The following is a 115,343-nucleotide window of genomic DNA, read 5'->3' on the forward strand; positions in this document are numbered from 1 at the left end:
GCGGCGGACCCGTCATGGACGATGCCGAACTTGATCGGTATGGACCTGCAGGGTGCACAAGACGCGATTCAGTCTCTGACGCGAGGGCAGGTGTGGCTGAGCACGTCGACCGATCTCACCGGCCAGGGACGGGCACAGATCAGTGACCGCAACTGGCAGGTCTGTAGTTCGACTCCGCCGCCCGGTATGAGCTTCACGACCACCACCGAGATCGACTTCGGCGTGGTCCGGATCGACACCGAGGAGTGCCCGTAGATCGCACGGATGGTCGGAGCCGGATGCGATCATCTGATTGTGGACGGCTTCGACATCATCGGCGATGTTCACGGGTGTGCCGATCAACTCGAGAGCCTGCTGGCCAAGCTCGGGTATCGGTTGGTAGCCGGTGTGTATGCCCATCCGGCCCGCCAGGCGGTATTCGTCGGCTACCTGATCGACCGTGGCCCGCAGCAACTGCGCGTGCTTCGCATCGTCAAATCCATGGTGGACAGCGGAACTGCGCAGATCGTCATGGGCAACCACGAGTTCAACGCGATCTGTTTCGCTCTGCCGGATCCGCGGGCAGACGGCGAGCACCTGCGCCCGCACAACGACAAGAACCGTCGGCAGCATCAGGCGTTTCTCGCTCAGGTGACCGGCGACGAGCGGGCTCGCTATCTCGAGTGGTTCACATGCCTACCGTTGTGGTTAGACCTTGGCGGTATCCGTGTCGTCCATGCCTGCTGGCATGAACCTTCGATGAAAGTCGTTGAGCAGGAGTTTGGTTCGAGCCGCTTCGGTTCCGAAGATCAATTCGTGATCGCGTCGACCAAGGGTGAGCCGCTTTACGAGGCGGTCGAGGTTCTGTTGAAGGGGCCGGAGATAAGTTTGGTCCAGCATGCTCAACCGCCCTATGTCGACAAAGACGGCCATCAACGGGATAGTGCCCGGCTCCGGTGGTGGAACGATCGCGCCGTAACCTTGCGCGATCTCGCCGAGATCGGGTCCAATTTTCAGGGCCTCGACGGCCGGCCGTATCCATCCTTGCCGGAGATCGAGGTACCCGCCGACGAGCGGTCCTACGTCTACACCGGCGACACTCCTGTGTTCTATGGGCATTACTGGCGGCAGGGCCCACCGAAGCTTGGCATCGACTGGACCGCCCGCACGGCGTGTGTCGACTTCAGTGCGGTGAAGGGCGGGTCGCTCATGGCATATCGATGGTCGGGTGAACCCCAACTGCGGGCGGAGCACTATCTGTTTGCGTGATCGCATCGCGACGGCGGGGCACCGTATGGCTCCGCGTCACCGGCGCGCAACGTGTGGCGCAGACACTTCGCCGTGTCGCTGTCTCGTCGCACCGTACTCAGGGGCGCGGTGGCATTGGCGGCGCTGCCCCTCGCAGGCTTCACCGCCGATCGTCGGCTCCGTTCCAGAGACCCCTTCACGCTCGGTGTCGCCTCAGGTGAGCCGAGTTCCGATGGCGTGGTGATCTGGACGCGGCTGGCTCCCGACCCCCTTGCCGATGACGGGCTCGGCGGTATGCCGGCACGGGCCGTTGACGTGGAATGGGAGGTGGCTGCCGACGAGCGGTTCACCCACATCGCGCAACGCGGAATAGCGACAGCTGCACCGGAATACGCGCACAGCGTGCACGTTGAGCTGGCCGGCTTACGCCCCGGCCGTGACTATTTCTACCGATTTCGCACGGCCGGGCACCTGTCACCGGCCGGGCGTACCCACACTGCACCCGAGCCCGGATCGCTTGCGCCGCTGAGCCTGTGTGTTGCTTCCTGCTCGAACTACGAGCAGGGCTGGTTCACGGCTTATCGCAGGCTTGTCGAGGAACATCCCGATCTCGTTGTCCACCTTGGCGATTACCAGTACGAGTATGCCGCCCGCGATGGCGGTGTGCGGCGCCACGTCGGGCCCGAGACCATGACGCTCGCGAACTACCGCCAGCGTCATGCGCAGTACAAGACCGATTCGGATCTGCAGGCTGCGCACGCGTCGGCGCCATGGCTCGTGGTGTTCGACGACCACGAGCTGGCCGACAACTGGGCCGGCGACGTGCCCGCCAAACCGCAGGCCGGGTTCCTGGGCCGCCGAGCCGCGGCGCTGCGGGCGTACTACGAGAACATGCCGCTGCGCCGGTCGTCGTTGCCGCACGGTGCCGACATGCAGCTCTACCGGCGCGTGCACTGGGGCGCGCTCGCGACGTTCCACATGCTCGACACCCGTCAATACCGCACCGATCAGGCGTGTGGTGACAGGATCTCTGACTGTTCAACTGGTCTGGATTCGGCTCGGTCTCTCACCGGTGATGCGCAGGAACGCTGGCTGCTCAACGGTTTTCGGCAATCCCGGCCACGCTGGGACGTGCTTGGGCAACAGGTCTTCTTCTCACAGGTGGATCTGACGCCAGGCCCCGGTCGTGGCGTCAACCCCGATGCCTGGGACGGCTATGCGGCCAACCGCGACCGCATCGTCGCGGGGCTCATCGACTCACCCGTGCGCAACGCCGTCGTCCTCACCGGCGACATCCATTCTCACTGGGCCGCCGAGGTGCGGGACCGGTCCGGGTCGACGGTCGCGACCGAGCTCGTCACCACCTCGATCAGCTCCGGCGGCGATGGGTCAGCCGATACGCGCGCCGCGGTCCGTGCGGAGAATCCGCACATCCGGTACTTCGCCGACCGGCGCGGCTACATCCGTGTGCGCATTTCCGCCGACGAACTGCGTGCGGATTTTCGGGAGCTGCCGTACGTGACGCGGACCTGCGCCGCCGTGCGCACGGGGGCGTCGTTCGTGGTTCCCGACCGGGAGCGCGCATTGCACGCGATGTGACGCGTCTCGGGGTCATACTGCCTGTGTGGCTGTCCGCAGATCTTTAGCCCGTGCGGTGGTCGCGGTTGCCTGCACCGTGATGTTGGTGATCGCGTGCGGCAACGACGTCGAGTCGCGCGGTGAACCTGCTGGCGGACTAGCCGAGATCGCGACGAATCTTGATGTGCCGTGGGGTATCGCGTTTCTGCCCGATGGCAGTGCGTTGATCGCTGAGCGGGATAGTGCCGCGATCAAGCATCTGACGGCTGGTGTGGTTCGCGACGTTGGCTCCGTCGCCGGTGTGGCGGCGCGTGGCGAGGGAGGTCTGCTCGGGCTCGCGACCGCGGGTTCGACTGTCTACGCCTATTTGACGACCGGTGAGGACAACCGGGTGGTGCAGATGCGCTTCGACGATGGGACGTTGAGTGCTCAATCGCCGATTCTCACCGGCATTCCCGCGGGTTCCCGCCACGACGGCGGACGAATCGCGTTCGGCCCGGACGGCAAGCTGTATGTCGCGACGGGCGAAGTTGGCGATCCACAGCTCGCCCAAGATCGAGCATCGTTGGGCGGCAAGATACTTCGCATCAATCCCGATGGCTCGGTACCGTCGGACAATCCGGACCCGGCGTCACCGGTGTGGTCATACGGCCATCGCAACATCCAAGGGTTGGCATGGGACTCCGCCGGCCGACTGTGGGCCACGGAGTACGGCGCGAATCGGGTCGATGAGCTCAACTTGATCCAGTCGGGTGCCAACTACGGCTGGCCGATGGCCGAAGGGCGCGCCGGCACTGAGGGTTTGGAGGACCCGGTGATCGAGTGGGGCACCGATGAGGCGTCGCCCTCCGGTTTGGCCTACTTCGGTGGCTCACTGTGGGTCGCGGCGCTGCGAGGCGAGCGACTGTTTCAGATTCCCGTCGCCGGTGACGGTTCACTCGGTGCCCCGGTTCCGTTGTTCGTTGGCCGGTATGGGCGGCTCCGCACGGTCGTTCCGGCGCCGGATGGCACGCTGTGGTTCTCGACGAGCAATCGGGATGGCCGGGGGAGTGCGCGTGCGGGTGATGATCGGATTTTGCAGTTTCGGCCGTGAGCGCGTTGGTCTATCGCGCCATCGAGAGTGCGCGCGCTTTCTCCAAGAACTCGCGTTCGTCTGGTGTAGCCGCGGACAAGGGACGATTGATGCGATCCAGAATGACCGCTGACGGCGCGAGCACCGACTCCAGCATTGCGCGTCCGACTCGGTGAGTACTGCGGAAGTTCTCTTCAAACATCTTCTTGACCAACGCCTCGAAGATGTCGGGATCTATGTAGTAATAATCCGAAGCCATCGAACTCAGGCCGGTAGGAAGACCGAGGTGTTCTCCGATTTGAGTGATGAACCGGACGTACAAGTCACCCACACGTAAGGCGGGACTCCAGACGGTGTCGTCACCGACGTCGAAAATGAAACTCACGCTCACCATCGCTGCGAAGTGTTTCTGGGGTCAATGTAGTCAACTCTCACCACTTCTGCTTCTGAATTCCAGCATGCAACACCAGCACGTATCGCCCGTATGTCGTCGTCTACGTAGTCAGGAGGTGGGGACCCCTCGAGATGAGCGATCCTTAAGGTATAAAACACTGCTCGACGGGCCGTGAACGACAATGAAGCGCTCGGCGAGGCTGTCAGTTCAAGAGAAAGACCCGACTCCGTATTCTTGGGGATCGCGCCGATAACCGTCCATGCTGTACTCTCGCCGTGGCGTTCAACCTGCCTCCAGGAATACTGACTCACGTTTGAGGCCACTAGGAGTGCGGTGCTAGTGACCCCAATTATCTCCGCGAGGCGCATTTCGAAGATTATGCCCAAAGTCGACCTGATTCCGTCATATCGGACTTCGAGGATTTGCGCCTCGAGCAGGCTATCCTCCTCGGTAAATGGGTTCACCAACGAGGCATTGTGGGCTCTCATTTGGCCTGTATCGGTGAAGAATAGTTCTTCTAAAGTCGCCATAATCTCAATTCTCGCTTGAAGGTTTATGCCAGCAGGCGTCTTTAACGGCAGGCCACGCCAAGATGCCATGCTGCAGGCCGTCGAGACCATGGCCGCGGCGGATACGCGTGTCGACGAGGTGAGGCTGGTGACCTTTGGCCAGGCGTTGCATGACGGGGAGTGCGCTCAGATCGCTACTTTGGCCGTGACACCCGATTGTTGCGCCGGGATCGCTGCTCGGCTGAAGACATTGACGTCTAATGTGCGACAGCGCTGTCCGTTGGGCGGGTCAGCTTAACGATCTATCGGCCAGGCCAAAAGATAGGCTCCGACAGCATTGTCGATCGCCATGCCGCGCTCATTTGGTATGTGACCGGGTCCGAAGTTTTCGCTCAACGCTGCTGAGAGTGCGTCGATAACCGCGTCGCTCTGTTCGTTGGTGGGCCGCTCGGCCGCCTGAAGTGAATGCAATAGCGTCGGATTCCGTTGCGCCAGTTCTTCTTCAATAACGGCACGCGCTTCATCTGAGATCGCGTCGAGAATATTACTCACGGAGTTCTCCATCCGCCGCGGCTGGTTGCCCATGCCGTCACCACTTGTCCGTCTTTGTTTAAGACCACTATTGCGTCCTCGCCTACGTAGCGGTATGTACCACCGTAGTTGTCAGGGGTGAATCTGGGAGGTTGGGTGGGTTTGTCGACTGCGCTCTGTAACGCTTCGTCGCTTACGCCATGTCCGTCTCGAGTCATTACTTGCTGGGCGCCGTGCTCTGTCATGCCAGAGATACTTTGTGGTGCTGGGAAAGGTGCTTCGTCGCTGGTCGTAGCCAGTGGCGGCTCGATCGGTTGATCATGATCCGTCCCGTCTGGTGTGGTTGCGGGAGTGTCGTCTGCGCCGGTGGTCGGCGGCGTCGGCTGTTCAGGTGAGTCGCTGGGCAAGGGTTGTTCGCGGCCGACGGGTGCGGGCGTTGGATTTTCGACTGGCGCTGGTGTGGGGCGATCAACTGGCGGAGGATGGCTGGCGAGGTTGGCTGCGGCGTCATCGGCGCGGGCTTCGGCCGCGACAAGTGCCTTGGGGATGACGTTGTCACCGGTGAGGGCTGCCGCGCCTTCAAACGCCTCGCGTCCGAGAAGGGTCTTTAAACCATGCATTCCGGCCTGTCCGAGTCCCTTGGCCGCTAACGCGGCTTCCGGCGCGCCGACCGCGGTGGTGACCGCGTTGAACAGGAGCTCGTCGTCGGGTGTGACTTTGCCTGGATCAGGCGTGTTGGTACTGACGAGCGTGCCACCTTTGAAGGTGTAGCTGGTTCCTTTGGCTTGATCGAAAAACTCGCCGGTTCCGTTCCTGAGTTGTCCATACACCTGATAGGGGACGCCATCGTGGGTGGTGTTGATCAGGAAATGGCCGTCCGGGGATACGGTGATCGACTTCGGATCGATCTGCGAATAGTCCGGGATGTTGCCGAGATCGTTGAGCGCGGCGGCTAGCTCACCTTTGAGCCTGCGGGCGGTGTTGTTTGCGGTGTCGAACTCCGACGTCCCCGGGGTGTTCATGGACATGGTCTTCAGGGCATCGTCTAGTTGTTTCTGTATCCCTTGAATTTTGGCCATCTGATCAACAACCGCCTGGTCAGTGGCGCGTTGCAGCTCAGAAAGGATTGCAGCGGGGCCGCCCGTGGCGCCTTGCTCGGCAGGTGTTTCGGGCTCCCCGCCGGCCGCCGCGTTCAACACGCGTGCCAGGTTTTCGTCGGCTTCTTGAGCGGCGGCCAGCAACGCCACGATGCGGTCTTCCAGATCGCGCATCTTGTCGGCTAGCTTCTTAACGTCGTCTTCTTCCCAGTCGGTGGTATCCGGTGGGGTGATCGTGTTGGTCTCTAAGTTGATCGACACCGCCGGGTCGGCGGCGGCGTCTTCGAGGATGCTTTTCTGCTGATTCTTTACAGCGCGGACGTCCCCGGCAGACTTCTTGGCCGCCATTGCAGCCAAGACATCGTTTTGAGCCGAGGAGTCGTGCTCAACGGCCGATTTCTCCAAGGCTTCTTTGGCGGCCTCGCCGGCTTCGCCATCCCAGTCCGCGATCGCGTGCGCCCCGCGCAGCTCGCCGGCCGCCGTTCCACTGTGTCGAGCGCGTTCGACAAGCGCTTCACTGACTTCGTCGATCTGGCCGGGATCCCAATGATCCACATCGGCCATCGACAGGCTCATGGCGCCTACAGCCCCATCGCGGCGGCCTTCGCCTCGACGTCGGCGGCCTCGCTTTCGTCGGTGCTTGTGTAGTTAGCTGCCGCGGTTCGGTAATCCGCAGCATGCCTGATCATCTCGGTGTAGCGGGCTGAGGATTGTTCCTGCCATTTCGCGGTCGCGCCGGCCAGCGCCGCGGCGCTGCTGCCCACCCAGCCCGCTTGGGCCGCGGCGATGCGGTCATGAACTGCAGCATGTGCCGCTCGCAATCCATCAGCAGCCGTATCGATCCGACCGGCCGCCGTCGACACCGCGACCGCATCAACCTGTAACTCGTTCGCCATCAAGAGACCCCCGTCTAGCGCACCCGACATTTGCTAGTTTGCTGACAAATTTATCAGTCCCAGATGGCGCCTCGACGCACGAATTCAGCTCATGGCCTTGGCATGGGTGGACGGCAGCGTGGTCACTCGACAACGTGGCAGCGCACCCATGCGTTTGATCGATGAGTCGCGTTTGCTGGGCCCCTCCGCTCGGCACAGTCATGTTGGCTGTGCGGGGGATTGACCACGCCAGGCTCAGGACCGACACGACGTGCTGTCGACTGTCGGTGCCACGCGTTAACCTCCCCGAGTGGACGCAGGACTGTACGAATCGCTGCTGACTGAACGGCTCAACGGTGAGTTGCTGTGTCGACCTGACCTGCTCCCTGAGATCGCTGCCGTCGACGACGCCGAGCAGGCGTTGACTCTTGCGCGGCACCTCACGCCGCTCATCGAGCGCCGGCTGCGTGCGGCCGGCAACGCCGGGGCGCGGGCACAGTTGCTTCGCAACATACTCGAGGTGCTCGGCGACCCGGAGGCGGTCACCGAGTCGTTGCACCAGGACGGCTCGGGCAATATCAGTCGACTCGAAGCTGTCATGCCTAAAACCCTTGGCGCACCGCAACTCCCACGTCCGGTCACACCGCTGTCCGACGCCGCTTTGTTGACCAATGCGCGCAAGGAGCCGACGCTCGCCGCGGAATTGCGGGCCGAACTCGGCAGCGCCGACCACGTCGATCTATTGTGCGCGTTCGTTAAATGGCAGGGACTGCGGCTGTTGGAGCGCGAGCTAACCGAGTTGCGCGAACGCGGGGTGCCGCTGCGCGTCATCACCACGACCTACTTGGGCGCGACTGATGCGCGTGCACTGGATGCGCTGGTCAACGAATTCGGCGCCGAGGTGCGCGTCAACTACGAGACTGATCGCACCCGGTTACACGCCAAAGCTTGGCTGCTCCGTCGTAACACGGGCTTTCATACCGCTTATGTCGGTTCGTCCAACTTGTCACACGCAGCGCTCGTTGACGGCCTGGAATGGAACGTGCGGCTGTCAGCTGTCTCGACTCCGCATCTGTTGGAGAAGTTCCGCGCCACTTTTGATTCCTACTGGGAGAACCGCGAATTCGAACGTTACCGGCCCCTCGAGGACGGCGACAAGTTGCGAGGCGCGTTGGAGGTCGCGTCTGGTAAGAAGCAACGTGACCCGTTGGCAATCACGCTATCCGGGTTGGAGGTGACAGCTAAGCCGTATCAAGCCGAGCTGCTCGAGCAACTCGATGCCGAACGTGTCCTACATGACCGCCACCGCAATCTTATTGTCGCCGCCACCGGCACCGGCAAGACCGTGATCGCCGCCCTGGACTACCGACGGCTGGTTCGTGAAGTGCATGGCCGCGACCTGACGCTGTTGTTCGTAGCGCATCGCAAAGAGATCCTTCAACAGGCACGTCGGATGTATCAGGAGGTGCTCACTGACCCGTTGTTTGGGGAGATACTCGTGGATGGCGATCAGCCGACGCGGTGGCGCCACGTGTTCGCCAGTATCCAATCCCTCACTGTCGAACGGCTTTCCACAATCGAGCCGGATCGGTTCGACATCGTGGTGATAGACGAGTTTCACCATGCGCAGGCGGCGTCCTACCGTCGGCTGCTTGACCACATCGCGCCGATGGAGCTGCTCGGGCTGACGGCTACCCCGGAGCGCGGCGACGGCATCGATGTGCGGTCGTTCTTCGATGGACGGGTGGCTGCGGAGCTTCGGCTGTGGGATGCGCTCGAGCAGAACCTGCTGTGCCCGTTTCACTACTTCGGCATCCATGACGGCACGGACCTAGAGACGCTGCAGTGGAAACGCGGCGGATACGACTTGACCGAGCTGAGCGCGGTGTACACCGGAAACGATGCGCGCACACGTATCGTGCTCGACCAATTGCGGGACAAGGTCGCTGATCTCGGCGAGATGCGGGCGCTGGGGTTCTGTGTAAGTGTCGATCACGCCCGCTACATGACCGAACAGTTCGTTGCCGCAGGCATTCCCGCGCGAGCCATCGTAGGCATCGACGATTCCGCGGAGCGGCGCTCAGCCTTGGCCGCGTTGCGTAATCGGGACATCAACGTGCTATTCACGGTTGACCTGTTCAATGAGGGCCTCGACATCCCGCTGGTCGACACCGTGCTATTTCTCCGCCCGACCGAAAGCGCGACGGTATTCCTGCAACAGCTCGGACGCGGGTTGCGGCTCGCGCCTGGCAAGACTGTGTTGACGGCACTGGACTTTGTTGGTCATCAACGTCGCGAGTTCCGGTTCGACCAACGCTTCCGAGCGCTCACTGGGCTGGGACGCAAGCAACTGGAAAAGCAAGTGAAGGAAGGATTTCCTTTCCTGCCGTCGGGTAGCCAGATCGTGCTGGACTCGGTGGCGCGGGAACTCGTGCTCGAGAACGTGCGCCAGCAGGTGTCGCCGAAGAAAGCCGCGTTGGTATCGGAGATACGGGCGCATCCCGACGACCGGCTGGCCTCCTATCTGGAGGAATCAGGACGCGGGCTCGAAGACATCCTTCGCACGGATCGGTCATGGACAACTCTGTGCCGGGATGCCGGAAAGCTGGGGGAGCAGCGCGGGCCGCGTGAGACCGAGCTGGTCAAGCGGGTGAAGGCATTGGCCCATGTCGACGACCGGCGGCGCTGGGAGGCCTACCGCGCGCTCTTGCAGCATCAAGGTGCCGAGAGCGGTGTTGTCGGGGAGCGGCTGAGGGCCATGCTGTTCTACTCGCTGTTCCCCAATGGCAGTGGATTCAGCAGTCTCACAGAGGGGCTCAGTGCGCTTCATGGTGAAGCAGTGGCTGAGGAGATGCGCCAGGTGATCGACATCGCTTTCGATGGTGCCCACCGCAGCACGCATGAACTGTCGAACATGGGTGCCGACTTCGTCGACGTGCCGCTGGCCTTACACGCCAGCTACTCACGGGAGGAGATCCTCGCTGCACTCGGCTGGGTGTCCGATAAGCGGACGCCGGCCACCATGCGCGAGGGCGTGGCATGGTGCCCGGCCGTCAACGCTGACGCTTTCCTTATCACGCTGAAGAAGTCCGACACTGACTACTCGCCAACGACGATGTACCGCGACTTCGCGCTTAGTCCGGAACTGTTCCACTGGGAGTCACAGTCGACGACGTCTTCGGCGTCACCAACCGGCCAGCGCTACATCCACCACCGCGAGCGTGGATCCCACATCCTGCTATTCGTGCGGGAGACCAAGACCAACGCGCTCGGCGCCGCGCCATACATCTTCCTCGGGCCGGCCGATTACGTGTCGCATGACGGCGACCGGCCGATGGCGATCACGTGGCGGTTGCGTCAGGCGATGCCGACGGAGGTGTATCTGGGGGCGCGGGCTGCGGTGGCATGATGACTGTGGGTCGATTCACCTGACACTTTCCGAGCGGGTCCCGATCCGGGTCTGAACGCGTTCAGCCGGTGCACGGCGTTGTTGTCGGTGGGCGTGTGTATACGTGACGCAGGGGCATTTCCGGGCTGCTTACGGTCGAAGGGGCAGGATGGCCAAGGTATCTGCGAAGCGTGTGCAGGAGCGCAACGCTGTCAAATGAAGGCGCTGTACGCGAAGTAACTTTAGGTCGCCCCATGGGTTTCGACATACAGCGCATAGAGCGAATGGGACGCCGCCATGTACAGCCGGTTGTTCTCCGGCCCGCCGAAGGTGAGGTTGGCGCACCGTTCGGGCAGGCGGATGAATCCGATCGCCTTGCCTTGTGGGTTGAACACCTTCACGCCGTCGAGATCATCGGGCTTGCCGCGGAGTTGGTAGACCTGACGGCCGCCGACGTCGGTCGGCTGTTCCTGGAGCGCACCGTTGCTACCCCAGCCGCACCAGAGATTGCCGTCGCGGTCGACGGTGAAACCGTCGAGCGCGCCCTGGTCGGCGGCGTCGATCAGCTTGGTCTTGTTGGAGACGGCGCCGTCGTTGGCGACGTCGTAGCTCCACAGGCTGCGGTTCGGGGTGGCCTTCCATTCGACGACGTAGAGCTTCTTCTCGTCGGGGGAGAAGGCTAGGCCGTTCGGATTGACCAGGTCGGTGATGACTGCCGTGATCTGCTTGTCCGGGGTGACGCGGTAGACGTTGGTGGTGGGTTGATCGGGCTCGGCGCGGCTGCCTTCCCATTCGCCATTGATCCCGAACAGCGGATCGGTGAACCAGATGGTGTCATCGGACTTCACGACGATGTCGTTGGGTGCGTTGAGGCGCTTGCCCTCGAAACTGTCGGCCAGCACCGTGATCTCGCCGTCCTTCTCAGTGCGGGTGACACGGCGCGTGGCCGAGTGCTCACAGGTGACGAGCCGGCCCTGGCGGTCCCGCGCATTGCCGTTGGCGTAGTTGGCGGGGCTGCGGAACACCGAGAGGGTGCCGTCGTTTTCGTCGAACTTCATGATCCGGTTGTTCGGAATGTCGCTGCAGAGAAGGTATCCGCCGTCGGGGAAGTAGGCCGGGCCCTCGGCCCAACGCATACCGGTGCCGACCTGCTCGAGTGTGCTCGAATAGATCCGGTACTTCGCGAAGCTCGGATCGAGGATCTCGACGGCCGGGTCGGGATAGCGCAGGTTCGGTCGGAACGAGGACGGCTCGGGCGGCGATGCGGGCAGCTGCGGCAACGACTGTGGTGGGGACGATTCCGAGCACGCGCTCGTGGCCATGGCGGCGGCCACGGTAGCTGCCGCGCCCAGGAGCAGGTTGCGCCGTGTGGTGTACATCGAATCTCTTTCAGTAGGGCCAGTATTGGCTCCGACCTGATTGTTAGCGTGAAATTACGCGCGATTCGGAGGGCGGTCTAATCCCTTTCCGGCATCGATCGATACCGCTGCGACATTGATCCGCGGGGCGAGTCAGCCGACATGTCACTGCCCCTGAGTAGCGTCCGCGTTATGAGTGACAAACGACGCGCGCGCCGGGCCAAACAGGACCGCCGAGATGCGCGGCGCGCGAAGAAGCGCAACCTGGAAAACCGTGCCGAACCGACGCTCACGGACATCGTGCGCCGCGCCATGGCGCGTGGGCATCCTGCTTATCTGCTGGACTTGGCCAGCAGGGCGATCCACGCGGCGCAGTGGGATACGAGCCGGCTGGACAACATCCTGACCAACTTGATCGGCATGCGGAACCGGGAGACGACGGCGTTGCTGGCCGTAGTTGCCGAACTTCTCGTCGACGAACCAGCGGCACAGCTCCGGTGCCGACAGGAGCTCGCGGAACGCAACGAGCATCTGCCGCGATGGATCAGTGCCCTACCGCGGGTCGAGGCGTACCGGGCCGTGCGCCGAACCCATGTGCTCGGCGATGCCGACGAACTCGTCATCGGTGCGCGCCTCGACGGTCACCATGAGTTGACGGTAGCGGTTGAGATCGACCACAACATGTTGTCGGGAATTGTCGATGGCGGCGTGGTGCCGGATCCGATCGACGAGGCACTCGCGCGGGTGGCCGAATCCAGCACCGATACCGATGTTGTCGAGATGAGCCTGGCTGACGCGCGAGCGTGGATCGAAAATGCGTTCATCAAGCCAACATTCATGCCGACGGCCGACAACTGGCCGCTGTACCGGCCACTGGTGCAGTGGTTGGTGCAGCGACTGCCTGAAGGTGGTACGCACCGGTCACGGGCGGTGGACTGGAAGGCGGCCGAGGAGCTGTGCGACGCGTTCTTCGCGACCGATGCCGCGGCGCCGTTCACCGACCACAGCCATCGGGACTTGCTGCTAGAACTCCTCGATGATGATCGGGATCCGTCTCGGTGGAGTGCGGCGCGTGTGGAAGGAGCGATCGGCGGCACGCAGTACTTCGACGACTGGATTCCGTTGGAGGTAGCGCTGGACGCCCCCGACTTGTTGCGCGCGTTCATCCCATTCGCTCACGCGCAGAGTGGGATTCGAGACGAGTTGACGTCGCAGACCGTCGCCGTGCTCGACGAGCTCAGGTCGAGTTACAAGCGCGAGATGCTGAGCCAGGCGGAATACTTGGGCCTCGACGACGCGGTGTAACGAACGCTGTGTGCGGACAATGCATCCCGCGTAGCGCCGGGCCTTCTTGTCCTTTAGACGGATAGCGTTACTGCTGATCGGTTCCGGCCCATTCGCCGCGCGTGTGTTCGAGATGTGCCCGCGCAAGCCGGTCCACCGCGGAGGCGTCACCCGCGTCGATCGCGGCGAGCAGCTGACGGTGCTCGGCCGCCGACGCACCGAGCTTGTCTTGCCGCGCCAGCGCTTTCAGTCCGTAGAGGCGGGTTTGGTCCCGCAGATTCGCCACGATGGACACCAGTCGCGCGTTGCCGAGCAAGCCCAGGAGTTCTAGGTGGAACGCCCGATCGGCTTCCAGAAACCGGATGACGTCACGGTCCGCCGCGGCCTGCTCGATGTCCTGGGCCAGCAACTCGAATCGTTCCCGCTCGCCTGCGATTCCGCGTTCAGCCAGCTGAACCATGGCCGGCACCTCAAGCAGCAGCCGCAGCTGGTAGATCTCATCGAGATCGGCATCAGACAGCGGCACCACCCGGAAACCCCGGTTGGGCACCGCCTCCATCAATCCCTCGTGCACGAGCGTGAGCATCGCCTCGCGCACCGGGCTGTTGGAGACGCCGAGCCGCTCGGCCAGGGCGGCCGCGGAATAGATGTCGCCTGGCTTGATCTCGCCGGAGACCAGCGCCTGACGTAGCACGTCGAGCGCTTGCTCGCGCAGGCTTACTCGACGCAGAGCCGTGCTCAATAGACCCCTCCGATCGCTGCCCGCTTGACAGGGTATCGCCAAGGCACAACTATAGCCGGTTATCGGTAATCGATTACCGGCCACTGAGGAGAGGGATGCCGATTCGCCACGGATACTGCACGCTGTGCCGTTCGCGGTGCGGTGCGCTCTACACCGTGGAAGGCGATCGGCTCCTTTCTGTCGCGCCTGATCCGGACCATCCGACCGGTGCCGCGTTGTGCCCGAAAGGCCGGGCCGCCCCGGAGATTGTGCACAGCCCACGCCGGCTCACTCGGCCGCTGCGTCGTACCAAACCGAAGACCGCCGACGACCCCGGCTGGGTCGAGATCGGGTGGGACGAGGCGCTGACCGAGATTGCCGCCCGGTTCGACGAGATTCGCCGAGAGAGCGGACCGGAGGCCGTCGCGTTTTCGGTGACCTCGCCCAGCGGTACCCCGATCTCCGACGGGATCGATTGGGTGGAGCGGTTCATCCGGCTCTTCGGGAGCCCGAACATCGCGTACGCCACCGAAATCTGCAACTGGCACAAGGATCACGCGCACGCCTTCACGTTCGGCCGCGGCATTCCCTCCGCCGACTACGCCAACACCGACCTGGCTGTGCTCTGGGGGCACAACCCGGCCCGGGTCTGGTTGGCCCAGTCCACCGCGATCGCCACGGCCCGGGCGCGCGGGGCGAGGGTGGCGGTGGTCGACCCGCGCTCGGCCGGCAGTGGTGCGCAGGCCGACCTGTGGGTACGTGTGCGGCCCGGCTCCGACGGGGCGCTGGCCCTCGGCGTGGCCAACCGGCTCATCGAAGCCGGCCGGTTCGACGAGGAGTTCGTCCGACGCTGGAGCAACGGCCCGTTGTTGGTGCGCGACGACACCGGCCGGTTCCTGCGGGGTGACGATCTGGTGGCCGACGGGCTTTCGCCGGAGTCGTACCTCGGGTTCGACGGCCGGCAGGTGATGCCCTACGACACCCGCTATCCGGCACCGGACGGATTGGCGTTGGACGGCACAGTCGTCGTGCCCACCCGGGACGGAGATGTGCGTTGCACCACGGCGTTTCAGCGCTACCGGCAGCTCTGCGCCGAGTGGCCGCTGGAGCGGGTCGCGGCGGTCACGTGGGCGCCGGAGGCAGACATCGCCGCCCTGGCCGACGCGATCGCCGACGCGCAGCGGGTGGCCTATCACAGCTGGTCCGGCGTAGGCCAGCACACCAACGCGACGCAGACCGAACGGGCCATCGCCTGCCTGTACGCGCTCACCGGATCCTTCGACAACCCGGGCGGCAACGTGATTCACCCCGCGCTGCCCGTCAACGCGATCACCGGTTTCGACCAGCTCGGGGCGCAGCGGGCCAAGGCGCTCGGTATCGACGAACGTCCCCTCGGTCCTCCGTCGCAGGGCTGGGTGATGGCCCACGACCTGTACACCGCGATCCTCGACGAAAAACCCTATCCGGTACGTGCGTTGATGGGATTTGGTTCGAACCTGCTTGTCTCCCAGTCCGATCCGATCCGCGGCCGGGAGGCGCTGCAGCGCCTGGACTTCCACGTCCATGCCAACCTGTTCATGAACCCGACCGCCGAGCTGGCCGACATTGTGCTGCCGGTGAACAGCCCGTGGGAACGCGAAGCGCTCAAGACCGGCTTCGAGATCAGCCACGAGGCGCAGGAGCGGATTCAGTTGCGCGGCCGGATGGTGCCGCCGGTGGGGGAGAGCCGGTCGGACACCGAGATTGTCTTCGCGTTGGCGACGCGGCTCGGGCTGGGCGAGGAATTCTTCGGCGGTGACGTCGGGGCGGGATGGCAATACGTGCTCGACCCGCTCGGTATCACCGTGGCCGAACTGCGGGAGCACCCGGAGGGCATGCGGATACCGTTGCCCCGACGCTACCGCAAGTACGCCGACCGGCTTCCGGATGGCAGCGTGCGGGGCTTCGCCACCGAAACCCGCAGGGCGGAACTATATTCCGAACGCTTGGCGTGTCACGGCTACGACCCGTTGCCCGGGTACGTCGAACCGGCGGACTCCCCGGTCGGCGACGGTGCCGATCCGCGGTATCCCCTGGTGCTCACTTCGACCAAGTCCAGCCGTTTCTGCCATACGCAGCACCGTGGCCTCGCGTCGCTGCGTGCCCGCGCGGCCGAACCCAGCGTGTACCTCAGCCCCGAACTGGCCACCCAACGCGGGATCGCGGGAGGGGACTGGGTGGAGCTGGAAACCCGCCACGGCCGGATCAGGCTGCGCGCCGACCTCGACCCCGCGCTGCACGACAGGGTGGTGGTCGCCGAATACGGTTGGTGGGAGGCCGCTCCCGACGTCGGCCTGCCTGGATATGACCCGTTCACCGCCACCGGCAGCAACTTCAACCTGCTGGTCTCCGCCGATGACGCCGACCCGGTCAGCGGCTCGGTGCCGCACCGCTCGCTGGTCTGCGACATCCGCAAGGTGGCCGATGCCCGCCCGTGCTGGCCGGGCGGGCGGCCGTTCACAGTGACCAGCGTGGAGACCGAGGCGACCGACTCCGTCTCTATCCACCTGCAGCCATCGCACGGCGCCGCCCCGCCGGATTTCCGCCCCGGCCAACACGTCACACTGCACCTCGACGGCATGCCCGACGGCACCGCGAACCGGTCTTACTCGTTGTCGGGCCCGGCCATTCAGACCGACCGGCGCGGCTACCGGATCACGGTGAAGCGCGGGGACGGACCGGTGTCCGACCACCTGACCCGCGCGCTCCGCCCCGGGGACACGGTGCGGCTGACCGCCCCCGCCGGTCGGTTCGCTTTGCCCACCGAACCGGACCTGCCGGTGGTGCTGATCGCCGGCGGTATCGGCATCACGCCGTTCATGAGTTACCTGGAGACCATGGCCGCACGTCATGCCCGCGACCGGATCTCGCTGTACTACGTCAGCCGCGACGGCGCCCACCATGTGTTCAAACAGCGGCTGGCCGAGCTGGTGACGGAGCTGCCCGGGCTCCAGATGCACACCTACTACAGCCGGCCACAGTCAAGCGATCGGCTGGGTCTGGACTACGACGTCGCAGGCCGGATCACCGCCGACGACGTCGCCGCCACGCTGCTCGCCGACCGGGCCCGCTTTTACCTGTGCGGACCGGACGAGATGATCCGGCAGCTGCGCGCCGGGTTGGTCAGCCGTGGGGTTCCCGGATTCGACATTTTCGAGGAGCGGTTCAGCTCGCCCGTGCCGACATGGACACCCCCGCCCGACGCCGCCCACGCGGTGCGGTTCCTCCGCAGTGGCCGTGACGTGACATGGACCCCGACCGACGGGAGTCTGCTCTCCCTTGCCGAGTCACACGGCGTCGCAATTGGCAGCGGATGCCGCACCGGTCAATGCGAAAGTTGCGAAGTATCAGTGCTTTCCGGCGCGGTCCGTTACCTGGTTCCCGAAGCCGACCCCGCCGACGATAGCCGCTGCCTGACGTGTCAGGCGGTGCCCATCTCCGACCTTGCCATCGACGCCTGAAATCCTGGAGCAGACAACGTGCGGATGATCCCTGCGGCGGAGATCGCCGAACGCTTGCCCTTCGATCGTCTGATACCCGCGCTGCGCTCGGCGTTCGTGACTGGCGCCGAGGTGCCGACCCGTCACCACCACGACATCGGTACTGCCGGAACCCTTCTGCTGATGCCGTGTTGGGTCGACGGCGGTTTCCTCGGCGTGAAAGTCGCCGGCGTCTTCCCCGGAAATCGTGACCACGGCCAGCCGTCGCTGCACTCGACCTACCTGCTCTGCGATGCGAGCACCGGCGAGCAGTTGGCAGTTCTCGACGGTGCCGAGCTGACCCGTCGGCGCACCATCGCCACCGCCGCACTGGCCGCGGACTACCTGGCCCGGCCCGATGCGCACACCCTGCTCGTCGTCGGTAGCGGAGCGGTGGCGTCGCTGGCCGCGCACGCCTACTCCGCGATCCGTCCTTTGAAAGACGTGCTGGTCTGGAACATCCGCCCTGCCGGTGCCGAAACGTTGGCAGCGACGCTTCGTGGCGAGGGGTTCGACGCGCGGGTGGCGACGGATCTGGGGACCGCAGCCGCTGAGGCAGACATCATCAGCTGCGCGACACTGGCCACGGCGCCGCTGTTGCGGGGGGCGTGGCTGCGCCCCGGTGTCCATGTGGACCTCATCGGCAGCTTTCGTCCTGACATGCGCGAGGCCGACGACGAGTTGATCCGTACCGGAAGCCTTTTCATCGACACACCCGACGCAATCGAGGAATCGGGCGACTTGACGCAGCCGTTGCATGACGGCGCCCTGAGTTCCGACGACGTCCGCGCCACCCTGACCGAGCTGTGTCGCGGGCAGCACGCCGGCCGACGCGATGCCGCGGAGATCACCCTGTTCAAGTCGGTCGGCACCGCGCTGACCGATCTGGCGGCCGCCACCGTCGTCTATGGATCCGTCACCGGTACATCGAGAGGGTAAAACCATGTCGCAGGCAACGCAGCAACGGGAGACGTTCCTCCAGCGCATCGCCGGTGGGTTGAGCAGATGGAGCTTGCGGTGGGTCCCCGACGCGTGGGTGGTCGTGGTGCTGCTGACGTTCGTCGTGTTCCTCCTGGCGTTCTTCCTGGGCCCGGGCGAGCTCGGTCTGGGCAAGGCCGGAGACCTGATCGCCGGGTGGGGTGACGGGTTCTGGGAGCTGCTCGAGTTCGGCATGCAGATGGCCATGATCATGCTCACCGGATTTGTGGTGGCCACCTCACCGCCGTTCCGGCGCGTGTTGACCTGGGTGGCCGACCGGCCGAAAGGACCTAAGAGCGCAGTTGCGGTGATGGCCGCGACCAGCATGATCCTGGTGCTGGTCAACTGGGGACTCGGCTTGATCGGGTCGGCAGTGTTGGTGCGCTACATGGCAGCTCGTCAACCAAAGGTCGACTACCGACTTCTCGTGGCGGCCGCCTATCTCGGAATGGCCGGCACCTGGCACGCCGGACTGTCGGCGTCCGCACCACTGCTCGTCGCCACCCCCGGAAACTTCGCCGAGGAATTTTACGGCCGCCTGATCCCCGTCAGTGAGACGATCTTCTCGCCGTTCAATGTGGTTCTGACGCTTGTGGTTATCGTGCTGTGGGTCGTCATGACGCCAATGCTGCACCCGCGGGAAGATCAGACCGTGCCCCCGCCCGCGGGTATCGCCGAGGCCGACGACGTGGACGAGGAGAGCGTTCGTGCCGAGGGCCCCGGCGCGGCGACCGCTCCGGCCCGCCTCACCCCGGCCATGCGCATCGAGAACTCGCACTGGGTGAACATGGTGATCGGTGGCGTCGGGCTGATCTACCTGGCGATCTATTTCACCGGACTGGAGGGAGGCATCCTCTCCGGCATCACCCTCAACACCGTCAACTTCATCTTCCTGTTCATCGGCATCCTCCTGCACGGCACGCCCGCATCCTTGCTCAAGCAGGCCGAGCGCGGTGGGGCCTTCGCCTGGGGGATCATCATCCAGTTCCCCTTCTACGCCGGGATTCTGGGCATCATCACGGCCACCGGATTCAGCGAACGCATCGCCGGCTGGTTCACGGCCATCGCCAACGAGCACACCTTCCCGGTAATGACCTACTGGTACTCCGGTCTGGTCAACCTCTTCGTGCCGTCCGGCGGATCCAAGTTCGCGATCGAAGCGCCCTACATCGCCGAGGCGGCGCAGAATCTGGGCGTCTCACCGGAATTGACCGTGATCGCCTACGCCTGGGGTGATATGGCCACCGACGCGATCCAACCCTTCTGGGCCCTGCCGCTTCTCGCGATCGCTCGCCTCGGATTCCGCGACGTCATGGGATTTCTGCTCACACTGTTCATCGCCTATGCCGTGGTCGTCTCGGGCGCTTTCCTCGTCGCACCGTTCTTCTTCTGACGGATGCTGCCAGTCTCACTGAGTCCGGCCCACCGATCGGGCACCATGGCGATATGCCGCTCTCTGAAACGACACTGCTCCAGGCAGCCGGCGATCTGATCTTCGCCCGAGGCGAAGACTACGTCCGTTATGTGCGAGGGCTCCGTATCACCGACCTCAAGGCGTACGCCTCGGTTCAGGCCAGGCGGGTCTACACCGTGGAGCTCGACTGGTCAGGTCCGCTGCCCGATGGCGTCTGTACTTGTCCGCACAATGCCGAGGGCAATTTCTGCAAGCACCTGGTGGCGACCGGGCTCGCCGCGATTGACACGGGACGGGTCGCCGTCGACGACACACCCAGTAATGGAGATACGGAGTTGGAAGCCGCTGTCGAGGCGATGGGTGTCGACGAACTGCGTGACCTGGTCCTGGCGTTGGCCCAGCGCGACGACCGCGTCCGCCGCATGCTGGAGATTCGCGCCGCGACTACGTCGGGCGATATCGAGCAGGCCCAGGCTGAGTTCGAAAACTATGTGCGAGACATGCTGTCCTTCCGCGGGTATATCGACTATCGACGGTCTTTTGAGGTCGCGGAAGTGGCCAGTGAGATGCTCGACGAACTCGAGATCCACGTGAACAGTGGCGCCGCTGAAGTCGTGCGGCCGGCACTGTTGAGTGCAGTCACCCGGCTGCGCAAAATCATTGAACACGTCGACGACTCTTCGGGCTCAATCGCCGATCAATGCCAGCGGGCTGCCGACCTCTACGCCCTCGCCTGCCGGCTCGGTGAACCCGACCGCGTCAAACTCGCCAAGTGGCTGGTCAAATTCCGCGCTGACTCCCCGGGTTGGCCGCACGTGGTCCTGGCAGACTTTGTCGACGCGTTCGACGAGCAGGCACTCGCGACATACCGCCGCGCGGTGGTCGCTCTGGATCGAAAGCTGAAGGACAGCAAGGAGTTAGATCGGTTCGAGATCAATGCCATGCTGCTGGAACTCGCCGATCACGACGGCGACCTCGACCGCGCCATCACCCTGCTGAGTCAGCGGGAACACCCTCAGTACGGGGCGATCATCGACCGCTTACGCGCCGCGGGACGCAACGAGGAAGCCGTGATGTGGATTGATCGTGCGGTCGCCGACGGACGAATCAGCAGCTACGGAGGCGGCAACGAATTTTGGCTGAACCCCGACGACGTCGCCCGGACGTATCTGGAACTCGGCCGCATCGACGATGCCGTGGGCGTCCTGCGGGCGGACTTCATCCGACAGCCGTCGGTCGAGAACTACCGAGTTCTCGTCGATTTCGCGGCCGGCATCGACCGCGTCGACACCGAACGCAATTGGGCCTTGGAGCATGCCCGGCAATTGGCAACCGACCGCTTCGCCGCCGGCGCGGTCCTCGTTCAACTTTTGCTGAGCGAAAATGACGTGGATGGTGCTTGGCAGGCCGCCGACCGTTACGGCCCAGGCCCGGCGTGGCGCGAACTGGCCGACCGCGGTGCCGAAGCTCGGCCCGTCGCTGCCGCAGACCTGTACCGGCCGCAGCTCGAGAAAGATTTGCAGTATCCCAACTCCGCGCTGTACCCAGATATCGCCGAGACACTGGCGACGATGAAAGAACACTATGAGAAAGGTGGTTGCAGCGCGGATTTCGCGTCGTACATCGCGCAGATCCGCCACAACTACCGGAGGCGACCGGCGTTGATGAAAGCCCTTGACGCGAAAGGCCTGTGAACGGCGCAGCGGTTTGTCACTGCCCCGTGAGTAACGTCCGCGACATGAGTAACAAACGACACGCGGGAGGGCTCACTCCTTCACCACTTCGCGCGCGGAAATGGTCCGAGCACGCGTGTACAGCCACAGGAGGACCGCCGCGAAGCCCGCGATGCCGATGACTTCGGCGAGCGTGCCGTCGTTGCCGGTGAAGATCGCGAATGGTTCGTCGCTTCCCGTGCCGGCGACGAACCCGGCGAAGATGACGCCATAGAGGCTCTCGCCGACGATCATGCCGGTGGCGAGCAGGACGCCGAGGCGTTTCTTGCGTTCCACATTGCCGCCGGTGCGGTCGGCCCAGCGGTTGTAGAAGTAGCCGAGCAGTGAGCCGAGCGGGATGATCAACGTCAGGCTCATCGGCAGGTACATGCCCATGCCGACGGCCAGCGGCGGCAGGGCGAATCGTGTTGTCCGGGTGAGAATTTCGTCGGCGATGACGATCGCAACGCCGATCGCAGCGCCAAGCCCGATCAGCGACCAGTTCAACGACCCGCCGAACACGCCTTTGGCCAGCGAGGAGATCAGGGCAGCCTGGGGTGCGGCCAGCGCGTTGTCGGTGGCACCCGGCGCACCGAGGAACCCGAACGCGCGTTGCATCAGGTCGAGGACCGGCGGGATGATCGCCGAGCCGAACAACACGCCGATCACCAACGCCACCTGCTGTTTCCACGGAGTCGCGCCGACCAACTGGCCGGTCTTGAGGTCCTGCAGGTTGTCATTGGAAATGGTGGCCACCCCGAACGTGACGGCTGCGACGAACAACGTGAAGGCGACGAGCGCGGTCGACTGGCCGTCGTCGGTCTGACCGAAGACCACCTTGATAACCAGCGCGGCGATGAGCACCGTCAGGATGCCCACACCGGAGATGGGGCTGTTCGACGAGCCGATCAGGCCCGCCATGTAACCGCAGACCGCGGCGATCACCAGGCCGATGACGAAGATGAACACCAGGCTCGCCACGATGATCGCGGCCGCGCTGCCCTGCAACGCGGTGCCGCGGCTGAAGTCCCACAGCAGCACGGCGATCGGGATCAGCATCACCACCACGGTCGCGATGACGATGGGGAAGGGGATGTCGCGTTGGGTGATGTCGACCAATTGGCCCTGCCGCCGGTCGCGCGCGGACGCGAGTGCTTCGGTGATGCCTTTGACGATCGGGCGCAGGATCTTCAGCAGCGTCCACACCGCGCCCACCGCGATCGCCCCGGCCCCGATGAAACGGACCTCGCTGGCGAAGACGCTGTCGATCACGTCGGCGATGGGTTCACCGGATCCGAACGCGCCGATCGTGCGGATCGGCAGCATCACCCCGAACGAGATAACCAACCCGACGAGCATCGCGATGCCGACCGTCATCCCGACCAGATGCCCCACCCCGATCAACGCCAACGACAGGCTGGCACCGAACATCGAACCGCCGGATCCGACGCGGAAGTAGGCCGCCACATAGTTGGCGAGCACCTTGAGGTTGGCCACCAGCCCGAACGCGGCCGACACCAACGCACCGAACGCGATCACCCGGATACCGACGCGGTTTTCGGCGGCGCCGCCGCTGCTGTCACCGACCTTGAGCACCTCGGCGGCTGCCACCCCTTCGGGATACGGCAGGTCCGAGCCCGTCACCAGGGCGCGGCGCAGCGGGATGGAGTACATCACGCCGAGAATGCCGCCGACGGCGCACACCGCCACCGTGATCCAGTACGGAAATCCCGTCCACCAGCCGATCATGATGAGCCCGGGCAGCACGAAGATGATCGCCGAGAGCGTGCCCGCCGCCGAGGCGACGGTCTGCACGATGTTGTTCTCCACGATCGAGTGGTTGGCGAAGTTTCGCAGGATCGCCATCGAGATCACCGCTGCCGGGATGGCGGTCGCAAACGTCAGGCCCACCTTGAGGCCGAGGTAGACGTTGGCGGCGGTGAACACGAGCGTGATCACCCCGCCGAGCAGGATTCCGCGGACGGTCAGTTCGCGCAGCGTCGGTGTGGTGCGGTTTGTGACGGCCAACTCGGCATCCTCTCGGTTCCGTGTGCGATCGGGAGCGCCAGGTTTGCCTGCCCCCGCAACCTCTCAGCTAACGGTAGGCGCCGAACTGCGGTGTGTCGGTGTAATCGATTCACAGACACGCGGACATAGTGGATATGCGGTTTTGCAGGCGGCATCATCTGTTGTTGGCGACGGAGGCGGAGGTCGATGCCCTTTTTTCATGCGCAAGTCATGCGTGAGTTTCTGTGGGGCGACGATGTCCTATTGCTGGCGATGGATACTGCCGGTGCGGCAGTCGTCGGTGCCGCGTTGACTGAAGCGACCGCGCGTGGTTCATCGCACGTCGAAAACGACGGGGTCACACACCTATTCGAACTACAGCGAGAAGGCGTCGATATTGCGATCAGCGACGACCGCGTGATGTGGCGAGTCGACCGTGCCGCAGCAGTCGAGATCGCCGAGAGACTTGCTGTATTCGGTGACGACGCCGAGTCCGGCCACCACTATGTGGATATTCGCAGTCCCGCAGCTACCCTCGTGCTCTCCTGCGGTGAGTACTCACCTCAGTTCTTCGAACGGTTCGGCTAACCGTTTCGCGACGGCGCCATAGCGTTCGAAGCGGTCACGGTCGCTGAGAGCGTTGTAAAGGACGATGCGCGTCGCGATTCCGCCGTACTTCTCGATGAGTGCGTCGGCCAAGTTTTCCCACGTGGACTCGACGGCGAACGCCGCGATGTGCTCATCGGTGATTTGCGCGGCCATGCCTTTGAAGTCGCCGGCCTTCTGCTTCTCGCGGATCCGCGCGGTGGTTCCCTCGAAACCGGCCTCGTCCCAGATGAACGCGTAGTTCGGAGTGCTGCCGTAGAAACTCATGCTGGCTCGCACGAGTTCGCGTTCGTTGTGACGCTCCTCGTCGGTGTCGCCGACGATCGTCATGACCGGCACGATCACCGCGATGTCGGACGGTGTTCGACCCGACTTCGACGCTCCGGCAGCAATATTCGGCAGGACATGGCGCTTGATATAGCCGGACTCGCCGAGTGGGTGGACGTGTACGCCGTCGGCGACTTCACCTGCCATCCGCAGCATCCACGGATTCACCGCGGCGACATCGACTTTCGGATCGGGCGCGTCGATCGGTCCGGGACTCCACTGCGGGGTGATGAAGTCGAGGTCGTAGAACTCGCCATGGTGGTCGAGGGTGCCGGTCCGAAACGCGGCGAAGCACGCCTGCACCGCGAGCACATAATCACGCAACCGCGGGCCCGGATGTTCGAAGTCCACACCGTAGCGCCGGACGACATGAGTGCGTACCTGCGTGCCAAGGCCCAGCCGAAAACTCCCGCCGGCCGCCTCCTGGAGCTCCCACGCCGTGGCCGCGGTGACGAACGGGCTGCGTGGAAACGCCACCGCCACGCCGGTCGAGAGTTCAAGACCGGGTGCGGCTTGCGACGCCAGCGCGGCGTTGAGATAGGCGGTACGTCCGGTCTCGGTGAACAGCAGACCCGAAAAACCCGCGTCTTGTGTCCGTCGGGCGAGGTCACCGATCTTGTTCAACGGCTGCGGAGTCGTCATCGCGTCGACGTACACGGTGGGAACGGTACGCCCGGTGAGTGCCTGATCGCAGGCACTTTGTCGCCCTGGCTCAGTAGGGTCCCTAGTACTGAAGAGCGAGGTACCTTGGCAGCTGACTCGGTAGTCCAGGAGCTGATCAATCAGCTTTCTGATCGCGCGAATGCAGTAGCGCCCGAGCACTTCCCGGTGAACCGCGATCAAGCGGAGCGCCCGGGAATGTACGTGTGGTGGGGCGATGCTGAAGCGTGCGCCGTCCTCGGTGCCGAGATGGGTCTGGCGCTCGGGCCGCTGCTTTACGTCGGCCAAGCCGGGGCGACCAAGTGGCCGTCGGGAAGACGGTCGAACGCCACGCTGGCCCGCAGGATCGTCCGACAGCACATCCGCGGCAATGCCCGCTCGTCGACGTTTCGACGGACCATCTCCGCACTGTTGCTCGATCGACTGTCGCTGATTGTGGCCGCCGGTGGCAGGTTGGATCGTCCTAGCAACGCGCGCGTGTCCGCGTGGATCGCCGAACATCTGACCGTCGGCATCGCGCCGTTCGACGATCGGGACTCGCTCGGCCGCATCGAACGGCTGGTGCTCGACGAGATCGACCCGCCGCTGAACCTCGGTCAGTGCGTGCCGTCCGAGGCGCGGTCCAGACTCACACAGGTTCGCTCCCGTTTGCGGCATTAGTGCGATATCGCATGTGATATCGCACTTCGAAACCGTATGGCCGAAGCTCCCGCGTTACTGATGTGACGAATGGGGCCCATTGGTTCACCACCGACCTGTTTCCGAGAATTCACCCGCAGACCCCCAACCCGTCACCTGCCCACGCAAAGCTCAGCCGACGCATCGGCACAACTGAAGAGGGTGACGAATGAGGAAGGACGCGGCTCGCGCTGCAGCGCTCAGCACGGCAGTGGCGCTGATCTTGGCGGGATGCTCCACCGAGGACCAGAAGGCTGACGAGACGAAGCCGGACACCCCGAAGGCGACGTCGCCGATCGACTGGAACCTCCCAGACGCGGACCGCTACCACCGCACCGCGACCTACCCGGTATACCTCAACAAGCCCGCCGAAGACCCGGTCGACAAAGAAACCGTCGCCGAGATCTCGACCGTCACCCCCGACGGCAACACGGTCATCTACACCGACGCCGCCGCCAAGCGCATCGGCTTCGTCGACATCAAGGACCCCGCCAAACCCATTGGTCAGGGAACACTTTCACTCGAAGAACTCGGCCACAAAGACGACCAGCCCACCTCGGTGGCGGCGGTCGGGGAGTTCGTCCTGGTCGTCGTCGACACCACCGGCGGTGACTTCGCGAACCCCAAGGGCCGCGTCGACATCGTCCGGATCGCCGACCGCACCCGCGTGCACAGCATCGATCTCGGCGGGCAGCCCGACTCGATCGCCATCAGCCCCGACGGCTCGTTCGCCGCGATCGCCATGGAGAACCAGCGCAACGAGGAGTTCACCCCGCCCGGCAAGGAGGAAGGCGACCTTCCGCAGCCGCCAACGGGATTCGTGCAACTGATCGATCTCAAGGGTGCGCCGAACACCTGGAAGCCCCGCAAGGTCGACTTTGATGTCGAAGCGGCGCGGCAAGCCGGCCTGGACACGCCCGAAGATCTCGAACCCGAATACGTCAGCATCAACTCCCGCGGCCAGGTCGCGGTGACTCTGCAGGAGAACAACGGCTTCGCGATCATCGACGGTCGCACCGGTCAGGTGCAGAAAATCTTCAGCGCTGGAAGCGAATCCGTCGAAGGAATCGACACCAAAGAGGACGGCAACCTCGACCAGAGTGGTTCGATCTCCGACACGCCGCGCGAGCCCGACGCCATCGGCTGGATCGGCGACGATCACGTCGCGACCGCCAACGAAGGCGACTGGAAGGGCGGCACCCGGGGCTGGACGATATTTGACGCCAACAGTGGTGAGCCCGTCTGGGATGCCGGCAACTCCTTCGAGCAACTCGCGGTGCGCACGGGGCTGCATATTGAGGGCCGCGCCGAAGCCAAGGGTCCGGAACCGGAAGGCTTGGCCATCACTGAGCTCGGCGGCAAGCCGACGGCCCTGATCGCTTCGGAGCGAAGCAATTTCGTCGCCGTCTATGACGTCAGCGACCCGAAGAATCCGGTGTTCCGGCAGATCCTGCCGACGACGCCGGGCCCGGAGGGCGTCCTGCCGATCCCGTCGCGCAACCTGCTGGCGATCTCATCGGAGGCCGACGACGCCGAGGCGCGGGTGCGGGCCTCGGTCAACGTCTACGGGTACGGCGAGCAGTTCGCCGCCGACGGCAAGCCGGCATTCCCGTCCATCGTCTCCGGCGATGTCGACGGTAAGCCCATCGGCTGGGGTGCGCTCGGCGCGCTCTCGGCCGATCCGGAGAACGAAAACCGGCTCTACACCGCGACCGACATCGCCTATGGCCCGGCTCGCATTCTCGGCATCGACGTCTCGCAGAAGCCTGCGCTGATCGACACCGAGTTGGCGATCACCGAGGACGGCAAGCCCGTCACGCTCGACACCGAAGGCGTGTCCGCACGCCCCGACGGCGGATTTGTGTTGGCTGTGGAGGGCGAGGAAGGCCCGGGCAACCAGTTGGTCTACGTCGCCGCCGACGGCAAGATCGAGAAGCGGGTGCCGCTGCCGCAGGACATCGCGGCGGGGCTCGGCGGGCAGGGCCTGGAAGGCGTTGCGGTCGACGGTGATTCGGTGTGGGTCGCGGTGCAGCGTGAAACCAAGACCGACCCGAAGGGCGTGGCGCGGATCGGCCGTTACACCCCGGACGGGGACAAGTGGGAGTGGTTCGGCTACCCGCTCGACGAGACGAAGGCCGAGGGCGACTGGATCGGGTTGTCCGAGATCGCCGTTCACGACGGTCAGCTGCTGGTGCTCGAGCGCGACAAGCTCAACGGTCCCGACGCCCGCGTGAAGGCCATCTATCGCGTCGCCATCCCGGAGGGCGTGGGCTTGACCTCAGCCGGCCAGGCTCCGCAGGTTCTGCAGAAGACGTTGGCCCGCAACCTGTTGCCCGATCTGCAGGCGCCCAACGGCTTCGTGCAGGAGAAGGTCGAAGGGTTCGCGATCGCCGGGAATCAGAACCTGTACGTGGTCACCGACAACGACGGACTCGACGACGCCAACGGCGAGACGCAGTTCCTCGACCTCGGCCCGGCCGCGGAGGCGCTAAAGGGGTAGAACGGGCGTCGGGTAAACGGGGCTGGAGCTGCTCACCGCCGACTTGTCAGTCTCTGGGGACATACTGCCCAGAAAACCGTCAAAAAATTTGACGGCGCGACAAAGAGGACCCGATGGGGACAGAGAAAGCACCGTGGTGGGCCACCGATCCCGAGCTGCAGGGGTTCCTGCGTCAGTCGTACGAGGAATTCGAGCGCGAAGTTGCCTCCCGTGAACCCGTGCCGACGGACCTCGGGCCATATCCCGTGATCGCAGATCTGCTGAGTGGGGCAAGCTTGCGCGAACTTGCCCATGCGCGAGACGATCTCGAACGAGCCCAAGAGCGTTACGACAGCGCCGTACTCGCCGGCCGAAAGGCCGGGCTCTCATGGCGCGAGATCGGCGAGATTTTAGGTGTGTCAAAGCAGAAGCTACACAGTCGATACCGATCTCGCGATCTGTCGACGTAACTCCGCTCGATCTAGAGGTAGCCTTTGCTATCGGTGTCTACATCAGAAGCGAGCAGATACGTACCACCGTGTGATCGCCTGCCTCACCACTCCCTCGCGATCCGCGCGAATGAGTCGTGCACGGCGCCACGGCTGACGAGACGCACGTCCAACCCGCGGTGTTCGACGATGCGCAATGCACGCGCGATCGCGTCGTCGATCCAGGCATCGTGGTTCCCGAAGACGCCGCCGCCCACCCGGGTCAACAGCACGACATTCGACCCTCCGGCGGTGGCCTGTTCGGCCGCCGCGAGCAGCGTCGCCTCGTAGGTGGCCTCGAGAATCAGCCGCGCGAACGGCTCCCAGTTCGGGCTGGGCACACCATAGGCGACGGGTAGCGCGGAGCAGAACGCCTGGGACACAATCTGATTGCCGTCCGTGACGTCAGTGACCTCGACGTCACGATGCAGTCCGATGGCCAGCATGCCGCGAAGTTCGTCGCGTTCGGTATCCGAGTAGTCGGTCAGCAAGCCGGCGACAGCGCTGAGGCCTTGCGGCGTACACAGCGCATACCCGTTGCGCATCTCCCACAGGTCGGTGACCGGCCGGCCCAGCCGGGTTGAGAATGCCGCACCGAGTCCGGCCAGTGTGTCGAGTTGGCGGTCACGGGTCTGCCCGGCTTGGCCGTCGACATCGGCGAAGTAGTTGCGGAAAATGGTCGCCGCGCCGGCGGCCATCGCGCACGCCGGCCCCTGCGTGTGGTCGTCCTCGTAGCGCGTGACGCCGTCTTCGGGCGTGACATGCGGTGACGTCATCTCCAGCACGTTGAACTGCGACGCGACCTGGTTGGTGGCGCCGTGAAACTCGGCGTCGGCATGCAGCGCGCGGGCGTCGCCGATCAGGGGTCTGACGGTGCTGCGTCGCCCGAGTGCCAGGGGCGCGCGAGCGCGCAGCTCGCCCAACGACGGCAGCGTGAGTTCACCGATGCCATAGCGCTTTTCGTTGACGAGGGAGATCAACGTGGAGCCCTCAACGGTGAGGCGTTCGCGAGTTGCGTCGTAGCCGAGCTCGCGAAATCCCGTCAGGCGCTCGAACCAATCGACAGACATGGTGGCATCGTCGCATGTACCACCGCGGCCCTGCCTATCCCTCGGCGGCCACCAGCGATCGCAGCTTGATGTTCGGGTTGTCGCGCTGGAAGCCCTCCAGGCGCCACGGCGTCGAGAAGAGCACGAGCATCACGCCGTCGGTACGCGTCAAAACCTCTGCTGACACTTGGCGATTCACGAAGTCGGCGTCTTCCGGATCGACGATCCGCGCGACCTGATACGGCAGGGACTCCAACGAGATCGGCGCGCTGAGTTCGGTCGCCATGCGATGGGACGCCACCTCGAACTGCATCGGGCCGACGGCCGCGAACACCGGCGCCTGATCGCCACGCTTGTCCGAACGCAGCACCTGCACGACGCCTTCTTGCTCAAGCTGCTCGATGCCGCGGCGGAACTGCTTGTGCTTGCTGGGATCGGTTCCGCGGGCCACCGCGAAATGCTCGGGGGAGAAGCTCGGGATCGGCGGATAGTGTACGGGCACATCGCGATACAGCGTGTCGCCGGGGCGAAGGGCCGCCGCGTTGGCCAACCCGATGACATCGCCGGGCCAGGCATCGTCGAGGGTCGAGCGCTGCTGGCCGAACACCGACTGCGCGTACTTCGTGACGAACGGCTTGCCGGTCGCGGCGTGGGTGAGCACGTCACCGCGCTCGAACGTGCCCGACACCACCCGAGCGTAGGCGATGCGATCGCGGTGCGCGGAGTCCATACCGGCCTGCACCTTGAACACGAACGCACTGAACGGCGCGTCGGTGGCACGCCGGACGCCGTCGACGTCGACCGCACCGCTGGGCGCCGGGGCGAGCTCGACGAGAACATCGAGCAGCTGGTTCACGCCGAAGTTCAACGCCGCCGACGTGAACAGCACCGGCGACGACTCACCGCTGAGGAACGCGTCGCGGTCGAAGTCGGAGCCGTCGGCCGACAGAAGTTCGGATTCCTCGACCGCGGTTTCCCAATCCACACCGGCCGCGGCTGTCGCGTCCGCCGCGGGAATGTGCTCCTCGGGAGCCGCCGTCGCACCACCGGCCGTGCGGGTGAACCGGATGTAGTGACCCTTGCGGCGGTCCATCACGCCCTTGAAGTCACCGGCGATGCCGACCGGCCATGTCAGGGGAGTGGTGCGCAGCCCGATGCGTTCGTGAATCTCGTCCATCAACTCCAGGGCGTGGCGGCCGGGGCGGTCCCACTTGTTGATCACCGTGATGATCGGAATGCCGCGATGCTTACAGACCTGGAACAGCTTGAGCGTCTGCGGCTCAAGGCCTTTCGCGGCGTCGATGAGCATCACCGCGCAGTCTACGGCCGTCAGCACCCGGTAGGTGTCCTCGGAGAAGTCGGCGTGGCCGGGGGTGTCGAGCAGGTTGATGACGCAGTCGCGGTATGGGAACTGCAGCGCCGTCGACGTGATCGAGATGCCGCGGGCCTTCTCCATCTCCATCCAGTCCGACACCGTCGAACGCCGCCCGGCCTTACCGTGGATTGCGCCTGCCTCGGTGATCACGCGCGCGTGCAGCGCGAGCGCCTCGGTGAGCGTCGACTTGCCGGCGTCGGGGTGGCTGATGACGGCGAAGGTGCGGCGGCGCTGCGCTTCGGCAGCGATCCGGCCTGCGGACCGGGCATCGGACGTGGGGGTGTCGAGGGCGGCGTCGAGGGCATTGTCGGTCATCTCGCCAGAAATGGTATGGGCGACCAGGGGTAAATCAGTAATCGGATTCTTGGTAACTCCACTCGCGTAGTTGCCCGGCGATCTGATCGAGATCCGACTCGGCCCCCGTGGCGACCCGGATGACGAAGTCAAAGCGGTCGTCTTCCGGTGCGCTGATCCACTGCCCATTGATGGCCAGGAACGTGCGGCATGCGGTCCACGCCAGTCGCTTGTTCCCGTCGATCAACGCGTCGTTGCGGGCACACGAGTGCATCAGGGCGGCGGCCTTGAGATGCAAATCCGGGTAGGCGTCCTCGCCGAACACCCAAGCGCGTGGCCGTGCCAGAGCAGATTCCAACAGGCCGTAGTCGCCGACCTTGACATCTTCGCCAACTGCGCGGCGGGCGATCTGCAGGAGGTCGTCGAGGTCGAGGTACTCGATCATGCGTCCTTGAGACGCTCCAAGACCCCGGCTTCCTCGGCCACCACGCGCTGTATCGCCGTATCGACCTTCGTTCTGTGCGCTCGTCGGGCGATGTACTCATCGATCGCCGATAGCGCTACCGCTTGCATCGACCGTCCCTCGGCGGCAGCCTGCCGACGCAACGCCTCGGTCTGCTCGTCGCTCGTGCGCAGAGTCATACCCATGACCACATGATACCGATTTGATACCACTCTTCACCGATATCGCCGGTGATATCGCACTTCGCAACCACAAACGCATCTGCTGGCAGGTACTGGTGTGACCATTGTGGTTACTTGAGGTGCCACCTGTAGCAGTCCGGAGCATTCATGAACATCTGCGTCTTCTTGTCCGCCGCCGACCTCGACGCCCGCTACACCGAGCCGGCGCGGGAGTTCGCCGAGCTTCTCGGCAAGGGCGGCCACACGCTGGTTTGGGGCGGATCAGACGTCGGGCTGATGAAGGTCGTTGCAGACGGGGTCAAGAAGAGCGGTGGTCGACTGGTCGGGATCTCCGTCGAGTTCTTGCGGGCGAAGGCGCGGGCCGAGGCGGACGAGATGGTGTTCACCGCGAATCTCGGCGAACGCAAGGCGACGCTGTTGGCACGCTCAGACGCGATGGTCGTGATGGCAGGCGGCCTGGGCACGCTCGACGAGGCCACCGACATCCTCGAACTGCGTAAGCACCGGCACCACGACAAACCGGTGGTGCTGCTGAACACGGCCGGCTTCTACGACGGATTGGTGATCCAGCTGCGGCGGATGGAGCGGGACGGCTTTCTGCCCGTGGCACTCGACGAGCTGGTGTATGTCACCGATGAGCCGGCCGACGCCCTCGCGTACTTGGAGCGCGGGCACACGGGAGCGCGGTCCGCCCTCGATGAGCGGTGACGCACGCGCAGGGGGCACCCGAAATCTGAGGGGCCATATGAGTGCAAAGTGCGATATCACGGGTGATATCGCACTTTGAGACCGTATGTGTGCTTCCTCCGGGGGACTGGTGTGACAGTTGTGATCAAGCAGCCCAGCGCCACACACTGATCACAACGACCCGATCACGACTCGCCCACAGCGCGGAGGCGTTACGCCGACGAACCGACGACCCGGCTACGATTGAGCCACCGATCGGGATCCCGATCAAACTGGCCTTCGCCGAACCACATTGGAGTGATGTTGTCGTCTGTTCGTCGTGCCTGCCTTGCGGCCGCACTCGCTGTGCTCGCGGTCTTGGGTGGAGTCGCCGTCACGGCCTTGCCGGACTGCGGTGAGCACTGCCAGACGGTGGCGAGCCCTCCGCAGGGCGTCCCGCAGCCGTCGCCGACCGAGCCGGCCAAACTCGCCATCACCCCGAAGCCGAACGCCGAAGTCGATCCGCTGGCGCGCGTCATGGTGACGGCCACGACCGGAACCGTCACGAGCGTGAAGATGGTCAACGACGCAGGCAAGGAGATCCCCGGGATCCTCACGCCGGACGCCAAGACCTGGAAGCCGACGACGACGCTCGGCTATGGCCGCACCTACACGCTGACCGTCACGGCCAAGGGCCCCGGCGGGATGCCGACGAAGCAGACCTCGACGTTCACGACCCTGACCCCGGGCTACCAGGCCCGCGTCTACCTCAACGGCACATCCGGCGCGCCACTGCAGGACGGCGCGAAGTACGGCGTCGGGATGGTGATCGTCGCGCGCTTCGACGAACCCGTCACCGACAAGGCCAGTGCCGAACGACGGATGACTGTCACCACCGAGCCCAAGGCCGTCGGCGCGTGGAACTGGATCGACGATCAGACCGCGCATTGGCGCCCGGAGAAGTACTACAAGCCCGGCACGAAAGTCACCGTGAACGCCGACATATACGGCGCCCGGCTCGGCGACGATGTCTACGGCGCACAGGACGAGAAGATCTCGTTCACGATCGGTGACTCGCACGTGTCGATCGCCGACGACAAGACCAAACAGGTCAGCGTGTTCGAGAACGGCAAGCTGGTGCGCACCATGCCGACCTCGATGGGCATGGGCGGCACCGAAACCGTCGGCGGCACCACGATGAGCTTCTGGACCCCACGCGGCATCTACACCGTGATGGACAAGGCCAACCCCGTCGTCATGGATTCGTCAACGTATGGCCTGCCCGTCAACTCCCGCCTGGGCTACAAGACAACGATCCCGTACGCCACGCGCATCAGCATGGACGGCATCTACCTGCACCAGCTCAACTCGACGATCTGGGCGCAGGGCAACACGAACGTCAGCCACGGCTGCCTGAACCTCAGCGGCGAGAACGCGGAGTGGTTCTACAACTTCTCGGTGCCGGGCGACATCGTCGAGATCCGCAACACCGGCGGCGACCCGCTCAAACCCGACAACAACGGCGACTGGACCGTCCCGTGGGACCAGTGGCGCAAGGGCAGCGCGCTCGCCTGATTCGCACCGGCGCGCAGGAAACTGCCGCGCCCACCCCCTCGGTGCAGCGCTTACGCTTGAGCTGACACCGGGGGTGAGATGGTCTACCAGCAGCCGCCCAAAACCAAATGGGCAGAAGCAGCTTCGATCGTCGGCCGGTGCCTGGCTGGAGCGTTCGGAGTGGCCGCGCTCGTCATCTGGCTGCTGATCGTGTGGACCGTCCTGAGTTCGGCGTATGCGACGGACCCGGCGGAGGATCCACACGGCTACGGCTTGATCTTCGGCGTCCTGGCGTACCTACCGTTCGGCCTGGCGTGGGTGCTCGCTCTTCCGCTGGCGTTGCCGCAACGGCTGCGGGCCCGGGGTATGCGAATCGCGATGCTGCTGTTCGTCACCGTCACCGTGTTGGGCGTCGTCGCGCTGTATCTGTCGTAAGGCCTACTCGCGCCACACGCGCTCGAACGGCAACCGCCACGCATTCGGCGCGATGAGCTGATGAATGGCATTGGGGCCCCACGTCCCGACGGGGTACATCTTCACGATCGGCGGATCCTCCAGTAGCGGCGCCGACCGCTCCCACAGGGATTCGATGCCCTCGGCCGTCGTGAACAACGTGTGGTCGCCGCGCATCGCGTCGAGGATCAGCCGCTCGTAGGCCTCGAGCACGTCGGCGGCCGCGCCGCTCTCCTCGGTCGAGAACTGCATGGACAGCTTCTGCAACCGCATGCCCGGCCCGGGCCGCTTGCCGTAGAACGACAGCGACACCTTCGACTCGTCGGCCAGATCGAACGTCAGATGGTCGGGACCTTGCGACCCGACGCCGGAGCCCGCAGGGAACATGGTGCGCGGGGCCTCTTTGAACGCGATCGAGATGATCCGTTGCCCCTCAGCCATTTTCTTGCCGGTGCGCAGATAGATCGGCACGCCGGCCCACCGCCAGTTGTCGATGCCGACCTTGAGCGCGATGAACGTCTCGGTCTCCGAATCCGGTGCGACCCCGACCTCGTCGCGGTAACCCTGATACTGCCCGCGTACGACCTCGGCCGGGTTGATGGGCAGCATCGACCGGAAGACCTTGTTCTTCTCCTCGCTGATGGCCCGCGGCTCGAGCGCGGTCGGCGGCTCCATCACGACGAACGCCATGACCTGGAACAGATGCGTCACGACCATGTCCTTGAAGGCGCCGGTGCTCTCGTAGAAGTTGGCCCGCTGGTCGAGCCCGAGCTTCTCGGGTATGTCGATCTGGATGTGGTCGATGAAGTTGCGGTTCCAGATCGGCTCGAACAGACCGTTGGCGAACCGGAACGCCAGGATGTTCTGCGCGGCCTCCTTGCCGAGGAAGTGGTCGATGCGGAAGATCTGCGATTCCTTGAACGTCTTGTGCACGAAGGCGTTCAGCAGCACCGCGCTTTCCAGATCGGTGCCGAACGGCTTTTCCATCACCACCTTGGCCCGCTTCACCAAATCTGCGTCCTTGAGCATCGTGATGACGGACTGGGCGGCCTTGGGTGGCACCGAAAGATAGTGCAGCCGACGGGCATCGGGGCCGAGCTCGGCTTCTGCGGCGGCGACGGCAGCGGCCAGCGCCTGCGGGCCTGCACTCTGCGGCACGTAGTGCACCTTGCTCGCGAAGCTCGCCCACTGCTCATCGGTGGGCTTGCGGGAGGCGAACTGGTCGATGGCCTCTTTGGCGTGCCTGAGGAACTGCTCGTCGGTGAAATCCTCCAGCGATGTCGCGACAACCCGGATGTCGGGGCTGAACGTCGACTGTTCCAGGTACGCGAGCCCGGGCAGAAGTTTGCGTTTTGCCAGGTCGCCCGTCGCGCCGAACAACACGATGACGTGCGGCGGCAGCGCCTCGTTGTCGTGCCGCAACGGGCGGGAACCGGGAGCCGGATAGGCGATAGATGACGCTTTATCAGGGGCCACGTCCCGAATACTGGCACTCGGGTGTGCACTGATGGCGTCGCTTGGGTTAACTAACAGCCCGCGCCTGAACGGGCGATCAAATTCAGCGACGATGCTTGTTAGCGCCCATTCTGCTCTCACCTGCAGATACGCGTCTGAACGGCCCGGATCGTGCAAGCGATACGCCGAAATCGCCATCTGAATGGATTCACCAAGCTCAGCTATACATTTTGCCGCGTAATTGTTAACCAAACTGACGCGCGATCTGCCTGTGTCTCAGCACACAAAAGATGTACATTGTGACCGCAGTCATAGAAAGGGCAGGTCAATGGTCGGAGCATTTGTAGGCGTAATGATGCTGGTGCTCGGCATCGGTGCGATCGCTGGTGTTGTCGTGGCCGTGGCGATGGGCTTGCCCACCCTGGCCATCGCGATCGGACTGATCTCCGGCGCGTTCTTCGCGGGGAAGGCCGTCTAAAGCCTCAACCGCTCCCGCAGGCCGGTCGCTCGCACGGCTTGCCGGTCGATCGCGGCGCGCACTTCCGCCTCGGCGCCGACGACGCGTACCCGCGTCCTCGCCCGTGTCACCGCGGTGTAGAACAGTTCGCGCGTCAACAACCGCGAGTCCTCCGACGGCAGTAACACGGTCACCTCATCGGCCTGGCTGCCCTGAGACTTGTGGATCGTCATCGCGTGCATGGTCTCGACGTCGGTGAGCCTGCCGGTCGCGAACGATCCGGACCCGCCGACGACGGCACGCATGCCATCGGGCGTGGCGACCGTGACGCCGGCATCGCCGTTGTAGAGCTTGAGCCCATAGTCGTTGGCGGTCACCAGGATTGGGCGCCCGACGTACCACGAGCTCCACAGCGGCTCGCCGGTCTCCTCGGTCAGCCAACGCTGCACCTGACGGTTCCAGTGTGTGACGCCGAACGGTCCGCGCCGATGCGCACACAGCAGGCGATGCTCGTCAAGCGTCGACAACGCGGTGCGCACATCGCCGAGTATCGCGGCCTGACGCAACCGAAGGGCGTGGGGCACAAGTACATCCCGCAGTCGTTCGGTCGCGTTGTCGCGCACCCATTCGATGTTCTCACCGCCCGCCGCCAGCACCTCGATTGCTGACGACGCGTCACCGGCCCGGATCGCCGAAGCCAGCGCGCCGATTGATTCACCGAACCGGTGCGAGGTCTTGAGCGCCGCCACGCCGCGCGAACCCAGGCCGTCGACAAGATCGGCCAGCACCGCGCCGGCCTCGACCGAAGCCAGCTGATCGGGATCACCGACGAGCAGCAGCCGCGTCTGCGGGCGCACGGCCTCCAACAGCCGCGCCATCATGGTCAGTGACACCATCGACGTCTCGTCGACCACGATCACGTCGTGCGGCAGGCGGTTCGCGCGATGATGCCGAAACCGCGACGATGTATCGGGCCGCGGGCCGAGCAGCCGGTGCAGCGTCGTGGCCTGCAGACCCGACAGCCGCGAGCGGTCCACCGCATCGAGCCGGTCCACCTCCAACTGCACGGCTTCCTGCAGTCGGGCCGCGGCCTTGCCCGTCGGCGCGGCCAACGCGATCCGCAGCGACGGCCGGTCCGCCAGCGCGGCCTGTTCGGCGAGCAGTGCGAGCAACCGCGCGACCGTCGTCGTCTTACCGGTGCCGGGCCCACCCGTCAGCACCGTCAAACCCTGCGACAGCGCGACATTCGCCGCCGCGCGCTGTTCCTCAAAGCCCGCGGGGAACAACCGCGTCACGTCCGGTGCGGCATCGTCCGTGCGTGCGCCGACGAGGGCCAGCACGTCATCGCACACCTGCTGCTCTTCGAGCCAGTACCGATCCAGGTACAGCAGATCGCCGAACAGTCGCAGCACCGGGGGAGTGCCCAACAGCGGGCTCGCCTTGACCGCTGCCAACCACGCATCGGGCGACGGCCACGGCAACGACGGCAATTCGACCTGCGCTGCCACCGACCGCAGATCCACGCACACCGACCCGCCCCGCAGTGCGCGCACCGCCAATGCGACCGCGAGCTCGACGGACTTGTCCGGTTCCTTGGCCAGCGCGGTCAACCGTTGTGCCACATGCACATCGGCGGGTTCCAAGATCTCGGTGAACGCGTCAAGCATCGAGCAGCTCCGAGAGCGCGACCACCAACGCCGCGGGCGGTTCCCAGCTGAACACGCCGGCCGGATGTCCGTCGACGACGGGCGTCGCCGCCCCGCACATCCCCCGCACGAACAGATACATCACACCGCCCAGATTCGCGGCCGGGTCGTACCCGGGCAGCCGCCAGTTCAGAAAACGGTGCAGCACAACGCTGTACAACAGCGCCTGCAGCGGATAATCCGAATGCAGCATGGCCTCGACCATGCGCTCCCGGCCGTAATCCGCGGCCGTCAGCGACGCATCTCCAGTGCCAAGCCAGTTCGTCTTGTAGTCGACGACCACGAACCGGGAGTCGAGCCGCAGCACCGCGTCCACCGAACCGGACAGATACCCTCGCAACGGCTGACTGCCCAGCACACCCGCCGACAGCCGGTCGGCGTATACCGCCATCGGATCCTCGGCGGGCAGATGCTCCCGCAGCAGGGCTCCGACATCGGACAAGCGCGCGAACGATCCGCCCCGCAGATCACCGCCGGCCATCGGGAACTCGAAATCCAGTTCGCGCAACCGATCCCGCAGGCCGATTTCGCGCAGTGTCATGCCGGGTGCCAGCGGACCCAGCGGGGTGTCGTGCATCGGCACGAGCGCCGCGGCCAGCTCGGCTGCCTCCAGTTCGAGAGGCCAGCGCGCCGCATGCACCTTGATCTGATCCTCGAGCTCGGCGGCGAGATCCGGTGCGAACGGGTCTGCCGTTTCGAGCACCGCATGCACGAGCGATCCGAACGCCGCGCCGGTCGGCATGGACGCCATCGGTGACGGCACATCAGCGCCCTGCGCCGGGGCGACGACGGGTATGTCGTCGGATTCGTCGTCAAGCTCGATGACCTCGGGCTCACTGGACACCCCGGACGTTTCAGCGGCCCGCAGCAGGCCCGAATACGACGTGCGCCGCCACGCGGTGTCGATCGCGCGGTGAAAATGCCGAACATCCAAGTCTTCTCGTGGGGCTTCGGGTGGTACCGGGGTGAATGCGCCGATGACCGACTCCTCGAGCACGGGCCCACCGACCCACGCCCGTAACCGCTCCAGCGCCTCCTCGTCGGACACCTTGGCGGGTACACACCTGTCGGGAACCGCGGACTCGCCGGGCGCCCGGCCCCGCAACAGCCGCGACAGGCCACCGTTGGGCTCGTCGTTCGACGGCGCCCACCACGCCACCACCTGGGACTGCGCGCGCGTCATCGCCACATACGTCAGCCGGCTGTCGTCGGCCGCGGCCTCGGCACGGCCGGCCCGTGCGACCGCCGGATCCACACCGCCGATATGCAGGCAGCGTTTGCCCTCGTCGTGGAACAGCACCAGATCCGGTTCGGGGACATAGCGATTGAACGCGAACGGCAGGTACACGATCGGGAACTGCAGGCCCTTGCTGACCCACACCGTCATGATCTGCACGGCCGCCGCGTCGCTGTCGAGACGGCGATTGCGCTCGGACTCGCCGCCACCTTCCGAACGCTGGGTTCGCAGCCAGTCCCGCAACGCGGGCAGCCCGAAGCCCTCCCGGTGTGCGGTGTCCTGCAGCAGCTGCGTCATGTGCGCGAGATCGGTCATCAGGCGTTCCCCGCCCTGCCACGACAGCACGCGCTTGCCCATGCCTGCGAGTTGCGCGGCCTCGAAGATCGCCGCGACCCCACGCTCACGCGCGTGGCCGGCCCATGAGCGCAGCGTGTCCGCGACGCGGTCGGTCAACGCGTCCCCGCCCGCGGCAAGGGATTCGGCGGTTTCGCCGAAGAACATCGTGGCCGCTGCGGCGCGGACGAGGCCGGGCCGGTGCGGCTGGTCAAACGCCTCCAGCAGATACAGCCAGTCCTCGGCGGCTTCGGAGTTGAACACATCCGAATCGCCGGTGTAGACCGCCGGAATGCCGGCCTCGATCAGTGCGGTGTGGCACGCGCGGGCATCCTTGTGGGTCTCGGTGATGACGGCGATGTCGCGTGCTTCGACGGGCCGGTCACAGAACGTGGCGCCGCTGGTCAGCAGCGCACCGATGTCGGCGGCGAGGTCCTTGCCGATGTGGGTGCGCAGGTCGGCGATCGGAATCACTCTGGTGCCGCCGCGTTTTCGCGTCACGACCCGCAGCCGGAACGGGTCGTTGTGCGGCGCACCCGCCAACCGGTGGCCCTGGTGATGGGCCTGTACGTCGTGCACGACGATGTCGGGGCCACCGAGCTCGGCGCCGCGCAGCACCGCCTGCAGCCGATCCACCAGCGCGCTGTCGCTGCGCCAGTTCGTGCCGAGCGTCTGCTTGTCGCCCGCGGTCGCGGCGGCCCGCAGGTACGTGTCGATGTCCCCGCCGCGGAATGCGTAGATCGCCTGCTTGGGATCACCGATCAGGATCAGTGTCGCGTGCCCGGAGAACGCCCGCTCAAGCACCTGCCACTGCACCGGGTCGGTGTCCTGGAACTCATCGACCATCACGATCGGCCAGCGCTGCTGCATGCGTACGCGGGCCGCGGAGTCCTCATCTGCCAGCGCATCAGCCAGCCGGGTGAGCAGATCGTCGTAGCCCAGGATGCCGCGACGACGCTTGCGGATCTCCAACTCAGACAGCACATTGTGGGCGAACGCGAGCCGGACCGCGGCCGGCGAGTCGGGGTCGGGGTCGAGCGGGCGGAGTTCGGTGGCCGGGTTGTCGACCACCACGCGGGCGAGCTTGAGTGCCTCGGCGTAGCCGAGTTCCGGATCGTCGCGTTGCGCCCCGAAGTGTGCGAGATAGAGGTCGTCCACGATCTCGCACACCACGTCGTCGAGGCTTTCGACGAGCGTGACCCCGGAGTCGCTGTCCCCGGCCACGCCAAGCGATTTGAGCACGATCTGGCAGAACTGATGCGTGGTCGCGATGGTCGCGGCATCGAAACCCGCCAGGGCGTCACGCAGCCGCTGCCTGCGGGCCTGCTGGTCGGCGGCGACGAGGTACACCTCGAGATCGTTGGCGGCGTGCGCCGGGTCCTGGAATGCCGCGAGCGCGTCGACGATCTGGCAGCGCACGCGTTCGCGCAACTCCTGGCTCGCGGCCCGGCCGAACGTGATGAGCAGCATCTGATCGAGCGTCGCGGCGCCCTCGGCCACCAGCCGCGTCACCAGACCGGCCAGCGCGAACGTCTTGCCGGTACCGGCGCTGGCCTCCAGCACCGTCGTCGTATTGCGGGCGGGCAGCGGCCCGAGCAGATCGAAAGTCTTCACCGGGGCGACCTTTCGGCGCGCAGCATCGGCAACCACAGGCGTTCGGCGTACTCACCCAATCCGACCAGGCGGCTCAGCGGCGCGCCACGGCCCCACGCCCGCACATGCGCGGGCTGCTCGTCCTCGCCGGGATACCTGTTGCTGCGCCAGCGATATTCGGCTTCCCGCTGCGGGTCGTCGCCGGCATGCCGGGCCGCCGCCCACGCATAGGAGGTCTTGACGGGCAACGGCAGCGGCTCGCGCCGGCCCGCGTCATAGATCGTCACCAGATCGGCCAGCAGCTCGACCGGATTTTCCGGACGCCCCAGCCCCTCGACCCGCGGTGAACTACCGCGCTTGGGTCTGCCGATGCACACCGCCGACCAGTCGCGGTCCGGATAGCAGGCGGCCAACGCCAGCAACGGAATCCACGACTGCAGCAAGTGTTTGCCGTCGAGTTTGGAGTACGTCACCGACACCAGCCGCTCTCCGAACACGGGCGACACCGTTCCGGTGAGCCGGCGCCCGGTCCCCAGATCGACATCGACGTCATAGGCCTGGCCCTCGGGGTCGCGGTAACGCAACGCCTCGGTGGCCAGCAGTGCGCATTGATCGCGCAGGGCGATGGCCCGCCGCCAGCCGAGTTGGCCCGGCGGCAGGGTGCCGCGGCGCCACTCAGCCTGCTGGGCGTCGGCGGGCGTCATGCCGCGCAGGATGTCGCCGAGCATCCGATCGCCGACGGTCCATTCCTCCAGGGCATCGATGTCGACGGGCATCTCGTCGGACACCCCTTCGACGTCCCATGGCAGCGTGTAATCCAGCGATCGGAAGAAGCCCTTGACGGGATCGTTGAAGAACCGGGTGAGATCCTCCAGCGCCACGTCGTCGGCAGGGGGAGGCGCTAGCGGGCCCGCGAAGAACGGCGGCCTCTCAGCCCGTCGCCCGCTGCTGGCGCGCGCCGCGGTGAGTGCGGTCGGGTCGAACGTGAACGGTTCGCCTGGCACCATTTCGCCGGGGATGACGTTGCGAATGTCGAACGGCTGCAACGGATGTTCGGTCACCACGTCGACGGGCTGTTCGGTCGTGATGCTGAGCGTGTCGAGTAGTTCGGCGAGTGGCACCGCCGGTGGTCGTGGCTGCCCGGAGTATTCGTTGGCCCCGGTGTAGGTGACGACGAGCGTCTGCGTGGCCGCCCCGATCGCGTCGAGCAGCAACTGGCGATCCTCGGAACGGATGTCGCGCTCACCCGTCATCGGGTCGCGCGCGAGCGCGTCGTCACCGTCGATGGCGCCGAGCCGCGGGAAAACTCCGTCGTCCAAGCCGATGAGGCACACCACGCGGTGTGGCACCGAACGCATCGGCACCATCGTGCAGACGGTCAGTGTGCCGGTGCGGAAGTTGGCCCGGGTGGGGCGGCCGGCCAGATGCCGGTCGAGCAGTGCGCGGATGTCGCTGAGCCGCAACGACGTCTGCGTGGCCCCGGCATTCTCGGCGATCTCGGCGAACTCGCGCTGCACCTGAGTCGCGGGCCACTCCTCGTCGGCGAGCGCGAGTGCGTCGATACCGGCGGTGAGGGCGGCGAGCCAGTCGCCGAGTGGGCGGCTGCCGCTGAGCTGATGGACCGCTTGGCGCAGCTTTTCCACATAGTCGGCGAACCGGCCGGCAAGCTCGACGCGGTTACTGCTGACGTCGTCGAGCGGCAGCGTGGTATCGAGCCAGGCGTGGGAGTCGTCGGACATCGCGACCCCGGCCAGCACGCGGTCCATGCCGAAACGCCACGTGTTGTGCAGGAACTCCACCCCGTAGGGGCGGCGGTGCTCCTGGTCGAAGCCCCAGCGGATGTTGGCTTCGCGTACCCACGCCGTGATCGCGTCGAGGTCGTCGTCGGTGAACCCGAACCGGGCGCGCACCGGGCCGGACTCGGCGAGGTTGAGGACTTCGCTCGCGGTCGCCCGCCCGCCGGCCAGCACGAGCAGTTGTGCGGCCACCGACAGCAGCGGATTGGTCTGCACGAGTGCGCGATCCGCGAGCCGGACCCGCAATCGGTGCGCCGGGTGGGCACCGTGCACCACGTCGCCGAGCCCGAATCCGGCCGTGATCAACGGTGCATACGTTTCGATGTCGGGGCACATCACGAGGATGTCGCGTGGTTCGAGCGTCGGGTCATCGGCCAGCAGGCCGAGCAGCACTTCGCGCAGAACGTCGATCTGCCGGGCCGGGCCGTGACAGCTGTGCACCTGCACCGAGCGGTCATCGGGGCGATGCACCCGCCCGGCCGGGCGGACCGCGTTGGCCGCGATGTCGGACTGCAACCAGCCCAGGAGCGTGTCGGGATGGTCGGTGCCGCTGAGAAATTCGTCGGTGTCGGGGACCGGCAGGGTGCGCTGCAGTTCGCGTAGGTCACGGCCGAGGGTGGCCAGCAGCGGATGGCCGACATCGCGATGGCTCGTGTCCTCGCGGCGGGGGAGCGCGCCCTTACGCCCGGCCAGCGACTGCCACAGGTTGTCGCTGGGGTGGGGCAGCCACAGGTGCAGATCGTGGTGGGTGGCGAGCGCGGTCAGCAGTTCAACCTCGGTCACCGGAAGGCGGGTGTGTCCGAACAGGGACAGCCGCTGCGGCAGCTCGGATGGTGATTCCTGCAGCCGGGCAAGGGCTTTCGCGTGCCGGACATGAGGTGGGTCGGCGTCGACACGCTCCACCAGCGCATGCCACAGCGGTGCCTGCCAGGACAAGTCGTCGGGCACGCCGGCCCAGTCGACCAGCAGTTGCGGACGCTGCCGGGCGTAGGACGCGAACAGCCCGGCCAGTCGGCGCGCGACCGCGTATCGCCTGCCTTGCCGCAGCTCGTGCTCCTCGCCCATCTCGAAATGCCCGAGATGCGTGGCCAACGTCGTACACCACGGTTCGTCGAGGTTCTCGTCGATCACCGCGAGCAGCGGCCACACCATGGCGTCGGGGGACCAGGGATCCTCGTCGGCCGTGCCCGTCAGCTCCGCGATGAGTGAGCGGGGGTTGCGGAACTCGACGGCGGCACACACGCCGAGCCGATTCGACAGCCGTTGGCTGAGCCAGCGTTCGACGCCCTTGGCGGGCACCAGCACGAGTTCCTGCGCGAAGGGATCAGGTAGCGGATCCGCGAGCAGCGCACCCAGCCCGTCGGCCAGCAGATCGGTGCGCTCGGCCCGGTGTAGGTGCAGTGCCATCGACACCCACCCTATGAGACCGGCCTAGGAGTGCCACGATTTTTGTACGGCCAGCGTGACCACCAACGTCAACGCCGCGGCGATGACGAACGCCACCCGGACGTTGAACAGGTCGGCCGCGCCGCCGAGCAGCGCCGCCGCGAACGGCCGCGACCCGAGGAACCCGACGAGCCACAGCGCCATGATTCGTCCGCGCAGTTCGTCGGGCGCACGCTCCTGCACCACGGTGCTCAGGCCCGTCATCGCCCAGCCGAAGCCGAGACCCGCGATCGCGAACCCGGCGAGTGCCACCGCGGTGACCGAGCCAGCGGCCAGCAGTCCACATCCGATCACGAGCAGCCACAACCCGATCGACGACACCCGCGCCGACTCGAGCCGACCACGCAGCACGGCGAGTACCGCCATGCCCAACGCCGCGCCGATACCGAAGGCCGCCGACAACCACCCGACCAGGCGGGTACCGCCGCCGAGGTCCTCGGCCATCGACGGCGTCAGGGTGATCGACGGGTCGGAGGCGAACCCGACGGTCGTCACCGCGAGCAGCGCGAGCAGCAGTGGCCGGTCGCGCCACACGTAGCGCAGGGCCGCTCGGACGCGGTAGTCGCCGTCGGGGCTGCGCTCCGGGCGCGTCGGGAAGGTCACGAGCACCAGGAAGATCGCGAACACGAGGTGCAGGCCCGCGCTGATCGCGAAGCCCGGCGCCGCACCGAGATGCGCGGCCAGGTACGCGCCGATGGCCGGGCCGAGGATACGGCCGATGGTCATCGGAATGCTGTTGAGCGCCATCGCGGTTGGCAGCTCACCGTCGCGGATCAGGCTCGGCACGATCGACTGCATGGCCGGGCCGCCGATGACGAACCCGAAGCCGACGAGCGTCGAGCCCACGAGCACCGGTATCGCCACGGCGGTGCCCTGCAGATCAGGTGCGACGCCCAACCACACGGCCGTCGAACCCGAACCGGCGATACACAACACCCGCCCAAACAGAATTTGGCGGGCGGGATTGCCGACGTCGGCCCACTTGCCGCTCGTCGGGCTCAAGATGAGCTGGGGGAGGAACTGCGCGACGCCCACGAGGCCCACCATGACGGCCGAGCTGGTCGCGTTGAAGATCACGATGGCCGCGACGATGCCGTGCGTCCACACCGCGACGACCGAGAACATCTTGCCCCAGAACAGTGCCCCGAAAACCGGGTCGAACATGAGGCGCAACGCGCCCCGCGGTCGCAAGGTCACGTCGGCCGTCACGAGGCGACTTTCCGTTCGAAGTCGGTGACGAGCCGCTCCAGCAAGTCGACGAGGGTGTCGACGTCGTCGTCGGACCAATGCGCCACGGTCTCGGCGACCATGTCCCGGCGCCGCGCGGTCACCTCGGCCAGCGCGTCACGGCCTCGATCGGTCAGCATCAGCACGCACCGTCTCTGGTCCTCGGCGGACAAGGTCTTGGTCAGCAGGCCGGCCGTGACAGCAGACGTGACGGTGCGGCTCGCGGTGGAATGTTCGACGCCCATGTATTCGGCGACCTCGCCGATCGAGGCGCCGTGGCCGGATTTCTCGCGTTGTTCGACGGCGCGGAGCACGCGCAGCGTCGACAGGGTCGGCACCGTGGTCGCGGCATCGATCAGACGGCGCCGCCAGCCGGGACGCTGCCGCACGGTGTGCACGCGCACCAACAATTCGTCGAGTCGGTTGTAGCGAGGCACGTTATATGCATAGCACATGCATATATCTCGGAGAAAATGGATCAGGTGGTGCTGTGCCCGCCTTTGCGCGACAAAGTCGCGGAAATCGGCACAGGGGTCTTGCTGTGCGCTCCAGTAACAGCGGGTGAGTCACGTGCGGCACTCGAAGCGCAATAGCCTCTCCTGCAACGGGTTTCGGCGTGCCCGCATGCGAGCGACTTTGTCGCTGACAATCGGGCAGCCCTGATGCTGTGATAGGAGTGCCTGGTGAGCCGGAGGGGAGCAGTGTGATCCGGCCGGTGGGTCAGCCGATACGCATGATGCTCCAGAGGCGAATCGAGCGACATTGTCGCGCATAGGCGGGCGCAGAGGCACCTGGCCTTCGGAGAGCTGACGACGCGGACCGAAGGCTCTCAGCCGGCGAATTCGGTTGCCAGGCCGTCGATTCCCGCCCGAATCGCCGTCACGGCGTCGGCGCGCGCCTTGAGTTTGCTGGCGACGTGGGCGGTGGTGTGCAAGGTGGCCGCGGCTTCGGCGGCGACCTCCTGAGCGCGCGTCAGCACGTCACCCTGCTCGACGATCTCGTCGAGCCAACCACCGGCAATCGCCGCGTCGCCCGCGAACGTCGCAGCCATCGAGATCCCCCGCTGAAACGCCGCACGCGTCAACCGCATGCGCATGATCTCGATCGCGGCGACCGGCAGTGTCATGCCGATCGCGACCTCGTTGGCCTGGCATCGTGATTTCGGCGAGCCGACCCGGTGGTCACCGGACAGCAGCAGAAACGACCCCATCGCGATCGCCGGCCCGGTCGCGGCCATGATCACCGGGACCGGGAACGTCAGGCAGCGTACGGCCAGCTCGAAACCGCCTGCCAGCATTCCGAGCGCGGCCGCCGTGTCGCCCGACGCGAACACGCTCAGATCGAACCCACCGCTGAACACTCGCGAGTTCCCGGCCAGAACAAGGGCTTTCACCTCACCGCTGCCGGCAGCCTGCGCGGCCTGGTCGAGCGCGGCGTTGATGTCGGTCTGCATGGCCGGCGACAGTGCGTTGACCTTGCCGTCGTCCAGCGTGACGGTGGCGACGGATTCATTCAGCGCATAGGTCACCAGGCTGCTCATTGGACAGATGGTACGGACTCATTCCGCGCGATGACGACGCCCGGTACGCACCGGCGGCGGGTTGATGAGATCGGTCTCGGGATCGTCGTCGTCGAAGTCCTCGTCGTCGTCCTCGTGGGTGGCGTCGTAGCGGCTCTTCCACCGCTGGCGCACCTCCGCGCCCAGCGCCTTGATCCGGTTGATCTCGGAACGCAGCGTCTGCTCGTCGGTCTCCTTGGCCGCGTACTGGAAATACGCCAGCACACCGCGCAGGAGCTCAAGCTTCTGCTTCTCCTGGCGCGCGCGATCGTGCGTTGTCAGCAACTCCATGCGGTCGACCGGCGGCAGCGTCGCCCAATCGAGCACCGCGGTGTTGCGGAACTTCTTGCCGTTGGATTTGCCGCCGGTGACGGGCTCGTCGTAGTAGGTGATCGCGCCGTCGAACCGGGACGCGATCGCCTCGCCGAGCTGCTTGCGATCCAGCGCGGAATCCCACACGATCCGCCATTCCTGTGACGGCGCCAGGTACGGGATCTCGGCGGGCAGGTTCAGCGGGACGATGTCGACATAGTTGTCGTCGTAGGAACTTTCGTACTTGCCGACGGTGGGCGGGTTCGCGAATTCGAACCGCAGGCCGTATGCCGGCCGCTGGCCATAGTTGCGGATCACGAGCTCGACGAGATGCCAGTCGGAACTGCTCGGTTCCATGAACATCGCGACGTTGGGCTGCGTGAGCTCGGCCCGGCGCTCCTTGGCTTTCAGAAACTGCCGCCACGCATAGATCAGCGCGACGATCACGACTGCAATGGCAACCCATGCCGCGAGCGCTGTCCACGCGCCCGGGTCAAAACTAGCCAACTCGCGCCCCCGATCCGCGATTGAGTCGAAAATCCCCACCAAAGGCTTATATCACGGACCGAGACCCCTGGCAGTGGTCATGCGCAGCAAACTTCGACGGGCTACGAGGCGGCCGCGGTGAGAACCTCTTCCTCGGCAGGCGCCTCGACTGCGGTGAGCACAAGCCGCTCGCCACGAGACAGCCAATCGGTGTCGGCCCACTCGATGCGGGCCGGCAATCGCCGCCAGTATTGCGGATGCGACCGCAGATAGACCTCGACGCTGGCGTGCACCCTGGCGTCCAGGGGCGGCCGGCGCACTCCGAAGGTCTGGGCCGATCCGGCGAGCGCGTCCGAATCGCTGGGTGACGAGTTGCGTTCGAACACATGCAGACCCGCCTCGACCGCGCCGTCGATCATCCAGTCCAGCGCGATGTCGGCAAGCGGCCAGCATGCCCCTGCTCCGCCCGCGATATCGCAGTGCGCACCGCGGAACCACACCTCGTCGAGACGGTTGTCGCGGCGCATCGCCCGTCGGCCGCCGCCGACCGCCACCGCGTGACGGCCCGTCTCGACGTTGGACAGCAGACCAGCGCTGCCGCGTACGCCGGGAATGGCCTTCGCGTCCCACATCCCGAGGAACCGCACGGGGACGACGGCTTCGTCGTCGCCGAGCAGTTGAGCGGTGAGCTTGCTGACGCGTTGCCAATCCTGTGCCGTGCGCGTCGTGCGTGGCAGTACATAAGTGGCCAGTGCGTAGTCGAGCAGTTCATCGGAACGGTTCGGCAACAGTCCGACCGTCCCGAGGAGGGCGGCGAGTTCGCAGGCGCGGTGGCCGCCGTACCCGCCGCCGAACAGGAAGAGGTGAGCGCCGGGCTCCCAACTGTCGCGGAGGAAGTCGTAGGCCTCGACGATCGCTGAGCGGGCTTCGGTGACCGCGTTGCCGCGGCGAGGTAACGAACGTCTTGTCCGCGCCGTGGCGCCAGCCCCGGGGTGGTACCAGTTGATTTGATCGGAACTGTCCAGCAACCCGAACAGTGCCTGCGTGTTGGTCGCGTCACGCGAGCCCGGATGTTCATCTGCGTGGTCGAAGCACAGCACGATGTTCTTCACGACGACCCCCGGCGGTCGGACAAAAAGGCTTACTGAAACAGTTTGCCGGGCGAGAGCGAGAGTGTCCTGAGTATTGCACTACTCGATTGGCTGATCTCCACGGATTCTTGCCTAGTCAACGGCATGAACAACGAAATCCGTGGCAGTAGCGCCGGTAGGCGGAGGAATTAACCCGTTGCCGGCGCGGCCGAAGAACGGATTCCGCAATTAAACGCCGTCAAGTGTGCGTTATGCGCCCATCAACATGCGCCACTGCTCGAGATTCGACGCGCGATACACGTAGTTGCTGCGCTTGACTTCGTCGAGCGGGGCGCTCGGTTCGGTCGAGTACCAGTGCCCCGGGTAGACCGTCGGGTCGCCGGGAAGCTGGGCCAGGGCCTGCAGGCTGCGGAACATGTCGTCGACGTCGCCGCCAGGAAAGTCGGTACGGCCGCAGCCGTCGAGGAACAGGGTGTCGCCCGCGACCAGGCGGCCGTCGAGCAGGAAACACTGACTGCCCGGCGTATGGCCCGGGGTGTGCAGCAGTTCGATGTCGACGGCGCCGACGCTCACCTTGTCGCCGTGTTCGTGGCGCGTGAGATCGCTCATCGCGATACCGGTGACGCGCGAAACCCAGTCGGCCTCATGGGTGTTGACGTGTACCGGCACGCTCTCGCGCTCGAGCAGCTCGGCCAGGCCTTTGAGCGTGAAGCCCATCATCGAGCCGCCGACGTGATCGGGGTGGTGGTGGGTGACGAGCACACCTGACAGGTGCATGCCGTCGGCTTCCAGGGCATCGACGAGATCGCCGGCCGCGTAGGCCGGATCGACCACGACGGCGTCGCCGGTTTCGCGATCGCCGATGAGGTAGGCGAAGTTGCGCATTTGCTGGGCGATCATGTCGTCGGCCGCGAAGTCGCGGCCAGACAGCAGCTGGCGGAAATACAAGCGGTCGGCCATGCGCCCACACTATTGGCCGGGCCTGCCGCGCCATACCCGCAGGTCTAAAAACCGCACGTCACGGGGTGTTTAACGGCACACGCCAAAAAGTCGCATAGAAAATGCGGAATTACTAGCGTTTGAGTCATGCACCTGACCCGATTCACCGACCTGGGACTGCGCACGCTGATGCTGCTGGCCTCCGGTGAGTCCGAGGACCGGCGCGTCACCACCCGCACGATCGCGAAGGGCGCCAACGCGTCGGAACATCATGTGGCCAAGGCGGTCTCGCGGCTGGCGGAGTTGGGCATGGTCTATGCCCGGCGCGGACGGGTCGGGGGACTGGTGCTCACCGAAGCCGGCCGTAACGCCTCGATCGGCTGGCTCGTGCGCGAACTCGAAGGCGATCGCGAGGTCATCGAGTGCGGGGGCGACAGCCCGTGCCCGCTGATCGCGGCCTGCCGGCTGCGCCGCGTCCTGGCCGACGCGAAAGAGGCGTTCTACCGCGAACTCGACCGCTACACCGTCACCGATCTCACGGCCGGCACCAGCCTGCCGATCGTTCTGCAACTCACCGGAGAAAGGAATCCGCAATGACCGTCACCAGCCCCGAGCCGTCGGCTGTCCGCGACGAACTCGAGCCGCAGCACGCCGAGATCGTCTCGGCCACACTGCCTCTCATCGGCGCTCACATCGACGAGATCACCTCGGCGTTCTATCGGCGGTTGTTCGAGAACCATCCCGAGTTGCTGCGCAACCTGTTCAACCGCGGCAACCAGGCCCAAGGTGCGCAACAGCGCGCGCTGGCGGCCTCGATCGCGACATTTGCCACGCACTTGGTGAACCCCGATCTGCCGCACCCGGCGGCGCTGCTGTCCCGCATCGGGCACAAGCACGCGTCGCTCGGGATCACCGCCGACCAGTACCCGATCGTGCACGACAACCTGTTCGCCGCGATCGTGGAAGTCCTGGGCGCCGAGACCGTGACGGCCGAGGTCGCCGCCGCGTGGGATCGCGTCTACTGGATCATGGCCGACACCCTGATCGGCCTCGAACGCGATCTGTACGCCGCGGCGGGCGTCGAACCGGGCGATGTCTATCGGCGCCTGCGCGTCGTGTCCCGTGTCGACGACCCGTCCGGCGCCGTCCTCGTCACGGTCCGTGCGTCTGATCCGGTGAATTTCGTTCCCGGGCAATATGTTTCGGTAGGCGTGACATTGCCCGACGGCGCTCGCCAGCTACGGCAGTACAGCCTGGTCAGCGTTGCCGGGTCGACCGACCTGACGTTCGCCGTCAAGCCCGTCGACGCGACCGCGACCCAGCCGGCCGGCGAGGTGTCGAGCTGGATCCGGGCCAACGTCTGCGTCGGCGACCTGCTCGACGTCACGGTGCCGTTCGGCGATCTGCACACCGAGGGCACCGACGGCCGCCCGCTCGTGCTGATCTCGGCGGGCATCGGGATCACCCCCATGATCGGCATCCTGGAGCACCTGGCCGCCAAGCGCCCCGACACGCATGTGCGGGTGCTGCACGCCGACCGCAGCGACAACGCCCATCCGATGCGCGAACGCCAACACGAGCTGATCGACGCGCTGCCCAACGCGTCGCTCGACATCTGGTACGAGGACGGCCTGACCGGCGGGGCGCCTGGCGTGCGCGCCGGCCTGCTGAACCTCGACGGCATCGAGCTGCCCGCCGACCCCGACATCTACCTGTGCGGCGGGGCCGGATTCGTCCAGGCCGTGCGTGGCCAGCTGACCGGTCGCGGCGTGCCCGCCGAGCGCGTGCACTGCGAGCTGTTCTCGCCCAACGACTGGCTGCTCGATTGATCTGCGCAGCTAGATAGGCCCTCGGCAGCCGTGCTGACCAGCGGTTTGGTGCGGTTGCCGGGTAGGCTGTACCCTCTTTAAGGCCCCGCGGCACGCGTCGCTGGGCCTGAAGTAGGCAGGCCCCCTTAGCTCAGTCGGCAGAGCGTTTCCATGGTAAGGAAAAGGTCAACGGTTCGATTCCGTTAGGGGGCTCGGTGGACGCTAGGTACTCCAAGCGCGGGGTGCCTCCCGCGTCGATCCGGGGCGGTGTAGCTCAGCTGGTTAGAGCGCACGACTCATAATCGTGAGGTCGGGGGATCGAGCCCCCCCACCGCTACAGGACCTAGCAATTGAACGTGGAAGAGGGCAGCTGACGTGGCGTCGAGTACCGACGTACGGCCGAAGATCACTTTGGCGTGCGAGGTGTGCAAGCACCGTAACTACATCACGAAGAAGAACCGCCGGAACGATCCCGACCGGCTGGAGATCAAGAAGTTCTGCCCCAACTGCGGAACCCACCAGCCGCACAAAGAGTCGCGGTAGCCCAACGCTCGTGGGTCTTTCGTCGAACATCGTCGGGATGCATTACCGCTATCCCGAGTACTACGAGGTTGGTCGCGAGAAAATCCGTGAGCACGCCGTCGCGGTCAAAAACGACGATGCGTACTACTTCGACGAGGCAGCCGCGGCAGAGCTCGGCCACGAGTCCCTGCCCGCGCCGCTGACCTTCATTTGCATCTTCGGTTACACAGCGCAGTCGGCGTTCTTCGAGAACGCGAACATCGCCATCCAGGACGCCCAGATCGTCCAGGTCGATCAGGAACTGAAGTTCCTCAAACCGATCAAGGCCGGCGATCGTCTCTACTGCGACGTGTACGTGCATTCCGTTCGCAAGGCGCACGGCACCGACATCATCGTGACCAAGAACATCATCACCGACGACGCCGGTGACGTGGTGCAGGAGTCCTACACGACCCTCGCGGGTCGTTCGGGTGACGGAGAAGAGGGTTTTACAGATGGCTCTGCGTGAGTTCAGTTCGGTCAAGGTGGGTGACACGCTCCCAGAGAAGATCATCCCCCTGACCCGCGGTGATCTGGTGAACTACGCCGGCGTTTCCGGCGACCTCAACCCGATCCACTGGGACGACGAGATCGCCAAGCAGGTCGGTCTCGACACCGCGATCGCTCACGGCATGCTCACGATGGGCCTCGGTGGCGGCTACGTCACCTCGTGGGTGGGCGACCCCGCCGCCGTCAAGGAGTACAACGTCCGGTTCACCGCGGTGGTGCCGGTTCCCAACGACGGCGTCGGCGCCGAGATCGTCTTCAACGGCCGGGTCAAGTCCGTCGATCCCGACGACAAGCTCGTGACGATCGCCATTTCGGCCACTGCCGGCGGAAAGAAGATCTTCGGTCGCGCCGTCGCAACCGCACAACTGGCTTAGGGAGGTACGGGCCATGGCGCTCAAAACCGACATCCGAGGCATGGTCTGGAAATACCCGGATCCATTCCTGATCGGCCGCGAGCAGATCCGCCAGTACGCCAAGGCCGTCAAGGCCATGGATCCCGCCAGCCACGACGAGGCCGCCGCCGCCGACCTGGGCCACGACGCTCTGGTCGCACCGCTCACCTTCGCCTCGACCCTGGCGCTGCTGGTCCAGGAACACTTCTTCCGGCACGTCGATGTCGGCATGGAGACCATGCAGATCGTCCAGGTCGACCAGAAGTTCATCTATCACAAGCCGCTCATGGCGGGCGATCAGCTCCACGCGGTCATGGAGATCCAGTCCGTCGACGAACGCTTCGGCGCCGACATCGTGGTCACCCGCAACGTCTGCACCAACGACGACGGCGAGATGGTCCTCGAGGCCTACACGACGATGATGGGCCACGAAGGCGACAACTCGATCCAGGTCAAGTGGGATCCCGAAACCGGCAAGGTCATGCGCAGGGCCGCGGGGGAGTGACCGGTCGAGTAGGCGATTAGTAACTCACTGCCGCGCCGGGGTACACTCGGCACTCGGGGTTTTTCCCATTTCAGCGCGCTTCCGTCCGCTTTGATCGAGCGAACGGGGAGCGCGCGAATTGTGTGAGCCCCGGACACTGGACGTGATGACGGCGTCAGCCGGGTATCACCGAAGGGGCGTAGCTCAACTGGCAGAGCAGCGGTCTCCAAAACCGCAGGTTGCAGGTTCAAGTCCTGTCGCCCCTGCTCAACTGAATATTCGACAGCGTGTGGACACTGGAAGGTGACCACACAAACCAGGGACGAAAGGCATGCGGTGAGCGACGAGCGCGAAGGTGCCGGCTCCGCAGACGACACTGGCACCGACACCGGCACCGACTCGGCAACGACCGGCTCCACGCACGGTCAGACCGCGGTGGTGACCCGGCCGCTGCGCCCGACGGGTAAGCGGACGCGTCGCGGGGCGGCCAGTGATGCCGACAGCGGGACCGAGACCGAAACCGAGACCGAGTCGGCCGACGCCGACAAGAACGGCTCCGGCAAGGCCAAGAAGGTCAAGAAAGACGCGACCGGACCGTCGCGCAACCCGATCATGTTCGTCGTCAACTACCTCAAGCAGGTCGTTGCCGAACTTCGGAAGGTGATCTGGCCCAACCGCAAGCAGATGGTCAGCTACACCACCGTGGTGCTGGTCTTCCTGGCGTTCATGGTCGCGCTCATCGCCGGTGTCGATTACGGCCTGGCGCGACTGGTGTCGCTGGTGTTCGGCACCTGATTTGGAATTGAGAGAGGACTGACAACGTGACCACGTTCGACGGCGATGAGACACTCGCCGACGAGACCGCTGAGTCTGAGGATGTCGTCGAAGCGACCGAGACCGCCGAGGCGGAGTCCGTCGACGAGACCGATGCGGCGCCCGCCGCTGACGAGGCCGCTGCCACCGAGGCTCCTGCTGCCGACGAGGACGAGGATCCGGCCGTTGCGCTCAAGAAGGAGCTGCGGCTGAAGCCGGGCGACTGGTACGTCATCCACTCTTACGCCGGTTACGAGAACAAGGTGAAAGCCAACCTCGAGACCCGCGTGCAGAACCTCGACGTCGGCGACTACATCTTCCAGGTCGAGGTGCCGACCGAAGAGGTCACCGAGATCAAGAACGGCCAGCGCAAGCAGGTGAACCGCAAGGTGCTGCCGGGCTACATCCTGGTGCGCATGGAGCTCAACGACGAATCCTGGGGCGCGGTGCGCAACACCCCCGGCGTTACGGGCTTCGTCGGTGCGACGTCGCGGCCCTCGCCGCTGTCCCTCGACGACGTCGTGAAGTTCCTGCTGCCGCAGGGCGCGGCCAAGAAGCCGGCCAAGGCCGCTGCCGCGGCGTCGGCCGCCTCGACCGAGGCCACGCTGGAGCGCCCCGAGATCCTGGTGGACTTCGAGGTCGGCGAGTCCGTCACCGTCATGGACGGCCCGTTCGCGACGCTGCCCGCATCGATCAGCGAGGTCAACGCCGAGCAGCAGAAGCTCAAGGTGCTGGTGTCGATCTTCGGTCGTGAAACACCTGTCGAACTGACCTTCAACCAGGTCGCAAAGATTTAGCCGGTAACGGCTAGAACAGCGGGCGCGACGCGCGCCCTCGGATGAGCAAGTAAGGAACAGCACACCCATGGCCCCCAAGAAGAAGGTCGTCGGGCTGATCAAGCTGCAGATCCAGGCCGGGCAGGCCAACCCTGCCCCGCCGGTCGGTCCTGCACTCGGCCAGCACGGCGTCAACATCATGGAGTTCTGCAAGGCGTACAACGCCGCGACCGAGTCGCAGCGCGGAAACGTCATCCCCGTGGAGATCACCGTCTACGAGGACCGCAGCTTCACGTTCGCACTGAAGACCCCGCCTGCCGCCAAGCTGCTGCTCAAGGCTGCCGGTGTGCAGAAGGGCTCGGGCGAACCGCACAAGACCAAGGTCGCCAAGGTGACCTGGGATCAGGTGCGCGAGATCGCCGAGACCAAGAAGGCCGATCTCAACGCCAACGACATCGACGCAGCGTCGAAGATCATCGCCGGCACCGCCCGGTCGATGGGCATCACCGTCGAGTAGCGGATCGACGCCACAGGAACGCGTGGGAGGGCTGGCATCGGCCCGCAACCACGACTCCAACAACACGATTGGATTTTCAATGAGCAAGAACAGCAAGGCATATCGCGAGGCGGCTGAGAAGGTCGACAAGACCAAGCTCTACTCGCCGCTCGAGGCGGCGAAGCTCGCCAAGGAAACCTCCTCCAAGAAGCAGGACGCCACTGTCGAGGTCGCCATCCGCCTCGGCGTGGATCCCCGCAAGGCCGATCAGATGGTCCGCGGCACCGTCAACCTGCCGCACGGCACCGGCAAGACCGCCCGCGTCGCGGTGTTCGCCGTGGGTGAGAAGGCCGAGCAGGCCACCGCCGCCGGCGCGGACGTGGTCGGCAGCGACGATCTGATCGAGAAGATCCAGGGCGGCTTCCTTGATTTCGACGCCGCGATTGCCACCCCTGACCAGATGGCCAAGGTCGGCCGGATCGCTCGCGTGCTGGGCCCGCGCGGGCTGATGCCGAACCCGAAGACCGGCACCGTCACCCCCGACGTCGCCAAGGCCGTGCAGGACATCAAGGGCGGCAAGATCAACTTCCGTGTCGACAAGCAGGCCAACCTGCACTTCGTCATCGGCAAGGCGTCCTTTGACGAGGCCAAGCTGGCCGAGAACTACGGCGCCGCGCTCGATGAGGTGCTGCGCGCCAAGCCGTCGTCGTCGAAGGGCCGTTACCTCAAGAAGGTGACCGTCTCGACCACCACGGGTCCGGGTATCCCGGTTGACCCGGCGGTGACGCGGAATTTCACGGAGGCGTAGTTCTATAAGCCCGAGTGGCCAGTTGTGACACAAGATTCGTCGAATCGCGTGTCATAACTGGCCATTCGGCGTTTCGGGGCTGAGTTCGGAGAGTCGACGCCGCAGGAATGTTGCGGCCGGTGCGGACACGGCGCCGCCGTCGAGGGCGATGCGGTACCAGTGCTCAGCCTCGCCGAGTCGGCCTGCGCGACGCAGCAGATCCGCGCGTATCGGCGCGACGGCGTTGGTCCGGGCCAGCCGGGGGTCGTCGGCCACCTCGTCCAACGCGGCAAGGCCGGCGTCGAAGCCGTCGCGAAATCCGATGGCCAGAGCGCGGTTCGCGGCGACGACGGGCGAGTCCATGATCGCGAGCAGCCGGTCATAGGCGAGGCAGATCGTCGCCCAGTCGGTGGCCTGCCAGCTCGGGGCGGTCGCGTGCAGCGCCGCGATGACCGCTTGGGGCAGATAGGGTCCGGTGGCTCCCTCGGCGAGCCGCAGCTGCTCGAGACCACGCGCGATGCGGCCCCGGTCCCACCGGCTGCGGTCCTGTTCGTCGAGCGGGATCAGGGCGCCGCTGTCGTCGACGCGCGTGCGGCGCCGCGAATCATGCAGGAGCACAAGGGCTGCCAGTGCGTGGGCGTCGTGGTTGGCGGGCATCAGTGCGCACAGTTCGCCGGCCAGGCGTACCCCTTCGTCGCAGAGCTCGTCGCGGATGGCGGACGGGCCGCCGGTCGGAAAGTAGCCTTCGGTGAATACCGAGTACACGCAGCCGAGCACGTGCGGGGTGCGTTCATCGAGCAGTTCGGCGGGCGGCACCCGCAGCGGGATGTTGGCCCTGCGAATCTTGTTCTTGGCGCGGGTGATTCGCTGCCCCACCGCGGCCTCGGACTGCAGCAGCGCGCGGGCGATCTCGGTGACGGTGAGCCCCGAGATCAACCGCAATGTCAGGGCCAGCTGCGAGCTGCGGTCGAGTGCCGGGTGAGCACACGTGAACATCATCCGCAGCTCGTCGTCGCGCACCGGGTGTAATTCACCCACGGTGTCGGCCCGCGCCGTGACCTCGTCGTACACGGCAGCGAATTCCTTTCCGGGACGCGCAGTTTCGCGCCGCAACCGGTCCAGTGCCCGATTGCGCGCCACTGTGGTCAACCACGCGCCGGGGTTGGTGGGCACACCATCGGACGGCCATACTCGCAGCGCCTGCGCACAGGCCTCCTGGACGGCGTCCTCGGCGACGGTGAGATCACCTGACCAGCGGGCGATCGTGGCGACCGCCGGACCCCACTCGCGCCGGAAGACGCCGTCCAGTTCGGTCATCGACGCCTACAGGCCGGAGACACCGGCCAACCGGCGCAGTTCAACCGCCGACGCCGGGATCATCGACGCCAGCTTGACGGCCTCGTCGCGATCGGCGGCGCGCAGCACATAGAAGCCGTTGGCCACCTCGGCGCCTTCGATGTAGGGCCCGTCGGTGAGCACGACGTCGTTGTTGCGCACCCGCACCGTCGTCGCGGTCGACGGCGGGTGCAGCGGCGCGCCGGAGAGAATGTGTTCGCCTGCCGCGTTACCGAATTCGGTATGGGCGCACACCCCGGATTCCCACTCCTCGGTGCTGGGAGCGCAGACGTTGTCCGCGGGTTCGAGCAGCAGCGCGAGCCAATCGCTGCCCAGTTGCTCGCTCGGCGGATTCCAGCCGACCATCGGCCACACCTCGACCGCGCCGAACGTGGCCACCGGGATGTCGCGGGCAAGCGCGAGTGCCTCGTCGAGGTTGTCGGCTTCGAGAACGTAGTAGCCGCAGGCCACTTCGGCGGCCTCGGCGAAGGGCCCGTCGGTCACCACCGGGGCGTCGGGCCCGCCCGTGATCCGGACGGCGTGCGCGGTCGGCGCCAAGGCGTCGCCCGCGCGGATGGCCGAACCGGACTTGGCGTGAAATGCCTGAAAGGCCGCCATACCTTCGGTGGCCTCGTCAGGCGTGAGCTCGCGTTCCTGGCTGATCAGCAGGGCGAAGTAGTGCATCGTCGTCTCCTCCGGCTAGGGAGCGGAACCCGGTTGGTCCCACTCTCTACCCATCCGACGAACGGCGTTGCCTCAATCCGACAACTGGTTACTTCTGCAGCGTGAACTGATGAACGCTGATGTGGCCGGACGCGAAGTACTTCTGGCAGCCGTTGAGGTATTTGTCGTACCGGTCGTAGACCTCTTGGCCCTGCAGCGCGATCGCCTCGTCCTTGTGTGCCTCGAGTGCGTCCGCCCAGATCTTCAGCGTCTTGACGTAGTGCGGGCCGATCTCCTGCAGCTGCGTGAGCTTGAACCCGGCCTCGAGCGCCTTTTCCTTCTCCATCTCCACCGAGGGCAGGCGGCCGCCCGGGAAGATCTCGGTCATGATGAACCGGGCGAATCGGGCGTCTTCGAACGTCATGTGCAGGCCCAGCTTCTGGCCCTGCCGCAGGTCGAATCCGGTGATGTTGTGCAGCAGCATGATGCCGTCGTCGGGCAGCGCGTTGTAGGCCGTCTCGAAGAACGCCGGATAGCGCTCGAATCCGAAATGCTCGAAGGCGCCGATCGAGACGATGCGGTCGACCTTGTCGTCGAACTCTTCCCAGCCCTGCAGCCGCACCTCGACGTTGCGGTTCGTCGGTACCTTGGCCAGCTTGTCGATCGCGTACTCGCGCTGCTCGCCGCTGAGCGTCAGGCCGATGACGTTGACGTCGTACTTCTCGATCGCCCGTGCCATGCAGGCACCCCAGCCGCAGCCGATGTCGAGCAGCGTCATGCCGGGCTCCAGCCCGAGCTTGCCCAACGCGAGGTCGAACTTGGCGATCTGAGCCTCGTCGCCCGTCATGTCTTCGCGCTCGAAATAGCCGCACGTGTAGCCCATGGTCGGGCCGAGGAACAGTTCGTAGAATTCGTTGGAAATGTCGTAGATCGACTGTAGTTCTTCGTATTTCGGAGTCAATTTAGACATGTACGAAATGCTCCAAGCCTTAGAGTTCTCCCCGCCGAGTCGCCAGCCTACAACAGGTCTGCCCAGGTAGGGCTCGACTACTGTCAATCAACACCGATGGCAAACATAAAAAAGACCCGGTTGTGACCACGACGTTATCGGTGCCTGCGCAAACCGATCAGGCACCGACGTCCGACAGCGAAGCGACAATCGACACGGCCTACTTCTGCAGCGTGAACTGATTGACGTCGATGTAGCCGATTCGGAAGGCGTTCGCGCATCCGGTGAGGTAGTGCATGTAGCGGTCGTACATCTCCTGCGACTGGATTTCGACGGCCTCGTCGTGCTTGGCCTCGAGGTTGGCCGCCCACATATCGAGCGTGCGCGCGTAGTGCAACTGCAACGACTGCCTGCGCGTGAGCGTGAACGAGGCGCGCGCGGCATGCTCCTCGACCATTTCGATGGACGGCAGCCGCCCGCCGGGGAAGATCTCGGTGAGGATGAACTTGATGAACTTCGCGAGCTCGAAGGTCAGCGGGATCCCTCTGTGGTGGGCTTCGCGCGGATGCAGCGCGGTGATGGTGTGCAGCAGCATCACCCCGTCATCGGGCAGCGCGTCGTAGGCGAAGGTGAAGAAGTCGTCGTATCGGTCGTGACCGAAGTGCTCGAAGGCGCCGATCGACACGATGCGGTCGACCTTCTCGTCGAACTGTTCCCAGCCGGCCAAGAACACTCGCTTGTCGCGCAGGCTGTCGGAGTTCGCGAAGCGCTGCTCGACATGAGCCTTCTGATTCTTGCTGAGGGTCAAGCCGACGACGTTGACGTCGTAGCGTTCGATGGCACGCATCATCGTCGCGCCCCAACCGCATCCGACATCGAGCAACGTCATGCCCGGTTCAAGGCCCAGCTTGCCGAGCGCCAAGTCGATCTTGGCGATCTGCGCCTCTTCGAGCGTCATGTCATCGCGTTCGAAATAGGCACAGCTGTAGGTCCTCGTGGGATCGAGGAACAGGGCGAAGAAATCATCGGACAGGTCGTAATGCGCCTGTACGTCGTCGAAGTGCGGCTTGAGCTCTTGCGGCTGTTTGGCCATCGCGTTACCTCTCGGGGCGGACCGACCGGAGAGCTGCACCAGGCCCCGTCTTGACCTAGCTGGCCCCCCAGACTGCAGCAAAGCGTAAACCGCGTGTGGTCAGCTACCGAGTGCTATGGCTCAGGCAAAGGCGTCGCCTGCGTATTGACGTTGCGAACGCAAACTACCCGGCGTTGGCGAAGTTGGTCTTGAGCTCGCCGACGATCTCATCCCAGACGGGTTCGGGCAGCTCATGCCCCATGCCGTCGATGAGCACGAGCCGCGCGCCGTCGATCGCCTCGGCGACCGCCCGACCGCCGGCCGGACGCATCAGCCGGTCGGCGCGGCCGTGGATCACCACGGTCGGCGCGGTGATGCGCTTGTCGTGCTCGCGCAGGCTCCCGCTGCCGAGAATCGCGGCGAAGTGCCGCGCGATGCCTGCCGGGTAGTAGGCGCGGTCGTAGAGTTCGGCCGCTTCGGCCCGGATCTGTTCTTCGGGCGCGGGATAGCCCGGGCTGCCGTTGAGCCTGCTGATGCGGACGGCGTTGTCGATGATCGTCTGCCGCGAGGAGTTCGCCGGCGGGCCGGTGATGACCGACAACAGCTGCTTGAATCCCGGCGGGGGCAGGAACGCCTGGTTGTTGCTGGAGAAGATCACCGCGAGCGTCTTGGTGCGTGGCGCATGCTGCGACGCGAACACCTGCGCGATCATGCCGCCCATCGACCCGCCGACGACGTGAGCGCTGTCGATGCCGAGATGGTCCAGCAGGGCGGCCGCGTCGTCGGCCATGTCTTCGAGGGTGTAGACCGACGGGCTGCGCAGGCCCAGGAACGAGCGGGCCATGCGGATCGGGAGTGACGAGTCGACGCGCCGGCCGGACAGTTTGGTCGACAGCCCGACGTCGCGGTTGTCGTAGCGGATGACCCGCAGACCTTGATCGACGAGCTTCTCGCAGAACCCGGTGCGCCACAGCAGCAGCTGCGCGCCGAGACCCATGATGAGCAGCACCGCCGGATCGTTGGGGTCGCCCATGTCCTCGTAGTAGATGTCGAGATCGCCGGACTTGGCGTACCCGGTGCGTATCTGCATCTATGCCTCGAGCTCGTCTTTGTGTTCGCGACTGACCTCGACCATGAAGTTGGCGAAGTACCCGGTGAGTTGAGGGTCGCTCATCATCTGCCACTTCGGGGCGAGCAGCTTCATGTACCGCTCGACGTACAGGAACTGCTTGCCGATCAGCACGAGCTCGCGGGGGAGCTTGACGTCGTAGGCATCGGCCAGTGCCGACAATTGCCTGCCGATTTCCGCATACGACATATCGCCCAGCGACTTCATGGTCAGCGGCGTAGCAAACGCTTCGAGGTCTTTGGCGGCCTGTCCCTCCGGTTTCACCGTGCCCACCGCGCCCATCAGCACGACGATCTTGCCTGCCGCGGCGTGGTCCTTCTTGACCAGCAGGGCGTAGACGAGTTCACGCAAGAGCCAGCGGGTGCGCGGATCGATGCGGCCCATGATGCCGAAGTCGAAGAACACGATCTTGCCGTCGTCGTCGACGTAGAGGTTGCCTGCGTGCAGGTCGCCGTGGAACAGGCCGTGCCGCAGCCCGCCCTCGAAGACGCTGAACAGCAGGGCCTTGACCAGTTCGGTGCCGTCGAAGCCCTTCTTGCGGATGGCGGCCACGTCGTCGATGCGCACGCCCGTCACGCGCTCCATGGTGAGCACGCGCTGGCTCGTCAGATCCCAGTACACCTGCGGAACCCGGATGTTCTCGCCCAGTGGCGATGCGTGCATGTGCGAGATCCAGGCGTCCATCGACTGCGCTTCGAGGCGGAAGTCGAGTTCTTCGGCGAGGTTGTCGGCGAAGTCGGCGACGACGTCCTGCGCGGACAACCGGCGTCCGAGCTTCGCGAGCTCGACGAGCTGCGCGCCCCGTTTGAGGATCTGCAGGTCGGCGGCGACTCGGCGACGGATACCCGGCCGCTGGATCTTGACGACGACCTCCTCGCCGCTGTGCAGCGTCGCGTAGTGCACCTGGGCGATCGAGGCCGACGCGAACGGCTTGTCGTCGAACGACTTGAACAGGTTGTGCGGATCGTCGCCCAGTTCTTCGCGGAACAGCTGCTGCACCTCGTCGGAGTCCGCGGGCGGCACGCGGTCGAGCAGTCCGCGGAACTCGCGGCTCAGCGGTTCACCGAACGCGCCCGGGCTCGACGCGATGATCTGCCCGAACTTGACGTAGGTGGGCCCGAGATCGGAGAACGTCTGCGGGATCTGCTTGACGATTTTCTGCTGCAGCGAGCCGCGGCCGAGGATGTTGGTGACGACGCGTGCGCCGGTGCGGGTGATCTGCCAGCCCGTCGCGCCGATGCGGGCAGCCTCTACCGGCAGTGGCACCCGATCCAACTTGGCCACCTCGCGGTGCTTGGTTTTCGGCGGCGTAGTGCTCATTTCTGCAGTGTCTCAAAACCCGCGGTACTGCCAAAAATATGTGTGCTGCGCGTCACACCGCCGTTACGCTCGCGGACCTGCGCGTCACACGGTCGCAAAGCTGTCTTCGATCTCGTCGCGGCGCAGCAGCGCGTCGCTGCCCGGGACGTACGTCGGCTCGGTATGCGGTGCGAGCGCCGGGTCGATTCCGTCGGCCACGCGGGCCTTGGCCTGCCGGAACTCGGGCGTCGGCCCGGCCGCCAACTCGAGGCCGTTGATGATCGACCACGCCATGCTGCGGCGTGCGGCCCGTTCCACGAAGTTGGGGGACTGGTGCTGAATCAACTGCATGGCCCACTTGGGCATGGTGTCGCGGATCGCCCAGTCGATCGCGCTCTGCGGCAGCCCCAGGTTGGGGCCGGTGGCCATGGCCGCGCCGTGCGTCAAAGCGAGCCGGGGGAGGTAGGACTCCAGGCAGTCCAGGGTCTCGGCCTTGGTGGTCGGCAGGTCGGTGCCGCCGAGCGCATGGCCGACCCGGACGAATTCGCCGTAGTAGCGGTCAAGTTTCTTGCCGCGCAAGGGTTGTGGGTGATAGAGCTCGTGCGCGGTGGCCAGGCCCCACACCACCGTGGCGTAGTTCCAGCGCAGCCAGTCCGGATCGTCGGCGTCATAGACGGCGCCGTCGGGGCGGGTGCCCTTGATGGTGTGGTGCATCGAGCGGACGGTCTTGGCCAGCCGCTCGGCGGTGTCGGTCGAGCCGTAGGCGGTGCCGATGAAGAACGCGATCGAATGGCCGAGCCGTACGGCCGCGCCCGCCGGATCGATGCGAGGGCTCGCGACGCCGTTCTCGTCGCGTTGCACGAGCCGCGAGTGGTGCATGCCCATCCAATAGATCGACGGGTCGAGGCGTTCCATGTACGCCGCACACTGCAGCCCGAAGATCAGGGCGTGCAGATGCGAATGCACGTGCCACACCGCGCTGTTCGGCCCGAACCAACCCGGATCACCCTGTGGCCCGGCGAAATCCATGCCCCGGAAATAGTGCTTTCGGATGTCGCGGTCGAACTTCTGATTCAGCCACTGCCCGACGAATTCATGCGGCATAAACACGGGGTGAGCTCCCTTGTGCGCGGTTTGGTCACGGCTGTAACCACAATACAGTTTGGCTACAGGTGTGACCAGACATAGGCTGTAGCGATGTCGACCCCGACCCGATGGGCCGGCGTGCCGTTGACGGATCGCCGGGCCGAACGCCGAGCACTGCTCGTCGACGCGGCGTTCCGGCTGTTCGGCGAGGGCGGCGAGGCCGCGGTGTCGGTGCGTTCGATATGTCGCGAGTGCGGGCTGAACACGCGCTACTTCTATGAGAGCTTCGCCGACACCGACGACCTGCTCGGTGCGGTGTACGACGAAGTCAGCGCACTGCTCGCGGCCGATGTCGAAGCCGCGATGGCCGATGCGGGCGATTCGCTGCGGGCCCGCACCCGGGCCGGCATCGCCGCGGTGCTCGGATTCAGCTCGGCCGACCCGCGGCGTGGGCGCGTGCTGTTCACCGACGCGCGCGCCAACCCGGTGCTCGCGGCGCGCCGCGCGGCGACGCAGGACCTCCTGCGGGAGGCCGTGCTGAGCGAGGGCGGACGGCTCTACCCGGGCTCGGATCCGGTGGCCGCCCAGATCGGTGCGGCCATGTACACCGGTGCGATGGCCGAGCTGGCCCAGCAGTGGCTGTCAGGCAACCTCGGCGACGATCTGGACGTCGTCGTCGACCATGCCCTGAAGCTCGTGCTGGGCCGCTGAGCCTGACCTCAGGCCTGCCCGGCCGGCCGCCAGCGCTTGATCCAGTCGGTCTCTGGCCACTGTTCTTCGGCCGCCATCAACTCGTACATCGTTGCGCGGTCGATGGATTCGCGAATGATGTCGGCATGCCCGGCATGCCGGCTCAGCTCCTCGATGAGGTGCATCGCCACCCAGCGCACCGACCAGTTGTCGATGTCCTGCGGGAACCACGGCACGCCGTGCGGCACCGGCACGGCGGCGTCGAGATCCTGCTCGGCGAACACCCGCAGCGTCTCGGCATTCTGCGCCTTGAGTGCCTCCAGCAGACCGGCCAGTGTCTCGTCCTCGCGCATGACGTACTGATCGGCGTACTCGGCCATCTGCTCTTCCATCGGACGCGGGTCCGGTGGCGGGGCGGCGGGCGCGTGCGCGGCGCGGTCCGCCCAGCCTTTCTGGACCCCGGCGGCGTGCTTGACGAGCCCGCCGACCGACAGCGTGCTCACCGACGGTTTCGCGCGGGCCTGTTCGTCGGTCAGGCCATGGGCCACCGCGAAGAACGCGTTCTGCTGAAACGCCAAGAACTCCAAGAGGGTCTGGCGCTCGTCGGCGGCGGGAGGGGGCATACCGGGCATTGTTCAGTTCTCCTTGCTATGGGCTGTGTGTGCGTAAAGATCACGGATGCAAGCGATTTCGGCGCCGTGGTGGATGACCTCCCGGTTGATGTGCAGAACTAGCGTGGCCATGGAGTATTCGTCCCAGGGCGCCTCGGCCGGACCGCACGGCCGGTCGAGGTCATCGTCGCTGAGACTGCGCACGCCGTCGATCCAATTTCGGTAGGCGTCGTCGAGCTGGCTCAGCGCGGTGGCGGCGTCCGTCGCGTACGACCAGGACTGGTAGTCGGCGGGCGGACCGCCGAAGTGTGAGTGGTTGCGCATCGCCAGGACGCCGACGATCACATGGGCCAGCCGCCACGCGATCGTGGTGAACGGTGCGGGCTGCGGTTGGGGATAGGTGAAGTCGATCGAACCGTCGGGATGAATCGTCCAGCAGTCGGGGACCGGCTGCCAGAAATACTCGGCGTCCGTCAGGCCCTCGAGCCTCGGGCGCAACTGGTTCGTCCAGTGGAAATCCAATTGGAAGGCGAGATCGTCGTTCCTCATGCGACTACCTTCGCAGCCATATAGGACAGTTTCGGTCCTAAAACTCCGGCAGACTGTTGCCATGTCCGAAACGACCAGCCGGGTGCTGCAGCTGCTGGGCCTGCTGCAGTCGCGTCGCGTGTGGACCGGCGAAGAACTCGCCGAACGGCTCGGGGTCACCGGGCGCAGCGTGCGGCGCGACATCGAGCGGCTGCGTGACCTCGGCTATCCGGTCTACGCGAGCAAAGGCCACGGCGGCGGCTACCAGCTCGGTGCGGGCGCCGCGCTGCCCCCGCTGCTGCTCGACCCGGACGAGGCCGTGGCGATGGCCGTCTGCCTGCGGCTCGCGGCCGGCGGCAGCGTCGCCGGTGTCGGCGAATCGGCGCTGCGCGCATTGTCGAAACTCGACCAGGTCATGCCCGCCCGGCTGCGCTCACAGGTTTCGGCCGTGCACGACGCGACCGTCACGCTGGCGCCGACCTCGTCGGACTCGCCCGTCGACCCCGACGTCCTGATGACCTTGGCCCGGGCCTGCCGCGACCGCGAACACGTCGGTGCGGGCTACACCGACATCCGGGGCAACAGCACGCAACGTAGGCTGGAGCCCTACCAACTGGTGACCACCGGACGGCGCTGGTACCTCATGGCCTACGACCGTGACCGTGCGGACTGGCGCAGCCTGCGGCTCGACCGCATGTCGGACGTCCGGGCCATGGGCAGCACGTTCACCGCGCGCGACGCACCCGATGCCGCCAGCTATGTGCGGCGTTCGATCAGCTCCTCGCCCTACCGCTACGTCGCCCGGGTCCGCTATCACGCACCGGAACACGTTGTGGCGCAGAAGTTCTCGGCCGCGTCGGTGACGGTGGAAGCCGACGGGCCCGACGCATGCATCCTCACCGCGGGCGCCGACGACCCCGAACGCATGGTGCTCTACTTCGCCACCGTCGGACACGATTTCGAGATCCTCGAACCGCCCGAGGTCGCCGCCGCGGTGCGCGACGTCAGCGCGCGGCTGCTGCGTGCACGTCAGGCGACAAGTCCGTGACGCCCTCGATCCGTACCCCGCCGAATAACACCTGGCGGGGCATCTCGCGGTTCAGGAAGTCGTGCGGGAACCCGAGTTCCACTGCACTGACGTCGGCAAGTTCGGCGAGAAGCGCGTCGGGCAATTCCACCTCAAGTGCGCCGAGGTTCTCGGTGAGCTGAGCCTCGGTGCGCGCGCCGACGATCGGGGCAGTCACGGCCGGATTGCGCAACGTCCACGCAATCGCAACCTGAGACGGTGTGTGCCCGAGTTCGGCGGCAACCTTCTTCACAACGCCGACGATCCGCAACGCGCGTTCGGTGAGCGAGCCGTTGGCCGCCGCGACGTTGCGCCGGGAACCCGAGGGGTCGGAGCTCACGGTGTGCTCGAGGTCGGTGACGTCGTACTTGCCGGTCAACACCCCGCTGGCCAACGGCGACCATGGCACCACACCGAGCCCCATCTCCGTCGCCATCGGTATCAGGTCGCGCTCGGTGGTCCGTTCCACCAGGCTGTATTCCACCTGCAGGGCGATCAAGGGGGACCAGCCGCGTAGGTCGGCAATGGCTTGCATACGCGCGACCTGCCAAGCCGGGGTGTCCGAGATGGCGACGTAGAGCACTTTGCCGGCTCGCACCAGGTCGTCCATGGCGCGCAGGATCTCCTCGACCGGCGTCGAGAAGTCCCAGGCGTGGAGATACAGCAGGTCGAGGTAATCGGTGGCGAGCCGGCGCAGGCTCTCCTCGACCGACGCGACCATGCTCTTGCGGTGATTCCCACCGGAATTCGGATCGCCCGGGTCGCGCGCCATGGAGTACTTGGTGGCCAGCACGAGACGTTCACGCCGGCCTTGGGCGAAGTCACCGAGCAGCGATTCCGAGGCACCGTCGGTGTAGCGGTTCGCGGTGTCGATGAAGTTGCCACCCCGATCGAGATATGCATCGAGAATCCGGCGGGCCTCGTCGGCGTCGGCGCCCCAGCCCCAAGCATCGCCGAAGGTCATCGTGCCGAGTGCAAGCGGAGATACCCGCAGACCGGACCGTCCGAGTAAGCGATAGGTGTCGAGTTCCACTCCAGTCCTTTCAAGAGAACAGCATTCGGTGCCTGCCTCGATCGTTCGCGCGGCGATTGATCCGGGCCAGGGAAGGCTCATCCTGGGAAACGGAGTCCCACCCGTACCTAGACTCTCGAGTCATGGACACAACCCGGGAACTGGCCGAGTTCCTGCGCGATCGGCGAGCCAGGCTGGCCCCGGCCGACGTGGGCATCCCGGCGTCGGACCGGCCGCGCCGCACACCCGGCCTGCGGCGTGAAGAGGTCGCCGAACTCGCCGGGGTCAGTGTCGACTACGTGGTGCGGCTCGAACAGGGCCGCGGGCTGCGGCCCTCGGCGAGCGTGCTGGACGCACTCGCCCGCGCGCTGCGCTTGGACGCCGACGAACGCCGGTACCTGTTCGACTTGACCGGTCAGCGTGCCGAAGGCCTCGATGCGGATATCAGCGAGGAGGACGACACCGGCCCGCTCGAACGTCTCGTGGCCGATCTGTCGCCGCTACCGGCGATGTTGATCAACCATCGTTTCGACGTGCTCGCGTGGAACCGCGAGATGGCCGCGCTCATGGTCGACTTCGGCCACCTGCCGCCCGCCGAGCGCAACACCATGCGACTGTGCCTCACCCACCCCGGCTTCCGGGATTTCTACCTCGACCGTGAACAGGTGATCCGGGAAGGTATCGCCGACCTTCGCGCCGCCTGCGCGGTCCATGCCGACGACACAGCGCTGACCGAACTGGTCGAATCGTTGCACGCGCAGAGCGCCGAGTTCGCCCGGCTGTGGGCGCTGCACGATGTGCGGGTTTACGGCCGCGGCACCAAACGGCTGGCGCACCCACAAGCAGGAGAACTGACGGTGGCGTTCGAAGTGCTTGCGCCACTGCAGAATCGCGACTGCCGGCTCATCATCTACCGGGCCGCCGACGCGGCGTCCCAGGCCGCGCTGAACCGAATCGTCGCCGGGCCGTCGTCACTCGCCGGCTGACTCGTCGATCCGCTGGGTGATTCCCAAGCGATCGGTGAGCACCAGAAAGGCCGCCGCGAAGTCGTTGTCGGCGGTGGCTTCGCGAACCTTGTCCCAATCGACCTGCTCACGCACCGCGCGGGCAGCGGGCAACAGCGCCGCGAAGTCACAGTGGTGTTCGTTGAGCGAGCATAGCTTTTCCGACACCACCAGCGTCGGCGGCAACACCGGCATCCGGATCGCGAGCACGTCGACCACATCGGCGGACTCCAGCGTCGCGGCATCCACCGACACGCCGTTGAGCTGGTAGAGCACATCGACCAGGACGTCGTCGCCGGAGTACGCCTTGAACAGCCAGTCCTCGGGGGTGCGCACGATCCGGAAGCCGGCCTTCTGCAACGTCACCTCGGCGGCTTCGGCGTCGACCTCCGCGACGACGAAATCGACGTCGTGCACGGGCTCGGGAGCGCCGTAAACCCACAGCGCATAGCTCCCCGCGAGCGCGAACTCGGGCCCGTGCGCCTTGAAGGCCGAGGCCGCGCGTTTGAGCGCGTCGCGCAGTTCGTCGTTTCTATCGAGCACGTGACCATCCCGGATTCGTCGACGGCGGTTGCTGGAGCTTTCCAGATGGGTACCAAGTACCCATGCGAGTGGCCACCTTCAACATTTTGCACGGACGCAGCGTTCACGAGGGCAATGTCGACCTCGACAGGCTGGCGGCCGCGGTGTCCGAACTCGACGCGGACATCCTCGCGTTGCAGGAGGTCGACTGCGACCAACCGCGCTCGGGGAAAGCCGACCTGACCGCTGTCGCGGCCAAAGCCATGAACGCCGTCCATCACCGGTTCGTCGCCGCGATCTCCGGCACGCCGGGCGCCACCTGGATGGCGGCCACCGGGCGCGAACAACCAGGAACCGCCGCCTACGGCATCGCGCTGTTGTCGCGCTTTCCCGTCGAGAACTGGCAGGTGCTGCGCCTGCCGCGCATCCCGGTGCGATTCCCGATGTACCTGCCCGCGGTCCGCGGGATACGCATCGTCCACGAGGAACCCCGGGCGGCCGTCGTGGCACGCGTCGACACTCCGTTGGGCCCGATGACCGTGGCGAACACGCACCTGTCGTTCGTGCCCGGTTGGAACAAAGTCCAGCTGCGCCATCTGGTGCGCGACCTCAGCGGTTTTCCCGGGCCGCGGCTGCTCGTGGGCGATCTGAACATGGGGCCGGGCCGACCGGCGAATTGGCGGGCGCTGGGATCCGCGTTGACGTTTCCCGCCGACGCCCCCGGCCAACAGCTCGACCACATCCTCACCGACGACCCCGCGCTGACAGTCACCGAATGCGCGGCGCCGCACCTGCCGATTTCCGATCACCGCGCGCTCGTCGTCGACATATCCGAGCCGTGACGCCGTAGGGTCGGTGAGGTGCACGTCACGTCAGTAGAGACGACGGAGCTGTTCGCCGGCCCTGCCGATGCGCCCCGGCAGCTGGTCCGGGTGAGCTACACCGGCTGCGTATCGCCCGGCGAGGTGAGGGTGACCGGCGACGGGCTGGCCGGGCAGGCAACGGTCGAGCCCGGGGACGGCGTGGTCGAAGTGCCGGTGGTGGTGGACAACCCGGTGCCGGGCGAGATCCGCCGCGCCCGCGCCGAGCATGTCGAATTCGATTTCGCCGTCGCCGAACCCGGCTGGACGATGTACATGATCAGCCACTTCCACTACGACCCGGTGTGGTGGAACACCCAGGCCGCCTACACCAGCGTGTGGACCGAGGACCCGCCGGGCCAGTGCCGCCAGACCCACGGCTTCGACCTCGTGCAGGCCCATCTCGAAATGGCGCGCCGGGAACCGGAATACAAGTTCGTGCTGGCCGAGGTCGACTACCTCAAACCGTACTGGGACGCCCGCCCGGAAGACCGGGCCGACCTGCGCCGGTTCATCGCCGACGGCCGGGTCGAGATCATGGGCGGCACCTACAACGAGCCGAACACGAACCTGACCAGTCCGGAGACCGCCATCCGGAACTTCGTGCACGGCATGGGTTTTCAGCGCGACGTGTTGGGTGCCGAGCCCGCGACCGCGTGGCAGCTCGACGTGTTCGGGCACGACCCGCAGTTCCCGGGGATGGCTGCCGACGCCGGCCTGACATCGAGTTCGTGGGCGCGTGGCCCGCATCATCAGTGGGGCCCGATGCAAAACGACGGCGACCCCGAACGCATGCAGTTCCCCAGCGAGTTCGAGTGGATCGCCCCGTCCGGGCGTGGCCTGCTGACCCATTACATGCCGGCGCATTACTCGGCGGGCTGGTGGATGGACTCGTCGGCGTCACTGGCCGAGGCCGAGGCCGCCACGTACGCGCTGTTCACCAAACTCAAGCGCGTCGCGCTGACGCGCAATGTGCTCCTGCCCGTCGGTACCGACTACACCCCGCCCAACAAGTGGGTCACCGAGATCCACCGCGACTGGAACGCGCGTTACGTATGGCCGAAGTTCGTGTGCGCGTTGCCCAGTGAGTTCTTCGCCGCGGTGCGGGCCGAGCTCTCCGAACGCGGTGTCGAGGCGTCGCCGCAGACCCGGGACATGAATCCCATCTACACCGGCAAGGACGTCTCCTACATCGACACCAAGCAGGCCAACCGGGCGGCCGAGGACGCCGTGCTCGACGCCGAACGGTTCGCGGTGTTCGCGGGCCTGCTCGGCGGGGCTGACTACCCGCAGGCGGCGCTCGCGAAGGCGTGGGTGCAACTCGCCTACGGCGCTCACCACGACGCCATCACCGGTTCGGAATCCGATCAGGTCTACCTCGACCTGCTCACCGGGTGGCGCGATGCGTGGGAGTTGGGGGTCACCGCGCGCGACAATGCGCTGGCCCTCTTGTCCGAGGCGGTCGACGGTTCCATCGTGGTGTGGAACTCCCTGGCGCACAAGCGCACCGACATCGTGACGGTCCACCTGGACGAGCCGTTCACCGGTGCGGTGCTCGACAGTGACGGCAATGAGATGGACGTTCTCGTCGAGCACGGCGGCGCGACGGTGAGCTGGCTCGCGCGTGATGTCCCGTCGCTGGGGTGGCGCTCCTACCGGCTTTCCGACGGCACCGCCGGCGGCTGGGAGCCGCTACCCGGTGACCGCATCGTCAACGACCGGTTCCGGTTGCGGGTGGACGCGGCACGGGGCGGTGGCGTCGTGTCGCTGACGCGTGACGCCCGCGAGCTCATCGCCGACGGCGCGGTGGGTAACGAACTTGCCGTATATGACGAATATCCCGCGCATCCCGAAGCGGGGGAGGGGCCGTGGCATCTGCTCCCCAAGGGGCCGGTGGTGCGCTCGTCGTCTGCTCCCGCCGACGAGATCGCCTGCTATCGCAGTGCGCTCGGCCAACGGGTGGTCGTGCGCGGCCGCATCGGTGACCTGTTGCGGTACACGCAGACCATCACGCTGTGGAACGGCGTGGACCGCGTGGACTGCCGAACCACGATCGACGAATTCGTCGGCGCCGACCGGCTTCTGCGGTTGCGCTGGCCGTGCCCGGTGCCTGGCGGGCTGCCCGTCAGCGAAGTCGGCGATGCGGTCATCGGGCGCGGATTCGGCCTGTTGCACGACCGTTCGGGCGAGGCCGTCGACGCCGCGCAACATCCATGGACGTTGGACAATCCCGCATACGGCTGGTTCGGGTTGTCCTCGGCGGCACGCATTCGCGTCGGACCGAACGCGGTGCGTGCGGTTTCGGTGGCCGAGGTGATCACCGGCGACGCCGCTGGCATCCGTGACTTGATGGTGGCGCTCGTGCGGGCCGGCGTGACCGCCACGTGCAGCAGCGCCGACAAGCCCCGCTATGGCGACCTGACCGTGGACTCCAACCTGCCCGACACCCGGTTCGCGATCGGCGGACCCGACGAGAATGCTTTCACCGCAGCGGTTCTCGCCGAGGCAGACATTGCATACACCGACGAATTGAAGCGTCAGCTCGACGAGTCCGGCTCGGCGCGCGTGTGGGTTCCCGCGGCCGCGTCGCTCCTCGAGCAGTGGGTGCCCGGGGCCGACCTGCGCGGCGTGCGTGCGCTGCCGGTGCTGATACTTGCAGGCGGGCTCGGGGCCGTGATCGACGATCTGGCCGATGCGGAGATACGCGTCGAGCAACGGGCACCGAACGGCGTCGAGCCGTTCGAATCACGCACCGTCGCGGTCCTCAACCGCGGGGTGCCGAGTTTCGCGGTCGACCCGGACGGGACCCTGCACACGTCGCTCCTGCGGTCCTGCACGGGCTGGCCGTCGGGCACGTGGATCGACCCGCCGCGCCGCACCGCACCGGACGGCTCCAACTTCCAGCTCCAGCACTGGACACACACGTTCGACTACGCGGTTGTGGCCGGCGACGGTGACTGGCGGGCAGCGGGTGTGGCAGCGCAAGCTGCCGAATTCAACCGGTCGCTGCGCGCGGTCACGGTGCAGCACAGCACCGAGGGTGGGCTACCGCCGTGGGGATCACTGCTCGAGATCGAGCCGGCCGGCTCCGTGCAACTGGGTGCACTCAAGGCCACCGGTAACCCGCTGGCCTCGGGAAGTGTGCGCAGCGTCGACCCCGCTGAAAGCGTGACCGCGAGGCTTGTCGAGATCAACGGCGCGGCAACGGATGTGAAGATCTGCTCCGGGCTGCGCTCCGTCATGGCAGCGGCTCACCTGAACCTACTGGAGGAGCCGGACTCCCGTGCCGCGGAATCAGAACAACTGCACCTGCACGGCTACGAGATCGCGACGGTGTCCACGCAGTTGAATCTGCCGAAGGTGCTGCGTGCCGACCATCGGCAACTGGCGCCCGAGGCCGAGGCGGCGCAGCCGCTATACGCGCGCTACTGGCTGCACAACCGCGGGCCCGCACCGTTGGGCGGCCTGCCCGCGGTGGCCCATCTGCACCCGGAAAACGTTGTGGCCGAACCGGGCTCGGAGAGCGTCGTACGGCTGACCGCGGCCAGTGACTGCACTGACGCCCCGCTGCACGGCCGCGTCAAGCTCGTGGTGCCGTCGGGCTGGGCCGCGCAGCCCGACGAACTGCCGTTCGTCCTGCCGCCCGACGAGCACCTGGAAACCGAAGTGGTGTTGACCATTCCGGCGGGTGCCGAGGCCGGGCTCTACCCGGTGTGCGCCGAACTCGCGGTCACCGGGGCAGACTCGTCCGGACTGCCGCCGTCGTGGCGTCAACGCGTCGAGGACGTCTGCATCGTCACGCTCGGCGAACCGGACGCACACGTGCTGAAACTGGTGACCGAACCGAAGCCGGTCGAGGTGAGAGCCGGCGAAACGGCGCGGCTGTCGCTGACCGTCGGTACCGACGCCCGCGCCGGGCTGTCGGCCGAGGCGCATCTGATCAGTCCGTGGGGCACGTGGGACTGGATGGGCCCCGCCGCGGTCGGGACGCATCTGCCGCCCGGTGGCTCGGTCGAGATCGGGTTCGACGTCGCTCCGCCGGCATGGGTCGAGCCGGGCGAATGGTGGGCCTTGATCCGGGTCGGCTGCGCCGGGCGGCTGATCTACTCACCGGCGGTGAAGGTGACCGTGCGATGAGCGTGGCGGCACTGGTGTCGGGTGAACCCGTTCTGGTCAAGGAAATCGACGAACGTGAGGCGCAGCTGCGGGCGACGAATTTGGCGTCGGCACTGCCGCGGCCACACACGAGCGAAGGCAGACAACTCCGCCGCTGGCTGACCCAGCTGATCGTGGCCGAACGGGTCGTCGCCGCCGAGGCGGCCGCACGAGGCTTGACGGCGTCGGGCGTACCGGCCGAGGACACGGTGGTGCCGGACACCGCGGCGCGCCTGGAGATCGGCAGCGTCGCAGCCTCGACTCTGGCCGACCCGGTGGCACGGGCAGTGTTCGCCGACGTCACCGCGGCCGTCCGCGTCGACGATGCTGACGTGACTGCCTACCACGCTCGCAACCCGATGCGTTTTGCCGCGAAACCCGTTGTGGATGAGCAGGGTTGGCGCAGTCGGCCGGTGGAACCCGCGCTCGACGATGTCTGGGAGCGGATCGCCGAGCACCTGCTCGCCGCGGCCCGCAGGCGCGCATTCCGGCTGTGGCTCGACTCGCGCTGCGCCGAACTCGTCCAGCTCTCACCCGGATACGAACATCCCGGTGACCCGCGCCAGCCCGACAACACCCACAAGCACTGATGAGCAATGCTGCACCAATGAGCGCTCTCACTCTCGCCCTCGACATCGGCGGCACCAAGATCGCAGCCGGTCTGGTGGACCCCGACGGGTTGCTCGTGCACCAGGCCAAACTGCCCACGCCGGACGGCGACGCCGAGACCGTATGGGCCGTCGCCGAGCAACTGCTCGCCGAGACGATGAAGGTGGCCGACGGCCGTGTCGACGGCGTCGGTGTTGCCTCGGCAGGGCCGATCGACCTGCCCAGCGGCACCGTGAGCCCGATCAACATCGTTGAGTGGCATCGCTTTCCGATCGTCGAGCGGGTGGCCGCGGCGACCGGTCTTCCGGTCCGGCTCGCCGGTGACGGCGTGTGCATGGCGCTCGGCGAGCACTGGCGTGGGGCGGCGCGTGGCGCCGATTTTCTGCTCGGCATGGTGGTGTCGACGGGGATCGGCGGGGGACTGGTGCTCGACGGCGCACCCTATGACGGCCGCACCGGCAACGCCGGTCACGTCGGCCACGTCATCGTCGCTCCCGAGAACGGTGCGTTGTGCACGTGCGGCGGGCACGGCTGCGTCGAGACGGTCGCGTCCGGGCCGAACATGGCCCGGTGGGCTCGCGAACAGGGTTGGGACGCCCCGCCGGAGGCGGACGCCAAAGAGCTCGCGGATGCCGCCAACGCCGGGGACCGGTTGGCGCTCAAGACATTTCAGCGGGGTGCCACGGCAATCGCGGCGATGATCGCGTCGGTGAGTGCGGTATGCGACCTCGACCTCGTGGTGATCGGCGGTGGCGTGGCGAAATCCGGGGCGCTGCTCTTCGACCCGCTGCGGGCGGCGTTGGACAGCTACGCCGGGCTGGACTTCCTGCGCACGCTTCGGGTGGTCCCCGCCGAACTCGGCGGGGACGCGGGCCTGGTCGGGGCGGCTGCCCTTTTACGTGACTGAGCGCGTTGCATGTGAGTGCGGCCCCAGTCGCACAGCGTCTGCAGAACCGGCGCGAGCGTCATCCCGTACTCGGAGATCGAGTAGTGCACGCACGGCGGCACGGTGCCCGCGTCATGGCGGTCGATGATCCCGGCATCGACGAGATCGTGCAGATGGCGGATGAGCATGCGTTCGGTGATCTCGGGGATGCTGCGCCGCAGCTCGGCTGTGCGCATCGGCCCGTCGACCAGGCGCCACAGGATGGTGCCCTTCCAGCGGCCGTCGATGACCGACAGCGTGGCGTCGATCGGACACTCGCCGATTTCTTTCTTCGACACCGGCATGCCATGGCTCCTCGTGTTGGTTGCTGACTAATTTGTCAGTACCTTGTTTTTTGTCAGCTTACTGACCAGGGTCGATGTTGTGAAAGAGATTATCGAGATCCTTGCCGTCCTGGTCACCGGCGCGCTGGTCGGCGTCGAGTTCGGAGTAACCGCCTTCAGTCACCCGATCCTGGAGCGGCTGCCGGACACCGCGTACTCGCAGGGGCGTTCGGCCAGTGCGCGGGTTCTCGGCAGGGTCATGCCGTTCTGGTACGGCTTGGTCGTACTGCTGCTGCTCACCGTCGTGGTGCTGCAGCCCGGGCCGTTGTTCTTCGCCGCGGTGGTGGCGATGGGCGCCGTCATGCTGCTGACCTTCATGTTGCTCGTGCCTGCCAACAATCGCGTGGCCGCCTGGGCCGGCCCCGCCGACGTCTCGCGCGAGCTGGCCGGGCGCTGGGACCGGCTGCACTGGGTGAGAGTGGCCTTGTTGGCCGTGGTGTTCGTGCTGTTGGTGGTGGGAAGTGGGCGCTGACGCGCGGCGAGCGACCGCTGCGGCACGCTTTTTGCGGCGTGTTGACGTACAGACACGGTCGCTCGCGGTGCAGGGATTATGAAGTCAGGCGGGTGTTCGGGTACCCTGGCCGAGTTCCACCGAAGACCGTCGGTCACCGATGAGCGCTTGCGCGAAGAGCAAGTGGCTCGGAAATCGGTTGAAGGTCCGGGAGTTCCCGGCGGCCCACGCAGGAGGACGAGGTAGAAGCATTCTTGCGCGCCCCGACCTGTCTGCGTCGGGGCGTTCGTCATTTCCGGCCTTCATGTGGTGGACGACCCAACCATCACGAGGAGGCAAGCATGGCCCAAGCTGAAAAGGCCACCGCGGTCGCCGACATCGCCGAGAAGTTCAAGGAGGCGACGGCCACCGTCGTCACCGAGTACCGCGGCCTGACGGTGTCCAACCTTGCCGAGCTGCGCAGGTCGCTGGGTGACGGAGCCACATACACGGTTGCCAAGAACACCTTGGTCAAGCGTGCGGCTGCGGAAGCCGGCATCGAAGGTCTGGACGATCTGTTCTCCGGGCCGACCGCCATCGCGTTCATCAACGGCGAGCCCGTCGACGCCGCCAAGGCGATCAAGAAGTTCGCCAAGGACAACAAGGCCCTGGTCGTCAAGGGCGGCTACATGGACGGCAAGGCGCTGTCCGTCGCCGAGGTCGAGCGGATCGCCGATCTGGAGTCGCGCGAGGTGCTGCTGTCCAAGCTGGCCGGCGCACTGAAGGCGAAGCAGTCCCAGGCCGCGGCGCTGTTCGTGGCGCCCGCGTCCCAGGTCGCCCGCCTGGCCGCAGCTCTGCAAGAGAAGAAGGCCGGCGAAAACGCCGCCTGACAAACCACCACCAAGAGATAGATAAGGAATCACCATGGCAAAGCTGTCCACCGACGAACTGCTCGACGCGTTCAAGGAAATGACCCTGCTGGAGCTCTCTGAGTTCGTCAAGCAGTTCGAGGAGACCTTCGACGTCACCGCCGCCGCCCCGGTCGCGGTTGCCGCCGGCCCGGCCGCCGGTGGCGCGCCCGCCGAGGCCGCCGAGGAGCAGTCGGAGTTCGACGTCATCCTCGAGGGTGCCGGCGACAAGAAGATCGGCGTCATCAAGGTCGTCCGCGAGATCGTCTCCGGCCTGGGCCTGAAGGAAGCCAAGGATCTGGTCGACGGCGCTCCCAAGCCGCTGCTGGAGAAGGTCACCAAGGAAGCCGCCGAGGAGGCCAAGAGCAAGCTCGAGGCTGCCGGCGCTTCGGTCACCGTCAAGTAATTCGCGATTCAGCGAAAAGAGCCCCCGGATCAGCGCGATCCGGGGGCTCTTTGCTGTTTGTGCCGGAGCAAATCGGATACATCGGCACAACCATGATTCCTCGGTGCGCAGTGCGCTATGGTGACTCAAGCCACAGGCCAGAGCCGGTGGCACGGTGAGGCGTAGGCGGAAGGATCTTTATGGGCGTCCAAATCGACGTGAACGGACTGAGCAAGTCTTTCGGATCGTCCAAGATCTGGGAAGACGTCACGCTGTCTGTCCCGGCCGGTGAGGTCAGCGTGCTGCTGGGCCCGTCAGGTACCGGTAAGTCGGTGTTCTTGAAGTCCCTGATCGGCCTGCTGCGCCCGGAGCGCGGCTCCATCATCATCGACGGCACCGACATCCTCGAATGCTCGGCCAAGGAGCTCTACGAGATCCGCACGCTGTTCGGTGTGCTGTTCCAGGACGGCGCGCTGTTCGGCTCGATGAACATCTACGACAACACCGCTTTCCCGCTGCGCGAACACACCAAGAAGAGCGAGAGCGAGATCCGTGAGATCGTCATGGAGAAGCTCGCCCTGGTCGGTATGCCCAACGACGGCCACAAGTTCCCCGGTGAGATCTCCGGCGGTATGCGCAAGCGCGCCGGCCTGGCCCGTGCCCTCGTGCTCGACCCGCAGATCATCCTGTGTGACGAGCCGGACTCCGGTCTGGACCCGGTCCGTACCGCCTACCTGAGCCAGCTGCTGATCGACATCAACGCCCAGATCGACGCGACCGTGCTGATCGTGACGCACAACATCAACATCGCGCGGACCGTGCCCGACAACATCGGCATGCTGTTCCGCAAGAAGCTGGTCATGTTCGGGCCGCGCGAGGTGCTGCTGACCAGCGAAGAGCCCGTCGTCAAGCAGTTCCTCAACGGCCGCCGCATCGGCCCCATCGGCATGTCCGAGGAGAAGGACGAGGCCACCGCGGCCGCCGAGCAGGCCCTGCTCGACGCCGGTCAGCACGACGGTGGCGTGGAGGAGATCGAAGGCGTCCCGCCGCAGCTGACCGCGACGCCGGGCATGCCCGAGCGCAAGGGCGTGGCCCGTCGCCGGGCGCGGGTGCGCGAGATCCTGCACACCCTGCCGCCGCAGGCCCAGGCCGCCATTCTGGAGGAGCTCAACGCCCACGATGCGCAGCAGGGCGGCCAGGTCCAGACCCAGACGGCTCCGGTGGACAATTACGACGAGCCGACCGCACGGCACAGCCGCCCGATCGAGGACGACGCTCCGACGGGCGCCATCGAGGTGCCCAAGCAGCAGGCCTGACCGAAACCGACAGCGATCCGGCGCGCCCATCCGTGGGTAGCGCCGGATCGGCGTTTGACGAGGGGGGATCGGCGAGGCGTTCACCGGCGCTCAAGATCAGTTACCGCGACAAATCCCACCCCAAACAGCGTGTGAGCCCTTGACGGACGGCCCCAAACGGGCCAATCTGTTGGGCAGCATGTGTGAAGGGTCGAGTCGCCAGCCAGCGCCGGGTGACCCATCTCATGCAATGGATGTGTGGTGGTCGAGGAATGCTCGTTGAATAACTGGCGGACGTGCGCTATCGTTGGACGTTGCGCTGGCTGCATCCTGCCCACCTCACCTGTACCTGACACCGTGGTCCTAGCCTGAGTCGTTTGCTCAGTACCTAGTCCTGTGCCGTGCGTCCAGGGTTTTGGACAGGCGGTATCCAGCCGAACCGACGCAGAATTCGCGACAAAAGGTCCGGTGCAGGCCGGCGCCTAATAGTCGCATGAGGTGCTGGAAGGATGCATCTTGGCAGTCTCTAGCCAGAGCACAGCGAACGCTATCACCAATAACTCCGTCCCAGGAGCACCGAACCGAGTTTCATTTGCCAAGCTCCGCGAGCCGCTTGAGGTTCCGGGGCTGCTCGACGTTCAGACCGATTCCTTCGACTGGCTCGTCGGGTCCGACGAATGGCGTCAGAAGGCCATCGATCGCGGTGAGACCGACCCCAAGGGCGGTCTCGAAGAGGTGCTCGAAGAGCTCTCGCCGATCGAGGACTTCTCCGGCTCGATGTCGCTGTCCTTCTCCGATCCGCGCTTCGACGAGGTCAAGGCCCCGGTCGACGAGTGCAAAGACAAGGACATGACGTACGCGGCCCCGCTGTTCGTCACGGCCGAGTTCATCAACAACAACACCGGCGAGATCAAGAGCCAGACGGTCTTCATGGGTGACTTCCCGATGATGACCGAGAAGGGCACCTTCATCATCAACGGCACCGAGCGCGTCGTCGTGTCGCAGCTCGTCCGTTCGCCCGGTGTGTACTTCGACGAGACCATCGACAAGTCCACCGAGAAGACGCTGCACAGCGTCAAGGTCATCCCCGGCCGCGGTGCGTGGCTGGAGTTCGACGTCGACAAGCGCGACACCGTCGGCGTCCGTATCGACCGCAAGCGCCGTCAGCCGGTCACCGTGCTGCTCAAGGCGCTCGGCTGGACCAACGAGCAGATCGTGGAGCGCTTCGGCTTCTCCGAGATCATGATGGGCACGCTGGAGAAGGACAGCACCGCGGGTACCGACGAGGCGCTGCTCGACATCTACCGCAAGCTGCGCCCGGGCGAGCCGCCGACCAAGGAGTCCGCGCAGACCCTGCTGGAGAACCTGTTCTTCAAGGAGAAGCGCTACGACCTGGCTCGCGTCGGCCGTTACAAGGTCAACAAGAAGCTGGGCCTGAACGCCGGCCAGCCGATCACGTCGTCGACGCTGACCGAGGAAGACGTCGTCGCGACGATCGAGTACCTGGTGCGTCTGCACGAGGGCCAGACCACGATGACCGTCCCCGGCGGCGTCGAGGTCCCTGTTGAAGTAGATGACATCGACCACTTCGGCAACCGTCGTCTGCGCACCGTGGGTGAGCTGATCCAGAACCAGATCCGCGTGGGCCTGTCCCGCATGGAGCGTGTCGTGCGTGAGCGCATGACCACCCAGGACGTCGAGGCGATCACGCCGCAGACCCTGATCAACATCCGTCCCGTCGTGGCGGCGATCAAGGAGTTCTTCGGCACGAGCCAGCTGTCGCAGTTCATGGACCAGAACAACCCGCTGTCGGGTCTCACCCACAAGCGTCGTCTCTCGGCGCTGGGCCCCGGCGGTCTGTCCCGTGAGCGCGCCGGCCTCGAGGTCCGCGACGTGCACTCCAGCCACTACGGCCGCATGTGCCCGATCGAGACCCCTGAGGGTCCGAACATCGGTCTGATCGGTTCGCTTTCGGTGTACGCGCGGGTCAACCCGTTCGGCTTCATCGAGACGCCGTACCGCAAGGTCGTCGACGGGGTCGTCACCGACCAGATCGACTACCTGACCGCCGACGAGGAGGACCGCCACGTCGTGGCGCAGGCCAACTCGCCGATCGACGCCGACGGCCGGTTCACCGAAGACCGCGTGATGGTCCGCCGTAAGGGCGGCGAGGTCGAGAACGTGGCCCCGTCCGACGTCGACTACATGGACGTCTCGCCGCGCCAGATGGTTTCGGTCGCGACCGCGATGATCCCGTTCCTCGAGCACGACGACGCCAACCGTGCCCTGATGGGTGCCAACATGCAGCGCCAGGCCGTTCCGCTGGTGCGCAGCGAGGCCCCGCTGGTCGGCACCGGTATGGAGCTGCGTGCCGCGATCGACGCAGGCGATGTCGTTGTCTCGGAGAAGACCGGTGTGGTCGAAGAGGTCTCGGCCGACTACGTCACCGTGATGGCCGACGACGGCACCCGCCACACCTACCGGATGCGCAAGTTCGCCCGGTCCAACCACGGCACGTGCGCCAACCAGCGCCCGATCGTGGACGCCGGGCAGCGGGTCGAGTCGGGCCAGGTCATCGCCGACGGGCCGTGCACCCAGAACGGTGAGATGGCGCTGGGCAAGAACCTCCTCGTGGCGATCATGCCGTGGGAGGGCCACAACTACGAGGACGCGATCATCCTCTCGAACCGCCTGGTCGAAGAGGACGTGCTGACCTCGATCCACATCGAAGAGCACGAGATCGACGCCCGTGACACCAAGCTGGGCGCCGAGGAGATCACCCGGGACATCCCGAACGTCTCCGACGAGGTGCTGGCTGACCTCGACGAGCGCGGCATCGTCCGCATCGGCGCCGAGGTCCGCGACGGCGACATCCTGGTCGGCAAGGTCACCCCGAAGGGCGAGACCGAGCTGACCCCGGAGGAGCGCCTGCTGCGTGCCATCTTCGGTGAGAAGGCCCGCGAGGTCCGCGACACGTCGCTGAAGGTGCCGCACGGTGAGTCCGGCAAGGTCATCGGCATCCGCGTGTTCTCGCGCGAGGACGACGACGAGCTGCCCGCCGGCGTCAACGAGCTGGTTCGCGTGTACGTGGCCCAGAAGCGCAAGATCTCCGACGGCGACAAGCTCGCCGGACGCCACGGCAACAAGGGCGTCATCGGCAAGATCCTGCCGGTCGAGGACATGCCGTTCCTGCCCGATGGCACCCCGGTGGACATCATCCTGAACACCCACGGTGTGCCGCGTCGTATGAACATCGGCCAGATCCTGGAGACCCACCTCGGGTGGGTGGCCAAGGCCGGCTGGAACATCGATGTCGCCGCGGGAACCCCGGACTGGGCGAGCAAGCTGCCCGAGCAGCTGTACTCGGCTCCGGCCGACAGCATCGTCTCGACCCCGGTGTTCGACGGTGCGCAGGAAGGTGAGCTGCAGGGCCTGCTGGGCTCGACGCTGCCGAACCGCGACGGCGAGGTCATGGTCGACGCCGACGGCAAGGCGACGCTGTTCGACGGCCGGTCCGGCGAACCGTTCCCGTACCCGGTGACGGTCGGCTACATGTACATCCTCAAGCTGCACCACCTCGTGGACGACAAGATCCACGCGCGGTCCACCGGCCCGTACTCGATGATCACCCAGCAGCCGCTGGGCGGTAAGGCGCAGTTCGGTGGCCAGCGGTTCGGTGAGATGGAATGTTGGGCCATGCAGGCCTACGGCGCCGCCTACACCCTGCAGGAGCTGCTGACCATCAAGTCCGACGACACCGTCGGCCGCGTCAAGGTGTACGAGGCGATCGTCAAGGGCGAGAACATCCCCGAACCCGGTATCCCGGAGTCGTTCAAGGTGTTGCTCAAGGAGCTGCAGTCGCTGTGCCTCAACGTCGAGGTGCTGTCCAGCGACGGTGCCGCGATCGAGATGCGTGACGGTGACGACGAGGACCTGGAGCGCGCTGCCGCGAACCTGGGAATCAACCTGTCGCGCAACGAGTCCGCGTCTGTCGAAGACCTCGCCTGATTGTTTTCTAGTCCCGAAAGGGGAAAGGGAGTTACGTGCTAGACGTCAACTTCTTCGATGAACTCCGCATCGGCCTCGCCACCGCGGACGACATCCGTAACTGGTCGTACGGCGAGGTCAAGAAGCCGGAGACCATCAACTACCGCACGCTGAAGCCGGAGAAGGACGGCCTGTTCTGCGAGAAGATCTTCGGACCGACTCGCGACTGGGAGTGCTACTGCGGCAAGTACAAGCGCGTCCGCTTCAAGGGCATCATCTGTGAGCGCTGCGGCGTCGAGGTGACCCGCGCCAAGGTGCGTCGTGAGCGGATGGGCCACATCGAGCTGGCCGCGCCCGTCACGCACATCTGGTACTTCAAGGGCGTGCCGTCGCGGTTGGGCTACCTGCTCGACCTGGCCCCGAAGGATCTGGAAAAGATCATCTACTTCGCGGCCTACGTGATCACGTCGGTCGACGACGAGATGCGCCACAACGAGCTGTCGACGCTCGAGGCCGAGATGGCCGTCGAGCGCAAGGCCGTCGAGGATCAGCGTGACTCCGACCTGGAGGCCCGCGCCCAGAAGCTCGAGGCCGACCTGGCCGAGCTCGAGGCCGAGGGTGCCAAGTCCGACGTGCGCCGCAAGGTGCGCGACGGCGGCGAGCGCGAGATGCGTCAGCTTCGCGACCGCGCCCAGCGTGAGCTGGACCGGCTCGAGGAGATCTGGACCACCTTCACCAAGCTGGCCCCCAAGCAGCTCATCGTGGACGAGGTGCTGTACCGCGAGCTGCAGGACCGCTACGGCGAGTACTTCACCGGCGCCATGGGCGCGGAGTCGATCAAGAAGCTCATCGAGAACTTCGACATCGACGCCGAGGCCGAGTCGCTGCGCGAGGTCATCCGCAGCGGCAAGGGTCAGAAGAAGCTGCGTGCGCTCAAGCGCCTGAAGGTCGTCGCGGCCTTCCAGCAGTCCGGCAACTCGCCCATGGGCATGGTGCTCGACGCGGTCCCGGTGATCCCGCCGGAGCTGCGCCCGATGGTGCAGCTCGACGGTGGCCGCTTCGCCACCTCGGACCTCAACGATCTGTACCGCCGTGTCATCAACCGCAACAACCGGTTGAAGCGACTCATCGATCTGGGCGCGCCCGAGATCATCGTGAACAACGAGAAGCGCATGCTTCAGGAGTCGGTGGACGCGCTGTTCGACAACGGCCGTCGCGGCCGTCCGGTCACCGGGCCGGGCAACCGTCCGCTCAAGTCGCTGTCCGATCTGCTCAAGGGCAAGCAGGGCCGCTTCCGTCAGAACCTGCTCGGTAAGCGCGTCGACTACTCGGGCCGTTCGGTCATCGTGGTCGGCCCGCAGCTCAAGCTGCACCAGTGCGGTCTGCCGAAGCTCATGGCACTCGAGCTGTTCAAGCCGTTCGTGATGAAGCGTCTGGTCGACCTGAACCACGCGCAGAACATCAAGAGCGCCAAGCGCATGGTCGAGCGTCAGCGTCCGCAGGTGTGGGATGTCCTCGAAGAGGTCATCGCCGAGCACCCGGTTCTGCTGAACCGTGCACCCACGCTGCACCGCCTCGGTATCCAGGCCTTCGAGCCGCAGCTGGTCGAGGGCAAGGCCATCCAGCTGCACCCGCTGGTGTGTGAGGCGTTCAACGCCGACTTCGACGGTGACCAGATGGCCGTGCACCTGCCGCTGTCGGCAGAGGCGCAGGCCGAGGCCCGCATCCTGATGCTGTCGTCGAACAACATCCTGTCCCCGGCGTCCGGCAAGCCGCTGGCCATGCCGCGTCTGGACATGGTGACCGGCCTGTACTTCCTGACCACCGAGGTCGAGGGGGACACGGGCGAATACCAGCCGGCCACCAAGGACAGTGCTGAGCAGGGTGTGTACAGCTCGCCGGCCGAGGCCATCATGGCCCTCGACCGCGGCGCATTGTCGGTGCGCGCCAAGATCAAGGTGCGGCTGACCGATCTGCGTCCGCCGGCCGACATCGAGGCCGAACTGTTCCCGAACGGGTGGCGCCACGGCGACGCCTGGACCGCGAACACGACGCTGGGCCGCGTGCTGTTCAACGAGCTGCTGCCGCACGGGTATCCGTTCGTCAACGAGCAGATGCACAAGAAGGTCCAGGCCCGGATCATCAACGATCTGGCCGAGCGCTTCCCGATGATCGTGGTGGCGCAGACCGTCGACAAGCTCAAGGACGCCGGCTTCTACTGGGCCACCCGTTCGGGTGTCACCGTGTCGATGGCCGACGTGCTGGTGCCGCCGCAGAAGCAGGAGATCCTGGAGCGGCACGAGGCCGAGGCCGACGCGATCGAGCGCAAGTACCAGCGTGGTGCTCTCAACCACAAGGAGCGCAACGACTCGCTGGTCAAGATCTGGCAGGACGCCACCGAAGAGGTCGGTAAGGCGTTGGAGGAGTACTACCCGGCCGACAACCCGATCATCACGATCGTGAAGTCCGGCGCCACGGGTAACCTCACCCAGACGCGCACCCTGGCCGGCATGAAGGGCCTGGTGACGAACCCGAAGGGTGAGTTCATCCCGCGTCCGATCAAGTCCTCGTTCCGTGAGGGCCTGACGGTGTTGGAGTACTTCATCAACACCCACGGTGCTCGTAAGGGTCTGGCCGACACCGCGCTGCGTACCGCCGACTCGGGTTACCTGACCCGTCGTCTGGTGGACGTGTCGCAGGACGTCATCGTGCGCGAGACCGACTGTGAGACCGAGCGCGGCATCACGGTGCACCTGGCCGAGCGTGCCGCCGACGGTTCGCTGATCCGCGATGCGCACGTCGAGACCTCGGCGTTCGCGCGGACCCTGGCAACCGACGCGGTCGACGCCAACGGCAACGTGATCGTCGAGCGCGGCCACGACCTGGGCGACCCGGCCATCGACGCCCTGCTGGCGGCCGGCATCACGCAGGTGAAGGTCCGCTCGGTGCTGACCTGTGCCTCGGCGACCGGTGTGTGCGCCAAGTGCTACGGCCGTTCGATGGCCACCGGCAAGCTCGTCGACATCGGCGAAGCCGTCGGTATCGTCGCCGCGCAGTCGATCGGTGAGCCCGGTACGCAGCTGACCATGCGTACCTTCCACCAGGGTGGTGTTACCGGTGGCGCCGACATCGTCGGTGGTCTGCCCCGCGTGCAGGAGCTCTTCGAGGCTCGCGTTCCGCGGAACAAGGCGCCCATCGCCGACGTCGCGGGCCGGGTCCGGCTGGAGGAGAGCGACAAGTTCTTCAAGATCACCATCGTTCCCGACGATGGCGGCGAGGAAGTTGTCTACGACAAGCTCACCAAGCGTCAGCGTCTGAAGGTCATCACCCACGAGGACGGCTCGGAGGGCGTGCTCTCCGACGGCGACCACGTCGAGGTCGGCGACCAGCTGATGGAAGGCTCCGCCGATCCGCACGAGGTGCTGCGTGTCCAGGGCCCCCGCGAGGTGCAGATCCACCTCGTCAAGGAGGTCCAGGAGGTCTACCGGGCGCAGGGCGTGTCGATCCACGACAAGCACATCGAGGTCATCGTCCGGCAGATGCTGCGTCGCGTCACGATCATCGATTCGGGCTCGACGGAGTTCCTGCCCGGCTCGCTGACCGAGCGTGCCGAGTTCGAGTCGGAGAACCGTCGCGTCGTCGCCGAGGGTGGCGAGCCCGCGGCCGGCCGTCCGGTGCTGATGGGTATCACCAAGGCATCGCTGGCGACCGACTCGTGGCTGTCGGCGGCCTCGTTCCAGGAGACCACTCGCGTGCTGACCGATGCGGCGATCAACTGCCGCAGCGACAAGCTGAATGGTCTGAAGGAGAACGTGATCATCGGCAAGCTGATCCCGGCCGGTACCGGCATCAGCCGCTACCGCAACATCCAGGTGCAGCCGACGGAAGAGGCTCGGGCCGCTGCGTACACGATCCCGTCGTACGAGGATCAGTACTACAGCCCGGACTTCGGCCAGGCCACCGGTGCCGCGGTGCCGCTGGACGACTACGGCTACAGCGACTACCGCTAAGTCAGTCACGGAAAAGCCCCCGCTTCGGCGGGGGCTTTTTCGTTTCGGCGTCGTCTCGGCCCGCCATTGTCACGCTGGAGTGGCTGTCGACGCCGATGGTCACTCTGGCGTGACAGTGGCGGGTCAGGGCGTGGCGAGCGCCGGGAGTCCGGGGCCGTCGAGTTCGCCGAGCGCCACGCGCCGACCTGAGATCGCCAACAACAATGCCAGCGCGGTGCCGCTCACCTCAGGCCCGTCGCCGATGGCCAAATCGGTATCGGTCGCGGTAATCCGCACGCGGGTGAGAAGTTCCTTCGCTCCGCCGAAAGATCTTGAGGTGCGGGCCTGTTGGCGCAGCGACCTGGTGACGGCTTCGGGGGCATACGCGCGCGTGATGCCGAGCGGGCGACGGATGTCTTCGCCGTGCACCACTTCCTCGACGAGGCGCGTGTCGAGGGGCGCCGGGGGAGTCGACGTCCGTGCCGCGGCGCGACGCAGCCGCTCCAGCGTTTCGTGCGGCGACGCGCCGCGGGCACGTGCGACGCCACGCGCGTTCTGCCGGTCGAAGTCGAAGCCGGCCCGCGCCATGTCGAGCAGGAAACCCACACGCGTGGTCATCGCCACGTCGACCAGATGCGCGACGACGTCGTGCACACCCCACCCGTCGCACAGCGACGCCGCCTGCCACGCGCTGTCCTCCAGCCGCCCGAGGTCGGCGATCAGCGCCGCGCGTTCGGCATGCACCATCGGCCACACGTCGTTGTTCACACTTCATACGACCGACCGGGCAGACGAAAGTCATCGCAAAGCGCCCGCTGACGTGTCGCACCGTCTCACTAGACTGGCCGCGTGCTCATTGGTTCGCATGTAGACAACACCGACCCGCTGGCCGCAGCCGCCGCTGACGGCGCCGACGTCGTGCAGTTCTTTCTCGGCAACCCGCAGAGCTGGAAGAAGCCCAAGCCTCGTGAAGACGCCGAGGTGCTCAAGGCTTCGTCCGTGCCGCTGTATGTGCACGCGCCGTACCTGATCAATGTCGCGTCGGCCAACAACCGCGTCCGGATCCCGTCCCGCAAGATCCTGCAGGACACATGCGACGCTGCCGCCGAGATCAACGCCACCGCGGTCATCGTGCACGGCGGTCACGCCGACGACAACGACATGGAGGCCGGATTCGTCCGCTGGGTGAAGGCGCTCGACGCGCTCAACACCGACGTGCCGGTTTATCTGGAGAACACCGCGGGCGGCGATCATGCGATGGCCCGGCACTTCGACACGATCGCCCGGTTGTGGGATCACATCGGCGACAAGGGAATCGGCTTCTGCCTGGACACGTGCCACGCGTGGGCGGCGGGTGAGGCGTTGATCGACGCCGTCGAACGCATCAAGGCCATCACGGGCCGCATCGACCTCGTGCACTGCAACGATTCGCGGGACGCGGCGGGTTCGGGTGCGGACCGGCACGCCAATTTCGGCGCCGGGCAGATCGATCCGCAGTTGCTCGCGGCGGTGGTCAAGGCCGCCGACGCGCCGGTGATCTGCGAGACCGCCGAGGAAGGCCGCAAGGACGACATCGCGTTCCTCCGGGAGCACGCGAGCTGAGTTTCGCAACCCGGAACACCGGCCGAACGACGGGTGACACGTAGGTGAACTAGGCTCAAGTGTGTGTCCACGATTGACGAGAAGCCGTCAATCGCCCCGTCGGAGGCCGAACCCTCCGTAGACGACAACGACCGGCGAACGCGCAGGCTTCGCATCCTGCGTTATACCGCGATCGCCGTTTGGGCTTCTGTTGTCGTATATCGCACGATCACCGATGGTTTCGCCTTCAACCGAGAGCTGTTGCTGCTCTACATCAGCACCGGCCTGCTGGCGGCGAGCATCGGTCAGGGCAGACGCATGCTCTACGTCATCCGGGACTGGCTGCCGTTCGCCTTGGTACTGGTCGCCTACGACCTGAGCAGGGGTGCGGCGACGCTGATCGGCCGGCCCACGTTGTGGCAGTGGCAGGTCGACGCGGATCGCTGGTTGTTCTTCGGAACGGTGCCGACGGTCTGGTTGCAGGAACGCCTCAAGCTGCCGCATCCGCCGTGGTGGGAAGTGGTGATCAGCACCGTCTACATGTCGTTCTTCATCCTGCCGTACGTGGTGGCGGGGGTGCTGTGGCTGCGCGACCGCGACGAGTGGAAGCGATTCGTGCGGCTGTTCGTCGGTTTGTCGTTCGCGGCCCTGGCGATCTACGCACTGTTGCCTGCCGCCCCGCCGTGGGCGGCCGCCCGCTGCACCTCGGCCGACGTCGACGGCGGGCCATCGGGACCGCGGTGCATGTTCCGTTCGGCGCGCGAGGTTTCCGACGGTGGACTGCTCGGGGCCATGCAGAGCAGTCAGGACGGCGCCAACGACTGGATCGAACGAATCGTCGCCCGCGGCTGGGGCAAGCTGAACCTGCACTCGGCGACCGCGCTGATCGATCAGGGGCAGGCGAGCGTCAACCTGGTGGCCGCCATACCGTCGCTGCACGCGGGCCTCACCGCAGCGGTCGCCGCGTTCCTGTGGCACCGCGTGCACCGCAAGTGGCGGCCGTTGCTTGTGGCTTATCCGCTCATCATGGCGTTCACGCTCGTCTACACCGCCGAGCATTACGTCATCGACATCCTGCTGGGCTGGGCCTTGGCGGCCGTGGTGGTGTTCGCGCTGAACCGGTTCGACGCGCGGCGCCGGTCACGCGCCGGTCAGGTAGACCTTGCGGAGAGTCTCGGTGACGGTCCAGACGGTGCTGGTGCCGGCCTTCAGGCGGACGAGGCTGCCGGGGCCGAGCTGCATGGCCGGGCTGCCGTCGGCGAACTCGACCGAGCCTGATCCGGACAGCACGACGAACACCTCGTCGGCTTCCACGTCGGTCATCACCCCCGGCGTCATCTCCCACACGCCGATCTCCAGGCCGCCGAACTCGTCGAGCGCCACCGCGCCTGTTTGCGGCGCGCCGCTGACCGATTGATCGGCACGCACCGGCTCGAGAATCAGGTCGAGATCGGCGGCCGGCACGAGGGTGTTCGGATTCATCGGATCAGTATGCGGACGGCGCGACATCCGGCCGAAACGAGTAGTCGACTACTCGCGCTGACGACGGTCGGCGAAACTTACGCTTCCGTCTATCAGCCTGGCCAGGTGAGGAGGCAACGTGACCATCACGGAGGCGCCACCGGAGTCACCGTCCCGCATGCCCGCCATCGATGCCGTCAGACCCGTCGGAGGTCCGGTGTGGGTGGCCTGGCGCGAAGGAACCCTGACGCGGGCCTATGAACTCGAGACGTTGGTCGACTACCTTGCCATGGGCAATGCGCGGGACGTCGGAGGCTCGCTCTCGAGGGCGATCAAGAGTCACCTGGACGCGGCTCGCGACGCGGCGGGCGGTAAGCGGCCCGAACTCGGCAAGCGAATCCGGTTGTCCCGCAACGGCCCACTGCTCGAACGTGCGATGAGCAACCTCGACGCAGCCGAGGCGCAGCTGCTCAATCTCGCCCCGCCCTCCTATCTGGCCGGGCAGCTCCCGTCACTGCTGAGGCATGTGCAACGTCATCTCCGGTCGAGCGATCCGGGCCGCCAGGCGATGGAGCGGCTCGCCAAGACCCTCATCACGACCGACCGCGGGTCCATAGCGCCGGTGGTCGAGCAGGAGCGGGACACCATCGTCTCCACCGTCCGGGCGGCGAGCTCGGAGGCGTTACGGGAGAACGTGCGACTGCGCAGCTTCCGCAACATCGTGGTCAGCACGACGCTGGTGTTGACGGTTCTGGTCATCGCGCTCGCGATCATCGGCTACAACGACCCGAAGTTGATCCCGCTGTGCTTCGCGCCGGAGGACGCCAACGAGGTGACGGTCGTGTGCCCGACCGCGGAGTCAGTGCCGTTCGCACCGGTTCGGGCTGGTGTGGATCCGCCCGACGAAGGAGCGATCGAGACGGGTGCCAAGGTCGCCGAGACCGCCGGCAAGTGGGATCTGACGGTCGTCGCACTCGTCGGGCTGGTCGCGGCGGCGATCGCGTCGGCCGCCACGCTCAGCCACGTCAAGGGCTCGTCGGAGCGCTATGGCATCCCGGTCGCATTGGCTGCGCTCAAGCTTCCGACCGGGGCGCTGACCGCCGTGCTGGGGATCCTGTTGATGCGCGGCCAGTTCGTTCCGGGGTTGAACGCCCTGGATACGCCCGCTCAGATCCTCGCGTGGGCGTTGGTGTTCGGGTATGCGCAGCAGATCTTCACGAGGCTCATCGACCAACAGGGTCAGACCGTGCTGAACAGCGTGCGCTCCACCGAGGACAGCCCGGCACCCGACCACAAACGTGCGCGGAGCTGACTTAAGGCGTTCATTACAACTATTGTGCGGTTGTCGAAAAACTGTAACACTGGGCGCATGGCTGATACGCATGTCGTCACCAATCAGGTACCGACACTTGAGGACTACAACCCGGCCACCTCGCCCGTGCTCACCGAGGCCCTCATCCGCGAGGGCGGCGAGTGGGGCCTCGATGAGGTGAACGCGCTCGGTGCGCTGTCGGGCAGCAGGCAGGCCCAGCGCTGGGGCGAGCTTGCCGACCGGAACCAGCCCGTCCTGCACACGCACGACCGCTATGGCCACCGCGTCGACGAGGTCGAGTATGACCCCGCCTATCACGAGCTGATGAACGTCGCGATCGGCCACGGACTGCACGCCGCACCGTGGGCTGACGATCGCGCCGGATCCCACGTCGTGCGCGCGGCGAAGACGTCGGTGTGGACGGTCGAACCCGGCCATGTCTGCCCGATCTCGATGACCTACGCGGTCGTCCCCGCGCTGCGGTTCAACCCCGAGCTGTCGGCGATCTATGAGCCGTTGCTGACCAGTCGCGTCTACGATCCCGAACTCAAGCTCGCGACGACGAAACCCGGCATCACCGCGGGCATGTCGATGACCGAGAAGCAGGGCGGTTCCGACGTGCGGGCCGGCACCACGCAGGCCACGCCGAATGCCGACGGCAGCTACTCGCTCACCGGGCACAAGTGGTTCACGTCCGCCCCGATGTGTGACATCTTCCTCGTGCTCGCGCAGGCGCCGGGTGGTCTGAGCTGTTTCTTCCTGCCGCGGATCCTGCCCGACGGCAGCCGCAACCGCATGTTCCTGCAACGCCTCAAGGACAAGCTCGGCAACCACGCCAACGCGTCGAGCGAAGTCGAATACGACGGTGCCACAGCATGGTTGGTCGGTGAAGAGGGGCGCGGCGTGCCCACCATCATCGAGATGGTCAACCTGACGCGGCTCGATTGCACGCTGGGCAGTGCCACGAGTATGCGCAGCGGCCTGAGCCGTGCCGTGCACCACGCCCAGCACCGGAAAGCGTTCGGCGCCTATCTGATCGACCAGCCGCTCATGCGCAACGTGCTGGCCGACCTCGCGGTCGAAGCCGAGGCCGCCACGATGCTCGCGATGCGCATGGCCGGTGCCACAGACAAGGCGGTCCGCGGCGATGAGCGCGAGACGCTGCTGCGCCGGATCGGTCTGGCCGCCGGCAAGTACTGGGTGTGCAAGCGCGCGACGCCGCACGCCGCGGAAGCCATGGAATGCCTGGGCGGCAACGGTTATGTCGAGGACTCCGGTATGCCGCGGCTGTACCGCGAAGCGCCGCTCATGGGCATCTGGGAGGGCTCCGGAAACGTGAGCGCGCTGGACACCCTGCGCGCCATGGTGACCCGGCCCGAATGCGTCGATGTGTTGTTCGACGAGCTGGCCAAGACCGGCGGCCACGATCCCCGGCTGGACGCACATGTCGCCACGCTGCAGTCCGACCTGGGTGATCTGGAAACCATCCAGTACCGCGCCCGCAAGGTCGCCGAGGACATTTCGCTCGCACTTCAGGGTTCGCTGCTGGTGCGCCATGGACACCCGGCGGTCGCCGAGGCGTTCCTGGCCAGCCGGCTCGGCGGCCAGTGGGGTGGCGCGTTCGGAACCTTGCCCACCGGGCTGGATCTCGCGCCGATCATCGAGCGTGCGTTGGTGAAGGGATGACCAGTCTCGCCGAACAGACACGTAGGTACCCGAAAATGCCCGTTTCAGGGGGCTTTCACGTCTGCTCGCGCTGGGGAAGGGGCCGCGCATGACACACGCGATCAGACCGGTGGACTTCGACAACCTCAAAACCATGACGTATGAGGTGACCGACCGCGTCGCCCGCATCACGTTCAACCGGCCCGACAAGGGCAATGCGATCGTCGCCGACACGCCGTTGGAGCTTTCGGCGCTCGTCGAACGCGCGGACCTGGACCCCAACGTGCATGTCATCCTGGTCTCCGGTCGGGGCGAAGGCTTTTGTGCCGGTTTCGATCTCGGCGCATACGCGGAGGGGTCGTCGTCAGCCGGCGGGGGAAATCCGTATCAGGACACCGTCCTGTCGGGCAAGACCCAGGCGATCAACCACCTTCCGGATCAGCCGTGGGATCCGATGATCGACTACCAGATGATGAGCCGGTTCGTGCGCGGCTTTTCCAGCCTGATGCACGCCGACAAGCCGACCGTGGTCAAGATCCACGGGTACTGCGTGGCGGGCGGCACCGACATCGCGTTGCACGCGGACCAGGTGATCGCGGCCGCCGACGCCAAGATCGGCTACCCGCCGATGCGGGTGTGGGGCGTGCCCGCCGCCGGATTGTGGGCACACCGGCTCGGGGATCAGCGCGCGAAAAGGCTTCTGTTCACCGGAGATTGCATCACCGGCGCACAGGCGGCCGAATGGGGGCTGGCCGTCGAGGCACCGGAGCCGGAAGACCTCGACGAACGCACCGAACGCCTCGTCGCCCGTATCGCGGCGATGCCGGTCAACCAGCTCATCATGGCCAAACTGGCATGCAATTCGGCATTGTTGCAACAGGGTGTGGCGACCAGTCAGATGGTCAGCACGGTGTTCGACGGCATCGCGCGGCACACCCCCGAAGGGCACGCGTTCGTCGCCGACGCCCGCGAACACGGTTTCCGAGAGGCGGTGCGTCACCGCGACGAGCCGCTGGGTGATTACGGACGTAAGGCATCCGGGGTGTGAGGTGGCCGCGCTCAATCGCATGACGGCCCGTTCGGTCGTGCTGAGCGTGCTGCTCGGTGCGCACCCGGCCTGGGCGAGCGCGGCCGAACTCGTCCAGCTGACAGCGGATTTCGACATCCGCGAACCGACTCTGCGGGTCGCGTTGACGCGAATGGTGAGCGCGGGTGACCTGGTGCGCTCGGAGGACGGATACCGGCTCTCGGACCGACTGCTGGTCCGGCAGCGCAGGCAGGACGACGCGATCGATCCCAAACTGCGTGCGTACGACGGCAGTTGGCTGACTCTCGTGATCACGAGTGTGGGCACCGATGCGCGCACGCGAGCGTCACTGCGGAACACGCTGCAGCAGTGCCGGTTCGCCGAACTGCGCGAAGGCGTGTGGATGCGGCCCGACAACCTCGACCAGGTGTTGCCGGCTGAGATCACCGATCGGGTACGCGTTTTGCACACGCGCGATGACGAGCCCGCGGAACTGGCCGCGACATTGTGGGACCTGCCCGACTGGACCGGCACAGCGGGCTGGCTGCTCGACGAAATGTCTTCGGCCACGGATGTTCCCGGTCGATTCCAGGCCGCGGCCGGCATCGTGCGCCATCTGCTCACCGATCCGGTGCTGCCGGGCGAACTGTTGCCGGCCGATTGGCCGGGCACCGCACTGCGCAAGGCTTACAAGGACTTCGCCGCCGAACTCGTCGCGCGGCGCGACCGCACGGAACTGATGGAGGCGACGTGAGCGAACCCGTCCGGATCGAACGCAATGGTGCGGTGACCACCGTCATCATCGACCGTCCGCATGCCCGCAATGCGGTCAACGGGCCCACCGCGGCGGCGTTGTTCGCGGCGTTCGAGGAGTTCGATGCCGACGACTCGGCGTCGGTCGCGGTGTTGACCGGCGCGGGTGGAACATTTTGTGCCGGGGCCGATCTGAAGGCGTTCGGCACCCCGGAGGCCAACCAGGTGCACCGCACCGGGCCGGGGCCGATGGGGCCGAGCCGGATGGTGTTGTCCAAGCCGGTGATCGCCGCGGTGAGCGGCCATGCGGTGGCCGGAGGCCTGGAACTCGCGTTGTGGTGCGATCTGCGGGTCGTCGAGGAGGACGCCGTGATGGGCGTGTTCTGTCGCCGCTGGGGCGTGCCGCTCATCGACGGGGGGACCGTGCGGCTGCCGCGGCTGATCGGTCAGAGCCGCGCCATGGACCTGATCCTCACCGGACGTGCCGTCGACGCCGCCGAGGCGCATGCCATCGGGCTGGCCAATCGGGTGGTGCCGAAGGGGCAGGCCCGCGAGGCCGCCGAGGAGTTGGCCGCTCAACTCGCCCGGTTGCCGCAGCAGTGCATGCGCGCCGACCGTCTCTCGGCACTGCATCAGTGGGGCGAATCGGAAGAGGCGGCAATGGATTTCGAGTTCGCGAGCATCGCACGCGTCAAGGACGAGGCGATGGACGGTGCCGGACGGTTCGCGGCGGGCGCCGGCAGGCACGGGGCGAGTGCGGTCTAACCCTTGCTGACGGAATTGCCGCTGCCGGTGTTGGTGACCTTGGGGTCGCCGTCGCGGTAGGTGATGGTGTTGTTGAGCCCGACGACCGTGAGGTCCTTGTCGATCTTCTCGAAGTTGATCTTGTTGTCGGACCCGCCGATGTTGACGTTGGCGCAGGTGCCCTTGACGGTCAGCGTGTTGTTCGCCCCGCCGACCGTCAGCGACTTGCCGTCGGCGCAGTCGATGTCTGCGGTGGTGCCGACGGACATGTAGTTGATCGTGTTGCCGACCTCGACGTTGAGCCCGGAGGAGCCGGCCGTCGCCGACGGGCTCGTGGTGTCCTGACTCTCCGAACCACAGGCCGCCAAGCCGAATACGGCGACGGCGGCAGCGGCGGTGCCGAGGATTTTCGTCATGTGGGCGCGCATGTACTCCCTTGCTTCCTTACTCAGGCGGGTACGCGATCGAGTCGGTTCGTCATACCCAGTTCGCGGCCGCGGTCGACCAACACCGGCGCACCGTTCTTGAAGAACACGGTCTGATCCCAGCCGTACACCGTGATGTCGTTGACGACGTTGTCGGCGATCACCACGTTGGACGACCCCTGCACAGTCACCGCCCAGCACGTTCCCAGTGCGTTGACCTGGTTGCCCGTGCCGTTGACGAACAGGGTGGAGTTGTTGCAATCGATCGTCTGCTCGATGCCCTGGCCGGTGACGTGGGTGTCGCCGTTCTTGGCTGCCGCGGTGGGCGTGCCGACGGCCAGCACGGCCGGCATGGCGATGAGGCAGGCGGCGAGTGTCCGGCTCGCGGTGGTCAAGCTCGCGCGCCGACGCGGTCTCCAATGCACGGTGTTCCCCTTCCGATCCGCTGGTTTGAAGAGTACGTGGCGGCGTCGGCGTCACGGCAACTGTTGGCGAGTTCGGCCGGCAGGCGCTGATCGGTCGCGGGAGTTGGCAGTGCTCGGTAGCGTGTTCTCCGATGTACCGGCGTGTTATCGAGGCTGCTGCCATCGCGGTCACAGCCGTGGTGACGGCCGCGGCGTGCTCGCAGACGATCTCGGGGACGGCGCAACGCGCACAGCCCGACCCTTCCGACCCGAACCGAAGCTACGGCTATGTCGACGACCGGTGCGGGCTTCTGGTCGACAGCACGGTGCAGGAGATCCTCGCCGCCGACAATGTGGTGCGCCCCTACAGCGGCGCGGTCTGCCAGTACGTCCTGTCCCGCAAAGGCGCACCCGACGGCCCGCCGGCGATGCTCGACGTCATCTTCTCGTGGTTCGAAACCGGAACCCTGCAACGGGAGCGCACGGTGGCCGAGGAGCGTGACGCGCACATCACCGACACCGTCGTCGAACGTCACCAGGCCTTCCTCGCCAGGCGCGACGTGACCGGCGCGGCGTGCTCGGCCACCGCGGCCGCCGGCCCCGGCGTGCTCAGCTGGTGGGTGCAGCTGCGTGGTCAGAACATCGGCGATCCGTGCAAGGACGCCGAGAAACTGTTGTCCCGAACGCTGCAGTCGGAACTCTGACGTGCCCGGTCGTGCGTTACCAGCCAGACTCGTCGCCGGCCTCGCCGCAGGCGCCGCACTGCTCGCCGGGTGCGGTTCGCCCGACGCGCCGGACACCCCGCCCCCGCCGGCGCCATCAGGCGGGGGTTTTCAGAGTGCGGACTGCAACGGGGTCACCGACGACGATGTCCGCAACGCCGTCGGCTCGTCGATGTTCACGAGAGTCGTGGTCAGCGACTCGGGCTGCTTCTGGCAGGAGAACACCGTGCTGGGCACGTTCGGCGCGGGCATGGGGATCTCGACGTGGTGGTACCGGGGCAGTGACATGGACACCGAGCGGTCGTTGGAGCAGCGGGCCGGCCGGACGCTGACCGAACTCTCGATCGACGGCAACAAGGGGTTCAAGGCGGCCGACGCCAATGTCTGCAGCATCTATGTGGCCAAAGGTGGTGACGTCATCACCTGGTCGATCCAGACGATGAACCCGGCCGTCCTGCCGGATCTGTGCACGATCACCGAGCAGCTCGCCCAACTCAGCCAGGACCGAGTGAACTGACCTGCCGGGTTCTTCGGACTCGAGGGACTAGAGTTTCACGGCGACCCGCACCAGGGTCGCAACCTCGACCCAAAGGTAGTGCGCACATGTCAGTTCGGCCGGAGCCGCAGACGGCGGGCGGCCGGTCGCGATCGGCCAGGACCACGAGGCTCAGCCGCGACTCGATCGTCAACGCTGCGCTGACCTTTCTGGATCGGGAGGGCTGGGACGCGCTGACCATCAACGCGCTGGCCAGCCAGCTCGGCACCAAGGGGCCGTCGCTGTACAACCATGTGCACAGCCTCGAAGACCTGCGCCGCACGGTCCGGATGCGTGTGGTCGACGACATCATCGCGATGCTCAACACCGTGGGTCAGGGCCGGACGCGCGACGATGCCGTCATGGCGATGGCCAGCGCCTACCGCAGCTATGCCCATCACCACCCGGGCCGCTACTCGGCCTTCACCCGGATGCCGTTCGGTGGCGACGATCCCGAGTACTCGGCGGCGACCAAAGCTGCGGCGGGCCCGGTGATCGCTGTTCTGGCGTCCTACGGCCTGGAGGGGGAGGACGCGTTCTACGCGGCGCTCGAGTTCTGGTCGGCGCTGCACGGCTTCGTCCTGCTGGAAATGACCGGCGTGATGGACGATATTGACACCGATGCGGTTTTCACCGACATGCTGCTGCGATTGGCCTCCGGGATGGAGCGTCGACAGCCGTAGGCTCTGACCTGCGATTAGGCGACTGCGCACGAGTTTGTTTCGGCGCGGTCGGCCCTGGTATTGTGGTGGATCGTGCCTGGCCGGAAAGGCGCATGCGGCTGAGGAGTTTCGCAAGCGTGCCCGCACGCCGGGCCAATTCGCATGTCTAACACGCATCGGAATTCCGCCGGTGCGGGCGCGTGCGACACGCCCGGACGCGGGGTACACGTCTGGGGCGTAACTGCAGTACAGAGACTTAAAAAGAACGAGCAACACAAGCAACACAGAGAAAGCCGGTACATGCCAACCATCCAGCAGCTGGTCCGTAAGGGCCGCCGCGACAAGATCGCCAAGGTGAAGACCGCGGCCCTCAAGGGCAGCCCGCAGCGTCGCGGCGTGTGCACCCGCGTGTACACCACCACGCCGAAGAAGCCGAACTCGGCACTTCGCAAGGTCGCGCGCGTGAAGCTGACCAGCCAGGTGGAGGTGACCGCCTACATCCCGGGCGAGGGTCACAACCTGCAGGAGCACTCGATGGTGCTGGTGCGTGGCGGTCGTGTGAAGGACCTGCCCGGTGTCCGCTACAAGATCATTCGCGGTTCGCTCGACACCCAGGGCGTCAAGAACCGCAAGCAGGCCCGCAGCCGCTATGGCGCGAAGAAGGAGAAGAGCTAATGCCGCGCAAGGGACCGGCGCCCAAGCGTCCGTTGGTCAACGACCCGGTCTACGGGTCGCAGCTGGTCACCCAGCTGGTGAACAAGGTTCTTCTGCAGGGGAAGAAATCGCTGGCTGAGCGCATTGTTTATGGTGCGCTCGAGCAGGCCCGCGACAAGACCGGCACCGATCCGGTGGTCACCCTCAAGCGCGCGCTCGACAATGTGAAGCCCGCCCTCGAGGTGCGCAGCCGTCGCGTCGGTGGCGCGACCTACCAGGTCCCCGTCGAGGTTCGCCCCGATCGTTCCACCACGCTGGCCCTGCGCTGGCTGGTGAGCTTCTCGCGACAGCGCCGGGAGAAGACCATGGTCGAGCGTCTCGCCAATGAGATCCTGGACGCCAGCAATGGCCTGGGCGCCTCCGTCAAGCGGCGTGAGGACACCCACAAGATGGCCGAAGCGAACCGGGCCTTCGCGCACTACCGCTGGTGATCTCGACGCCCGTTGCAGTGCTGCGGCGGGCGTAACACCAACAAATATTCAAGCGAAAGAGTGGGAAGACTTCCGTGGCACAGGACGTGCTGACTGACCTGCACAAGGTCCGCAACATCGGCATCATGGCGCACATCGACGCCGGTAAAACGACGACGACCGAGCGCATCCTCTACTACACCGGTGTGAACTACAAGATCGGTGAGACGCACGACGGTGCCTCCACGACCGACTGGATGGAGCAGGAGCAGGAGCGGGGTATCACCATCACCTCCGCCGCCGTGACGTGCTTCTGGAACCAGAACCAGATCAACATCATCGACACCCCCGGGCACGTCGACTTCACCGTCGAGGTGGAGCGGTCCCTGCGGGTTCTCGACGGTGCGGTCGCCGTCTTCGACGGCAAGGAGGGCGTCGAGCCCCAGTCCGAGCAGGTGTGGCGTCAGGCCGACAAGTACGACGTGCCGCGAATCTGCTTCGTCAACAAGATGGACAAGCTCGGTGCGGACTTCTACTTCACCGTGCGCACCATCGAGGAGCGCCTCGGCGCCAAGCCTCTGGTGATCCAGCTGCCGATCGGCGCGGAGAACGACTTCATCGGCATCATCGACCTGGTCGAGATGAAGGCCAAGGTGTGGCGTGGCGAGACCGCGCTCGGTGAGAAGTACGAGGTCGAGGAAATCCCGGCCGATCTCGCCGACAAGGCCGAGGAGTACCGCACCAAGCTCATCGAGACGGTCGCCGAGACCGACGAGGCGCTGCTGGAGAAGTACCTCGGTGGCGAAGAGCTCTCGATCGACGAGATCAAGACCGCCATCCGCAAGCTGACCGTGGCCAGCGAGCTGTACCCGGTCCTGTGCGGCAGCGCGTTCAAGAACAAGGGCGTGCAGCCCATGCTCGACGCGGTCATCGATTACCTGCCGTCGCCGCTGGACGTCGAGTCCGTGCAGGGTCACGTCCCCGGCAAAGAGGACGAGATCATCAGCCGCAAGCCGTCCACCGACGAGCCCTTCTCGGCGCTGGCGTTCAAGATCGCGGTGCACCCGTTCTTCGGCAAGCTGACGTACGTCCGCGTGTACTCGGGCACCGTCGAGTCCGGTTCGCAGGTGGTCAACTCCACCAAGGGCAAGAAGGAGCGGCTGGGGAAGCTGTTCCAGATGCACGCCAACAAGGAGAACCCGGTCGAGCGGGCGTCCGCCGGTCACATCTACGCCGTGATCGGCCTGAAGGACACCACGACGGGTGACACCCTGAGCGACGCCAACGAGCAGATCGTGCTGGAGTCGATGACCTTCCCCGATCCCGTGATCGAGGTGGCCATCGAGCCCAAGACCAAGAGCGACCAGGAAAAGCTCGGTACGGCGATCCAGAAGCTGGCCGAAGAGGATCCGACGTTCAAGGTTCACCTGGACCAGGAGACCGGCCAGACCGTCATCGGCGGTATGGGCGAACTTCACCTGGACATCCTGGTCGACCGGATGCGTCGCGAGTTCAAGGTCGAGGCCAACGTCGGCAAGCCGCAGGTGGCTTACCGCGAGACCATCCGCCGTGCCGTGCAGAACGTCGAGTACACCCACAAGAAGCAGACGGGTGGCTCGGGCCAGTTCGCGAAGGTCATCATCAACCTCGAGCCGTTCGTCGGCGAGGACGGTGCGACCTACGAGTTCGAGAACAAGGTCACCGGTGGCCGCATCCCGCGTGAGTACATCCCGTCGGTGGATGCCGGTGCGCAGGACGCCATGCAGTACGGCGTGCTGGCCGGCTACCCGCTGGTGAACCTGAAGGTGACGCTGCTCGACGGCGCCTACCACGAGGTCGACTCCTCGGAAATGGCGTTCAAGGTGGCAGGTTCGCAGGTGCTGAAGAAGGCCGCGCAGGCCGCTCAGCCGGTGATCCTGGAGCCCATCATGGCTGTCGAGGTCACGACGCCCGAGGACTACATGGGTGACGTGATCGGCGACTTGAACTCCCGCCGTGGTCAGATCCAGGCCATGGAGGAGCGAAGCGGTGCGCGCGTCGTCAAGGCGCAGGTTCCGCTGTCGGAGATGTTCGGCTACGTCGGCGACCTCCGGTCGAAGACCCAGGGCCGGGCGAACTACTCCATGGTGTTCGATTCGTACGCCGAGGTTCCGGCGAACGTGTCGAAGGAGATCATCGCGAAGGCGACGGGTCAGTAGAGCATCGATGGCCGCTTGCGGCCGAGGCGCGACACTGAGCCGGAGCCGAGCAATGAGCGCGCGAAGGCCACCGGCCAGTAGGTCGGCGGTCGTCGGGACCACACAACTGAACACATCAACACTGCTTTAGAAAAAGCACCAACAAGTCCAGGAGGACACCACAGTGGCGAAGGCGAAGTTCGAGCGGACGAAGCCGCACGTCAACATCGGGACCATCGGTCACGTTGACCACGGCAAGACCACGCTCACTGCAGCAATCACCAAGGTTCTGCATGACAAGTACCCGGAGTTGAACGAATCGCGCGCATTCGACCAGATCGACAATGCGCCTGAAGAGCGTCAGCGCGGCATCACGATCAACATCTCGCACGTCGAGTACCAGACCGAGAAGCGGCACTACGCTCACGTGGACGCTCCCGGCCACGCCGACTACATCAAGAACATGATCACCGGTGCCGCCCAGATGGACGGCGCGATCCTGGTGGTCGCCGCTACCGACGGCCCGATGCCGCAGACCCGCGAGCACGTGCTGCTGGCCCGCCAGGTGGGTGTGCCCTACATCCTGGTCGCGCTGAACAAGTCGGACGCGGTGGATGACGAGGAGCTCATCGAGCTCGTCGAGATGGAGGTCCGCGAGCTGCTGGCCGCTCAGGACTTCGACGAGGAAGCCCCGGTCGTGCGGGTTTCGGCGCTCAAGGCGTTGGAAGGCGACGAGAAGTGGGTCAAGTCGGTCGAGGACCTGATGGACGCCGTCGACGAGTCGATCCCGGATCCGGTTCGTGAGACCGACAAGCCGTTCCTGATGCCCGTCGAGGACGTCTTCACGATCACCGGCCGCGGCACCGTGGTCACCGGTCGCGTCGAGCGCGGCATCATCAATGTGAACGAGGAAGTCGAGATCGTCGGCATCCGCCCCGACACCACCAAGACCACGGTCACCGGTGTCGAGATGTTCCGCAAGCTGCTCGATCAGGGCCAGGCCGGTGACAACGTCGGTCTGCTGCTGCGCGGCATCAAGCGTGAGGACGTCGAGCGTGGCCAGGTTGTGGTCAAGCCCGGCACCACCACCCCGCACACCGAGTTCGAGGGCCAGGTCTACATCCTGTCCAAGGACGAGGGCGGCCGCCACACGCCGTTCTTCAACAACTACCGTCCGCAGTTCTACTTCCGCACCACCGACGTGACCGGTGTGGTGACGCTGCCGGAGGGCACCGAGATGGTTATGCCCGGTGACAACACCGACATCTCCGTCAAGCTGATCCAGCCCGTCGCCATGGACGAGGGCCTGCGCTTCGCGATCCGCGAGGGCGGCCGTACCGTCGGCGCCGGCCGGGTCACGAAGATCAACAAGTAGGCTCGCCTACGTGATCAACAAGTAGTTGATCTGACGCCATCATTGCGGCGCCCACCCGAAAGGGTGGGCGCCGCTTTGTTTTTGGCGACGACGTGATTCGGCTCACGTTCCGGCGATGCGACATGGGGATTTTTCGTGCGCAACAACCAGGGAGTCGCCCATTTCGCCTGGCGCGGTGATAGTTTGCCGGGGGAGCGTTGTCGAAAAGTAGTAGCCCGCACAATTGATCGCTACGAGTCGAGGTATCAGGTGGACGTCGATGTAACCGAACCGATCCCGGAGGTGACGACGCTCGCCGAGCGGGTTCAGGGCCAGCTCAGTCCGTCGCGGATCATTGCCGGCATCTCGACAACTGTCGCCGTCGTCGCGGTCGGCGCGCTCATCTGGGTCACCGGACAGCAGCCGGACACCGCGCCACCCCAGAGCCCGAGCCCGGCCGTCGCATCCGGGCCCGCCGCGCATGCCCAACCGGTGGCCGCGCATCCCCCCGCACCTCAAGCGGCGCCACCCGCACCGCCGTCGACGCCGGCTCCTGCGCCGGCCCCGTCGGCGGCACCGGCTGCGAGCTCGACGGGCGGAATCGCTGATCTGTTCAAGCCGCCGATCGCCACCGCGCCCCGCTCTCCCGCGACGTCCGAGACATCCGGAAATTCGCAAGCACCCACGATCTCTTGGCCCGGGTTCGACACCGGATTCAGGCCGCCGGACGCCTCCTCCTGGGCACCGAGTCTTGCCGCCGCGAATGCGGCCCCAAGCGCGGACGCCGTCATCGCCGCGGTGTCGGGCACAGCGGGATGGGTCGGCGGCGGCGCACTGGACGTGTTGGGCGACATCATCATCGCGTCGAGCAACGGCCGTCAGAATCCCGGCGTACCGCAGCCGACCAGCCTTGCCGCGCTGATGCTCGGACCGGCCGCGACGACGGGCACCGGTCTGCCGAGTCTGCCGCCTCCGCCGCAGGTGGACTGGTCCAAGCTGCCGCCCCCGAACGTGGACTGGTCGAAGATCCCGCCGCCGAACGTCGACTTGTCCAAGATCCCGCCGCCGCAGATGCCGCAGGTCGATTGGTCGAAGATCCCGCCGCCGCAGCTGCCGCCGCCGCCCCAGATGCCGCGGATCGAGGACCCGTTCGCCAAGCTGCCGAGCATCACGCGCGCGGTCGGTCTGCCGTTCTGATTCACCGGCGCGCGGTCGGCCGCGCGTCGATGTAACGCATGTGACCGTTGTGGCGATGAACCACCCGTACACCATGGGTAGGGGGTTCGGCTGATGTTTCGACGGTTGAGTGCACTGGTCAGCGCCGCAGCAATCGCAGGTGCGGCTTTGATCGGCCTGACGGCGGCGACGGCGTCGGCGAACCCCACATGCCCGGACGTGCACTGGATCGGCGTTGCCGGCTCCGGCGAGCGCACCGATCCGGCGGTCAACGGCGGCATGGGGCGCCCGGTCTACCAATCCCTGCAGGATTTCTCCCGGCTGGTCCAGCAAGACGGCCGAACCATGACAGCTGAGGCTGTCGTCTACCCGGCGACCGAAGTGCCTGCCGACGGCGACCTGCTGGGCTGGGGCGGCTTCATGGGCAGCGTCGACGCCGGTGTGGCCGCCCTCGGCAGCCAGTACGCGGCGTTCACCCAGCGGTGCCCGGCCACCTCGGTGGTGCTGGCCGGCTACTCGCAGGGCGCGATGGTCGTCCACCGCAATCTGCACGCGCTCGCAACGAGCCCCAATCTGGCCGCCGCACTGCTGATCGCCGACGGCGACCGGTTGCCGACGGACCCGACCATCAACCTCGGCTCCGTCACCGGCGTTCCCGGCGCCGGAAAGGGTGTCGCCCAGGACTGGCCGATCCTGGCTCATGCCCCGGGCGCGCTACCCGTGTCGGTCGGAAGCCGCACGATCAGCGTGTGCAATCTCGGTGACGCCGTGTGCGACTACGATCCCGAGGCCGAAGAGGTGACGGCGGCCGCGATCGCCGTCCACACGAGCTATGCCACCGCCGGCGGCGGGCAGCTGCCCTGGACCTGGACGCTGTACCAGCTGGCCTCGCGGTCGGCCATGGGCAGCCAGATGGTTCCGCCCGGCGCCTGATAAAACCGCCTGACCGGCCGCTCGACGCTACGCTGATTGCGCCGGGCGCGACGACGGGAGCAGGCGATGTCCACATTGTGGCGGTATGTCCGTATCCAGGCATTCGTTCTGCTGTGCGGGATCGTCGGTCCCATATTTTTGACCATCTACTTCGTGAGCGGCGCTCAGCCCATGATGAAGTGGATGTTCTGGGCGGGTCTGCTCATCACCGCCGTCGACGTGTTGATCGCCCTGGCCATCACGGCCTACGGCTCGAAGACCGCGGCCAAGAACCAGCAGCTCGAACAACAGGGCGTACTGGCGCTCGCGCAGGTCACCGGTATTCAGGAGACCAACACGCGGATCAACGAACAACCGCTGGTGAAGCTCGATCTGCAGATCTCCGGTCCAGGCATCGCGCCATTCGCCACCCAAGACCGGGTGATCGCGTCTGTCACTCGGTTGCCGATGATCACCAACCGCCGGCTGGTCGCCATTGTCGATCCGACCACGCACGAGTATCGGATCGACTGGGACAGAAGCAGTTTGGTCAGCGGGTTGATGCCCGCCACCTTCACGGTGGCCGAGGACAACACCACATATGACCTCACCGGCCAGACCGAGCCCCTGATGGAGATCCTGCAGATCCTCAAGGCGCACAACATCGGAATCAACAACATGATCGATCTGCGCGCCAATCCCGCGGCGCGCGAACAGGTGCAGGCAGTGGTGAGGCGCGCGGCGGCCCAGAAGACAGCGGCGCAACCCGCACCACAGGCCGCGCCCGCCGCGGCGCCCTTCATGGCCCCGCCGGAGCCCTCGACCGCGCAACGCCTGCAGGAACTCGAGACATTGCGTGCGACGGGTGCCATCACCGAGGCCGAATACACCGCCAAGCGGCAACAGATAATCGCGGATCTGTAACCGGCATGCCATCGGCCGGTGGTAACGTCGCGGTGTGTGCGGTTGAATTCATCGCGGGCACACGCTGAATGATCGAAACATCGGCGCCACGGACGGTCTGCCCGTCAACGCTGGCTGATGCACTCGGTCCGACCGCCATCGGCGCACAGCGGCTGTTCGCCCTCCTCAACATCGCTTCTCCGCTGCGCGACGTGGTCTACCGTTACACCAGGTTCAAGATCGTCAAGCTGCCTACTCACAGAGTTGGAGACGAGCCATGACCGCCACCGAAGAACAGACCGAAAAGGCCGACGGCAAAGTCAGTCTGCCCACGCTGACGGCGATGGTGATCGGCTCGATGATCGGGTCGGGCGTCTTCCTGCTCCCGCGCCGATTCGGTGCCGAATCCGGTGTCGCGGGTGCGTTGATCGCGTGGACGATCGCCGGAACCGGAATGTTGATGCTGGCTTTCGTTTTTCAGCGACTGGCCAATCGCAAGCCCGATCTCGACGCTGGCGTCTACGCGTACGCCAAGGCCGGCTTCGGTGATTACGTCGGCTTCAATTCCGCGTTCGGATTCTGGGCTTCGGCCTGCGCGGGCAACACGTCGTACTGGGTGCTCATCATGGCGACCGCCAGCGCGTTGTTTCCGGCCCTCGGTTCCGGGGACACGGTGGTGGCTGTGCTCATCTCGTCGGTCGGGGTGTGGCTGTTCTGCTTTCTGATTCTGCGGGGCGTCAAGGAGGCGGCGATCATCAACCGGATCGCCACGTTCGCCAAAGTCGTTCCCATCCTGGTGTTTATCGTCATCACGGTCATCGCCTTCCAAACTGACGTGTTCACTGCGAACTTCTGGGGCGGTGACGGAAACTACTCGTGGAATTCGCTGTTCGAACAAGCCAAAGGCACGATGCTCATCACGGTTTTCGTGTTCTTGGGCATCGAGGGCGCCAGCGTCTACTCGCGGTTCGCGCGCAAGCGTGAGCATGTCGGGCGTGCCACCGTCACCGGATTCTTGTCTGTGCTCGCGGTATTCATGCTGGTGACGTTGTGTTCGTACGGCGTGATGCCGCAGGAGGAACTCGGTCAGGTCGACGACCCGCCGATGGCCGCCGTACTGGAATCGGTGGTGGGGCCGTGGGGTTCGGTGTTCATACGCATCGGTGTGCTGTTGTCGGTGCTGGGCGCGTACCTGGCCTGGACACTGATGGCGGCCGAGATTCTCTATCTCCCGGCGAAGAACGACGACATGCCGAAGTTCCTGACGCGCACCAACTCTCATGGCGCACCGGTCACCGCGCTGATCATGGCGACCGGGTTGGTGCAGCTCCTGCTCATACTCGTGCTGTTCGCCGCCAACGCGCTGGACTTCATGCTGGATCTGACCGCGGCGCTAGCGTTGGTCCCGTACCTGCTGGCCGCCGCGTACGCGCTCAAGCTCACCATCACGCGGGAGACCTACGGCGATCGCCGATCGTTGGTACCGGACATGATCGTGGCCGCGCTGGCGACTGCTTATACGTTGTTCCTGCTCTACGCCGCAGGTTTGGATCACCTCCTGCTGTCGTGTCTGCTCTATGCGCCCGGAGCGGTGCTCTACGTGATTGCGCGGCGTGAGCGCGGCCTGCGCATATTCCGGCCCGCCGAGGCGTTGCTCTTCGGCGCGATCGTGATCGGTGCGATCGCCGCCGTGGTGAGCCTGGCGACCGGCGCGATGCACCTAGATCTGCCGAACCCGGTAGAGCCGACGGGACTTGTGCATCTGCCCGACCCGGCATCGACGACCGGAGTCAAGTGATCGAAAGGACTGAGATGACCAATCTTTCAGACACCTACGGCGTGCACTCCGAAGTGGGCAAGCTGCGCAAGGTGCTGGTGTGCTCGCCCGGATTGGCGCATGAACGGCTGACCCCGACCAACTGTGACGACCTGTTGTTCGACGATGTGCTGTGGGTGCAGAACGCGCGCCGCGACCACTTCGACTTCATGGACAAGATGCGCGACCGCGACGTCGAGGTGGTCGAGCTGCACAACTTGCTCACCGAGACGATGGACATCCCCGAGGCCAAAGCCTGGCTGCTGGACCGCAAGATCGTCGCGAACGAGGTCGGTCTCGGCCTCGTCGACGACACCCGAGCGTTTCTGGACTCGTTGACCTCGCGCCGGTTGACGGAGCTGTTGATCGGTGGCATGTCGATCCGTGATCTACCCGCCGAAATGCAGTCGGGCTACCGGGCTTTGGCGCGCGAGGCCACGGGCGTCACCGAATACCTGATGCCGCCACTGCCCAACACGCTCTACACGCGCGACACCACGTGCTGGATCTACGGCGGGCTCACGCTCAATCCGTTGTTCTGGCCGGCCCGGCACGACGAGACCTTGTTGATGAAGGCGATCTACGAATTCCATCCCGACTACATCGGTTCGACGGTGTGGTGGGGCGATCCGGAGGAAAGCTGGGGTCTGTCGACGATCGAGGGCGGCGACGTCATGGTGCCCGGCAACGGCGTCGTGCTGATCGGCATGAGCGAACGCACCTCACGTCAGGCGATCACGCAGGTCGCGGCCGAGCTGTTCGCGGCGGAGGCGGCCGAGAAGGTGATCGTGGCAGGCATGCCGAAACTGCGGTCGGCCATGCACCTCGACACCGTGTTCACCTTCGCCGACCGTGATGTGGTGACGATCTACCCGGGCATCGTCGACTCGATCGAGCCGTTCATCCTGCATCCCAGTGACACCGACCCGGGCGTCGAGGTCGAGGAGGCCACCAAGCCCTTCGTCGAGACCGTCGCCGATTCACTCGGGCTGAGCAGTCTGCGCGTCGTCGAAACCGGCGGCACCGCCTACGACTCGGAGCGCCAGCAGTGGGACAGCGGCAACAACCTCGTCGCCGTCGAACCGGGGGTCGTCTTCGCATACGACCGCAACACCCACACCAACTCGCTGCTGCGCAAAGCCGGTGTCGAGGTGATCACCATCGTCGGCGCCGAGCTCGGCCGCGGGCGCGGCGGCGGCCACTGCATGACCTGCCCGATCATCCGCGATCCACTGGATTGGTAGGGATCTGGAACACGTTCTACTTCTGCTGTTAGCCTGGGCCGGGGATCACGAAAGGACCGGTGATGGCGGCAGGCAGTGGATCGCTCGAAGGGCGCGTGGCATTCATAACCGGCGCTGCGCGCGGGCAGGGGCGCGCGCATGCGATCAGGCTCGCCAACGAAGGTGCCGACATCATCGCGATCGACGTGTGCGCCGTCGTCGACGACACCATCACCTACGCGCCCGCGACGTCGCAGGAGCTCGCCGAGACGGTCAGCGCGGTCGAGGCGACCGGCCGCAAGGTGCTGGCGCGCGAGGTCGACATCCGCGACCTGGCCGCCCAACAGCAGGTCGTGGCCGACGGCATCGAGCAGTTCGGCAGGCTCGACATCGTGGTGGCCAACGCCGGTGTCCTCAGCTGGGGCCGGCTGTTCGAGATGTCGCCCGAGCAGTTCGACACCGTCGTCGACGTCAATCTCAACGGAACCTGGCGGACCATTCGGGCCGCGGTGCCCGCGATGATCGAGGCGGGCAACGGCGGATCCATCATCATCGTGAGCTCGTCAGCCGGTCTCAAGGCGACCCCGGGCAACGGCCATTACGCCGCCTCGAAGCACGGTCTGGTCGCCCTGACCAACGCGTTGGCGCTGGAGGTGGGGGAGTACGGCATCCGGGTGAACTCCATCCACCCGTACTCGATCAACACCCCGATGATCGAGCCGGAGGCGATGGCTCAGGTGTTCGCGAAGTACCCGAGCTACCTGCACAGCTTCGCCCCGATGCCGCTGCATCCCGTGGGCCTCGACGACGAGGGCCGCTCGACATTCATGACGCCGGAAGAGGTTTCCGACGTGGTGGCGTGGTTGGCCGGTGACGGCTCGGCGACCCTGTCGGGCAGCCAGATCGCCGTCGACCGCGGCGTGATGAAGTACTGATCTTTTCGGCCGAGCAGTCCCCCGCAAGCGGGAGGTGCCCCCAGCGCGGTTACCCGAAATTCGCCGTTCTCGGGTACCCGCGCGTCTGTTCGCGCAAGCTAGCCGGGCAGTACGAGCACCGGAACAGGGCTGTGCCGCAGGATCTTTGACCCGCGCTCGCCGAGGAACACCCGGGCCACCACACCGGCGGGCGTGGTGCCGATGGCCAGGATCTCGCCGTCGAGCCAGTCGACCGCGTCGAGCGCCTCGTCCCAGCCGTCGCCGGTGACGACCTCGAGTTCGACGTCGTCATCGACGATCCGGTCATCCTTCAACTGCTGCAACGATTCCCGCGCCTGGGCTGCCCACTCCTGCAGGATGGCATCCTCGCTCTGCAGCCCCACGAGCGGTGGGAACATGCTGCGCCCGCGGACGGCGAACGTCACGACCCGCATCGAGGTGTCGAGCCGTTCGGTGATGGACGCGATCCGCCGGACGACGCCGACGGATTCGCGCGTGCCCGGGTAAGCACACGTGATCCGCGACAGCACACCGCTTTTCGGCCTACGATACCCACGTGGGCTGATCGCCAGCGGAACCGGGCAGGAATGCAGCAGCCGGTCGGCGGTCGAACCGACGACCACCTGCCCGAGCTTGCCGTCCGCAGCCGAACCCAGCACCAACGCTTCGGCATCCAGTGATGCGACGGCCTCCAGCAGACCGTCCGAAACCGACCGGTGCGCGAACTTGTGGAAGCTGACCTCGAGTTCGTCGTCCAGTGCGGCGACGCGCTCGCGGGCCTGTTCGGCCGACGAGGCCGCCAGTTGTGCTGCGTATTGGGCATATTCGGCGTCGATGCGGGCCGGCGACGGCGTCATCCACGGCCGCGGTACAACCGTCGCCACGGCCAACGACGTCTCAAGTGTCCGGGCCGCGCCGACCGCGAGGTGCAAAGCTGAGGATCCACCCTTGCCCACCAGATAGCCGACCACGACAGTCATCCGCGATCCGCCTTCGCTCCTCGCTGGCCCGTCATGCGCGATCCGCCTTCGCTCCTCGATGGCCCGTCATGCGCGATCCTCAGGCCGCGTCGTCATCACATCGTCCTCGCCGGCCGCTGCGCCGGGGATGTAGCCGTCACCACCGTCGTTCAGTGCGCTGTGGTGGCGGCTCCACACCAGGTAGAACAACAGCACAGCGCTGACCCACAGGCCGAACCACAGCCACGTGATCGCGGGCAGGCCGTACAACACGAACAGGCAGGCCGCGACCGACAGGATCGGCGTCACCGGATATCCGGGAACTTTGAACGAGCGGGGCAGATCCGGTTCGCGGACCCGCAGGATCATCACGCCGATCGACACCACGACGAAGGCGATCAGCGTGCCGATCGACACCAGGTCCCACAGATAGTCGAGCGGCACGAACCCGGCGAGCGTGCCGGTGACGACCGCCACGATGATGGTGTTGTTCACCGGGGTCATGCTGCGTGGATTCACCTTGGCGAACATCGATGGCAGCAGGCCGTCGCGGCCCATCGCGAACAGGATGCGCGTCTGGCCGTACATCACGACCAGCGTCACCGAGAAGATCGAGATCACCGCGCCCGCAGCCAGAATCGTGCTGGCCCACGTCTGGCCGTGCAGGATGTTCGTGAGCATCACCGACAGACCGGCTTCGGCCTGTTCCTCGGACCCGAACTCGTCGGCGGACTGCGTGCCCAGACCGGCGAATGCCACGAGGACGTAGACGCTGGTGACGACGATCAACGCCCCGATGATCGCTCGCGGCATGGTTTTCTGCGGGTTCTTCACCTCGTCGCCTGCCGTTGACACGGCATCGAGCCCGATGAAGGTGAAGAAGATCGTGCTGGCCGCCGCGGTGATGCCGACGAATCCCTTGTCCCAGAACCCGGCGAAGTGATCGGTCGTGAAAGCCGTGAACGCGACCGCGATGAACAGGCCCAACACCGCGAGTTTGAGGATCACCATGATGGTGTTGACGAGTGCCGATTCGCTTGCCCCGCGGATCAGCAGCAGCGCGCACATGAAGATCAGGATCGTGGCGGGCAGGTTCATGATGCCCGGTTCCTCGCCCCACGGCGCGGCGGTCAGCGCGTGCGGCAGGCGGAACCCGAACAGGTTGTCGAGGAGCTGGTTAAGGTATCCACCCCAGCCGATCGCGGTCGCAGACATCGAGACGCCGTATTCGAGCAAGAGGCAGGCCGCCACCCCCATGGCGACGAACTCGCCCATCGTGGTGTAGGCGTACGAGTAGGTAGACCCCGAAACCGGTACGGCGGAGGCCATTTCCGCGTAGCAGATCGCCGAAAGGCCGGCCGCGACACCGGCGAGCACAAACGAGACGAGGACAGCGGGGCCGGCTTCGGGCACGGCCTGCTGCAGCACGATGAAGATGCCGGTGCCGACCGTCGCGCCGACACCGAACAGCGTCAGCTGGAAAGTCCCGATGCTTCGCTTCAGGTGGTCGGAGGCACCGTGGGCGACCGGAGCGCCGATGACGGGCCTTCGGCGCAGCATCTGTCCCGTCAGGCTGGGGGCTGGAGCTGACATCGTGCCTCCTAGGTGCCGGTTAGGCGATTATGAGCGCGCCTGCCTCAAAGTGTCGGCAAATCGGTCAACAGCCCAGTCGATCTCCTCGGCGGTGACGACCAGTGGCGGAGCGAACCGCAGCGTCGAACCATGCGTGTCCTTGACCAGCACACCCCGTTCGGCCAGCCCCATACTGAGCTGCTTACCCGTGCCGAGAGCTGGGTCGATGTCGACGCCGGCCCACAGCCCGAGGCCGCGCACGGCGAGCACGCCGTGACCGATGAGCTCGCGCAGCCGTTCGTGCAGATGTGCACCGAGTTCGGCTGAGCGGGCCTGGAATTCGCCGCGTTGCAGCATCGCCACCACGGTGCTGCCGATCGCCGCCGCCAACGGATTACCGCCGAACGTCGATCCGTGCTCGCCGGGGTTCAGCACACCCAGCACGTCGCGGTCCGCGACGACCGCCGACAACGGCACCACACCGCCGCCGAGCGCCTTGCCGAGCAGATAGACATCGGGAATCACGCCCCAGTGGTCACAGGCGAACGTGCGGCCGGTGCGGGCCAGGCCGGATTGGATCTCGTCGGCGATCATCAGAACGTTGCGCTGCGTGCAGATCTCGCGCACGCGGGGCAGGAAGTCGTCGGGCGGGACGACGATGCCCGCTTCGCCCTGGATCGGTTCGATCAGGACCGCGACGGTGTTCGCATCGATCGCGTCTGCCAGTACGGCCGCATCACCGAACGGCACTGAGCGGAATCCGGGTGTGTACGGGCCGAAGCCGCGGCGCGCGGTCTCGTCGTCGGAGAAACTGATGATCGTGGTGGTGCGGCCGTGGAAGTTGTTGCGCGCCACCACGATGTTGCTCTGGCCCGCCGGGACGTGCTTGACGTCGGTGCCCCATTTGCGGGCGACCTTGATGCCGCTCTCGACGGCTTCGGCGCCGCTGTTCATCGGCAGCACCATGTCCTTGCCGCACATCTCGGTCAGCGCTCGGGCGAACGGGCCCAGCCGATCCGAATGGAATGCCCGGCTCACCAGCGTCAGTCGGTCCAGCTGCGCGTGCGCGCTCGCGACGATCTCCGGATTGCGGTGGCCGAAGTTGACCGCCGAATACGCGGCCAGGCAATCGAGATAGCGACGACCGGCGACGTCGGTGATCCAAGCGCCCTCGGCACTCGCGGCGACCACCGGCAGCGGCGAGTAGTTGTGTGCGACATGGCGATCGTCGAGTGCGATCGCCGCCGCCGTCGCGGCACCTGACGCGGCCTCGTTGTCCACGCTTTCCAGGATGGTCATGAGTGCAGCTCCAGGGTGCAGCATTTGACGGATCCGCCGCCCTTGAGAAGTTCGGAGAGGTCGACGCCGATCGGCTCGAACCCGGCGTGGCGCAACTGGTCGGCGAATCCGGTGGCGGCCGCTGGCAGCACGACATTGCGTCCGTCGGATACGACGTTGAGGCCGAGCACGTAAGCGTCTGCGCTCGCGACTTCGATGGCATCGCCGAAGAGCTGCCGCAGGCGTTCGCGGCTGGCGTCGCTGAAGGCAGGCGGGTAGTACGCGACCGTCGTGTCGTCGAGCACGGCCAGGGCGGTGTCGAGGTGATAGAAGCGCGGATCGACGAGCTCGAGACTCTCCACCGTCAACCCGGTCAGGGCGGCGATCTCGTCGTGGGCGCGCCGATCGGTGCGAAAACCCCATCCTGCCAACAAGGTTGACCCGACGAGCAGCAGATCGCCCTGGCCTTCGTTGACGTGCTGAGTGGTCAGCGGCTCGAAGCCGTTCCGGGCCATCCACTCCGCATAGGCGTCGGCCTCGGCTGCGCGCTGCGGATAGGCGAACCGCGCG

At 65.9% G+C, this 115,343-nt stretch carries 103 protein-coding genes, 3 tRNA genes and 1 pseudogene (2 of these 107 cut by a window edge); 64 read left to right on the forward strand and 43 right to left on the reverse strand.

What is annotated here, in order from left to right:
- The 4 genes from AWC31_RS23890 to AWC31_RS23905 form a co-directional block, all read left to right on the forward strand.
- A protein-coding gene (locus tag AWC31_RS23890) for a hypothetical protein (RefSeq protein WP_110775273.1) crosses the window boundary here: on the forward strand, nucleotides 1-255 show its 3' portion. It extends 75 nt beyond the left edge of the window; only the last 255 of its 330 coding nucleotides appear in the window; its start codon lies off the left edge, out of view; it ends in the stop codon at nucleotides 253-255.
- A 9-nt stretch (nucleotides 256-264) separates the two neighbouring features.
- Nucleotides 265-1,248: a metallophosphoesterase gene (locus tag AWC31_RS23895; RefSeq protein WP_085146432.1), complete on the forward strand. Its 984-nt coding sequence runs from the start codon at nucleotides 265-267 to the stop codon at nucleotides 1,246-1,248.
- A 72-nt stretch (nucleotides 1,249-1,320) separates the two neighbouring features.
- Nucleotides 1,321-2,826 carry an alkaline phosphatase D family protein gene (locus tag AWC31_RS23900; protein ID WP_085146433.1) on the forward strand — a complete coding sequence of 502 codons (1,506 nt, stop codon included), beginning with the start codon at nucleotides 1,321-1,323 and terminating at the stop codon, nucleotides 2,824-2,826.
- 55 nt (nucleotides 2,827-2,881) lie between these two features.
- Nucleotides 2,882-3,898: a PQQ-dependent sugar dehydrogenase gene (locus AWC31_RS23905; protein WP_085146434.1), complete on the forward strand. Its 1,017-nt coding sequence runs from the start codon at nucleotides 2,882-2,884 to the stop codon at nucleotides 3,896-3,898.
- 10 nt (nucleotides 3,899-3,908) lie between these two features.
- Here the strand turns inward: AWC31_RS23905 and AWC31_RS23910 are convergent, their stop codons facing one another.
- From AWC31_RS23910 to AWC31_RS23935, 5 genes are all read right to left on the reverse strand, one after another.
- Nucleotides 3,909-4,262, reverse strand: a complete 354-nt coding sequence (locus AWC31_RS23910) for a DUF6086 family protein (RefSeq protein ID WP_085147267.1) — start codon at nucleotides 4,260-4,262, stop codon at nucleotides 3,909-3,911.
- A 2-nt stretch (nucleotides 4,263-4,264) separates the two neighbouring features.
- Nucleotides 4,265-4,870, reverse strand: a complete 606-nt coding sequence (locus tag AWC31_RS37510; RefSeq protein WP_165766053.1) for a hypothetical protein — start codon at nucleotides 4,868-4,870, stop codon at nucleotides 4,265-4,267.
- 204 nt (nucleotides 4,871-5,074) lie between these two features.
- Nucleotides 5,075-5,344, reverse strand: coding sequence for a hypothetical protein (locus AWC31_RS23925; RefSeq protein WP_067856350.1), 270 nt, complete (start codon nucleotides 5,342-5,344; stop codon nucleotides 5,075-5,077).
- A complete protein-coding gene (locus AWC31_RS23930) occupies nucleotides 5,329-6,984 on the reverse strand; it encodes an Rv0964c family protein (protein WP_085146436.1) in 1,656 nt (551 codons plus the stop codon). Before AWC31_RS23930 ends, AWC31_RS23925 begins: the two co-directional genes overlap by 16 nt.
- A 5-nt stretch (nucleotides 6,985-6,989) precedes the next feature.
- Nucleotides 6,990-7,304, reverse strand: a complete 315-nt coding sequence (locus AWC31_RS23935) for a WXG100 family type VII secretion target (protein WP_067856147.1) — start codon at nucleotides 7,302-7,304, stop codon at nucleotides 6,990-6,992.
- A gap of 289 nt (nucleotides 7,305-7,593) precedes the next feature.
- On the opposite strand from AWC31_RS23935, the gene AWC31_RS23940 reads away from it, so the two are divergent.
- A complete protein-coding gene (locus AWC31_RS23940) occupies nucleotides 7,594-10,692 on the forward strand; it encodes a DEAD/DEAH box helicase (protein ID WP_067856150.1) in 3,099 nt (1,032 codons plus the stop codon).
- A gap of 221 nt (nucleotides 10,693-10,913) precedes the next feature.
- On the opposite strand, the gene AWC31_RS23945 is transcribed toward AWC31_RS23940, so the two are convergent.
- Nucleotides 10,914-12,050, reverse strand: a complete 1,137-nt coding sequence (locus AWC31_RS23945) for an SMP-30/gluconolactonase/LRE family protein (protein WP_067856153.1) — start codon at nucleotides 12,048-12,050, stop codon at nucleotides 10,914-10,916.
- A gap of 171 nt (nucleotides 12,051-12,221) precedes the next feature.
- On the opposite strand from AWC31_RS23945, the gene AWC31_RS23950 reads away from it, so the two are divergent.
- On the forward strand, nucleotides 12,222-13,334 hold the full coding sequence (locus tag AWC31_RS23950; protein ID WP_084356922.1) for a hypothetical protein: 1,113 nt from the start codon (nucleotides 12,222-12,224) through the stop codon (nucleotides 13,332-13,334).
- 67 nt (nucleotides 13,335-13,401) lie between these two features.
- On the opposite strand, the gene AWC31_RS23955 is transcribed toward AWC31_RS23950, so the two are convergent.
- Nucleotides 13,402-14,055, reverse strand: a complete 654-nt coding sequence (locus AWC31_RS23955; protein WP_234816979.1) for a GntR family transcriptional regulator — start codon at nucleotides 14,053-14,055, stop codon at nucleotides 13,402-13,404.
- A gap of 95 nt (nucleotides 14,056-14,150) precedes the next feature.
- Here AWC31_RS23955 and AWC31_RS23960 point away from each other — a divergent pair, with 95 nt between their 5' ends.
- The 4 genes from AWC31_RS23960 (at nucleotide 14,151) to AWC31_RS23975 (ending at nucleotide 21,638) form a co-directional block, all read left to right on the forward strand.
- Nucleotides 14,151-17,534, forward strand: coding sequence for a molybdopterin-dependent oxidoreductase (locus tag AWC31_RS23960; protein WP_085146437.1), 3,384 nt, complete (start codon nucleotides 14,151-14,153; stop codon nucleotides 17,532-17,534).
- A 24-nt stretch (nucleotides 17,535-17,558) separates the two neighbouring features.
- Nucleotides 17,559-18,491 (forward strand): bifunctional Delta(1)-pyrroline-2-carboxylate/Delta(1)-piperideine-2-carboxylate reductase, encoded by a 933-nt coding sequence (gene lhpI / locus AWC31_RS23965; protein ID WP_085146438.1) that lies wholly within the window; start codon nucleotides 17,559-17,561, stop codon nucleotides 18,489-18,491.
- Between the two features lie 4 nt (nucleotides 18,492-18,495).
- Complete coding sequence (locus AWC31_RS23970; RefSeq protein WP_085146439.1) at nucleotides 18,496-19,923, forward strand: short-chain fatty acid transporter; 1,428 nt, start codon at nucleotides 18,496-18,498, stop codon at nucleotides 19,921-19,923.
- A gap of 197 nt (nucleotides 19,924-20,120) precedes the next feature.
- Entirely contained in the window at nucleotides 20,121-21,638 is a 1,518-nt protein-coding gene (locus tag AWC31_RS23975; protein ID WP_133060223.1) for a DUF6880 family protein, read from the forward strand.
- 72 nt (nucleotides 21,639-21,710) lie between these two features.
- Here AWC31_RS23975 and AWC31_RS23980 read toward each other — a convergent pair whose 3' ends face one another.
- On the reverse strand, nucleotides 21,711-23,684 hold the full coding sequence (locus AWC31_RS23980) for an OPT family oligopeptide transporter (RefSeq protein WP_085146441.1): 1,974 nt from the start codon (nucleotides 23,682-23,684) through the stop codon (nucleotides 21,711-21,713).
- 210 nt (nucleotides 23,685-23,894) lie between these two features.
- Between AWC31_RS23980 and AWC31_RS23985 the strand changes: the two genes are divergently transcribed.
- Complete coding sequence (locus tag AWC31_RS23985) at nucleotides 23,895-24,251, forward strand: hypothetical protein (RefSeq protein ID WP_085146442.1); 357 nt, start codon at nucleotides 23,895-23,897, stop codon at nucleotides 24,249-24,251.
- Here AWC31_RS23985 and AWC31_RS23990 read toward each other — a convergent pair.
- A complete protein-coding gene (locus AWC31_RS23990) occupies nucleotides 24,222-25,253 on the reverse strand; it encodes a TIGR03617 family F420-dependent LLM class oxidoreductase (RefSeq protein WP_085146443.1) in 1,032 nt (343 codons plus the stop codon). The two genes, AWC31_RS23985 and AWC31_RS23990, sit on opposite strands and share 30 nt — an antisense overlap.
- 171 nt (nucleotides 25,254-25,424) lie before the next feature.
- On the opposite strand from AWC31_RS23990, the gene AWC31_RS23995 reads away from it, so the two are divergent.
- The 3 genes from AWC31_RS23995 to AWC31_RS37975 all read left to right on the forward strand — a co-directional run bounded on the left by AWC31_RS23995 (nucleotide 25,425) and on the right by AWC31_RS37975 (nucleotide 28,883).
- Complete coding sequence (locus tag AWC31_RS23995) at nucleotides 25,425-25,916, forward strand: GIY-YIG nuclease family protein (protein WP_085146444.1); 492 nt, start codon at nucleotides 25,425-25,427, stop codon at nucleotides 25,914-25,916.
- Between the two features lie 187 nt (nucleotides 25,917-26,103).
- Nucleotides 26,104-28,434 carry an esterase-like activity of phytase family protein gene (locus AWC31_RS24000; RefSeq protein ID WP_085146445.1) on the forward strand — a complete coding sequence of 777 codons (2,331 nt, stop codon included), beginning with the start codon at nucleotides 26,104-26,106 and terminating at the stop codon, nucleotides 28,432-28,434.
- 113 nt (nucleotides 28,435-28,547) lie between these two features.
- Nucleotides 28,548-28,883, forward strand: a complete 336-nt coding sequence (locus AWC31_RS37975; RefSeq protein ID WP_234816980.1) for a hypothetical protein — start codon at nucleotides 28,548-28,550, stop codon at nucleotides 28,881-28,883.
- An 83-nt stretch (nucleotides 28,884-28,966) separates the two neighbouring features.
- Here the strand turns inward: AWC31_RS37975 and AWC31_RS24010 are convergent, their stop codons facing one another.
- Genes AWC31_RS24010 through AWC31_RS24025 form a run of 4 tightly spaced genes read right to left on the reverse strand, consistent with a single transcriptional unit; the run spans nucleotide 28,967 to nucleotide 32,267 of the window.
- Complete coding sequence (locus AWC31_RS24010) at nucleotides 28,967-29,971, reverse strand: hypothetical protein (RefSeq protein WP_085146446.1); 1,005 nt, start codon at nucleotides 29,969-29,971, stop codon at nucleotides 28,967-28,969.
- A gap of 34 nt (nucleotides 29,972-30,005) precedes the next feature.
- The gene (locus AWC31_RS24015; protein WP_085146447.1) at nucleotides 30,006-31,640 is read right to left on the reverse strand and encodes a peptide chain release factor 3; all 1,635 of its coding nucleotides are present in this window, start codon (nucleotides 31,638-31,640) and stop codon (nucleotides 30,006-30,008) included.
- Between the two features lie 34 nt (nucleotides 31,641-31,674).
- Nucleotides 31,675-32,064 carry a type II toxin-antitoxin system death-on-curing family toxin gene (locus AWC31_RS24020; RefSeq protein WP_085146448.1) on the reverse strand — a complete coding sequence of 130 codons (390 nt, stop codon included), beginning with the start codon at nucleotides 32,062-32,064 and terminating at the stop codon, nucleotides 31,675-31,677.
- Nucleotides 32,061-32,267 (reverse strand): CopG family transcriptional regulator, encoded by a 207-nt coding sequence (locus AWC31_RS24025; protein WP_085147272.1) that lies wholly within the window; start codon nucleotides 32,265-32,267, stop codon nucleotides 32,061-32,063. The genes AWC31_RS24020 and AWC31_RS24025 overlap by 4 nt, the downstream gene beginning before the upstream one ends.
- Nucleotides 32,268-32,411: 144 nt before the next feature.
- On the opposite strand from AWC31_RS24025, the gene AWC31_RS24030 reads away from it, so the two are divergent.
- The 3 genes from AWC31_RS24030 (at nucleotide 32,412) to AWC31_RS24040 (ending at nucleotide 34,919) form a co-directional block, all read left to right on the forward strand.
- A complete protein-coding gene (locus AWC31_RS24030; RefSeq protein ID WP_085146449.1) occupies nucleotides 32,412-32,972 on the forward strand; it encodes an LOG family protein in 561 nt (186 codons plus the stop codon).
- Nucleotides 32,973-33,248: 276 nt separating this feature from the next.
- A complete protein-coding gene (locus AWC31_RS24035) occupies nucleotides 33,249-34,505 on the forward strand; it encodes a L,D-transpeptidase (protein ID WP_085146450.1) in 1,257 nt (418 codons plus the stop codon).
- A 78-nt stretch (nucleotides 34,506-34,583) separates the two neighbouring features.
- Nucleotides 34,584-34,919: a hypothetical protein gene (locus AWC31_RS24040; RefSeq protein ID WP_234816981.1), complete on the forward strand. Its 336-nt coding sequence runs from the start codon at nucleotides 34,584-34,586 to the stop codon at nucleotides 34,917-34,919.
- Nucleotides 34,920-34,922: 3 nt separating this feature from the next.
- Here AWC31_RS24040 and zwf read toward each other — a convergent pair whose 3' ends face one another.
- Nucleotides 34,923-36,422, reverse strand: a complete 1,500-nt coding sequence (gene zwf, locus AWC31_RS24045; protein ID WP_110775276.1) for a glucose-6-phosphate dehydrogenase — start codon at nucleotides 36,420-36,422, stop codon at nucleotides 34,923-34,925.
- 298 nt (nucleotides 36,423-36,720) lie between these two features.
- Here zwf and AWC31_RS36945 point away from each other — a divergent pair, with 298 nt between their 5' ends.
- A complete protein-coding gene (locus AWC31_RS36945) occupies nucleotides 36,721-36,870 on the forward strand; it encodes a hypothetical protein (RefSeq protein WP_110775241.1) in 150 nt (49 codons plus the stop codon).
- Here the strand turns inward: AWC31_RS36945 and recD are convergent.
- From recD to AWC31_RS24090, 9 genes are all read right to left on the reverse strand, one after another.
- Nucleotides 36,867-38,516: an exodeoxyribonuclease V subunit alpha gene (gene recD / locus AWC31_RS24050; protein ID WP_085146452.1), complete on the reverse strand. Its 1,650-nt coding sequence runs from the start codon at nucleotides 38,514-38,516 to the stop codon at nucleotides 36,867-36,869. The two genes, AWC31_RS36945 and recD, sit on opposite strands and share 4 nt — an antisense overlap.
- Nucleotides 38,509-41,739: an exodeoxyribonuclease V subunit beta gene (gene recB / locus AWC31_RS24055; RefSeq protein ID WP_085147274.1), complete on the reverse strand. Its 3,231-nt coding sequence runs from the start codon at nucleotides 41,737-41,739 to the stop codon at nucleotides 38,509-38,511. The genes recD and recB overlap by 8 nt, the downstream gene beginning before the upstream one ends.
- On the reverse strand, nucleotides 41,736-44,921 hold the full coding sequence (recC, locus tag AWC31_RS24060; protein ID WP_085146453.1) for an exodeoxyribonuclease V subunit gamma: 3,186 nt from the start codon (nucleotides 44,919-44,921) through the stop codon (nucleotides 41,736-41,738). Before recC ends, recB begins: the two co-directional genes overlap by 4 nt.
- Before the next feature lie 24 nt (nucleotides 44,922-44,945).
- Nucleotides 44,946-46,169, reverse strand: coding sequence for an MFS transporter (locus AWC31_RS24065; RefSeq protein ID WP_085146454.1), 1,224 nt, complete (start codon nucleotides 46,167-46,169; stop codon nucleotides 44,946-44,948).
- Complete coding sequence (locus tag AWC31_RS24070) at nucleotides 46,166-46,624, reverse strand: MarR family winged helix-turn-helix transcriptional regulator (RefSeq protein ID WP_085146455.1); 459 nt, start codon at nucleotides 46,622-46,624, stop codon at nucleotides 46,166-46,168. The genes AWC31_RS24065 and AWC31_RS24070 overlap by 4 nt, the downstream gene beginning before the upstream one ends.
- 392 nt (nucleotides 46,625-47,016) lie before the next feature.
- The gene (locus tag AWC31_RS24075) at nucleotides 47,017-47,727 is read right to left on the reverse strand and encodes a crotonase/enoyl-CoA hydratase family protein (RefSeq protein ID WP_085146456.1); all 711 of its coding nucleotides are present in this window, start codon (nucleotides 47,725-47,727) and stop codon (nucleotides 47,017-47,019) included.
- Nucleotides 47,728-47,745: 18 nt separating this feature from the next.
- Nucleotides 47,746-48,603, reverse strand: a complete 858-nt coding sequence (locus AWC31_RS24080; RefSeq protein WP_085146457.1) for a DUF8453 domain-containing protein — start codon at nucleotides 48,601-48,603, stop codon at nucleotides 47,746-47,748.
- Nucleotides 48,604-48,665: 62 nt separating this feature from the next.
- Nucleotides 48,666-49,655, reverse strand: coding sequence for a phospholipase effector Tle1 domain-containing protein (locus tag AWC31_RS24085; protein WP_085146458.1), 990 nt, complete (start codon nucleotides 49,653-49,655; stop codon nucleotides 48,666-48,668).
- A gap of 228 nt (nucleotides 49,656-49,883) precedes the next feature.
- Nucleotides 49,884-50,594: an MBL fold metallo-hydrolase gene (locus tag AWC31_RS24090; protein ID WP_085146459.1), complete on the reverse strand. Its 711-nt coding sequence runs from the start codon at nucleotides 50,592-50,594 to the stop codon at nucleotides 49,884-49,886.
- A 126-nt stretch (nucleotides 50,595-50,720) separates the two neighbouring features.
- On the opposite strand from AWC31_RS24090, the gene AWC31_RS24095 reads away from it, so the two are divergent.
- From AWC31_RS24095 to rplA, 13 genes are all read left to right on the forward strand, one after another.
- Entirely contained in the window at nucleotides 50,721-51,170 is a 450-nt protein-coding gene (locus AWC31_RS24095) for an RrF2 family transcriptional regulator (protein ID WP_085146460.1), read from the forward strand.
- Nucleotides 51,167-52,402, forward strand: a complete 1,236-nt coding sequence (locus AWC31_RS24100; RefSeq protein WP_085146461.1) for a globin domain-containing protein — start codon at nucleotides 51,167-51,169, stop codon at nucleotides 52,400-52,402. Before AWC31_RS24095 ends, AWC31_RS24100 begins: the two co-directional genes overlap by 4 nt.
- A 119-nt stretch (nucleotides 52,403-52,521) precedes the next feature.
- A tRNA-Thr gene (locus tag AWC31_RS24105) sits at nucleotides 52,522-52,594 on the forward strand.
- A gap of 50 nt (nucleotides 52,595-52,644) precedes the next feature.
- A tRNA-Met gene (locus AWC31_RS24110) sits at nucleotides 52,645-52,718 on the forward strand.
- Between the two features lie 38 nt (nucleotides 52,719-52,756).
- Complete coding sequence (rpmG, locus tag AWC31_RS24115; protein WP_003881823.1) at nucleotides 52,757-52,924, forward strand: 50S ribosomal protein L33; 168 nt, start codon at nucleotides 52,757-52,759, stop codon at nucleotides 52,922-52,924.
- Nucleotides 52,925-52,934: 10 nt separating this feature from the next.
- Entirely contained in the window at nucleotides 52,935-53,411 is a 477-nt protein-coding gene (gene hadA / locus AWC31_RS24120; RefSeq protein WP_067856235.1) for a (3R)-hydroxyacyl-ACP dehydratase subunit HadA, read from the forward strand.
- Nucleotides 53,398-53,826 (forward strand): (3R)-hydroxyacyl-ACP dehydratase subunit HadB, encoded by a 429-nt coding sequence (gene hadB / locus AWC31_RS24125; RefSeq protein WP_067856238.1) that lies wholly within the window; start codon nucleotides 53,398-53,400, stop codon nucleotides 53,824-53,826. Before hadA ends, hadB begins: the two co-directional genes overlap by 14 nt.
- Nucleotides 53,827-53,839: 13 nt before the next feature.
- Nucleotides 53,840-54,349 carry a (3R)-hydroxyacyl-ACP dehydratase subunit HadC gene (hadC, locus tag AWC31_RS24130; protein WP_067856240.1) on the forward strand — a complete coding sequence of 170 codons (510 nt, stop codon included), beginning with the start codon at nucleotides 53,840-53,842 and terminating at the stop codon, nucleotides 54,347-54,349.
- Nucleotides 54,350-54,521: 172 nt separating this feature from the next.
- Nucleotides 54,522-54,594: transfer RNA gene (locus AWC31_RS24135), tRNA-Trp, on the forward strand.
- 37 nt (nucleotides 54,595-54,631) lie between these two features.
- Complete coding sequence (gene secE / locus AWC31_RS24140; protein ID WP_085146462.1) at nucleotides 54,632-55,123, forward strand: preprotein translocase subunit SecE; 492 nt, start codon at nucleotides 54,632-54,634, stop codon at nucleotides 55,121-55,123.
- Nucleotides 55,124-55,149: 26 nt separating this feature from the next.
- Nucleotides 55,150-55,938, forward strand: coding sequence for a transcription termination/antitermination protein NusG (gene nusG / locus AWC31_RS24145; protein ID WP_067856248.1), 789 nt, complete (start codon nucleotides 55,150-55,152; stop codon nucleotides 55,936-55,938).
- Nucleotides 55,939-56,005: 67 nt separating this feature from the next.
- The gene (rplK, locus tag AWC31_RS24150; RefSeq protein ID WP_067856251.1) at nucleotides 56,006-56,434 is read left to right on the forward strand and encodes a 50S ribosomal protein L11; all 429 of its coding nucleotides are present in this window, start codon (nucleotides 56,006-56,008) and stop codon (nucleotides 56,432-56,434) included.
- A gap of 79 nt (nucleotides 56,435-56,513) precedes the next feature.
- Nucleotides 56,514-57,221: a 50S ribosomal protein L1 gene (gene rplA / locus AWC31_RS24155; RefSeq protein ID WP_067856377.1), complete on the forward strand. Its 708-nt coding sequence runs from the start codon at nucleotides 56,514-56,516 to the stop codon at nucleotides 57,219-57,221.
- 51 nt (nucleotides 57,222-57,272) lie between these two features.
- On the opposite strand, the gene AWC31_RS24160 is transcribed toward rplA, so the two are convergent.
- From AWC31_RS24160 to AWC31_RS24190, 7 genes are all read right to left on the reverse strand, one after another.
- Nucleotides 57,273-58,517, reverse strand: a complete 1,245-nt coding sequence (locus tag AWC31_RS24160; protein WP_085146463.1) for an RNA polymerase sigma factor — start codon at nucleotides 58,515-58,517, stop codon at nucleotides 57,273-57,275.
- 6 nt (nucleotides 58,518-58,523) lie between these two features.
- Entirely contained in the window at nucleotides 58,524-59,219 is a 696-nt protein-coding gene (locus AWC31_RS24165; protein ID WP_085146464.1) for a YciI family protein, read from the reverse strand.
- An 88-nt stretch (nucleotides 59,220-59,307) separates the two neighbouring features.
- Nucleotides 59,308-60,168, reverse strand: a complete 861-nt coding sequence (locus tag AWC31_RS24170; RefSeq protein WP_067856260.1) for a cyclopropane mycolic acid synthase family methyltransferase — start codon at nucleotides 60,166-60,168, stop codon at nucleotides 59,308-59,310.
- Nucleotides 60,169-60,367: 199 nt separating this feature from the next.
- Nucleotides 60,368-61,240: a cyclopropane mycolic acid synthase family methyltransferase gene (locus tag AWC31_RS24175; protein WP_085146465.1), complete on the reverse strand. Its 873-nt coding sequence runs from the start codon at nucleotides 61,238-61,240 to the stop codon at nucleotides 60,368-60,370.
- 163 nt (nucleotides 61,241-61,403) lie between these two features.
- Nucleotides 61,404-62,309: an alpha/beta fold hydrolase gene (locus AWC31_RS24180; RefSeq protein WP_085146466.1), complete on the reverse strand. Its 906-nt coding sequence runs from the start codon at nucleotides 62,307-62,309 to the stop codon at nucleotides 61,404-61,406.
- Nucleotides 62,310-63,668 (reverse strand): ABC1 kinase family protein, encoded by a 1,359-nt coding sequence (locus tag AWC31_RS24185; RefSeq protein ID WP_067856269.1) that lies wholly within the window; start codon nucleotides 63,666-63,668, stop codon nucleotides 62,310-62,312.
- An 84-nt stretch (nucleotides 63,669-63,752) separates the two neighbouring features.
- Nucleotides 63,753-64,751, reverse strand: a complete 999-nt coding sequence (locus tag AWC31_RS24190; RefSeq protein ID WP_275082809.1) for an oxygenase MpaB family protein — start codon at nucleotides 64,749-64,751, stop codon at nucleotides 63,753-63,755.
- A gap of 93 nt (nucleotides 64,752-64,844) precedes the next feature.
- Between AWC31_RS24190 and AWC31_RS24195 the strand changes: the two genes are divergently transcribed.
- Nucleotides 64,845-65,444 (forward strand): TetR/AcrR family transcriptional regulator, encoded by a 600-nt coding sequence (locus AWC31_RS24195; RefSeq protein WP_067856275.1) that lies wholly within the window; start codon nucleotides 64,845-64,847, stop codon nucleotides 65,442-65,444.
- Between the two features lie 8 nt (nucleotides 65,445-65,452).
- On the opposite strand, the gene AWC31_RS24200 is transcribed toward AWC31_RS24195, so the two are convergent.
- On the reverse strand, nucleotides 65,453-66,055 hold the full coding sequence (locus AWC31_RS24200; RefSeq protein WP_085146468.1) for a DinB family protein: 603 nt from the start codon (nucleotides 66,053-66,055) through the stop codon (nucleotides 65,453-65,455).
- A gap of 3 nt (nucleotides 66,056-66,058) precedes the next feature.
- Nucleotides 66,059-66,583, reverse strand: a complete 525-nt coding sequence (locus tag AWC31_RS24205; RefSeq protein ID WP_085146469.1) for a DinB family protein — start codon at nucleotides 66,581-66,583, stop codon at nucleotides 66,059-66,061.
- A gap of 61 nt (nucleotides 66,584-66,644) precedes the next feature.
- Here AWC31_RS24205 and AWC31_RS24210 point away from each other — a divergent pair, with 61 nt between their 5' ends.
- On the forward strand, nucleotides 66,645-67,610 hold the full coding sequence (locus AWC31_RS24210; RefSeq protein WP_085146470.1) for a helix-turn-helix transcriptional regulator: 966 nt from the start codon (nucleotides 66,645-66,647) through the stop codon (nucleotides 67,608-67,610).
- Here the strand turns inward: AWC31_RS24210 and AWC31_RS24215 are convergent.
- The gene (locus AWC31_RS24215; RefSeq protein ID WP_234816982.1) at nucleotides 67,567-68,661 is read right to left on the reverse strand and encodes an aldo/keto reductase; all 1,095 of its coding nucleotides are present in this window, start codon (nucleotides 68,659-68,661) and stop codon (nucleotides 67,567-67,569) included. The genes AWC31_RS24210 and AWC31_RS24215 overlap by 44 nt on opposite strands.
- Before the next feature lie 122 nt (nucleotides 68,662-68,783).
- Here AWC31_RS24215 and AWC31_RS24220 point away from each other — a divergent pair, with 122 nt between their 5' ends.
- On the forward strand, nucleotides 68,784-69,626 hold the full coding sequence (locus tag AWC31_RS24220) for a helix-turn-helix transcriptional regulator (RefSeq protein ID WP_085146472.1): 843 nt from the start codon (nucleotides 68,784-68,786) through the stop codon (nucleotides 69,624-69,626).
- Here the strand turns inward: AWC31_RS24220 and AWC31_RS24225 are convergent.
- Nucleotides 69,612-70,187: a nucleotidyltransferase family protein gene (locus tag AWC31_RS24225; protein WP_110775242.1), complete on the reverse strand. Its 576-nt coding sequence runs from the start codon at nucleotides 70,185-70,187 to the stop codon at nucleotides 69,612-69,614. The genes AWC31_RS24220 and AWC31_RS24225 overlap by 15 nt on opposite strands.
- A gap of 62 nt (nucleotides 70,188-70,249) precedes the next feature.
- Here AWC31_RS24225 and AWC31_RS24230 point away from each other — a divergent pair, with 62 nt between their 5' ends.
- Genes AWC31_RS24230 through AWC31_RS24245 form a run of 4 tightly spaced genes read left to right on the forward strand, consistent with a single transcriptional unit; the run spans nucleotide 70,250 to nucleotide 76,697 of the window.
- Nucleotides 70,250-71,008: an endonuclease/exonuclease/phosphatase family protein gene (locus tag AWC31_RS24230; protein WP_085146474.1), complete on the forward strand. Its 759-nt coding sequence runs from the start codon at nucleotides 70,250-70,252 to the stop codon at nucleotides 71,006-71,008.
- Nucleotides 71,009-71,026: 18 nt separating this feature from the next.
- Nucleotides 71,027-75,163: a glycoside hydrolase family 38 N-terminal domain-containing protein gene (locus AWC31_RS24235; protein WP_085146475.1), complete on the forward strand. Its 4,137-nt coding sequence runs from the start codon at nucleotides 71,027-71,029 to the stop codon at nucleotides 75,161-75,163.
- Nucleotides 75,160-75,771: a DUF7158 domain-containing protein gene (locus tag AWC31_RS24240; RefSeq protein ID WP_085147275.1), complete on the forward strand. Its 612-nt coding sequence runs from the start codon at nucleotides 75,160-75,162 to the stop codon at nucleotides 75,769-75,771. Before AWC31_RS24235 ends, AWC31_RS24240 begins: the two co-directional genes overlap by 4 nt.
- A 17-nt stretch (nucleotides 75,772-75,788) precedes the next feature.
- Nucleotides 75,789-76,697, forward strand: a complete 909-nt coding sequence (locus AWC31_RS24245; protein ID WP_085146476.1) for an ROK family protein — start codon at nucleotides 75,789-75,791, stop codon at nucleotides 76,695-76,697.
- Here AWC31_RS24245 and AWC31_RS24250 read toward each other — a convergent pair.
- Nucleotides 76,598-77,020: a winged helix-turn-helix transcriptional regulator gene (locus tag AWC31_RS24250; RefSeq protein WP_085146477.1), complete on the reverse strand. Its 423-nt coding sequence runs from the start codon at nucleotides 77,018-77,020 to the stop codon at nucleotides 76,598-76,600. The two genes, AWC31_RS24245 and AWC31_RS24250, sit on opposite strands and share 100 nt — an antisense overlap.
- Before the next feature lie 79 nt (nucleotides 77,021-77,099).
- Here AWC31_RS24250 and AWC31_RS24255 point away from each other — a divergent pair, with 79 nt between their 5' ends.
- The 6 genes from AWC31_RS24255 to AWC31_RS24280 all read left to right on the forward strand — a co-directional run bounded on the left by AWC31_RS24255 (nucleotide 77,100) and on the right by AWC31_RS24280 (nucleotide 88,074).
- On the forward strand, nucleotides 77,100-77,531 hold the full coding sequence (locus AWC31_RS24255; RefSeq protein WP_085146478.1) for an anthrone oxygenase family protein: 432 nt from the start codon (nucleotides 77,100-77,102) through the stop codon (nucleotides 77,529-77,531).
- 320 nt (nucleotides 77,532-77,851) lie between these two features.
- Nucleotides 77,852-78,379, forward strand: a complete 528-nt coding sequence (rplJ, locus tag AWC31_RS24260; RefSeq protein WP_085146479.1) for a 50S ribosomal protein L10 — start codon at nucleotides 77,852-77,854, stop codon at nucleotides 78,377-78,379.
- Nucleotides 78,380-78,413: 34 nt separating this feature from the next.
- Nucleotides 78,414-78,803: a 50S ribosomal protein L7/L12 gene (gene rplL, locus AWC31_RS24265; protein WP_067856314.1), complete on the forward strand. Its 390-nt coding sequence runs from the start codon at nucleotides 78,414-78,416 to the stop codon at nucleotides 78,801-78,803.
- A gap of 179 nt (nucleotides 78,804-78,982) precedes the next feature.
- Entirely contained in the window at nucleotides 78,983-80,098 is a 1,116-nt protein-coding gene (locus AWC31_RS24270) for an ABC transporter ATP-binding protein (protein WP_067856317.1), read from the forward strand.
- Nucleotides 80,099-80,575: 477 nt separating this feature from the next.
- A complete protein-coding gene (gene rpoB, locus AWC31_RS24275) occupies nucleotides 80,576-84,085 on the forward strand; it encodes a DNA-directed RNA polymerase subunit beta (RefSeq protein ID WP_085146480.1) in 3,510 nt (1,169 codons plus the stop codon).
- 35 nt (nucleotides 84,086-84,120) lie between these two features.
- A complete protein-coding gene (locus AWC31_RS24280; protein WP_067856324.1) occupies nucleotides 84,121-88,074 on the forward strand; it encodes a DNA-directed RNA polymerase subunit beta' in 3,954 nt (1,317 codons plus the stop codon).
- A gap of 123 nt (nucleotides 88,075-88,197) precedes the next feature.
- On the opposite strand, the gene AWC31_RS24285 is transcribed toward AWC31_RS24280, so the two are convergent.
- Nucleotides 88,198-88,800, reverse strand: a complete 603-nt coding sequence (locus AWC31_RS24285; RefSeq protein WP_085147278.1) for a maleylpyruvate isomerase family mycothiol-dependent enzyme — start codon at nucleotides 88,798-88,800, stop codon at nucleotides 88,198-88,200.
- Nucleotides 88,801-88,902: 102 nt separating this feature from the next.
- On the opposite strand from AWC31_RS24285, the gene AWC31_RS24290 reads away from it, so the two are divergent.
- The gene (locus tag AWC31_RS24290) at nucleotides 88,903-89,655 is read left to right on the forward strand and encodes a deoxyribonuclease IV (protein ID WP_085146481.1); all 753 of its coding nucleotides are present in this window, start codon (nucleotides 88,903-88,905) and stop codon (nucleotides 89,653-89,655) included.
- Between the two features lie 63 nt (nucleotides 89,656-89,718).
- Nucleotides 89,719-90,912, forward strand: coding sequence for a phosphatase PAP2 family protein (locus tag AWC31_RS24295; protein WP_085146482.1), 1,194 nt, complete (start codon nucleotides 89,719-89,721; stop codon nucleotides 90,910-90,912).
- Here the strand turns inward: AWC31_RS24295 and AWC31_RS37980 are convergent.
- Nucleotides 90,850-91,143 (reverse strand): annotated as a pseudogene (locus AWC31_RS37980) (cupin domain-containing protein); the annotation flags it as partial. The gene AWC31_RS24295 and the pseudogene AWC31_RS37980 overlap by 63 nt on opposite strands.
- A 91-nt stretch (nucleotides 91,144-91,234) precedes the next feature.
- Here AWC31_RS37980 and AWC31_RS24305 point away from each other — a divergent pair.
- From AWC31_RS24305 to AWC31_RS24325, 5 genes are all read left to right on the forward strand, one after another.
- Complete coding sequence (locus AWC31_RS24305) at nucleotides 91,235-92,407, forward strand: hypothetical protein (RefSeq protein ID WP_234816984.1); 1,173 nt, start codon at nucleotides 91,235-91,237, stop codon at nucleotides 92,405-92,407.
- Nucleotides 92,408-92,464: 57 nt separating this feature from the next.
- On the forward strand, nucleotides 92,465-94,093 hold the full coding sequence (locus tag AWC31_RS24310) for an acyl-CoA dehydrogenase family protein (protein ID WP_110775243.1): 1,629 nt from the start codon (nucleotides 92,465-92,467) through the stop codon (nucleotides 94,091-94,093).
- Nucleotides 94,094-94,181: 88 nt separating this feature from the next.
- Nucleotides 94,182-95,120, forward strand: a complete 939-nt coding sequence (locus tag AWC31_RS24315; RefSeq protein ID WP_085146485.1) for a crotonase/enoyl-CoA hydratase family protein — start codon at nucleotides 94,182-94,184, stop codon at nucleotides 95,118-95,120.
- Between the two features lie 19 nt (nucleotides 95,121-95,139).
- Nucleotides 95,140-95,853 carry a PaaX family transcriptional regulator C-terminal domain-containing protein gene (locus AWC31_RS24320; RefSeq protein WP_067843537.1) on the forward strand — a complete coding sequence of 238 codons (714 nt, stop codon included), beginning with the start codon at nucleotides 95,140-95,142 and terminating at the stop codon, nucleotides 95,851-95,853.
- Nucleotides 95,850-96,617: a crotonase/enoyl-CoA hydratase family protein gene (locus AWC31_RS24325; RefSeq protein ID WP_085146486.1), complete on the forward strand. Its 768-nt coding sequence runs from the start codon at nucleotides 95,850-95,852 to the stop codon at nucleotides 96,615-96,617. Before AWC31_RS24320 ends, AWC31_RS24325 begins: the two co-directional genes overlap by 4 nt.
- On the opposite strand, the gene AWC31_RS24330 is transcribed toward AWC31_RS24325, so the two are convergent.
- On the reverse strand, nucleotides 96,614-97,024 hold the full coding sequence (locus AWC31_RS24330; RefSeq protein WP_085146487.1) for a DUF3060 domain-containing protein: 411 nt from the start codon (nucleotides 97,022-97,024) through the stop codon (nucleotides 96,614-96,616). The two genes, AWC31_RS24325 and AWC31_RS24330, sit on opposite strands and share 4 nt — an antisense overlap.
- 20 nt (nucleotides 97,025-97,044) lie before the next feature.
- A complete protein-coding gene (locus AWC31_RS24335; protein WP_067843540.1) occupies nucleotides 97,045-97,374 on the reverse strand; it encodes a DUF3060 domain-containing protein in 330 nt (109 codons plus the stop codon).
- 203 nt (nucleotides 97,375-97,577) lie between these two features.
- Between AWC31_RS24335 and AWC31_RS24340 the strand changes: the two genes are divergently transcribed.
- From AWC31_RS24340 to AWC31_RS24405, 13 genes are all read left to right on the forward strand, one after another.
- Nucleotides 97,578-98,129, forward strand: coding sequence for a DUF3558 domain-containing protein (locus AWC31_RS24340; RefSeq protein ID WP_085146488.1), 552 nt, complete (start codon nucleotides 97,578-97,580; stop codon nucleotides 98,127-98,129).
- A gap of 1 nt (nucleotide 98,130) precedes the next feature.
- Complete coding sequence (locus AWC31_RS24345) at nucleotides 98,131-98,664, forward strand: DUF3558 domain-containing protein (protein ID WP_085146489.1); 534 nt, start codon at nucleotides 98,131-98,133, stop codon at nucleotides 98,662-98,664.
- 86 nt (nucleotides 98,665-98,750) lie between these two features.
- The gene (locus AWC31_RS24350) at nucleotides 98,751-99,365 is read left to right on the forward strand and encodes a TetR/AcrR family transcriptional regulator (RefSeq protein ID WP_085146490.1); all 615 of its coding nucleotides are present in this window, start codon (nucleotides 98,751-98,753) and stop codon (nucleotides 99,363-99,365) included.
- Between the two features lie 279 nt (nucleotides 99,366-99,644).
- Nucleotides 99,645-100,019: a 30S ribosomal protein S12 gene (gene rpsL, locus AWC31_RS24355; protein WP_007167812.1), complete on the forward strand. Its 375-nt coding sequence runs from the start codon at nucleotides 99,645-99,647 to the stop codon at nucleotides 100,017-100,019.
- On the forward strand, nucleotides 100,019-100,489 hold the full coding sequence (rpsG, locus tag AWC31_RS24360; protein ID WP_036429170.1) for a 30S ribosomal protein S7: 471 nt from the start codon (nucleotides 100,019-100,021) through the stop codon (nucleotides 100,487-100,489). The genes rpsL and rpsG overlap by 1 nt, the downstream gene beginning before the upstream one ends.
- Before the next feature lie 74 nt (nucleotides 100,490-100,563).
- Nucleotides 100,564-102,666 carry an elongation factor G gene (gene fusA, locus AWC31_RS24365; RefSeq protein WP_085146491.1) on the forward strand — a complete coding sequence of 701 codons (2,103 nt, stop codon included), beginning with the start codon at nucleotides 100,564-100,566 and terminating at the stop codon, nucleotides 102,664-102,666.
- A gap of 163 nt (nucleotides 102,667-102,829) precedes the next feature.
- Nucleotides 102,830-104,020 carry an elongation factor Tu gene (gene tuf, locus AWC31_RS24370; protein ID WP_067842055.1) on the forward strand — a complete coding sequence of 397 codons (1,191 nt, stop codon included), beginning with the start codon at nucleotides 102,830-102,832 and terminating at the stop codon, nucleotides 104,018-104,020.
- A 249-nt stretch (nucleotides 104,021-104,269) separates the two neighbouring features.
- The gene (locus AWC31_RS24375) at nucleotides 104,270-105,196 is read left to right on the forward strand and encodes a hypothetical protein (RefSeq protein ID WP_085146492.1); all 927 of its coding nucleotides are present in this window, start codon (nucleotides 104,270-104,272) and stop codon (nucleotides 105,194-105,196) included.
- A 93-nt stretch (nucleotides 105,197-105,289) separates the two neighbouring features.
- The gene (locus AWC31_RS24380; RefSeq protein WP_085146493.1) at nucleotides 105,290-106,108 is read left to right on the forward strand and encodes a cutinase family protein; all 819 of its coding nucleotides are present in this window, start codon (nucleotides 105,290-105,292) and stop codon (nucleotides 106,106-106,108) included.
- Between the two features lie 66 nt (nucleotides 106,109-106,174).
- Nucleotides 106,175-107,011: an SHOCT domain-containing protein gene (locus AWC31_RS24385; protein ID WP_085146494.1), complete on the forward strand. Its 837-nt coding sequence runs from the start codon at nucleotides 106,175-106,177 to the stop codon at nucleotides 107,009-107,011.
- Nucleotides 107,012-107,267: 256 nt separating this feature from the next.
- Nucleotides 107,268-108,788: a basic amino acid/polyamine antiporter gene (locus AWC31_RS24395; RefSeq protein ID WP_085146496.1), complete on the forward strand. Its 1,521-nt coding sequence runs from the start codon at nucleotides 107,268-107,270 to the stop codon at nucleotides 108,786-108,788.
- Between the two features lie 14 nt (nucleotides 108,789-108,802).
- Nucleotides 108,803-110,050, forward strand: a complete 1,248-nt coding sequence (locus AWC31_RS24400; RefSeq protein WP_085146497.1) for an arginine deiminase — start codon at nucleotides 108,803-108,805, stop codon at nucleotides 110,048-110,050.
- Nucleotides 110,051-110,112: 62 nt separating this feature from the next.
- Nucleotides 110,113-110,964 (forward strand): mycofactocin-coupled SDR family oxidoreductase, encoded by an 852-nt coding sequence (locus tag AWC31_RS24405; protein WP_085146498.1) that lies wholly within the window; start codon nucleotides 110,113-110,115, stop codon nucleotides 110,962-110,964.
- Between the two features lie 98 nt (nucleotides 110,965-111,062).
- Here the strand turns inward: AWC31_RS24405 and AWC31_RS24410 are convergent, their stop codons facing one another.
- From AWC31_RS24410 to ddaH, 4 genes are all read right to left on the reverse strand, one after another.
- Nucleotides 111,063-111,944: a universal stress protein gene (locus AWC31_RS24410; protein WP_085146499.1), complete on the reverse strand. Its 882-nt coding sequence runs from the start codon at nucleotides 111,942-111,944 to the stop codon at nucleotides 111,063-111,065.
- A gap of 66 nt (nucleotides 111,945-112,010) precedes the next feature.
- Nucleotides 112,011-113,516 (reverse strand): amino acid permease, encoded by a 1,506-nt coding sequence (locus tag AWC31_RS24415; RefSeq protein WP_085146500.1) that lies wholly within the window; start codon nucleotides 113,514-113,516, stop codon nucleotides 112,011-112,013.
- A 27-nt stretch (nucleotides 113,517-113,543) separates the two neighbouring features.
- A complete protein-coding gene (gene rocD / locus AWC31_RS24420) occupies nucleotides 113,544-114,794 on the reverse strand; it encodes an ornithine--oxo-acid transaminase (protein WP_085146501.1) in 1,251 nt (416 codons plus the stop codon).
- Nucleotides 114,791-115,343: the 3' portion of a dimethylargininase gene (gene ddaH, locus AWC31_RS24425; protein ID WP_110775244.1), read on the reverse strand. Its footprint extends 314 nt past the window's final position; the window shows 553 of its 867 coding nt (coding positions 315-867); its start codon lies off the right edge, out of view; its stop codon occupies nucleotides 114,791-114,793. The genes rocD and ddaH overlap by 4 nt, the downstream gene beginning before the upstream one ends.

Origin of the sequence: Mycolicibacterium wolinskyi, assembly GCF_002101965.1 — a bacterium.
Classification (GTDB): Bacteria; Actinomycetota; Actinomycetes; order Mycobacteriales; family Mycobacteriaceae; genus Mycobacterium; species Mycobacterium wolinskyi.

What these genes read in the sequence shown, in the direction of transcription:
- AWC31_RS24195 (WP_067856275.1), top strand. Translation starts at nt 64,845, where the DNA reads ATGTCGACCCCGACCCGATGGGCCGGCGTGCCGTTGACGGATCGCCGG.
- AWC31_RS24245 (WP_085146476.1), top strand. Translation starts at nt 75,789, where the DNA reads ATGAGCGCTCTCACTCTCGCCCTCGACATCGGCGGCACCAAGATCGCA.
- AWC31_RS24320 (WP_067843537.1), top strand. Translation starts at nt 95,140, where the DNA reads ATGACGGCCCGTTCGGTCGTGCTGAGCGTGCTGCTCGGTGCGCACCCG.
- rplK (WP_067856251.1), top strand. Translation starts at nt 56,006, where the DNA reads ATGGCCCCCAAGAAGAAGGTCGTCGGGCTGATCAAGCTGCAGATCCAG.
- AWC31_RS24210 (WP_085146470.1), top strand. Translation starts at nt 66,645, where the DNA reads ATGTCCGAAACGACCAGCCGGGTGCTGCAGCTGCTGGGCCTGCTGCAG.
- AWC31_RS24175 (WP_085146465.1), bottom strand. Translation starts at nt 61,240, where the DNA reads ATGGCCAAACAGCCGCAAGAGCTCAAGCCGCACTTCGACGACGTACAG.
- AWC31_RS23930 (WP_085146436.1), bottom strand. Translation starts at nt 6,984, where the DNA reads ATGAGCCTGTCGATGGCCGATGTGGATCATTGGGATCCCGGCCAGATC.
- AWC31_RS24185 (WP_067856269.1), bottom strand. Translation starts at nt 63,668, where the DNA reads ATGAGCACTACGCCGCCGAAAACCAAGCACCGCGAGGTGGCCAAGTTG.
- AWC31_RS24100 (WP_085146461.1), top strand. Translation starts at nt 51,167, where the DNA reads ATGACCGTCACCAGCCCCGAGCCGTCGGCTGTCCGCGACGAACTCGAG.
- recC (WP_085146453.1), bottom strand. Translation starts at nt 44,921, where the DNA reads ATGGCACTGCACCTACACCGGGCCGAGCGCACCGATCTGCTGGCCGAC.
- AWC31_RS37510 (WP_165766053.1), bottom strand. Translation starts at nt 4,870, where the DNA reads ATGGCATCTTGGCGTGGCCTGCCGTTAAAGACGCCTGCTGGCATAAAC.
- AWC31_RS24220 (WP_085146472.1), top strand. Translation starts at nt 68,784, where the DNA reads ATGGACACAACCCGGGAACTGGCCGAGTTCCTGCGCGATCGGCGAGCC.
- AWC31_RS24200 (WP_085146468.1), bottom strand. Translation starts at nt 66,055, where the DNA reads ATGCCCGGTATGCCCCCTCCCGCCGCCGACGAGCGCCAGACCCTCTTG.
- AWC31_RS24340 (WP_085146488.1), top strand. Translation starts at nt 97,578, where the DNA reads ATGTACCGGCGTGTTATCGAGGCTGCTGCCATCGCGGTCACAGCCGTG.
- AWC31_RS24335 (WP_067843540.1), bottom strand. Translation starts at nt 97,374, where the DNA reads ATGCCGGCCGTGCTGGCCGTCGGCACGCCCACCGCGGCAGCCAAGAAC.
- AWC31_RS24240 (WP_085147275.1), top strand. Translation starts at nt 75,160, where the DNA reads ATGAGCGTGGCGGCACTGGTGTCGGGTGAACCCGTTCTGGTCAAGGAA.
- rpsG (WP_036429170.1), top strand. Translation starts at nt 100,019, where the DNA reads ATGCCGCGCAAGGGACCGGCGCCCAAGCGTCCGTTGGTCAACGACCCG.
- AWC31_RS24180 (WP_085146466.1), bottom strand. Translation starts at nt 62,309, where the DNA reads ATGCAGATACGCACCGGGTACGCCAAGTCCGGCGATCTCGACATCTAC.
- AWC31_RS24010 (WP_085146446.1), bottom strand. Translation starts at nt 29,971, where the DNA reads ATGTCTGTCGATTGGTTCGAGCGCCTGACGGGATTTCGCGAGCTCGGC.
- AWC31_RS24230 (WP_085146474.1), top strand. Translation starts at nt 70,250, where the DNA reads ATGCGAGTGGCCACCTTCAACATTTTGCACGGACGCAGCGTTCACGAG.
- AWC31_RS23945 (WP_067856153.1), bottom strand. Translation starts at nt 12,050, where the DNA reads ATGTACACCACACGGCGCAACCTGCTCCTGGGCGCGGCAGCTACCGTG.
- AWC31_RS24330 (WP_085146487.1), bottom strand. Translation starts at nt 97,024, where the DNA reads ATGCGCGCCCACATGACGAAAATCCTCGGCACCGCCGCTGCCGCCGTC.
- AWC31_RS23935 (WP_067856147.1), bottom strand. Translation starts at nt 7,304, where the DNA reads ATGGCGAACGAGTTACAGGTTGATGCGGTCGCGGTGTCGACGGCGGCC.
- AWC31_RS24415 (WP_085146500.1), bottom strand. Translation starts at nt 113,516, where the DNA reads ATGTCAGCTCCAGCCCCCAGCCTGACGGGACAGATGCTGCGCCGAAGG.
- AWC31_RS24285 (WP_085147278.1), bottom strand. Translation starts at nt 88,800, where the DNA reads ATGGTGCATGCCGAACGCGCGGCGCTGATCGCCGACCTCGGGCGGCTG.
- AWC31_RS23970 (WP_085146439.1), top strand. Translation starts at nt 18,496, where the DNA reads ATGTCGCAGGCAACGCAGCAACGGGAGACGTTCCTCCAGCGCATCGCC.
- AWC31_RS24095 (WP_085146460.1), top strand. Translation starts at nt 50,721, where the DNA reads ATGCACCTGACCCGATTCACCGACCTGGGACTGCGCACGCTGATGCTG.
- AWC31_RS24160 (WP_085146463.1), bottom strand. Translation starts at nt 58,517, where the DNA reads ATGACCGAACTGGACGGCGTCTTCCGGCGCGAGTGGGGTCCGGCGGTC.
- AWC31_RS24020 (WP_085146448.1), bottom strand. Translation starts at nt 32,064, where the DNA reads ATGATCGAGTACCTCGACCTCGACGACCTCCTGCAGATCGCCCGCCGC.
- AWC31_RS24090 (WP_085146459.1), bottom strand. Translation starts at nt 50,594, where the DNA reads ATGGCCGACCGCTTGTATTTCCGCCAGCTGCTGTCTGGCCGCGACTTC.
- AWC31_RS23950 (WP_084356922.1), top strand. Translation starts at nt 12,222, where the DNA reads ATGAGTGACAAACGACGCGCGCGCCGGGCCAAACAGGACCGCCGAGAT.
- AWC31_RS24000 (WP_085146445.1), top strand. Translation starts at nt 26,104, where the DNA reads ATGAGGAAGGACGCGGCTCGCGCTGCAGCGCTCAGCACGGCAGTGGCG.
- AWC31_RS24025 (WP_085147272.1), bottom strand. Translation starts at nt 32,267, where the DNA reads ATGGGTATGACTCTGCGCACGAGCGACGAGCAGACCGAGGCGTTGCGT.
- AWC31_RS36945 (WP_110775241.1), top strand. Translation starts at nt 36,721, where the DNA reads ATGGTCGGAGCATTTGTAGGCGTAATGATGCTGGTGCTCGGCATCGGT.
- AWC31_RS24075 (WP_085146456.1), bottom strand. Translation starts at nt 47,727, where the DNA reads ATGAGCAGCCTGGTGACCTATGCGCTGAATGAATCCGTCGCCACCGTC.
- AWC31_RS24165 (WP_085146464.1), bottom strand. Translation starts at nt 59,219, where the DNA reads ATGCACTACTTCGCCCTGCTGATCAGCCAGGAACGCGAGCTCACGCCT.
- AWC31_RS24270 (WP_067856317.1), top strand. Translation starts at nt 78,983, where the DNA reads ATGGGCGTCCAAATCGACGTGAACGGACTGAGCAAGTCTTTCGGATCG.
- AWC31_RS23925 (WP_067856350.1), bottom strand. Translation starts at nt 5,344, where the DNA reads ATGGAGAACTCCGTGAGTAATATTCTCGACGCGATCTCAGATGAAGCG.
- rplL (WP_067856314.1), top strand. Translation starts at nt 78,414, where the DNA reads ATGGCAAAGCTGTCCACCGACGAACTGCTCGACGCGTTCAAGGAAATG.
- AWC31_RS24315 (WP_085146485.1), top strand. Translation starts at nt 94,182, where the DNA reads ATGACACACGCGATCAGACCGGTGGACTTCGACAACCTCAAAACCATG.
- AWC31_RS24380 (WP_085146493.1), top strand. Translation starts at nt 105,290, where the DNA reads ATGTTTCGACGGTTGAGTGCACTGGTCAGCGCCGCAGCAATCGCAGGT.
- AWC31_RS24030 (WP_085146449.1), top strand. Translation starts at nt 32,412, where the DNA reads ATGAACATCTGCGTCTTCTTGTCCGCCGCCGACCTCGACGCCCGCTAC.
- AWC31_RS24040 (WP_234816981.1), top strand. Translation starts at nt 34,584, where the DNA reads ATGGTCTACCAGCAGCCGCCCAAAACCAAATGGGCAGAAGCAGCTTCG.
- AWC31_RS24250 (WP_085146477.1), bottom strand. Translation starts at nt 77,020, where the DNA reads ATGCCGGTGTCGAAGAAAGAAATCGGCGAGTGTCCGATCGACGCCACG.
- AWC31_RS24410 (WP_085146499.1), bottom strand. Translation starts at nt 111,944, where the DNA reads ATGACTGTCGTGGTCGGCTATCTGGTGGGCAAGGGTGGATCCTCAGCT.
- AWC31_RS24350 (WP_085146490.1), top strand. Translation starts at nt 98,751, where the DNA reads ATGTCAGTTCGGCCGGAGCCGCAGACGGCGGGCGGCCGGTCGCGATCG.
- hadB (WP_067856238.1), top strand. Translation starts at nt 53,398, where the DNA reads ATGGCTCTGCGTGAGTTCAGTTCGGTCAAGGTGGGTGACACGCTCCCA.
- rocD (WP_085146501.1), bottom strand. Translation starts at nt 114,794, where the DNA reads ATGACCATCCTGGAAAGCGTGGACAACGAGGCCGCGTCAGGTGCCGCG.
- rplA (WP_067856377.1), top strand. Translation starts at nt 56,514, where the DNA reads ATGAGCAAGAACAGCAAGGCATATCGCGAGGCGGCTGAGAAGGTCGAC.
- AWC31_RS23960 (WP_085146437.1), top strand. Translation starts at nt 14,151, where the DNA reads ATGCCGATTCGCCACGGATACTGCACGCTGTGCCGTTCGCGGTGCGGT.
- hadC (WP_067856240.1), top strand. Translation starts at nt 53,840, where the DNA reads ATGGCGCTCAAAACCGACATCCGAGGCATGGTCTGGAAATACCCGGAT.
- AWC31_RS24170 (WP_067856260.1), bottom strand. Translation starts at nt 60,168, where the DNA reads ATGTCTAAATTGACTCCGAAATACGAAGAACTACAGTCGATCTACGAC.
- AWC31_RS24190 (WP_275082809.1), bottom strand. Translation starts at nt 64,751, where the DNA reads ATGCCGCATGAATTCGTCGGGCAGTGGCTGAATCAGAAGTTCGACCGC.
- AWC31_RS24405 (WP_085146498.1), top strand. Translation starts at nt 110,113, where the DNA reads ATGGCGGCAGGCAGTGGATCGCTCGAAGGGCGCGTGGCATTCATAACC.
- AWC31_RS37975 (WP_234816980.1), top strand. Translation starts at nt 28,548, where the DNA reads ATGGGGACAGAGAAAGCACCGTGGTGGGCCACCGATCCCGAGCTGCAG.
- AWC31_RS23985 (WP_085146442.1), top strand. Translation starts at nt 23,895, where the DNA reads ATGCGTGAGTTTCTGTGGGGCGACGATGTCCTATTGCTGGCGATGGAT.
- rpsL (WP_007167812.1), top strand. Translation starts at nt 99,645, where the DNA reads ATGCCAACCATCCAGCAGCTGGTCCGTAAGGGCCGCCGCGACAAGATC.
- AWC31_RS24400 (WP_085146497.1), top strand. Translation starts at nt 108,803, where the DNA reads ATGACCAATCTTTCAGACACCTACGGCGTGCACTCCGAAGTGGGCAAG.
- AWC31_RS23895 (WP_085146432.1), top strand. Translation starts at nt 265, where the DNA reads ATGGTCGGAGCCGGATGCGATCATCTGATTGTGGACGGCTTCGACATC.
- recD (WP_085146452.1), bottom strand. Translation starts at nt 38,516, where the DNA reads ATGCTTGACGCGTTCACCGAGATCTTGGAACCCGCCGATGTGCATGTG.
- lhpI (WP_085146438.1), top strand. Translation starts at nt 17,559, where the DNA reads ATGATCCCTGCGGCGGAGATCGCCGAACGCTTGCCCTTCGATCGTCTG.
- AWC31_RS24395 (WP_085146496.1), top strand. Translation starts at nt 107,268, where the DNA reads ATGACCGCCACCGAAGAACAGACCGAAAAGGCCGACGGCAAAGTCAGT.
- AWC31_RS24310 (WP_110775243.1), top strand. Translation starts at nt 92,465, where the DNA reads ATGGCTGATACGCATGTCGTCACCAATCAGGTACCGACACTTGAGGAC.
- AWC31_RS24015 (WP_085146447.1), bottom strand. Translation starts at nt 31,640, where the DNA reads ATGACCGACAATGCCCTCGACGCCGCCCTCGACACCCCCACGTCCGAT.
- AWC31_RS24385 (WP_085146494.1), top strand. Translation starts at nt 106,175, where the DNA reads ATGTCCACATTGTGGCGGTATGTCCGTATCCAGGCATTCGTTCTGCTG.
- AWC31_RS24205 (WP_085146469.1), bottom strand. Translation starts at nt 66,583, where the DNA reads ATGAGGAACGACGATCTCGCCTTCCAATTGGATTTCCACTGGACGAAC.
- rplJ (WP_085146479.1), top strand. Translation starts at nt 77,852, where the DNA reads ATGGCCCAAGCTGAAAAGGCCACCGCGGTCGCCGACATCGCCGAGAAG.